Origin of the sequence: Rhizobium chutanense (assembly GCF_002531935.1) — a bacterium.
GTDB classification, from domain to species: Bacteria; Pseudomonadota; Alphaproteobacteria; order Rhizobiales; family Rhizobiaceae; genus Rhizobium; species Rhizobium chutanense.
On the sequence record NZ_NWSV01000026.1, the window covers coordinates 1 to 92,571 of the forward strand.

Consider the following 92,571-nt stretch of genomic DNA (forward strand, 5'->3'; position numbering starts at 1 on the left):
GAACCGCCCGGTGCGGACCCGCATGCCGGGTGGTGTGGCAGGGGTGCGATCGAATACGATCGCCCCCTATGCCGATTATAAGCTTTTTATTCTATACCTCCGGCCATCCCGTGCTCGCCGCCCAAAACCGTGCGGCGGGTTCTGGGCGACATAAGACGAAGAAGCGCCGACAGGGCGCATGGGAGGTAATGAATGAGTTTTAAAAAGATCGCCGTTCTCGGCCTGGGCAAGGTCGGACGGCTGGCGGCGACGCTGTTGCATGAAGGCGGCTTCGAGGTGATCGGCGTCGATGCGCAATTGCCGCTGAGCGACGTCCCGTTCAAATGCCGCACCGGCGATATCTCCGACCCGCAAGTGATCGGCGAACTGCTCGCGAGCGTCGAGGCGGTGCTCTCCTGCCTGCCTTATCATCTGAATATCGAATTGGCGCGTGCCGCCCATCTCGCCGGCATTCATTATTTCGACCTGACGGAAGACGTCCCCACAACCAATTTCATCATCGAACTGTCGAAGACCGCCCGCGGCCTGATGGCGCCGCAATGCGGCCTGGCGCCGGGTTTCGTCGGCATCGTCGGCGCAAGCCTTGCCGACGGCTTCGAGCGCTGCCGCTCGATCCGCATGCGCGTCGGCGCCCTGCCGCAGCATCCGACCGGACTGCTCGGCTATGCCTTCAACTGGTCGCCCGAGGGCGTCGTCAACGAATATCTGAACGACTGCGAGGTCATCGAGGGCGGCGTGCGCAAGCTCGTCTCGCCGATGGAATGGCACGAGACCGTCTATGTCGGCGGCGTCAAGCTCGAAGCCTTCACGACCTCGGGCGGTCTCGGCACCATGTGCGACACCATGCTCGGCAAGATCGACAATCTCGACTACAAGACCATGCGCTACCCCGGCCATATGGAGCTGATGAATTTCTTCTTCCATGAACTGCTGATGCGCGACAAGCGCAAGCTTGCCGGCGAGATCCTCACCAATGCCAAGCCGCCCGTCGAAGATGACGTCGTTTATGTCCATGTCGCCGCCGAGGGCACCGAGAACGGCAGCCTGCGCCGCAAGGAGTTCGTGCGCGCCTATTATCCGATCGAGATTGCCGGCGCCCGCCGCACGGCGATTGCCTGGACGACCTCGGCCTCGGTGGTCGCCGTCATCGAGATGGTCCGCGACGGCCTTCTGCCGGCGACCGGTTTCCTGCACCAGGAGCATATTCCGCTGGACATGTTCCTGAAGACGCCGACCGGCAGTCTGTTCAAGGCGGGCGCCACCAGCCACGGCTGAGAAATGCTTTCCGGCGCGCACAGCGATCGCTGACGCGCCGGGAGCGACCCGTTGTCCGGATGTCAGCAGGCGAGATCGGCGACGACGGAATCGAGGATCAGCATGCCCGACGGCGTGCAGCGCAGGCGCGAATTGCCGATCCGCTCGATGAATTTGTGTTCGAGCAGGAATTCCTCGCGTTTCGGGTCGAGGTCGCGGCCGGAAAGCTGCTGCCAGCGGGCAAGGTCGACACCTTCCCGCAGCCGCAGCCCCATCAGCAGCAATTCGTCGGACTGTTCCTCGTAGCCGAGCCGTTCCTCGTCGAGAATGCCGTGGCCGTCGCGCTCGACCATCTCGAGCCAGGCTTCCGGCTTGCGCTCGGTCGCCGTCGCGATCTTTTCGGGGCCGCGCGTCAGCCGTCCATGCGCGCCGGGGCCGATGCCGGCATAATCGCCGTAACGCCAATAGGTCAGGTTATGCCGGCTTTCCGCACCCGGCCGGGCATGGTTGGAGACCTCATAGGCCGGCATGCCTTCGCGCGCGGTGATCTCCTGCGTCGCCTCGTAGAGCAGCGCCGATTGTTCGCCATCCGGCACGATCAGCTTGCCTGCTTTGTGCAGCCCGTAGAAGGGCGTGCCTTCCTCTATGGTCAGCTGGTAGAGCGAAAGATGATCGACCGCATAGGAGATCGCTTCCTTCAGCTCCCTTTCCCATTCCTCGACCGTCTGGTCCGGCCGGGCATAGATCAGGTCGAAGGACATGCGCGGGAAGATCTCGCGCGCCAGCCGGATCGCCTTCAGCGCATCGGCGACATCATGCAGCCGGCCGAGGAATTTCAGGTCCCGGTCGTTCAGCGCCTGCACGCCGAGCGAGACGCGGTTGACGCCGGCCGCGCGGTAGCCGTGGAACCGCTCGGCCTCGACGCTCGACGGGTTGGCCTCCATGGTGATCTCGATGCCCGCAGGCACATGCCAGTGCCGCGCAATGCCGTCGAGAATGGCGTCGACCGTTTCCGGCTTCATCAGCGAGGGCGTGCCGCCGCCGAGGAAGATGCTCGTCACCGTCTTCGGCCCGCTCATGGCCCGGACCGTCGCCATCTCCTTCAGGAAGGCCGATGTAAAGCGCTCCTGATCCACCGGCTGATGGCGCACATGGCTATTGAAGTCGCAATAGGGACACTTGGCCGCGCAGAAGGGCCAATGGACATAGACGCCGAAACCGGGCTCGCCGGTATCGGGCAGCAGCGCCGCATCGCGCGAGGAGCCTGGCGTGTCGAAATTGTCCACGTGGTGACCTTATGCCTCCAGGCAGGTTTCGACAAAGAGTTTGAAGGCGCGGGCCCGGTGCGACAGCGCCTGCGGCTTGCCGACGTTCCAGCCGTGTTTTTCCTCGCCGCTCATCTCGCCGAAAGTGACGCCGTAACCCTCGGGCTGGAACACCGGATCGTAGCCGAAGCCCTGGGTGCCGCGCGGCGGCCAGACGACATTGCCTTCCACCTCGCCGCGGAAGAGTTCGGTATGCCCGTCCGGCCAGGCGAGGCAGAGCACGCTGACGAAACGAGCCCCGCGCTGTTCAGGCTTGGTCGCGCCCGCATCCTGCAGCGCCTTTTCGACCTTGGCCATCGCCATGTCGAAATCGCGTGTGCCGTCAGCCTTCTCCGCCCAGTTGGCGGTATAGACGCCGGGATCGCCGCCGAGCGCGTCGACCACCAGCCCGGAATCGTCGGAAAGCGCCGGCATGCCGGCGGCATTGGCGGAAGCCACCGCCTTGATCGTCGCATTCTCCTCGAAGCTCGTGCCGGTTTCGTCAGGCTCGACGAAATTCAGCTCGGCCGCCGATTTGGCAGTGAAGCCGAGCGGTCCGATCAATTCCTGGATCTCGCGGATCTTGCCGGCATTGTGGCTGGCGACGACGATGGTCTTCGTTTCAAGCTTGCGCATTCAGATATCCTGTTCGATGCCCCAGATTTTGGCCTCTGCACATTCCAGGCTGTTGCCGGCCGGATCGCGGAAATAGATCGAGCGGCCGCCGTTCGGCCAATGCACCTCGGATTCGATCGCCACACCGGCGGCTGTCAGCCGTTCGGCCATCGCATCGATATTGCCGCCGGTGACCCGGAAGCAGGCATGACCCGCCCCGGTCGTGCCGTGCGGCGGCACCTGCAGCGCCTCGCGCGCCGGCGGCTTGATCGTTTCCTCCGGATTGAAGATCAGCAGCACGCCGGGCCCGCAGCGAAAGAAGACATGCCGGTTGCCGGCGCGGGCGATCTTTTCAAGCCCGAGAACGTCTTCGTAGAAGAGCTCGGCCCGGTCGAGATCGCTGGCATAGAGCGCCGTTTCCAGCATGCCTTCCAGCATGGCGTTCATCCCGCGATCGCCTGCTTCTGCAGGGCGACGAGTTCGCCGATGCCGTTCTTGGCAAGACCCATCAGCGAACTGAATTCCTCTTCGGTAAACGGCGTGCCTTCGGCTGTGCCCTGGATTTCGACGATACCGCCGGCGCCGGTCATGACGAAGTTGGCGTCGGTCTCGGCCGAGGAATCCTCGAGGTAATCGAGGTCGATCACCGGCTGGCTGGCGAAAACGCCGCAGGAAATGGCGGCGACGTGATCCTTCAGGACCCGGTCGACCTTGATCATGTTGCGGCTTTCCATCCATTTCAGGCAGTCGTAAAGCGCGATCCAGCCGCCGGTGATCGAGGCTGTGCGCGTGCCGCCATCGGCCTGGATGACATCGCAATCAAGGGTGATCTGCCGTTCGCCGAGCGCCTGCAGATCGACGACGGCGCGCAGCGAACGGCCGATCAGCCGCTGGATTTCCTGGGTGCGGCCGCCCTGCTTGCCGGCGGCGGCCTCGCGCTTCATGCGCTCGCCGGTCGCCCGCGGCAGCATGCCGTATTCGGCCGTGACCCAGCCCTTGCCGGTATTACGCAGCCATGGCGGCGTCTTTTCTTCGAGGCTGGCGGTGCAGAGCACATGCGTATCGCCGAATTTCACCAGGCAGGAGCCTTCCGCATGCTTGGAAAAATTGCGCTCGAACGAGACCTTACGCATCTGGTCGATTTTTCTGCCTGAAGGCCGCATTCTCATCTCCTGGGGTTTGTTGACCGCTTCTACGATTGGCGGCGCCTATTTGCAAATTCCCTTTTGCCACGGGTGTCAGTTTGACTTAACTTTGGGAAGGATCATCAGCGCGAGTTCATAAGCTTCATGGGCATCAGGTCGACGTCGGTTTCGGATGCCGTTGCTGCGCTGGACGAGCGCTCCAGGGAAATTTTTCGCCGCATCGTCGAAGGATATCTGGAGAGCGGCGAGCCGCTCGGTTCACGCAATCTGTCCCGCCTGCTGCCGATGTCGCTGTCGCCGGCCTCTGTGCGCAACGTCATGAGCGACCTCGAAGATCTCGGCCTGATCTATTCGCCACATACCAGCGCCGGCCGGCTGCCGACCCAGATCGGCCTGCGCTTCTTTGTCGATGCCTTCATGCAGGTCGGCGACCTCTCCCCCGAGGACCGCGCCAATATCGATCGGCAGGTGCGAGGCGAAAGCGGTGGCAATCCGGTGGAATCGATGATGAACGAGGCAAGTCGCATGCTGTCCGGCATCTCGCGCGGCGCTGGCCTCGTCATCACCTCGAAAAGCGATCCGGTGCTGAAACATGTCGAGTTCATCCGGCTCGAACCGACCAAGGCGCTGGCTGTGCTCGTCGGCGATCACGACCAGGTGGAAAACCGCATCATCGAGCTGCCGGCGGGCGTCACCTCCTCGCAGCTGGCGGAGGCGGCGAATTTTCTCAATGCCCATATGTCCGGTCAGACCCTGCCGGAGCTGCGCAAACAATTGAGCCAGCTGAAGGACAACGTCCGTCACGAGCTCGATGCCTTGTCGCGTGATCTCGTCGAGCGCGGCATCGCCGTCTGGGCCGGCAGCCCGGACGAGGGCAAGCCCACGCAGCTCATCATTCGCGGCCGCGCCAACCTGCTCGAAGGCCTCGCCGGCGCCGAGGATCTCGACCGGCTGCGCCTGCTGTTCGACGATCTCGAAAAGAAGGACAGCTTGATCGAGATCCTCAATCTCGCCGAAACCGGTTCGGGCGTGCGCATCTTCATCGGTTCGGAAAACAAGCTCTTTTCGTTGTCCGGCTCGTCGCTGATCGTCGCGCCCTATCGTGACGAGGACGATCGCATCGTCGGCGCCGTCGGGGTCATCGGCCCGACGCGGCTCAATTATTCCCGCATCGTGCCGATGGTGGACTACACCGCCCAGCTCGTCTCCCGGCTTTCGCGCCATCCGCTTTGATGCCGCGGCCTCCCTCGCGCGTCCGAGAAGACGGCCGCCGCCGCAGAGGCGCGGAATTTTCGCTTCTTTGTCACGCAGACTTGATTTTTTTCGGTCAAACCTCGATATCGGGCGCATCTGAAGACACCAACCGGAGACCGTCATGACCGATGACACGACGAAAAACGGACCTGACGCAACTGCGGCCGATGCCGCAGCCGACGCTGCCGCCTACGTCGAGAACGATATTGCGCAGCAAGAAGCCGCCCAGCCGGACCCGCTCGAGCTCCTGAAGGCCGAAAACGGCGAGCTGCGCGACCGCTATCTGCGCCTTGCTGCCGAGATGGACAATCTGCGCCGGCGCACCGAGCGCGAGGTGAAGGATGCCAAGTCCTATTCCGTCGCGGGTTTCGCGCGCGACATGCTGGCCGTCTCCGACAATCTGCGCCGCGCGCTCGATGCCATCTCTCCGGAGACGAAGGCCGCGGCCGATGCCGGCCTGACCACGCTGATCGAAGGTGTGGAGATGACCGAACGCGCCATGCTGTCGGCGCTTGAACGCCACGGCGTCCGCAAGCTCGAGCCGGTCGGCCAGAAGTTCGACCCCAATTTCCATCAGGCGATGTTCGAGGTGCCCAATCCCGACGTGCCGAACAACACGGTCGTCCAGGTCGTGCAGGCCGGTTTCACCATCGGCGAGCGCGTGCTGCGCCCGGCCATGGTCGGTGTCGCCAAGGGTGGCCCGAAGCCGGCCGAGGCCGAAACCAATTCCGTCTTCGACGAGAAAGACGCCTGAGGTCGCTTTCCTTCTCTGTTGAAGAAGGAAAGCCTGAAAATCAGATGCGGGCGAAGCGTTCGATCAGAAGATCGAAGAAACCGTCCGCATCGACATCGCGCATCACTTTGGCGTTGCGCTTGCGTTCGGTGACATGCCACCAGTCGACGACGGTCATGCCGACGGTGAGTTCGGAGCGGACCTCGATCTCGACATTGCAGTCCCGGCCCTGAAAGAGCTCCGGCTTCAGCAGGTAGGCGATCACGGTGGGGTCGTGCAGCGGTCCGCCGTCCGAGCCGTATTTCTCGATATCGAAGCGCTCGAAAAATTCCAGCATCTCGACCATCGCCTTGGCAGGCGCCGTGCCGATTTCGGCCATGCGCTTCACCCGATCCTTGCGGGTCAGCAATTTGTGCGTCACATCGAGCGGCATCATTACGATCGGCACGCCGGAGCGAAAGACGATATCGGCTGCCTCGGGGTCGACATAGATGTTGAACTCGGCCGCCGGCGTGATGTTGCCGCCCTCGAAGAAGCCGCCCCCCATCATCACCAGTTCGCGGATGCGCGGAGCGATGTCGGGCGCTTTCTGCAAGGCCAGGCCGATATTGGTGAGCGGCCCGAGCGTGCAGAGCGTCACTGTCCCTGCCTCTTCGCGGCGCAGCGTTTCGATGATGAAGTCGACCGAATGGCCGGGCTGCAGCGCCATCGTCGGCTCGTCAAGCTCAGGGCCGTCGAGACCGGTCTTGCCGTGCACATGTTCGGCCGTCACCAGCGTGCGGGCGATCGGCGCGTCGGCGCCGGCGAAGACTTTCGTCTCCGTGCGGCCGCAGAGCTCGCAGACGATGCGCGCATTGCGGCTGGTGAACGACAGCGGCACGTTGCCGGCGACCGTGGTGATCCCCAGCACATCAAGCTCGTCGGGGCTGCCGAAGGCAAGCATTATGGCGGCCGCGTCGTCCTGGCCGGGATCCGTGTCGATGATGATCTTTCTTGCGTTTGCCATTGCGATCGTCCCATCCTCGCCAATCAGTTGCCGCGGCATGCACCATTTCTTCACGTCCCGTCACAAATCAGCACATTTTGCACGGGCACGTTTTGATGCGAGGCGGCAGACGCTTTGTCAAGCAAGGAGGCGGGCGCAGGCCATCCTAAAATTGAGGGCCGAAGAGGGGCAGGGCTTAAAATCGGGGAGGCGACGCCGACCGGTCGCCTGCGCCTTGCAGCGCCGGGCTGCTCTCCCCATATTAGCGGCATCCGGATGCTGCATTTGAGGTCCGGGACGGTCGCTTGCATCAAGGACTTGAAAGAGATGAGCCGCATTACCCCTTTCGCCAGCCCGCTGCTTCTGGGCTTCGATGCCATGGAAAAGACGCTGGAGCGTATTTCCAAGGCGAGCGACGGATATCCGCCCTATAATATCGAACGTATCGGCGCCGACAGCGGCGCGCCGGAACGTTTGCGCATCACCCTTGCGGTGGCCGGCTTCAGCGAGGAGGAACTCGATGTCTCGATCGAGGAGAACCAGCTTCTGATCCGCGGCCGCCAGGTGGAACAGGGTGAACGCGATTACCTCTATCGCGGCATCGCCGCCCGCCAGTTCCAGCGTACCTTCGTTCTTGCCGACGGCATGCAGGTGCTCGGAGCCGGTCTGAAGAACGGTCTGCTCTCCGTCGATCTAATTCGTCCGGAACCCGCGCGCATGGTCAAGAAAATTAACATTTCGGTCTCACAGTAGCACAACGGTTTGTTGAACCGTTGGTCCCTTCTTCCGGAGGAACAGGAATGTTGATGAAAGAAGCCACGTCTCACTTGACCAAATCCGAGCTTGCCCACATCGGCAGCGGCGAGGTCGCCTATATCAGAAAAATGCGGACCGAAGAGGTCGCCAAGTGTTTTCCGGAGGCGCCGGATATCGATCCGAACGTCGATCTCTGGGCACTTTTCGGCGCTGACGGCACGCCGATCCTGTTGACGGACAACCGCTCCAGCACCTTCTTCAAGGCTGCCGAGGACGAACTGAAGACGGTCAGCCTGCACTGACCGTCAAACACGGCCGTTGCGCTTCACCGCGATGGCGGTGCGCGGGCCATTTGATCCGATTTCGCCGCGGTCTGCTGATTTGTGCGTCGCCGATCGGATTTCGGCGTCGATATCGATCCGGCGCGTCGAGAGATCAAGCCGGAATATAGGTCAGTCTGATCACGTCCTCGTCCATCCGATCAGCCGTCACAAGGCGGAGCGGCGGCCGAGGTCCGGCAAAATAGGGCTTGCCGTGACCAAGCACGACGGGGTGCAGGTAGATCTGATACTCGTCGATCAGGCCAAGGTCGGTCAGGCCCCGCGCCAAATCCGGGCCGGCAACTTCGATCTCCCCGTCGCGTTCCGCCTTCAGTTTGCGGATCGCGCCCTCAAGATCTTCCCCAACAAGCGTGGCGTTCGGTCCGACCGACGTCAACGAGCGCGAGACGACCCATTTCGGCTGCTTGCGCCACGCCGCCGCGTAGGCCCGCCGCTCTGCGTCCCATTCGGGATGTTCGTCGTCCCAGTAGCGCATGACCTCATACATTCGCCGCCCGTACAGGCTGCCCGCCTGCCGCTCGGCGGATTCGATGAAGTGGCGGAAAAGCGTGGGGCTTGGCCCGAACGCCATATGATCGACGTAGCCATCCAGGGACTGGTTCATTCCGAACACGAGCTTCGCCATATCCGCGTCCTTTCCGTGGATGGAACATCCGAGGTCTGATTGTGTTGTGCAATCGACGATAGCATAGATAGACTGATCTTATATTGCAATCAGTTTCTGTCGCCCGCGTAAACGCCCCCGCGCTCAGGCTGCCGGGTTTGGCTCACTCGCGAGGCGATGGGGGCGCTGGAGACTTCGCTGCATCGGCTTGAGGCTGGGGCTCAGATTTTCCGGAATGTCAGATAGGCCGAAGAACGGCCCTCGCGCCGGGCCTTGGCCTCGTAGCGTGTGCTCGGCCAGCCCTGATAAGGGGTGAGCCAATCCGCTGCATTGTCGGCCATCCAGTCGAAGCCGCCATGGTCGCGGCATTTGAGCAGCGTCCAGTTGACATAGGTGTCGATATCGGAGGCGAAGCAGAACAGGCCGCCGGGCTTCAGCACGCGATGAAAGCGGTCGAGATTGGTCTTGGAGACAAAGCGGCGTTTCCAGTGCTTCCGCTTCGGCCAGGGATCGGGATAGAGCAGATCGATCTGGTCGAGTGAAGCGTCCGGCAGCCAGTCGAGCAGCTGCGTTGCGTCGTCATTATAGACGCGGATGTTGGCGGCACCGGTCTCGCCGATGCGCGACAGCAGCTTCTGCATGGAATTGACAAAGGGCTCGACGCCGATGAAGCCGGTCGATGGGGTTTCCAGCGCCCGGTGGATCAGGTGCTCGCCGCCGCCGAAACCGATTTCCAGCCGCAATCGCTCGACGGGAACCGGGAAGAGAGAGGTCAGCGGCGCCGGGGGCGCCGCCGAGAGATCGATCAGGAATGCCGGCAGCAGACTGTTCAGCGTCTCGGCCTGCTGCTCGCGCAGGGCCTTGCCCTTGCGGCGACCGAAAAAGGCTTCGGTCGCCCGGCCGCGGCGTTCCATATCCGTCATGCTGATCTCAGGCCTTCACGCTTTCCTTGAGCGCCTTCACGAGGTCCGTGCGCTCCCAGGAGAACGAGCCGTCGCGGCCGGCCTTGCGGCCGAAATGGCCGTAGGCCGAGGTCTTGGCGTAGATCGGCTTGTTGAGGTCGAGATGGCGGCGGATGCCGGTCGGCGAAAGATCCATGTTCTTGCGGATCGCTGCTTCGATCTGATCTTCGCTGACCTTGCCGGTGCCGTGCAGGTCGACATAGATCGACAGCGGCTGGGCAACGCCGATGGCGTAGGAGATCTGGATCGTGCAGCGGTCGGCAAGGCCGGCGGCAACGACGTTCTTGGCAAGGTAGCGGGCGGCATAGGCGGCCGAACGGTCGACCTTCGTCGTATCCTTGCCGGAGAATGCGCCGCCGCCATGCGGAGCCGCACCGCCGTAGGTGTCGACGATGATCTTGCGGCCGGTGAGGCCCGCATCGCCGTCCGGACCGCCGATGACGAACTTGCCGGTCGGGTTGATGTACCACTTGCAATCGTCGGCGATCTTCAACTCGCCCAGCGCTTCGCGGATATAGGGCTCGACGACGGCGCGAACCTTCTTCGAATCCCAGCTCTCGTCGAGATGCTGGGTCGAAAGCACGATCGAGGTGGCTTCCGACGGCTTGCCGTCGACGTAACGCACGGTCACCTGGCTCTTGGCGTCGGGGCCGAGCTTGGCGACTTCGCCGTCGCCCTTCTTGCGGGCGGCCGCGAGCAGCTGCAGGATCTTGTGGGAATAATAGATCGGCGCCGGCATCAGGTCCGGCGTTTCCTTGCAGGCGTAACCGAACATGATGCCCTGGTCGCCGGCGCCTTCGTCACCCTGCTGGTCGGCGGCGCTGTCGACGCCCTGGGCGATGTCGGCCGACTGCGAATGCAAGAGCACGTCGATCTTGGCCTTCTTCCAGTGGAAGCCGTCCTGCTCGTAGCCGATATCCTTGATGGCGCGGCGCGCTGCGGCCTTGAACTTCGACGGATTGATGACGTCCTTGCCGTCCTTGTCCTTCTTCATCAGGCTCGGCGGCAGGCGGACTTCGCCGGCGATGACGACGCGATTGGTCGTCGCCAGCGTTTCGCAGGCAATGCGCACGCCCCACGGATTGACGCCTGTCTTTGCCGCTTCGCGGTAGACCAGATCGACGATCTCGTCGGAGATGCGGTCACAGACCTTGTCCGGATGACCTTCGGCAACAGATTCGCTGGTAAAGAGATAATTCGCGCGCATTCCGGGATTCCCCTCAAAGAACAAAAGCTAGCTAGTAGGTACTCAGTTCGAGGCTCGATGACAAGCGCAGAAGGACATAAATATATCTTTATATCTGCGGCAAAGTGACAAATTTTGTCCCAAAAACGCAAAAAAGGCGGCCTTTCGACCGCCTTTCGAATTCTGCGATGGGGTAGTTCAGTCGGCGTCGGCTTCGGCTGCCAGCGCTTTCACCAGCTCCACGACCTTGCGGCGAACCTTCGGATCGGAAATCTTGACGAAGGCGCGGTTGAGCTGCAGGCCTTCCGAGGAGGAGAGGAAATCGACGACGTAATTCGAGCTCGAAGCTTCCGCCATGCCGCCGACGGCGCCGGAATGTTCGCCGGGCGCGTCCTCGAAGAAAAAGGAAACCGGAACATTGAGGATGTTCGAGATGTTCTGCAGACGGCTTGCGCCGACGCGGTTGGTGCCTTTTTCGTATTTCTGGATCTGCTGGAAGGTGATGCCGAGGCTCTCGCCGAGTTTTTCCTGGCTCATGCCAAGCATCGTGCGGCGAAGGCGAATACGGCTGCCAACGTGGATGTCGATCGGGTTAGGCTTCTTTTTGTTTTCAATCATGGTCGTGCCCTAGCTAAGAATTTCAATCTGTTTCTAACCGGCATGCCCCTGATCCATCCCAAACGCCAGTTGCAGGCGGTGACACCCACCCATCAACATACGCTCAGAACGCCGATTGTCATCACTATGCAATTTTAGGGGTTTTTGGTCAATTCAACCCGGAAATAAAACCCCTACGAGAAAATAGCGCAATCAAAATGAGCAGCACCTCGGTCAACCAGAAGTATGTTTGCCGGGGGATTGCCGGTTCGGCCTCTTCGCCGAGCCTATCGAGAGTTGCATCGATGAAGCCGGTTTGCTCGAGATCGAGACCCGCGATAATTTCCCCATGCGCGTTCACCAGCGCTGAAATGCCGCTATTGGCGTCGCGAATCAGCGGCAGCCCGGTTTCGACAGCCCGGACCCGCGCCTGCTGGAAGTGTTGATAGGGTCCGGGTGTTGCGCCGAACCAGGCATCATTGGTGATATTGAGGATCGCATTGGCGTCTTTGATGTCGCCGGTCATCTCGTCGGGGAAGATGATCTCGTAGCAGATCAGCGGGTAGAGATTGAGCCCGCCGGGCAGCGCCAGCAGGTGCCGGCTTGCCGCCGCCGAAAACCCGCCCGGCACCTCGACGACGTTCTGGATGCCGAATTCGGTGAGCACGTCCTCAAAGGGCAGGTATTCGCCGAAGGGCACCAGATGCACCTTGTCGGAGGCGGCGATGATCTGGCCGCGGCCATCGATGACGTAGATGGAATTATAGTAACGCGCCGGCGTGCCCGGCCCCATCTCCTCGGCGCGAACCGCGCCGGCGATCAGGATCTGGTTGTCGTCGAGCGTGTCGGCGATCCGCGTCAGCGCATCCTGGTTGTCGGTCAGGATGAAGGGGATCGAGGTTTCCGGCCAGACGATGATATCGGGCTTGCGTCCGCCGTTTTTTGGCGCTGCGGCCGACAGCTTCAGATGCGTCTCGAAGATCGCGCTGCGGTCGGCGTCGTTGTCCATCTTCGCCGCCTGGTCGATATCAGGCTGCACCAGCCGCACCACCGGCCGCTTGTCCTCGGGCAAGGCTTCCGGCCGCGGCGCGAGATGGAGCACATAAGCGCCATAACCGAGATGCGCGGCAAACAGCAGAGCGGCGAGCGTGATACCCAGCCGCGCGCCCTGGCGCGTGCCGATAAGGGCGGGCGCGGAAAAGATGAAGACGGCAAGCGTCGTCACTCCCATCGCCCCGATCACATGCGCCGATTGCATCATCAGCGGAACCGGCATCATGCCGTAGCCGATGGCGTTCCAGGGAAAGCCGGTCAGTATGGCGCTGCGCAGCCATTCCATCAGCCCGAAGCCGGCCGCAAGTGCGGCGATCCGTCCCATGCCGTCGGACCAGAAAATCCGGGCAAGGGCGGTCGCCAGCCCGTAGAAAACCGCAAGACAGGCCGGCAGCCCGAGAATGGCGAGCGGCAGCGCCCAGGCGAATTCCTCCTGATCGACCAGCAGCGCATGGCCGAGCCACCAGAGACCGGCGACGAAATAGCCGAAGCCGAACAGCCAGCCGGTGGCAAATGCCGGCCACAGCCTGCCGGCCAGGCCGCTTTCGGGCGAAGCCGCCGCCCCGTCGATCAGCCAGACGAGCAGTGGGAAGGAGACGAACATTGCCGCGAAAAAGCCGAAGGGCGGCAGCGCCAGCACGGCGAATGCCCCGGCGGCGATGGCCAGCAGCGACCGTTTGAAACCCCAGACCAGGATAACCCTGTCCGCAAGCCGCTCCATGCACACTCCCATCAAACCGCGAATCAACCCGTTCGCAGTCTTTCAAAAAAGCGGCTCTTTGTCCTCTTAATGCATATCGCTCGGAGCGTGTGCAGCGGCTCCTGGATAACGACATGGGCAAATAGACGACTTTAGTTGGCGGTCGATTCCGCCGGCCGGTCGTCGCCGGCGTCGGAGCCGGGAGCGATGTCGCCATCCGCCTTGGCGCGGCGACGGATCGCATGGCGCTTGCGGGTGATGCGCAGCCGCTTGATGCGGCGCGGATCGGCGTCGAGAATATGGAATTCGAAGCCCGGCAGCGCCTGGACGACCTCGCCACGCACCGGGATGCGCCCGAGCGCGGAGAAGATCAGGCCGCCCAGCGTATCGACCTCGTCGACCTGTTCGCTGATGTCGAAATCCGGCCCGATCGCTTCGGCGATTTCTTCCAGTTCGACGCGGGCGTCGGCGACGAAGACGTCTTCGGCGACGCGCTTGAACATCACCTCTTCGTCGTCATGTTCGTCGTCGATATCGCCGACCACCATTTCGACGATGTCCTCATGCGAAGCGAGCCCGTCGGTGCCGCCATACTCGTCGATAACGAGCGCCATCTGCGTGCGGTTCACCTGCATGCGGCGCAACAGGTCGGACGCCAGCATCGACGGCGGCACGAACAGGATCTTGCGGATGATGCCGGCCTCGGCCAGGGTCTTCTGCAGGTCGACGCGGGCAAGATCGAAATTCGGCTTGGCCGACCGCGTGGTCTTCTGGATGTTCTCGGGCGCAACTTCGATCGCGGGCGCCGCAACGGTCGGTTTCGTCGGGCCGCGGCGCTTGTTGCGCGCCTGCTTGGCGACATAGGAAAGCAGGTCACGGATATGCACCATGCCGCGCGGATCGTCGAGCGTATCGGCGTAGACGGGCATGCGCGAACGGCCGGATTCCTCGAACAGGATCATCAGTTCGCCGATGGTGATGTTCTGGTCGACCGCCTCGATATCGGCGCGCGGCACCATCACGTCGGCGACGCGCACCTCGCGAAAGCGCAGGATGTTGTGCAGCATGGCCCGCTCGTCGGGCGAAAAAGCATCGTCGCCGGCCGCATCGGTCATCAGCGCGTCGGCAAGATCCTCGCGCAGCCGCGAGCCCTGCTGCGGGCGAAGGATGCGCGCGGCGCGCGACCAGAAGGATTGGGATCGGCCGGATGGCCGACTACTACTGCCCGCCTCGTCCGAAGAGGAGGATGGCTCGGAGTCCTTGGCGTCTGCCGCCGGCTTCGTCGTAAAGTCGCTCATGGTTCCATTTTAAGGTCTTGACCCTCGTAGGGATCAGATAGGCCGAGCTGCGCTAAAATGCGAGTCTCCAGCCCCTCCATAATTTCGGCTTCGGCATTATTCATATGGTCGTAACCGAGAAGATGCAAGAAACCGTGCACCAGAAGATGGGTCAGGTGGTCGTCGAAACTCTTTTCGAACTCCTGGGCTTCCCGCTCCACCGTCTCCCGGGCGATGATGATGTCGCCGAGCATCGGACCGGGCATTTTGCCGGGCTGAACCGGAAAGGCCGGAAAGGAAAGCACATTGGTTGCCTTGTCCTTGCCGCGCCATTCGGCGTTGATGTCCTGGATCGAGGCATCGTCGGTGAAGACGAGCGAAACCTCGGGCGGCATCGTCGGGAAGGGTTGCTTCTCGCTGTCGTGGAGATAGACCACTGCTGCGCCGAGCACACGTTCGCAGAACGACAGCAGCGTCTCCTCGCCCGGCCAGCCGATGTCTTCGACGCTGATCTGGATGTCGAGTTCGGCCATCAGTCCTGCCGGCTGGCTTCCGCTTCGGCGGCATAGGTGGAATCATAGGCCCTGACGATACGCCCGACCAGCGGATGGCGCACGACGTCGGTATCCTTGAAGCGCACGATCGAGATGCCCTCGACGCCGTTCAGAAGCTGCAGCGCCTCGACGAGGCCCGACTTGACGCCGCGCGGCAGGTCGATCTGGCTCGGGTCGCCGGTGACGATCATCCGGGCATTTTCGCCGAGACGCGTCAGGAACATCTTCATCTGCATCGATGTCGTGTTCTGCGCTTCGTCGAGGATGATGGCGGCATTGGCAAGCGTGCGGCCGCGCATGAAGGCGAGCGGCGCGATTTCGATGACGCCGGCGGTAATCGCCCGATCGACCTTGTCGGCCGGGATCATGTCGTAGAGCGCGTCGTAAAGCGGGCGCAGATAGGGATCGACCTTTTCCTTCATGTCGCCGGGCAGGAAGCCGAGGCGCTCGCCGGCTTCGACGGCCGGGCGCGACAGGATGATCTTTTCGACGGCGCCGCGCTCCAAGAGCTGGGCGGCATGGGCAACGGCGAGATAGGTCTTGCCGGTGCCGGCCGGGCCGACGCCGAAGACCAGCTCGGCACGTTCGAGCGCCCTGATATAGGCGTCCTGGGTCGGCGTGCGGGCGATGATCGTCTTCTTGCGGGTGGAAACCTGAGCCATCGTCAGCTTGGCCTTGCGCTCCATTGTGGGAAGGCTGAGCTGATCGTCGGCGGCGACCGCCATGCGGATTGCGCCTTCGACGTCGGATCGTTCCACGCTGCCGCCTTTCTGAAGCTTTTCATAGAGATAGTCGAGCGTGCGCCGCGCCTGGTTGGTGGTGACGACATCGCCTGTAATGACGACCGAATTGCCGCGTGCCCGCGCATCGATGTTGAGCCGTTCCTCGAGCAGCTTGAGGTTCTGGTCGAACTGACCGAAGAGCTCGCTGGCGAAGCGGTTGTTCTCGAACGTCAGGACGAAGTGATTGGTGTCGCTCGGCGTGCGGGGGTGGCGCGGTGAAGAAGAAACCAATTCTTGTCCGTTCAAGCGGTCGGGCTCCTTGGGTTAAACCGCAGCCTCTGCGCGTTCGGCAAACAGGCTGTTCGTTCCGGTTCCGGTGATTCGCACTTTAATAATGTCACCGATTTGCGATGCTTTTGCATCAACATTCACTGATTGAAGCCAGGGAGAACGTCCGATCAGCTGTTCCGGCATGCGACCGGGCTTTTCGAGCAACACATCGATCTCCTTGCCGATGCAGGATTCGGCAAATTCCTGCTGCTGCTTCAGGAGAAGCGCTTGCAGGCGTTCCAGCCGTTCTGCCTTGATCTCTTCCGGCACCTGGTCCTTCAGCTCCGCGCCGGGCGTGCCCGGCCGTGTCGAATATTTGAACGAGAAGGCCTGTGCATAACGGACCTCCTCCACAAGCCGGAGTGTATCCTCAAAATCGGCGTCTGTCTCCCCCGGAAAGCCGGTGATGAAATCGCCGGACAGCGCGATATCGGACCGCACCGCGCGAATGCGCGCAATCAGGCTGAGATATTCGGCCGCCGTGTGGCGCCGGTTCATCGCTTTCAGGATGCGGTCCGAGCCCGATTGCACCGGCAGGTGCAGATAGGGCATCAGCGCCCGGAGGTCGCGATGGGCCTCGATCAGCCGGTCGTCCATGTCGCGCGGATGGCTTGTGGTATAGCGCAGCCGCGCCAGGCCGGGGATCTCGGCCAGGCGATAGAGCAGGTCGCCGAGGCTCCACGCCTCGCCGCCGGATCCGGCGCCGTGCCAGGCATTGACATTCTGCCCGAGCAGGGTGATTTCGCGCACACCTCCCTCGACCAGCTTTTCGGCTTCCTCGACGATCTGGGAAACCGGCCGCGACACTTCCGAGCCGCGTGTATAGGGCACGACGCAGAAGGTGCAGAACTTGTCGCAGCCCTCCTGCACCGTCAGGAAGGCGGTGACGCCGCGGGCACGGATCTTCCGGCTCTCGGCGATCGGCAGATGTTCGAACTTGTCCTCGATCGCATATTCCGTATCGACGACGCGCTGGCCCTCTTTGGCCCGGCGCAGCGCCTCCGGCAGCCGGTGATAGGTCTGCGGGCCGATGACGACGTCGACGGCGGGCGCGCGCCGGAGAATCTCCTCGCCTTCGGCCTGGGCGACGCAGCCGGCAACGCCGATCATCATCTCCCGGCCGTCCGCCGCCTTCTTCTTTTTCATCTCGCGCAGCCGCCCGAGCGCCGAATAGACCTTCTCGGCCGCCTTCTCTCTGATGTGGCAGGTGTTGAGCAGAACGAGGTCGGCCTCTTCCATATCTTCGGTCGGTTCGTAACCGTCGCGGGCGAGTGCATCGCTCATCCGCGTGGAATCGTAGACGTTCATCTGGCAGCCGTAGGTCTTGATGAAGACCTTGCGGCTGTTGGAGCCGTCGCGGAGCATCGGTTCCGGGGCCTGGAGAAGGGCGCTGTCCTGTGTCATGGCGCGCTATTTAGTGGTTTTTGCCGTCGGAGGAAAGGGACTCTCGGCCTAAAGCGCGTCGCGCTTTAAGACTTCATTTTACGCATGTCTTTCTCGCGAAAACCGCGGCGCACTTTTGCGCGGCATGCTCTAGACGACATTTCGACCGCGCAGGCTCGTATTGAGCAGGCTGCGGATGCGGGTGGCGATCGCAGCGCTGACCTCCTTGCGATTGGTGTCGGCGCGATATTCCACCGCCTCGCCGAAGGAGACCTCGGCATCGATCGCGCCGCAGCGCACGATGTCGAGAAGGTGCGGCAGCAGCTCGATATCCCCCGGCCAGGCGGCGAGCGGCCGGTGATAGCGCCCCATGGCGATGCCGTGCACCCGGGTATAGGCAATCGCCAGCGGCTGCACCACGACGGTTCCGGTCGGCGAATAAGGCACCGCCATCGCCGCGGCGCCGAAGAGCGACGACTTGACCTCCAGCAGCCGATTGCCGTCCGAGGTCGTGCCTTCCGGAAAGAGCACGACGATCTCGCCGTCGGCCATGCGCCCGGCGATCTCGTTTGCCTGGTGACCGGTCCTGCGCTTCTCCTCGCGCACGACGAAGACGCTCTTCTGCAGCTTGGCAAGCGTGCCGAAGATCGGCCATTCGCTGACCTCGATCTTGGCGATGAAGGCGACGTCGGCAACCGAAGACATCACCATGATGTCAAGCCAGGACGAGTGGTTGGAACAGAGCATCAGCGGCCGGCGCTCTTCCGGCCTGCCGGTCACGCGCACGCGGATGCCGAGGCAATAACAGACGATACGGTGCCAGAGGCGTGGGAGCCTGCGTCGCAGCCGCCAGTCGAAACGAAGTGCCAGCACCTGCAGCGGCATGAGCACGATGCTGACGGCAAGGATGACGACCGCAGCAAGGGTAATGCGCAGCCAGGCGATCAAAGGCTGGTCTCCCGGGCGGCCATTGCTTCAGAGATCTTCCTTCTTCAGCGGGATGCCGTAAAGCTCCAGCCGGTGGTCGACCAGCTGGAAGCCGTGCTCGCGGGCGATGCGCTCCTGCAGCGCCTCGATCTCCGGCGAGCGGAATTCGATAACGGTGCCGGTCTTCAGGTCGATCAGGTGGTCGTGATGCTCTTCCGGCACGGTTTCGTAACGCGAGCGCCCGTCGCGGAAATCGTGGCGGGCGATGATGCCGGCATCTTCGAACAGTTTCACGGTGCGGTAGACGGTGGAAATCGAGATCTTCGCATCGACCTTCACCGAGCGGCGGTAGAGTTCTTCGACGTCGGGATGGTCTTCCGAACCTTCCAGGATGCGCGCGATCACACGGCGCTGCTCGGTCATGCGCATGCCGCGTTCGGTGCAAAGCTCCTCAAGGGTCTTGGCTACATCAGTCATCGCCCGCCTTTAGAGATATTTCGTGTTTCGACAACGCCGCGCGGCGCTTGCGCCGGCCTGCAGCTTGCCTCGCTGCAAAGGCAACTACCGAAGAACGCGCTTCATGACAAGCGCTGTGGAGAGGGCGCCGTTTTCCTGCTTGTAATAGCCCTTGCGTTCACCGACTTTTTCGAAGCCGAGCTTGCGATAGAGGCCAAGGGCGGCCCTATTGCCGTCGTCGACCTCGAGAAACATGCTCTCGCCGCCGCGCGCGCGCGCTTCCCGCATTGCCGCCTGCATCAGCCGCCAGCCGAGGCCTGCGCGGGCCACCTTCGCCTGCACGGCGATCGTCAGGATCTCCGCCTCGCCGGCGACATGGCGGGCAAGGATAAACCCCGGAAGCGGCTTTTTCAGGATGGCATTGGTCTGGCGCGCGACGAAGCCGAACACGGTCTCCTGCGACAGCAGGCTGTGGAATTCCCCGTCGCCCCAGGGCCGGGCGAAGCGCTCGCCGTGCAGGGCGGCGACATCGCGGCAATCCTCGCGCTCCATGGCGATGATCTCGAATTCCGGCTTCAGCGTCAGATAGGCTTCCAGCATGGTCACACTCGTCGGGCGATCGCATACCCGGCCTGCGGCTTGGCATCGGGTCCGCGCAGATAAAGGGGCTTCGGCTTTCCGGAATCCGGGGAGGCGGCAGCACCGAGGCGCGCCACAATGTTGATCGGGAATCTGTTGGCGTGATCGCCCCCGGCGTCGGCTTTCAGGAGCGGCGTCGCCGAGCCGGTAATCTCGCCATCGAAGCCGGCAGCATATGCCTGGGCTTCCGCCACGCTGACCGCCCGCGGCTCATCGAGCGGCGAACCGTCGGCTGCAAAGGGCTGCAGGTAGATTTCGTCCCGCTTGGCGTCCATCGCCGCCAGCACCGCCCGCCCGGGCGTCTTCTCGCGCTGGGCCGATGCCATGACCTCGAGCGTGGTGACGCCGACGGCGGGCACATTGAGGGAAAGGGCAAAACCGCGGGCTGCGGCAACGCCGACGCGGATACCGGTAAAGGAGCCGGGGCCGATGGTGACGGCAAGGCGGTCGATATGAGAAAGCGCCAGTCCCGCCTGATCCAGCGCCCGGTCGACGATTCCGATCAGATGTTCAGCATGCCCCTTGCCGATCATGTCCGATGCCTCCCCCAGCACCGTATTCCTGCCGCTGTCATAAACGGCGGCAGCGCAATCCACACCTGCCGTGTCCAGCGCCAGAACGATCATGCCATCAATTTCCGAATAAACTCTTGTCGCCTCTTCATAAATCCGCTTGGCCGAACGAGAGATGAACGGCCGACGGATTCAGGAATTTTAGGCGGCAATCACTTCCTGCACTTCCGGAACGAAATGGCGCAGCAGGTTCTGGACGCCGTGCTTCAGCGTTGCCGTCGATGACGGGCAGCCGGCGCAGGAACCCTTCATGTTCAGATAGACCTTGCCGTCCTTGAAGCCGCGGAAAGTGATGTCGCCGCCATCCTGGGCAACGGCGGGGCGCACGCGGGTTTCCAGAAGCTCCTTGATGGTCAGCACGATCGATTCATCGCCTTCGTCGAAGAATTCGTCGCCGGCATCGGCGTCTTCGGAAAGGATGGAGGCATCGCCCATCACAGGCTTGCCGGACATGAAATGCTCCATGATCGAGCCAAGGATAGCCGGCTTAAGATGCTGCCATTCGGCATTGTCCTTGGAGACGGAAATGAAATCATAGCCGAAATAGACGCCGGTGACGCCGGGGATCTCGAACAGGCGGGCAGCCAGCGGCGAAGCCTCAGCCTCCTCGGCGCTGCGGAATTCGGCCGTGCCGTTTTCCATCACCACCTTGCCCGGCAGGAACTTCTGCGTGGCGGGGTTCGGCGTGGCTTCGGTCTGAATGAACATCTGCTTCTCCATGCGGCAGGCACAGGACCTCGGCCGTCTTTAGAATTCTTCAAAAGAAGATAAGCCCATTGCCGGTTCCATTCAAGAGATTTTTACTCAAGAATGATCAGCAGAGGGCGTCGATTTCCTCGTTGGTCAAAGTATCGGGCAGCACGGTGACCGGGATCGGAAATGCCGCGGCGCGGCCGGCGATCGACGAGACCAGCGGTCCCGGACCTTCCTTCGCCGAACCGGCGGCCAGAACCAGGATCGCCACATCGCGGTCGTCCTCGATCACTGCGTTGATCTGTTCGGCCGCACCACCTTCGCGGATGACGATCTCCGGCTCGATGCCGATCGTCTCGCGCACGATCTGGGCGATCTTGGCAACGACGGCCTCCGCCTCCTCACGCGCCTCGGCCCGCATGATCGCCTCGACGCCGAGCCATTGCTGAAAATCCCCGTCGGGGATGACGTAGAGCAGCACCAGCCCGCCATTGGAATTCTTCGCGCGCCGGCCGGCATAATGGACAGCGCGCTGGCATTCCGGTGTCCCGTCGATCACCGCCATGAATTTGCGGCGGTGACCTTCGAGCCGTGAGAGTCGTTTCGATACCATGGTGCGGACTCTGACACCCGAAGCGGAGAATTTGCAAGCCCAGTTTTTTTCTCTTCTCCCCCGGCGGCGGAGAAGAAGAGATCCACCTCAATAGAGGAAGCCGATGACGTCGCGCACTTGCTTCATCGTCACCTCGGCGCGTGCTCTCGCACGTTCGCCGCCCTTGCGCAGGATGGCGTCGATATGGCTGGTGTCGTCCATCAGCCGGCGCATTTCGCCGGTGATCGGCGCCAGCACGTGGATGGCGAGGTCGACCAGCGCCGGCTTGAAGACGGAGAACTGCTGGCCGCCGAATTCGGCAAGCACGTCGGCCTTCGATTTATCGGCCAGCGCCGCATAGATCGCCACCAGATTGTCGGCTTCCGGTCGGCCCTGCAGCCCGTCGATCTCGCTCGGCAAGCCGTCCGGATCGGTCTTGGCCTTGCGGATTTTCTTCGAGATGGCGTCCTCGTCGTCCATCAGATTGATGCGCGACAGGTCGGAGGGATCGGATTTCGACATTTTCTTGGTGCCGTCGCGCAGCGACATGACGCGCGGCGCCGGCCCGCCGATCAGCGGCTCGACCATCGGGAAATAGGCATGCACCGGCTCGTTGCCGACGGTGATGTCGACGCCGTAACCGGTCCTGCCGATATGCTCGGCATAATCGAGGTTGAATTTCATCGCGATGTCGCGGGCAAGCTCCAGATGCTGCTTCTGGTCTTCGCCAACCGGCACATGGGTGGCGCGATAGACGAGAATGTCGGCGGCCATCAGGCTCGGATAGGCGTAGAGGCCGAGCGAGGCCTGCTCGCGGTCCTTACCGGCCTTGTCCTTGAACTGCGTCATGCGGTTCATCCAGCCGATGCGGGCGACGCAGTTGAAGATCCAGGCGAGCTCGGCATGCTGCGGCACGGCCGACTGGTTGAAGACGATATGTTTTTCCGGATCGATGCCGGCGGCGATGAAGGCGGCGGCGATCGAGCGCGTCTGGCTCGGCATGTCCTCATGCACCAGCTGGGCGGTCAGCGCATGCATGTCGACGACGCAGTAAATGCAGTCATTGCCGTCCTGCAGCGCCACGAAGCGGCGGATCGCGCCGAGATAATTGCCGAGATGCAGGTTGCCGGTCGGCTGCACGCCGGAGAATACGAGTTTCTTGAATTCGCTCATGTCGTCCTCAATAGGCTGGTGGAGGGCCCACAGCTTCAGTTTGCTGCCTCGCAGCAGGGCTATTCGCCGATGTTGTCAACGCGGCGGCTTATGCACGGGCAATCGGTCGCAATCAAGGGGTTCAGGCCGCGGCATGCTCGATCAGATCGAAGCTGTTGCCGTAGGGATCGGCAAAGACCGCCACCGTACCGTAAACCTCGTGCCTCGGCTGCTCCAGAAAGCGCACGCCGGCGGCGAGCATGGCGGCATGGTCGCGGGCAAAATCGTCGGTCTTCAAAAAGAAGCCGACACGGCCGCCCGTCTGATTGCCGATCGCCGCCCGCTGCGCCGCATCTGCCGCCTGTGCCAGCAGGAAGGCCGCGCCATCACCACCGCGAGGCCTCACCACCACCCAGCGCTTGCCCTCCGGCTGGCGCTCGTCCTGGAGGCAATTGAAACCGAGGGCGTCGCAATAGAAGGCCTTGGCGCGGTCGTAGTCGTCGACGACGAGAGTGACGAGGAAAAGCGACTGGATCGTCATGGGCGGCTCCGGATGGGGTTTTCTTGCGGAGGCTGCAGAAAAGGCAACGGAAATCGTGGTGCGGGCAGTTGATAATATCCCTCGCTGACGTTGCTTCTCGCGGGCCTCACCCTTCCGTCTTCACCGGCTTGCGGTTGAGATTCCGCCTGATCATCCCGAGATCCGCCCCGCCGATCAGGAAGGCGGCGGCGAAATAGACCAGCATGGAAATCGCAATCAGCAGGCCGAGCGTGCCGATCTTGGTCAGAAGCGGCGCGCCGGAAGCGAGCCAGGGCGCAAAATACTGCTTGAGGAAGAGGATCGCCGCGCCCATCACCGCTGCAGCGACGATCAGCAGGGCGGCGCGTTTTGCCAGCGCCCATTCCCAGGTCAGATGGCCGCGGCGCAAAAGCGTGGTGAACAGCAGCACGGTGCTGATCCAGCCGGCGGTGGCTTCGGCAACGGCGATGCCGGGCGCGCCCATATAGGGGAAGAGGGTGAGCGCCGTGGCGCAGTTGGTCGCCACCGCGATCGCCGAAAAACGCATCGGCGTCTTGGTATCCTCGCGGGCGTAGAAGCCCGGCTGCAGCGCCTTGATCAGCACGAAGGCCGGCAGGCCGATGCCGTAGATCGCCAGGATCGCGCCGACGACGGCGGTGTTTTCCTGATGGAAGGCGCCGCGCTCGTAGAGCACGCGGATGATCTCATCCGACAGGATCCAGAGCGCGAAGGCGGCGGGGATGGTCAGGAACAGCACGAATTCGATCGAGCGGTTCTGCAGGTTTCCGGCTTCGCGCAGGTTGCCGCCCTTCAGCGCCCGGGCAAGCTCCGGCAGCAGCACCACGCCGACGGCGACACCGACGACGCCGAGCGGCAGCTGGTAGATGCGGTCGGCATATTGCAGCGCTGCGATCGCGCCGTCGCGCGACGAGGCGATCGCTTGGCCGATCAGCTGGTTGATCTGGGTGATGCCGCCGGTCACGGCGGCCGGCACCGCCAGGATCAGCAGCCGCTTGACGTTCGGGGTCATCTTCGGGAAACGGAAGCCGATGCTCATGCCGGCGGCAAGCACGCCGATATAGACGACGGCGAGCTGCAACACGCCGGCGGCAAGAACGCCCCAGGAGAGATACCAGGCCGTCGCCAGCGGATCGGCGCCGGTATAGAGCGCATAAAACAGCGCCGCGATCATCACCACGTTGAGGAACACAGGCGCGATGGCCGCGGCGAAGAAATGATGCAGCGAATTCAGCATGCCGCTCATCATCGCCGTCAGCGACATGCACATCAGATAGGGAAACATCACCGCCGCCATGCGGATGGTGATCGAGAATTTCTCCGGATCGTCGGCAAAACCCGGGGCGATGACGAAGCGAACCAGGAGCGGCATGGCAAGCTCCATCACGATGGTGATGAGCAGCAGCACCGAAAACAGGACGCCGAAGACTTCTTCCGAAAAGCGCTTGGCGCCGTCCGTGCCGTTCGCCTCGATCTCCTTGGCGAAGAGCGGCACGAAGGCGGCGTTGAAGGCGCCTTCGGCAAACAGCCGGCGGAAGAGGTTCGGAAAGCGGAAAGCGGCGTAGAAGACGTCGGCCATCGGCCCGGTGCCGAGTGCGGCCGCCATCAGCGTTTCGCGGGCGAAGCCGAAGAGACGGCTGCCGAGGGTGGCGCCGCCGACGGTGGCGAATTTCTTGACGAGACTCATGCGGATAGGCTCATGCGTGTGGGGCTCATGCGGAAGAATCGGCTTTCTTTTCGGCTGAAGGCGATGTCCGGGCTGTGGCGGCCGGCGCGATGATGCCGGAGGGCATGCGCTCGCGCAGCTCGTCCTCCTCCTCGGCCATGACGGCCTTCATCCGGGCGGTGATGTTGGCGCGCTTGCTGTCGCCTGAAATCTTTTGTCCGACAAGATCGGTGACGTAGAAAGTGTCGATCACCTTCTCGCCGAAGGTGGTGATGCGGGCCGACTGGATGTCGAGCGACAGATCGGAGAGCACGGCGGTGATCTCCGACAGGAGTCCCGGCCGGTCGAGGCATTCGACCTCGATGACGGTGAACTTGTTCGACAGGCTGTTGGTAATGTTGACCGACGGCGGAATGACGAAGGCCTTGCTTTTCTTGCGGTTGCGCGTGCGCGTGGCGATGACCTCGGGCAGGCGCTTGCGGCCGGACAGCACGTCCTCGATCATCCGGCCGATCGTGCCGGCCCGGCGCAGCTCGTCGGCGTCATCGGCAAATTCGCGGCTGACATGGATGGTGTCGAGCGCTCGCCCGTCCGATGTCGTGAAGATCTGCGCGTCGACGATATTGGCCCCGGCTGCCGCACAAGCGCCGGCGATGACGGCGAGCAGCCTGGGATGGTCGGGCGACAGCACGGTGATTTCGGTGATGGCGTGGAAACTGTCGGTCCGCACCATGGTGGCGAGCGCCTGGCCCGCCTTGTCGGCCTGGCGGATGAAATGGGCATGGCGGATCTGGTCTTCCAGCGGCACGGAGAGCAGATAGGGCTGGTAGTGCAGCTTGGTATAGGTATTGCGGTCCTTCTGGCTCCAGTCGGCAAGGGCGGCATGCAGCGCCTCGGCGGCGGCATTGGCGCGCTCCTTGCGGGAGACTTCCGAAAAGCCGCCGGCGAGCAACAGTTCGGTTTCATAGTAGAGCGTGCGCAGCAATTGGCCTTTCCAGCCGTTCCAGACGCCCGGACCGACGGCGCGGATATCGCAGATCGTCAGGATCAGCAGCATCTTCAGCCGGTCGAGCGACTGCACGCGGTCGGCGAAGTCGGTGATCGTCTTGCGGTCGGTGAGGTCGCGGGTCTGCGCCACCATCGACATGGTCAGGTGTTCCTCGATCAGCCAGACGACGATCTCCGTCTGCTTCTGCGACAGGCCGAAGCGGGCGCAGAGCTTGCGGGCGACGCGGGCGCCGGCGATCGAATGATCCTCCAGCCGGCCCTTGGCGATATCGTGCAGGAGAACGGCGACATAAAGCGCTTCGCGGTCCTCGATATTGGATATCAGCTTGTTGGCGAGCGGATGCAGATCCTCCGAGCGTGACTTATCGATCTCGGAGAGAACGTCGACGGTGCGGATCAGATGTTCGTCGACCGTATAGTGGTGATACATGTTGAACTGCATCATCGCGACGATCTTGCCGAATTCGGGAATGAAGCGGCCGAGCACGCCGGCCTCGTTCATCCGGCGCAGGATGAGCGCGGGATCCCGTTTCGAGGTCAGGATCGACATGAACAGCCGGTTCGCCTCGTCGTTTTCCCTGAGCCTGTTGTCGATCAGGGAAAGCGAACGGGTGACGCGTTTCAGCGCATCCGGATGGAATTCCAGCCCGTTGATGTCGGCGACGTGGAAGAGCCGGAGGATGCTGACGGGATCGCGTTTGAACACCTCGGGATCGGCAAGCGCGATGCGGCCGCGATCCTCGACGAATTCGACGCTGCCGGCGATCTTGCGGTTGCGATGGGTGAAGCGGCTGATGACGCCGGTCAGGCCGGGGATCGACTTGGCCTGCTGGTCTTCGAGCGCGGCGCAGAGAATGCGGGTGAGGTCGCCGACATCCTTGGCGACGAGGAAATAGTGCTTCATGAAGCGCTCGACGGCCGAAAGGCCCGGGCGGGTGTGATAGCCGAAGGCTTCGGCGATCTCGCGCTGGATGTCGAAGGACAGGCGCTCCTCGGCCTTGCCGGTCAGGAAGTGCATATGGCAGCGCACCGCCCAGAGGAAATCGTCGGCTTTCTCGAGCAGGCGGTACTCGTGTTTCGACAGCACGCCGAGCTTGACCAGCTCCGCCTGGTCGCGCACGTGATAATAATATTTCGAGATCCAGAACAGCGTGTGCAGGTCGCGAAGCCCGCCCTTGCCTTCCTTGACGTTCGGTTCGACCAGATACCGCGTATCGCCCGCCTTGCGGTGGCGCTCGTCGCGCTCGGCAAGCTTGGCGGCGATGAATTCCGGGCCGGTGCCGGTGACGATTTCCTTGTCGAAGCGGGTCTCGAGCTGGGTTTCCAGCCGCTGCAGGCCGCAAATGTAGCGCATCTCCAGGATGGCGGTGCGGATCGTCATGTCGGATTTGGAAAGCGCGATGCATTCCTCCACCGTGCGGGTGGCGTGGCCGACCTTGAAGCCCATGTCCCAGAGCACATAGAGCATGAATTCGACCGCCTTGTGCGTCTCGTCCGCCGGCTTCGGCAGGAAGAGGAAAAGCAGGTCGATATCGGAGCCCGGCGCCAGCGTGTCGCGGCCATAGCCGCCGACGGCGGTGACCGCGAATTTGTCCTTCTGCTGCGGAAAGATATGGGCGGTGGCGAAATGATAGAGGACGGTGATGATCTGATCCTGCAGCCAGGAAATCCGGTAGGCGCAGTTCAGCCCGCCGCCGTCGGCCAATAATGCGGCCCGCGCCTTCTGCCGGCCTTCCGTGCTGGCCTTCTTCAGGACGGCAAGCAGGTCGGCGCGCAGAACGTCGGGCCGGTTGCGGTTGGCCTCGGCGATGGCGTCGCACTGCTTCTGCAGCAGCTCGACGTCGAGGATATCGGAGAAATCGAGGTTGCGCATCGCTGTCGCCGGGGCGGTTTCCTGTTCATGCCGGGCGGCCTGATCCGGGCTCGCCTCACGTTTCGTCTGCATGCGCTATAACCCCTTTGCCCGACGATTGACACGGGCCCTCATACTGCAAGAACCTTTAAATTTGGCGAAATGGTGTTGGTAAGCCGCGCAACAGCTTTCCCGAAAAGCTCAGCCGGCAGCCCGCGCGTTCAGCAAGTACAGCACCTGCCGCGTCTCGCTCATGATCTCCTCGAGCGACTGCCTGTCGCATTCGCGGTAGCCCGCCTTGGCGATCGATGTTGCGAGCTCCGAAATCATCGCGCAGCAGCGGGTGATTTTCAGCATGCCGATCGGCGAGGTCCAGCCGCGCGCATTGCGGTCCTTGTCGGCGCGCCGCATCGTGTCGAGCATGGAGCAGATCAGCGACAGGCGCTCGGTTTCGCGAACCAGTTTTTCCATGAACATCGGTTGCGCCCCTATTTCAGCTTCTTCTTGAGGTCGTAAAGCGCGTCCATTGCCTCGCGCGGCGTCATGTCGTCGAGGCTCATCGCCTTCAGCGCCTCTTCGACCTTGGAGGGGCCGCGGGCGGTGTCCTCTCGGCGCACCGCCACCTGGAAGAGCGGCAGATCGTCGATCAGCTGGCTCGCCGGGTTCTTGCGATCGGCATCTTCGAGGCGGGTGAGCACGTCGCGGGCCCGTGTCACGACCGAGGCCGGAAGCCCGGCAAGCCGAGCGACCTGGATGCCGTAGGAGCGGTCCGCCGCACCCGGCCCGACCTCATGCAGGAAGATAACGTCGCCGTCCCATTCCTTGACGCGCATCGTCGCGTTCGATAGTCGGCTAAGCTTTTCCGAAAGCACGGTCAGCTCATGGAAATGCGTGGCGAACAGGCCGCGGCAACGGTTGCCCTCATGCAGATGTTCGACGGAAGCCCAGGCAATCGACAGACCGTCGAAGGTGGCGGTGCCGCGGCCGATTTCATCCAGAATGACGAGCGAGCGGTCGCTCGCCTGATTGAGGATCGCTGCGGTTTCGACCATTTCGACCATGAAGGTGGAGCGCCCGCGCGCCAGGTCGTCGGAGGCGCCGACGCGCGAGAACAGCCGGTCGACGATGCCGATATGGGCTGATGCTGCCGGCACGAAGGAGCCCATCTGCGCCAGGATCGCGATCAGCGCGTTCTGCCGCAGGAAGGTCGACTTACCGCCCATGTTGGGGCCGGTCAGCAGCCAGATCGCGCCGTCCTTGTCGCCTGCTTTCGGCGACAGGTCGCAATGATTGGCGACGAAGGGGCCGCCTGCCTGGCGCCGCAGCGCCTGTTCGACGACCGGATGGCGTCCGCCCTCGATCGCAAACATCTTCGAGCCGTCGACCTGCGGGCGGCAATAGGCCTGCTCTTCGGCGAGCAGCGCCAGGCTTGCGGCGACGTCGATGACGGCAAGCGCCCGGGCGCCTGATTTGATCGCTTCGGCTTCCGCAACCACGGCCGCCGTCATCCTGTCGAAGGCGGCAAGCTCGATCGAAAGCGCCCGGTCGGCGGCGTTGGCGATCCGGCTTTCGAGATCGGCAAGCTCGGTGGTGGTGAAGCGCATCGCGCTCGCCATCGTCTGGCGGTGGATGAAGCGCGCCTTCGCTTCCGCCGTATCGGTCATCGGCGCGGCATTGCCGGCCGTCACCTCGATGAAATAGCCGAGGATGTTGTTGTGCTTGATCTTCAGCGACCGGATGCCGGTCTCCTCGGCATATTGCAGCTGCAGCCCGGCGATCACCCGGCGCGACTGATCGCGCAGCGCCCGGACTTCGTCGAGTTCGGCGCTAGCGCCGTCGCGGAGAAAACCGCCATCGCGCTTCAGCAGCGGCAATTCGTCGGCGAGCGTCTCGGCCAGCAGCTTTTCCAGACCCGCCGGAAGGGCCTGCAGCCCGGACAGCGCCTGGCCAAGTTCTTCCGGCAGCATCGCCTTGCCGAGCAGATCGGCAAGTCCGCCGGCCGCCTGCAGGCCCTGGCGGATCGCCCAGAGATCGCGCGGGCCGCCGCGCTCTAGCGCCAGGCGCGACAGAGCCCGCGGCATGTCGGGCACATGTTTCAGCGTATCGCGCAGATTGCCGCAGAGCAGCGGTTCGTCGATCAGGAAGCCGATCGAATCGAGCCGCGCGTTGATGCGGGCGGGATCGGTCAGCGGCGACATCAGCCGCTCGGCGAGCAGCCGTGCGCCGCCGCCGGTGATGGTACGGTCGATCGCTTTCAGCAGCGAACCGTTGCGATCGCCCGACAGCGTGCGGGCCAGCTCCAGATTGGCGCGCGTGGCCGGGTCGATGAACAGCGTCGACGCCGCACTTTCCCGCTCCGGCTTGCCAAGCGGCGGCCGCTCTGCGATCTGCGTCTTTTCGACATAGGCAACGGCAGCCGCCGCAGCCGCCAGCTCGGCGCGCGAGAAGGTGCCGAAGCCGTCGAGCGTCGCGACGCCGAAATAACGCGCAATCCGGCCTTCGGCGCTGGCGCTGTCGAAGAGCACGGCCGGCTGCGGCACCGCGGTGCGTCCGAGCACGTCGAAGACCGGCTTGAGTTCCGGATCGTGGAAGATCGTGTCGGGCAGGATGAGTTCGCGCGGATCGATGCGCAGGATATCGGCAAGCAGCCGCGAAGCCTCGGTCTCGGCGAGCCGGAAGACGCCGGTGGAAATATCGATCCAGGCGAGCGCCAGCAAGGGTTCGGCCGCGCCGCGAATGCGGGTGAGCGCCATCAGGTAGTTGGATTCCGAGGGCGAAAGCAGTTTTTCCTCGGTGATCGTGCCTGGCGTGACCAGGCGGACGACGTCGCGCTTGACGACGGATTTGCCGCCGCGTTTTTTCGCTTCGGCCGGATCCTCGATCTGCTCGCAAACGGCGACGCGGAAACCGAGCGAAATCAGCTTCTGCAGATAATCGTCGGCCGCATGCACCGGAACGCCGCACATCGGGATATCCTGGCCCATGTGCTGGCCGCGCTTCGTCAGCGTGATGCCGAGCGCGCGTGAGGCTTCCAGCGCATCTTCGAAGAACAGCTCGTAAAAGTCACCCATGCGATAGAAGAGCAGCGAACCCGGATTGTTCGCCTTGATCTCGATATATTGCTCCATCATCGGCGTCGCCGAGGCACGGCTTTCCGCCGTGGCAAGCTCGGCAGCCGAAAAGGCTTCGTTGTCTGTGTCTATTCGTGCGTTCACGGAGGTGCAGTTTTTCCCAAAAAAACAGGTGCCAACCCTATCCGCGCGCCGCTATAGATGACAACAGCATTTGAGGAAGAGCAAAGCGTCGCCCACAGGACGTTGGAGGATTTATGCCCGATATCGATAAGAAGGACCGGCCGGTGACCTCTGTGACCGACCAGGAGGCGCTTGAATTTCACGCCATGGGCCGGCCCGGCAAGTTGGAAGTCGTTCCGACCAAGCCGATGGCGACGCAGCGCGACCTTTCGCTTGCCTATTCGCCGGGCGTGGCGGTTCCGGTCAAGGCGATCGCCGCCGATCCGCAGACCGCCTACGACTATACCGCCCGCGGCAACATGGTCGCCGTTATTTCCAACGGCACTGCCATTCTCGGGCTCGGCAATCTCGGCGCGTTGGCCTCCAAGCCGGTCATGGAAGGCAAGTCGGTGCTGTTCAAGCGCTTCGCAGACGTCGATTCGATCGACCTCGAAATCGATACCGAAAATGTCGACGAGTTCATCAACTGCGTGCGCTTCCTCGGTCCTTCCTTCGGCGGCATCAATCTCGAGGATATCAAGGCGCCGGATTGTTTCGTCATCGAAAGCCGGCTGCGCGAGCTGATGGACATCCCGGTCTTCCATGACGATCAGCATGGAACGGCGATCATCGCCGCCGCCGGCCTGATCAACGCGCTGGAGCTGACCGGCCGCGACCTGAAGACGACGAAGCTCGTCTGCAACGGGGCGGGTGCGGCGGCGATCGCCTGCGTCGAACTCATCAAGGCGATGGGCTTTGCGCCGGAGAATATCATCCTCTGCGACACCAAGGGGGTCATCTACCAGGGCCGTACCGAGGGCATGAACCAGTGGAAATCGGCGCATGCGGCAAAGACCGACACGCGCACGCTGGAGGAGGCGATGGTGGGCGCCGACGTCATTTTCGGCCTTTCGCAGAAGGGTGCGTTTTCGGCCGAGATGATCCGCTCGATGGCGGACCGGCCGATCATCTTCGCCATGGCCAATCCCGATCCCGAGATCACGCCGGAGGAGGTCGCCCGCATCCGCGACGACGCCATCATGGCGACCGGCCGTTCGGACTATCCGAACCAGGTCAACAATGTCCTCGGCTTTCCCTATATTTTCCGCGGCGCGCTCGATGTCCGCGCCTCCACCATCAACGACGCGATGAAGATCGCCGCCGTCAAGGCGCTGGCAAACCTCGCCCGCGAGGACGTGCCGGACGACGTGGTCGCCGCCTACCAGGGCAACCGGCCGCGGTTCGGCGCACAATACATCATTCCCGTTCCCTTCGATCCGCGGCTGATTTCGGCGATCCCGGTCGCGGTCGCCGAAGCGGCGATCGAGAGCGGTGTTGCCCGCAAGGTGATCACCGACATGGCGGGCTATGCCCGCGAGCTTTCGGCGCGTCGCGATCCGATCGCCTCGACGCTTGCCAGCCTCTACGAGCGCGTTCGCCGCCGCCCGAAGCGGATCGTCTTTGCCGAGGCCGAGGAAGAACAGGTCCTGCGAGCAGCACTCTCCTACGCCAACCAGCAGCTCGGCACCGCCATCCTGCTCGGCCGCGAGGACCTGATCCGGGCGACGGCCGAGCGCGCCGGCATCGATCTCAGCCGCCCCGGCCTTGAAATCGTCAATGCCCGTATCTCGACGCGGGTCGAGGCCTATATCGATTATCTCTATGCCAGGCTGCAGCGGCAGGGTTATCTGCATCGCGACGCCCAGCGGCTGATCCATAACGACCGTAACCATTTCGCCGCCACCATGGTGGCACTCGGCGATGCCGACGGTATGGTGACGGGCATCACCCGCAACTATTCGACGGCGCTCGAGGATGTGCGCCGCTGCATCGACGAGAAGCCCGGCCATCGCGTCATCGGCGTATCCCTGGCGCTTTGCCGCGGCCGCACCGTCTTCGTTGCCGATACGGCGGTGCACGACATGCCGACGGCCGAGCAGCTGGCCGATATTGCCGAGGAGGCCGCCGGTCTCGCACGGCGCATGGGTTATCCGCCGCGTGTCGCCATGCTCGCCTATTCCACCTTCGGCCATCCCTCGGGCGAACGCTCCGAGCGGGTGCGCGAGGCGGTGAAGATTCTCGACAAGCGCCGCGTCGATTTCGAATATGACGGCGAGATGGCCGCCGATGTCGCGCTGAACCGCAAGGTGATGGAGCAATATCCTTTCTGCCGCCTCTCCGGTCCGGCCAACGTACTGGTTATGCCGGCCTTCCACTCGGCCTCGATCTCGACGAAGATGCTGCAGGAGCTCGGCGGCTCCACGGTCATCGGCCCAATCCTCGTCGGCCTCGACAAGCCGGTGCAGATCACCTCGATGGGCGCCAAGGATTCCGACATCGTCAACATGGCGGCGATCGCTGCCTATGGCGGCTCGTAAACCTTATCCTGCCCACATAAGAGACGGCATTCAGTGCCCGGCCGACAGTGCGTCGGCCGGGCACTGGTTTTTGTGGATTATTCTACAGCTTTCAGCTTGCGCGCCTCTGGACATTCAGGCCGCCGTCCATAAGTCATACTTTTGATACGATGATCTTTTACGCGCTGCATGTGCCCGCACGGACTTTGAAAGAGTGACGGGCAATTGACGGTTTGGCTGCTCGATTGTTTAATATTTCATCAGCGGGTTGGTTTCCATGGCAGAAGACGCATCCCACAATTTCATCGCCCTATTTCAGGGGCCGACTTTCGACGATATGGTCGAGGCCCTGACCAAGGGGTTTGGTTCGCTCGACGCATGGCGCACTGGCCGCGAGAAACCGCTCGACTGGAAGGTCGGGTTTTGGGGTGACGAAGGGCTGTCGCTGGTCAGCAACCAGGATACCGGCGACTGGGGTGCAAGAACGGCGCACGGAACGCCGGAAACGCTGGCAATCGTCGTTCCGCGCACCGGTGCTCTCAATGTCGGGTTTGGTCGCACGGTGGTCGAAGCGACGCCCGGGCGGCTGCTGTTGATGAACAATCTCGAGTCGGACTGGGTTTCCATAGGTGCAGCGCCTCACCGGTCGGACACGCTCAGTCTGAACTGGACAATCTTAGCCCAGGCCGTCGCCGCCATATTCGAGAGGCCTCTGATCGGGGCAATGGAATTGGCGCCCGTCATTGATTTTTCGACGGCAGCGGGACAGTTGTTCGGCAATCTGGTGCAAACGATCATCCTCGGTATGCGCAACAACGGGCCGCTGCTTCACTCGCCGATCGCCATGTCGAACCTGACCCAGGCACTTGCCGATCTCGTGGTGCGCCTGATTCCCAACCGGCTGTCGCATCTGCTCGACAACAAAATCCATCTGATAGCGCCGCGGCATATCCGTCGCGCCATTGATTTCATGTATGCGAACATCGCCCAGCCATTGACGATGCAGAGTGTGGCGGAGGCGGCAGGCGTTTCCATTCGCTCTCTTGAAGTCGGTTTTCGTGACTTCAAGGGAACAACGCCGGCAGCCTATCTGAGATCACTCCGCCTGCATGCTGCCCGAGAGGATCTACGCGATCCTTTGAACCGACAGCCGTTGCGTGACATCTGCCTGAAGTGGGGGTTCTTTCACTTTGGCCGGTTTTCGGCACTCTATCGTGCGGCCTATGGGGAGAACCCATCGGACACGAGGAGGCGATCCGGTGGATGAGGCCACCGCGGGCGACAGGCGTCAGCTGGCGAAGCGGCCGGCGTCGGCGCCATAATAATTCAGGTAGCGGTCGGAAATGCTGGAGATCGGCAGCACGATCAGCACGTCGGTCGTGTTGAAGGCATGATCGACGACGGCGCTGGAGCCGACCATCGCGCCGAGGCGCAGATAGCCCTTGATGAGCGGCGGTAGGGCCATCAGCGCCCGCTTCGGGTTGATCGCCTCGACCGGCATCAGATCCATGTTGCGGGCGAGATCCGGCAGGGCGCCCACGGCCCATTCGTCCTTCGCCAGCACATTGTGGTAGAGGAAGGACAGCGCCAGCGCATGGCTTTCGAGATAGACGCCGGGGAACGAGGCGCAGCCGAACATGGCGCTGACGCCATGCTTCAGTGCATAGGCCCAGTTGCCCTGCCACAGAAGCTCGACGGTGCGCTTGGTGCGATATTCCGGCAGCACGCAGGAACGGCCGAGTTCCATGAAGCGCTTGTCCGGATGTTTGGCGATCAGGCTCTCGATCTCGAATTCGGAAGCCGAGTAAAAACCGCCATTGGCGATAGCGACATCCTGGCGCAACAGCCGGTAGGTGCCGACGATCTGGTCTTCCGGATCGCCCTCGATCGTGCGGTCGAGAACCAGAAGATGGTCGCAGAAAGCGTCATAGGCATCGACATCCCGCTGGCGGCGCATGGCATCCAGCGGCAGCTGCGCCTTCATTTCGTCGACGAAAACCCGGTAACGCACGGCCTGGGCGGCGTCGATCTCGCGCGTCGTTCGGGCAAGGCGGGTTTCCAGATTGCCGATGCGGCCGAGGATGTCGCCGTCCTTCTGCGCAGCCGCCGTCGACGGCCGTACAGCCTCCGCGGTGGTGTCACGATTCAGGATGTCGATGGCGGACATGACGATTCTCCCGTTGCCGGCTTATCGACGCCATAAAACACTTCTCTGCGACAGGAAAGTGACATATTGAATTTCCCGGCGCAAGAAGCGTGCCGGTCCCGCGGCACGTTATCGCGCCTCTGCCCGGCGGGCGGAAAGTGCGGCGACCGCCTGAACTTCGGTCAGCAGCCGCAATGGGTCGACCGGCTTGACCATCACGCGGTTGGCGCCGTTCAGCAGGACCTGGCGGCGTGAGTCGTCGCTCTTGTCGGCAGTCAGCACGATCACCGGCACCGAGGCAAGATCGAGCCGCCTTTCGTGGCCGCGCAGGCGCCCCAGCATGTCGATGCCGTTGCCACCGGGCATCGACAGGTCGCTGATGATGATGTCGGGCCGGGCGTTCGCCTCGCACAGGGCGCAATCGAGCAGCGCCTCGAAATCCTCGACATGGCGCACCTTATGCCCGCCCTTTTCCAGGACGACGCGCACCAGCATGGCATTGATCGGATCGTCCTCGCCAAGCAGGATATTGAGCCCGCCTGTGGTCGCCATCATCTCCGCCACCGAAAGGCCGAAGCCCGGCTGGTTGTCGTTCAGCGCGTCGCGTTTCTCCATGCCGCGCATGCGCCCACGCAGCACGTCGATCAGCGATTGTTCGCGCAGCGGCCGGATCAGCCAGGCATCGAAAAGATCGAGCGGATGCGCGCTGCGCTCTTCCGGATTGACGAGCAGGACCTTGCGCAGGCCAAGGGCTGCGATTTCGGCGCGATCGGCCAGATGAGCGGAAAACTCCGCCGACATGCGATGGTCGATGATAATATCGGTCGGCCGCTTGCCGCCGTTTGCCAAGCCGAGCAGCGTTGCCCGCGCGCTTTCTCCGTCGGCGACGAGATGGCAGAGGCCGCCGAGTGCGGTGATCGTCTCGGCGATGGCGGCGCGCGCCGCGCCTGCCGGCGCCAGAAGCACGACGCTGTTGCCGGCAAGCAGCGTATTGCGCCGGTCGGTACGCTCGCTGCCGATATCGACAGGGAAGCGGATGGTGAATTCGCTGCCTTTGCCCTTTTCGCCCGATACCGTCAGCGTGCCGTTGAATTCGCGGATGATCCGGGCGGAGATCGCAAGGCCGAGCCCGGTGCCGCTGCTCTTGTCGGCAACGCTCCCGCCCTGCTCGAACTCGCCGAAGACGCGCGCCTGCTCCTCCGCCGTCATGCCGGGACCGCTATCGGTGACGATGATCGACAGGTTGTCCGCATCGAGCGACACGCGAATGAAAACGCCGCCGACCTGGGTGAACTTCACGGCATTGCCGATGACGTTGAAGAGAACCTGGCGCAGCCGCGCCGGATCGAAGCTCATATTCTCCGGCACGTCGGATGAGACCGTGGCGCCGATCTCGATGCCTTTTTCATGTGCCCGGTGGGCGAGCATCTCGACGACGCTTTCCAAGAGCTTGCGCAGCGACTCCGAGCGTGGATGCAGCGCGAAGCGGCCGACCTCGATGGTGGAGAAATCGAGCAAATCCTCGACCAGCTGCGTCAGCGCGTGGCCGGACTGGCGGATATTCGCCAGATAGTCCTGCTGCTCCTGCGTCAGCCGCGTCTCGGCGAGCAGGTGCGTCATGCCGAGGATGCCGGAAAGCGGCGTGCGCACCTCGTGGCTGACGGTGGCAAGCAGCCTGGATTTGGCGGCGCTGTTATATTCGGCCTTCTGGCGGGCCTCCTCGCGGCCCTGGGCGATCAGCCGCTCGTCGGTCACATCTCGCGCCACGCTCTGCAGCAGCAGGCGGCCGTTTGCCGGATCGCGGGTGACGACGTCGCGCCAGAGAAAGATGCGCTGGCCGTCCGGCGTCGAGATCTCGACGTCGTAGCAGTGCGGTATCGGCCCGGGGCGGAAGGCAAGCCCGATCTCCTCACAGCTCAGTCCCTCCGGATGCAGTCGCCCGGTCAGGCGGCGAAACGTATCGTTGGCGGAGATGATGCGCCGGTCCATGCTGCGGCTGACGGTGATGTCGCCGAGCACGTCGTGCACATCGGCAAACAGCTTGGCGCCGTCGTTCCAGTCCGGCAGGGGTTTGCCGCCGCGCGGGGCTCGGCGCCGCCGAACCATCAGGACGGCATAGCTTGATATGACGGCAAGGCCGAGAACGACAAGACCGCCCGTCAGCAGCAGCGGATCGCCGGCATGGGCAAGCAGCGTCAGGATCATCGCGGCAAGCAGGCCGGCGCCGCCAAGCCAGTAGAACAGCAGACGCCGTGTCGCCGCAGGCGACCCCATCGGGCGATCGTCGGCTGCCTCGGGCGCCGATGCGCCGGGCCGCAGGGAGAGGCCCCCCATCCGCTCTTCATGCGGCTTGGCGGCGGGTCCGCCGAAGGCGGCGGACAATGTTTCCTGCAATTGCCCCAGACTTTGCATGCTATCTGGCTAACATGAGGCCTCTTCCGAATGCCTTCAGGAATTCGATAAGATTTTAGCGGCCGGCCTTTTTCGGCAGCAGCAGCTCGTCGAGAATGACGCAGCCGGCGCCGATGGTGATGAAGCTGTCGGCGAGATTGAAGACAGCGAAGGACCAGCTTTCGGTGTGGAACAGAATGTAATCGATGACGTGCCCATAGGCGAAGCGGTCGACGAGATTGCCGATCGCGCCGGCGATGATCAGCGCGTAGCCGAGATGGGCAAGCCAGCGGTCCTTTGCCGTGCGGTACCACAGCCAGACGACGAAGGCGACGATGACGAGCCGCATGCCGACGATGAACCAGCCGTCCATGCCCGACAGCATCGAAAAGGCGACGCCGAGATTGTAAGTGCGGTAGAGCGCCAGCATCGGAATAACCGGCACGGCTTCTTCCAGCGGCAGGGTGTGATCGACGGCGATCTTGGCCACCTGGTCGATCAGAACGGCGATCAGGATGAAGAGGAGGATCGGCGCCGGGCGCGAAAACAGCGCGGGGCGGGCAGGCGTCTGTTCGGTCATTTGCCCTCGGCAAGTGAGAGGAGGTGGCGGCGCGCCTCGAAAAGCATGACGGCGGTGGCGACGGCAAGGTTCAGGGAATCGGCGCGCCCCTGCTGGGGAATGCGGGCGAGCGCGTCCGCCTCCCTGGCGAGCTGATCGGGCAGGCCGGACTGCTCATTGCCCATCAGGAGCACGACGGGCTTTTTCCGGTAGTCGATCGTGCGGTAATCGACCGCGCCGGCAAGATGGGTCGCGACGATTGAAATGCCGGCCGATTTCCGCCAGGCGATGAATTCCTCCGGCGTCGCCCGCGCGACGGGAACGGCGAAGACCGAGCCCATGGTGGCCCTGACCGTTTCGAGCGAGAAGGGATCGGTCGCCTCTCCGACCAGAATGACGCCCGAGGCGCCGGCCGCATCCACTGTCCGGATGATGGTGCCGAGATTGCCGGGATCGCGCACCCGGTCGAGCGCCACCCAGGTCTCGCCGTCCCTCGGCCTGATGTCCCTCAGCGGCTTCCAGCGCTGCTCGAAGATGCCGACGACCATTTGCGGGTTGTCGCGGCGGGTGATCGAGGCGATGACCTTTTCGCTGACTTCGAGTACCAGCCCGCCCGCGGCGACGGTCCTTGCCGCCATCTGCTCGACCAGCGGCTTGCCCTTGGCGGCCTTGGCATAGACCAGCGTGCGGATCGTCCAGCCGAGCTCGATCGCATCGATGACGAGCTTCAGTCCTTCGGCCAGGAAAGTCCCGCTTTCCTCCCGCGACTTCTTGTTCGTCAGTGCCTTGATGTCCTTGATGATCGGATTGGCAAGCGAGGTCACCTCCTTCACCTGCCCGACCCTGCGCGGTCCCTGATCGTGGAAGTCCTTGCTCATTTCGGCACCCAGCGGGAAAAGAGGGAGGTGGAAAGCGCGCGGCCCTGCGTCTTGCCGTCGAGGCCCGCCTCGCGAATGACCAGCTCGCCGGATTCGACCGCGCCGCCGGCGCCGCGCATCGTCTCGCGCATCAGCTCGTGGATCGAATAGAAGCTGGCGCGGATCGAATAGGCCGTCAGCACCAGGCCCACCGCCTTCGGCGACAGGATCTCGCGGCAGACATCGAGCATCAGGGGAAGATGCTCGAAGAGATGCCAGACTTCGCCGTTCGGGCCGCGGCCGAATTTCGGCGGATCGGTGAGGATGATGTCGTACTGGCTGCCGCGGCGTTCCTCGCGCAGGATGAATTTCATCGCATCCTCGCAGATCCAGCGGATCGGCAGCTTCTCCATGCGCCCGAGCGCCTGGTTTTCCCGCGCCCAGCCGATTGCCTTCTTCGAGGCGTCGACATGGGTGACTTCGGCGCCGGCGGCTGCGGCAACCAGCGAGGCGACGCCGGTATAGCCGAAAAGATTCAGCACTTTCAGCGGCCGGCCGGCCTTTTCGGCCTGATCCTTCATCCAGCTCCAGTGCACGATCTGCTCCGGGAAAACCCCGACATGACGGAAGGAGGTGAAACGGCCGAGGAAATCGACGCCGAGCAGATTGAGCGGCCAGGTCTCGCCGAGCGCCTCTTTCGGGAAACGCCAGCGGCCGGTGCCTTCCTCGTCGGTATCGCCGGTGAAGACGGCGTCGACCTTTTCCCAGACATGGGCGGGCAGCGACGGTCGCCACAGCGCCTGGGCCTCCGGGCGGATGATGCGGTAGGGACCGTATTGCTCCAGCTTTTCGCCGTTGCCGCTGTCGATCAGGTGGAAGTCGCCGGCCCCGAGCGATTCGAGGATGACGGGCACGCGCTCGGTCGGGCGCTCGCCGCTGCGTGTCATCAGCGGGCGCTCGATGGCGGCAGGGACAGCAGCCTCGCGCGCCGTCTCGCGGGCCGCCGCAGGCCGGACGACCGGCTTCGGCGGCCGGCCGGCCCGGTCGTCCCTGCGGCTTTCACCGGACGGACCTGACGTCTTCTTCTGGCCCGGCCGGCGTTCTTTCTGTTTCAACGTGTTTTTCCGCGTGTCTGTCGGGGTGTCTTCACGAGCGGCTGCGTCTTTTGCAGCGCCCTTTGAATTATGCAGTAGCCCAGAAAACCGTACCGGATCAACTGCGCGTCGACCGGACTTGGGGCGAGAGCACAGCTTGTCCCGGCGTGGCCCCTATTTCAAGCCTTCGCTCGCCCGGCTACGAAGCCAGCTTTCGGCCGCATAAAGGGCGGCGACATGCATCGATTGCAGGATGACCGCGCCGGACTCGATGTCGCCGAGGACGGCAGCAAGATCGGCAAACAGCAGCCCGACCTTCTCGCCGGGGTCGAAACGCGGTTCGCCGGCTTTGCTGAGGCCGAGCGCCAGCCAGCTCGTCACCATGTTGCTCTGGCTGGCGGCATTCGGATAGGAGGTCAGCAGCCTGACGAAGGTCGAGGCCTCATAGCCGGTCTCTTCCCGCAATTCGCGCCGTGCTGCCGCCAACCCCGCATCGCCGGTCTCGCTATCGCCAGCTTCGATATCTCCAGGCTCGACGCCGCCGGAAACGAGGCCGAGCACGATCTCGCCGCGGCCGTGCCGGTATTCCCGCGTCAGCAGCACCCGCCCGTCGGGCATGACGGGAACGACGTTGATCCAATCGGGATAGTCGAGCACATGGAAGGGCGCGACGACGATTCCATCGGCGGTGAGGCAATCGTCGCTCCGCAGCCTGATCCAGCGGTCCTCATAGGTGATGCGGCTTGCCGTCACGCTCCAGGGCTTCACGTCGTCGTCCATCGCCGGCTCCTTGCTTCGAACGCAGATAACATTCCTTTCCGGCGTGGCAAATAGCCTCCCCGCTGGATAAGGTGAGCGAATCGGAGATGGGGCTATCGAATGGATTTTACCGGCGAAGAAAACATCGCCGCGCCGCGGGACGTCGTCTGGGCAGCACTCAACGATCCCGAGATCATGCGCGGCTGCATCCCCGGCTGCCAGAGCATCGAGCGGCTGTCGCCCGATATTTTCGAGGCGACGATCAAGGTCAGCTTCAGCCTGCTGTCGGCCACCTTCCATGGATTGCTGACGCTTTCCAATGTCGATGCGCCGAAGAGCTACACACTGTCGGCCGAAGGCAAGGGTGGTCTTGCCGGCTTCGCCAAGGGCAGCGCCGATATCGTGCTCGAGCCAAGCGGCGGCGCGACCATCCTGCATTATCGGGCAAAGGCCGAACTCGGCGGCAGGCTCGCGCAGTTCGGCGCCCGCCTGCTCGATTCGACCTCGCAGAGGCTCGCCGTAGGGTTCTTTTCCGATTTCAACGCTGCCGTCGTCGCGAAGATGGCGGCTGGCTGATCCCGCCCAGCGCATGGGTTTCGGACTTGGCGCGGGGGAGGGCTTCGGTTAAATCGACGTCATGACGTGGACAATCAGGCCGCCGCGGGCGGAAGACCAGGAAGTGCTCGCGGAGATTTATCTTTCCGTGCGCCGTCAAACATTCGTCTGGGTCGACCCCGGCAAGTTCTACCGCGAGGATTTCGCCGCCCACACCAATGGCGAGACCGTCTTCGTCTGCGAGCAGGAAAACGGCGGTGTCGCCGGCTTCCTGTCGCTCTGGCCGGCCGATGATTTCATTCACATGCTTTATATAAGGCCGGAGTTCCAGGGGCGCGGCGCCGGGACGGCGCTGCTGCAGGCGCTGCCGGAATGGCCGCAGCACCGATACCGGCTGAAATGCCTGGTGAAGAACCGGCGAGCGAAAGCCTTCTACCTCGCCCACGGCTTCCGCCTGACCGGCAACGGCGCGTCGCCGGAGGGCGACTATGAGGAACTGAGCTTTTTTCCGCTGTAATCGGTCGCGATATTTCGCGCGGTTACCGTGCCGGCAGCTGCCCGGCGATTTCCTCGGCGCGGCTCTTGTGGCGGTCGGCCTCGCCCTGCCAGCGGATGGCTTCCTTGGCTTCGGTGCGGGCGCGTTTGCGGTGTTTGCCCTGGCTGAACCAGGTGGCGGCCGAGCCGATCAGCATGCCTGCGATCAGGGCGATGAACAGGAAGACGAAGAAGGGCGCGGAAACCGCAAGCACCTGATCGTCAGGCCGGAACGGATTGAAGGCGAGCGTGACGCTTTGCCGGTTGGCGACGCAGAAGACAATGAGGATGACGCCGAGCGGCAGCAGAATCAACAGGTTGACGATCTTCTTGGCCATTGGAGGTCTCCATGCGTCGGCGTTTTATATCAACGTATCGGCCCGAAAATCGATTCCGATTTTCGGGCCGACAGGCTAGCAGAATAGGAAAACGGCGATCGAGTTCAAGTGCGGTTTCGCCGCAGGCGGCTCAATCCTCTTCGTCGGCCTGGCCGGGATTCAGCCGCTCGCGCAGCTCCTTGCCGGTCTTGAAGAAGGGAACCCACTTCTCCTCGACGAAGACGGTATCGCCGGTGCGCGGGTTGCGGCCGGAACGGGAGGGGCGGTTCTTGACCGAAAACGCGCCGAAGCCGCGCAATTCGACGCGGTTGCCCGCGGCCAGTGCATCCGTGATCTCGTCGAGAACCGCGTTGACGATATTCTCGACGTCGCGATGATAGAGATGCGGGTTGCGTGCCGCAACAATCTGCACCAATTCGGACTTGATCACCTTCGCCCCCTTAAATTATTGATTTCTTATCAATCGTGGCCAACCTGCCAAACTGAAAGCAGCCCGTCAAGAAGCAACTTTGGGGGCAGGATTCCATTGATATCCTGGCCTTTCAACAGATCATCATAACCGAAGATCGTAATCAACCGCGAAACAGCCCCAGCGAGCAGAAAGGGCGTATTGCTCTTCTTGTCCCAGTCCACCATCGGCAGGTCGGCGTCGACGCCGCGCGATTTGAGATAGGCCCGGATCTCAGGCTCGCCGCCGATCGTATCGACGAGCTTCACCTTCAGCGCCTGGCGGCCGGTATAGATCGTGCCGTCGGCGAGCTTCAGCACCTCGTCGCGCGGCAGCTTGCGCCGGTCGGCGACCAGGTCGACGAACCAGTTATAGCTGTCGACGACCATGTTGCGGATCATCGCCTTGGCCTCCTCGCTCGCCTCGTGGAAGGGCGAGGGCTCGGCCTTCAGCGGCGAGGATTTGATCTCCTGCAGCGAGACGCCGACCTTGTCGAGCAACGGCTGGATCTGCGGGTACTGGAAGATGACGCCGATCGAGCCGGTGATCGAGCTGTCGCCGGCAATGATCGTATCGCCTGCCGTGGCGATCATGTAGCCGGCGGAGGCGGCAAGGGTGCGCACGTCGGAGACGACGGGTTTCTTCGCCGATATCGCACGGATCGCCTTGAAGATTTTTTCGCCGCCATAGGTCGTGCCGCCGGGCGAGGAGATCGAAATCACCACGGCCTTCACCTGGTTGCTGGTCTCGACTTTCTTCAGCCGCTCCAGAAGCTCGTCGTCATCGACGATCAGCCCTGATATCGTCACATGGGCGATATGCGGGCGGGCGGTCTTGGCATCGCCGACGGCGAAGCTGTAGAAGGCGAAACCAAGGGCCACGACGAGGGCCACCGCGGCCAGGCGCCAGAACCAGAGTTTGCGGCGCAGCCGCCGCCGATCCGCAATCATCGAACTGTCCATTGAAACCTCCAGCGCTGGCACCGGCTTCGGCACGCCGCCGATGGATCCGATGAAATGGCAGCGGCTTGTACGAATGCCACTTTTTGATGTTTTTCCGTTTTGTTGCTTGTTGCAGAAAAAATTCCATATTGGCAAGCCAATGTAATAATGCGAAACGAACTGTGATTGGCGGCCGGCTTTGTTCTGAAGGCGCGGCGATCACCGCACATGGACGAGGCCTATGCTCGATACCCTGAAGAACAACGGACATGCCGCCTATGCCGGGTCCGGCAAGAGCGCCTATGGCGATGCGTTGTTCCATTCCGCCCGTGTGCGGCGGCTGAAGATCTTGCTGCCGCTGGCCGCCCTCGTCATTGCGGCCGCCCTCACGGCGGTTGCCTTGGTCAAGATATATCTGCCCGAGAATATCAAGATGGAAGGCGCCAAGATCGAGAACGGCAAGGTCGTGATGGAAAAGCCGGCGATCTCAGGCCGCAATTCCGACGGCATCAACTATTCGATGCTGGCCGAACGGGCGCTGCAGGATATCCGCAATCCCGATTTCATCACGCTCGAAACCATCAAGGCCGCCGTGCCGATGAATGACGGGCTGATTGCCCGTGTCGTCGCCTCGACCGCCGATTACAATCGCGCCACCGACAATCTGCATATGACGGCCCCCTTCACCCTGGTGCTGAGCAGTGGCCTCAATGCGAAATTCCAGTCCGCCCAGCTCGACATCAAGGGCGGAAACATGCGTAGCGACGACCCCGTCACCATCACCAAGGACAATGCCTCCATTCTTGCGCAGACGATGGAGATAACCGATAAGGGGCGGGTGATCACATTCGAGGGAAATGTTCGCATGAATGTCGATCCATCCGCCATCCATAAACAGGGCACTTAACCAGCCGGGTCATTCATGACAAAAGATTGTCGCATTTCCACTTGCAAGACCGGCATGGCGTTCATTGCCGGCGCATTTGCCCTTATTCTGACGGCCACTGGCGCGGGCGCGCAGCAGGCGACCACGATGTCGGGCATGAAGCTTTCCAACGACCAGCCGATCCAGATCGAAAGCGACAAGCTCGAGATCCACGACCAGGAGCACACGGCCCTCTTCACCGGCAAGGTCAAGGTCGTCCAGGGGACGACGACGATGCAGTCCGGCAAGATGACCGTCTATTACAAGGACAAGGCTGCAAAGCAGGCCGCTGACGGGGCACAACCCGCAGCCCAACCCGCGGCGAAGCCGCAGCAGTCGGGCTCGCTGGCCTCGGGAAGCGCCGATATCGACAAGATCCTGGTGACCGACAAGGTCTACCTGACCTCGGGCACGCAGACGGCGACCGCCGACGACGGCGCTTTCGACATGGCCTCGCAGACCTTCGTCCTCACCGCGGATCAGGGCAACAAGGTTATTCTGTCGGACGGTCCGAACGTCTTTACCGGCTGCAAACTGACCGTTCATATGCAGACCGGCCAGGCAGAGCTTGAAAGCTGCGGTGGGCGTGTCCAGATTCAGCTCGATCCGAAATCGCAGCCGAATGCACAGCAGAAGCAGAACTGAAAAGCCGGCCTCCCACGTGAAACTATCATCGCTATCCACCAAGTTCGGCAAGCCTGAGCCGCAAGCTGCAGGTGCCGCCGACAAGACTCGTTATCAGGGAACGCTGATCGCTCGCGGTCTGACGAAGACCTATGCGACGCGTCGCGTCGTCAACGGCGTCTCGCTGGTGGTGCGCCGGGGCGAGGCCGTCGGTCTGCTCGGTCCGAACGGCGCCGGCAAGACCACCTGTTTTTACATGATCACCGGCCTCGTGCCGGTGGATGAAGGCACGATCGAGATCGACGGTAACGAGGTCACGTCCATGCCGATGTACCGCCGCTCGCGTCTCGGCGTCGGTTACCTGCCGCAGGAAGCGTCGATCTTCCGCGGCCTGACGGTGGAGGAGAATATCCGCGCCGTTCTCGAAGTGCATGTGAAGGACAAGGCCGAGCGCGAGCAGAAGCTCAACGAGCTGCTGGAGGAATTCCATATCCAGAAGCTGCGCAAGAGTGCCGCCGTCGCCCTGTCGGGCGGTGAACGCCGCCGCCTTGAAATCGCCCGTGCGCTGGCGACCGACCCGACCTTCATGCTGCTCGACGAGCCTTTCGCCGGCGTCGATCCGATCTCGGTCGCCGACATCCAGAATCTCGTTCACCACCTGACGGCTCGCGGCATCGGCGTTCTCATCACCGACCACAATGTGCGCGAGACGCTGGGTCTGATCGACCGCGCCTATATCATCCATGCCGGTGAGGTGCTCACCCACGGCCGGGCCAACGACATCGTCAACAATCCGGAAGTGCGCCGGCTCTATCTCGGCGACAATTTCAGCCTCTGAGCGCCCGATCGCGCAGAAATTCACCTTGCGGCATAGTTCCGCTTGACCAAATGAGATAAAAAAGCAATTTTTGGGCCAGTTGGATTTCCGTGGCCTGAAGCCTTGATCGGACGCGGTTTCCCGGAGGAATCGAGGGAGTTTCGCGTCCGTCATGGCATTGTCCGCCAGTCTTTTCCTGCGCCAGAACCAATCCCTGGTGATGACACCGCAACTGATGCAATCCATCCAGTTGCTGCAGATGACGCATGTCGAGCTCACCCAGTTCATCGCCCAGGAAGTCGAGAAGAACCCGCTGCTCGAATTTCCGTCGAATGACGGCGAGGCAGGCTCCGAACGCGGCGAAGCCGAAGACGAACCCTACGCTCGTTCACCGGAGGATGCCGGCTCGGACGACGGCGACGACAACCGCACCGAGGCCCTCTCCAGCGACTGGTACGACAATGGCGGCAGCGCCAGCACCAGCCGGCTGAGCGACGAGCTCGACGCCAATTATACCAATGTCTTTCCCGACGACAGCGCGCCGCAGCGCCTCGATGCGCCGGAACTCGTCGGCCAGTGGAAATCGATGCCCGGCAGCGGCGGCGAGGGCGCCGATTACGATCTCGACGATTTCGTCGCCGGCCAGGTGTCGCTGCGCGATCACCTCGCCCAGCAGATCCCCTTCGTCCTGCCCGACATGGCCGATCGGCTGATCGCGCAGAACTTCGTCGATCAGCTCGACGATGCGGGTTATCTGCAGGCCGATATGGTCGAGACCGGCGAGCGGCTGGGCACCAGCCTCAGCGCGGCCGAGCGCGTGCTTGCCGCCCTGCAGACGCTCGATCCGCCGGGGGTTTTCGCCCGCAGCCTCGCCGAATGCCTGGCGATCCAGCTCAGGCAGAAGGACCGGTACGACCCCGCCATGCAGGCGCTCGTCGAAAACCTCGAACTGCTGGCGCGGCGCGATTTCGCCACGCTGAAGCGGCTCTGCGGTGTCGACGAGGAAGACCTTCTCGACATGCTCGGCGAAATACGCCAGCTCAATCCGAAGCCCGGCAGCGGTTTCGAAACGGGTGTGTCCGAGGCGATCATGCCCGATGTGGTCGTCAGGCCGTCCTCGGACGGTAGCTGGCTGGTCGAGCTCAATCCGGATACGCTGCCGCGTGTGCTGGTCAACCAGTCCTATTTTTCCCGCGTGACCAGGAACGGCGAGGATCACGCCTTCCTTTCCGAATGCCTGCAGAGCGCCAACTGGCTGACGCGCAGCCTGGACCAGCGGGCAAAAACCATCATGAAGGTGGCAAGCGAGATCGTCCGCCAGCAGGACGCCTTCCTGCTGAATGGCGTCGACCATCTGCGCCCGCTGAACCTGAAGACGGTCGCCGAAGCGATCAAGATGCACGAATCCACCGTCAGCCGCGTCACCTCGAACAAATACATGCTGACGCCGCGCGGCCTCTTCGAGCTCAAATATTTCTTCACCGTCTCGATCAGCGCCGTTGCCGGCGGCGACAGCCATTCGGCCGAGGCCGTGCGTCACAAGATTCGCGCCCTGATCATGCAGGAGAGCCCGGACGCAGTGCTCTCCGACGACGATATCGTCGATATGCTGAAACAGGGCGGAATCGATCTCGCCCGCCGCACTGTCGCCAAATACCGGGAGGCCATGAACATCGCCTCGTCGGTTCAGCGCCGCCGCGAAAAGCGGGCGCTCGCCAAGGTCGCCGGCTTCTGACCCGGGGGCTTCGGTCCTGATCGAAGCATGGTCGCCCGCCGATCCCGCTATTTCTCTACCGACAGGACCGATTGCAACCAAAGGGGGAAGTTGTAGGAATGTTCCGGCTGGCAGTCGATGGAGGTGCTGTCCGGCTGGGGATTTACAGCACGTTTTGCGAGCATTAGCGACGGCGATTCTTCGCCCACTTGACTTTTCGGCGGCGGCTGGCTAGAAGCCCGCCGCAATCGATGCCGCAGAGGGCGTCCGGAGTTATCCCCATCATCTCAAGGGCACCAGGGTACCGCAGGCCTACGCCGATCTTGCTTGAGATTGCGCGAAGTGCTTGGATGAACCTGAGGCTTGGCGTAAACTGATACCCGCAAACGACCAGAAGAAGGGAAACTCCATGAGTGTGCGTGTATCCGGTAAACATATGGAAATTGGTGAATCGTTCCGTCAAAAGATCGAGGACCAAATTGGTATGGCCATCACGAAATACTTCGACGGGGGGTATTCCGGCCAGGTGACCGTTGTGAAGGCAAGTTCCCGGTTCTCCGCAGACTGCAAGCTTCATCTCGACAGCGGGGTGGTGCTGCATGCTGCCGGCGAAGCGACCGATCCCCAGCTTGCTTTTGACGCCGCTTCGGAGCGCATCGAAAAGCGTCTGCGCCGCTATAAGCGCAAGCTGAAGGACCATCATGCCGGAAACCATCTGAACGGTTTTGCAGAAGTCTCCTACACGGTCATGGATTCCGTGCCTGACCACGAGGATGAAATTCCCGACGATTTCGCTCCGGCGATCGTCGCTGAAAGCACGAAGCAGCTGAAGACCATGTCGGTCGCCACCGCCGTGATGGCGCTCGACATGACCGACGAGCCGCTTCTCCTGTTCCGCAGCCCCGGCAAGGAACATTTGAACATCGTTTACCGTCGGCACGACGGAAATATTGGCTGGATCGATTCAGCCAATATCAAAGGCTGAGGTCAGGGCTCAGAGCGGCGGTATCGCCGCCGCTCCTTGCATTTGATCCCGGCGACAGAAGGAAAAAGAAATGGCATTGGCAGATTTGCTCCATCAGGATGCGATCATTCCCGCCCTCAGAGTAAATTCCAAGAAACAGCTGCTTCAGGAATTGGCCGCAAGAGCCGCCAGGATCACCGGGCTCTCCGAACGGGAGATCTTCGACGTCATCCTGCAGCGCGAACGCCTTGGCTCGACCGGCGTCGGCAACGGCATCGCCATTCCCCACGGCAAGCTGGTCAACATCCATTCGATCGTCGGCATCTTCGCCCGGCTGGAGCAGCCGGTCGATTTCGAGGCCCTGGACGACCAGCCGGTCGATCTCGTCTTCCTGCTGCTGGCGCCGGAAGGTGCCGGCGCTGATCATCTCAAGGCCCTGTCGCGCATCGCCCGCGTGCTGCGCGATCATGATCTGGTCGCCAAGCTGCGCGCCACCGATTCCGCTTCGGCGATCTATGCCTTCCTCAACGAGGAGCAGACGTCGAACGCCGCCTGAACGATATTCGTCCCTGAACGCAAAAGGCGCCCGATTTCCCGGGCGCCTTTTGCTTTCATACGGGTTGGGCCCGACCGATCAGAATTCTTCCCAACTGTCCTCGACCACGGCGGCTGAACCGCGTGACGGGGCAGCCGCGCGGCGGATCGGCGGGGCGGCAGCCCGATGCGAAGCGGCAGCGGCAGCCGGCGCCCGCATCTTTTGCGCGACCGAGGCGAGGACGGCGGCATTGCCTGAGCCTGCGACCCTGAAGCGGGTGGCGAGCGCCTTCAGCGTCTGCGCCTCGTCGTTGAGCGCGACGCTCGCCGCAGTCGCTTCCTCGACCATCGCCGCGTTCTGCTGCGTCACCTGGTCCATCTGGTTCATGGCCTGGTTGATCTCCTTCAGGCCGACGGCCTGTTCGCTCGCCGATGCCGAGATCTGCCGGATGAGGTCGTTAATGCTCATCACCTGTTCGGCGATCTTGTGCAGCGTACCGCCGGCGCGCCCGACGAGATCGACGCCTTCCTTGACCTGGACGGCCGAAGTGTTGATCAGCGTCTTGATCTCCTTGGCGGCATTGGCCGAGCGCTGCGCCAGCTCTCGTACTTCCTGGGCGACGACGGCAAAGCCCTTGCCGGCGTCGCCGGCGCGCGCTGCCTCGACGCCGGCGTTGAGCGCCAAAAGGTTCGTCTGGAAGGCGATCTCGTCGATGACGCCGATGATCCGGGAAACCTCCGTCGAAGACTGCTCGATCCCCTGCATCGAGGCGATCGCCTTCTGCACCACTTCGCCGGATTTTTCGGCATCTTGGCAGGCGAGGTTGACGTTGTCGGCGGCCGTGCGGGCATGATCGGCGCTGGAATCGACCTGTGCGGTCAGCTCGTTCAGCGCGGCCGCCGTCTCCTCCAGGCTCGCCGCCTGCTGTTCGGTGCGTTTGGCGAGGTCGGAAGCGCTGTTGCTGATTTCGCCGGTGCCCGAGCCGATATTGGCAACGCTGAGGTTCATCGTGTTGATGGTCTCTTCGAGGCTCGCAAGGGCGGCGTTGAAATCCTGCTTCAGCTTGCCGTATTCGCCGGGGAATTCGTCGGTGATGCGGTAACCGAGATTGCCCTGCGACAGCTCGGAAAGGCCGGCGCCGACGATCGAGACGATATGGCGCTGCAGCGACACCGATTGCTGGCGATCCGATTCCGAACGGCTGCGCTCGTTTTCCGCCGCCTGCCGCTCCCGGGCGGCCTCGTCTTCGAGACGACGGCTGTCGGCGAGCGTGAAGCGGAAGCCTTCCAGCGCCTTGGCGACCGAACCGATTTCGTCGGTGCGGTCCTGGGCTGCGACCGGTTCGTCATATTTGCCGTCGCCGAGCGCTTCAACGCTGGCAACGAGCCCGCCGAGCGGCCGCTGCACCAGCGAGCGGACGGCGAAATAGAGCGCGAGCATCACCGCGCCGAGCACGATCAGGCCGTTGACGATCATCAGATAGGTCTGGTCCCGTACCGGCGCGTTGATCGCAGTGTGCGGCACGTCGACGAGCACGACCCAGGTGGCGTTGACGCCGGGAACCGCGAAGGGATAGACGACGCGGTCGAAAGGATCGAGGCCGTCATAGGTGAGGTTCCTGACGAGGCCGGGCTGTTTGCTCGACAGCGCCGACTTGACGACGTCGGCGCCTTCGCCGTCATACTGTTTGCTCATCAGGTCGGGGATCGGCGCGACGATCCAGTTGCCCGCCTGCGACAAGAGCGTCACGCGGCCGGAGCCGAAAGGATGCAGCGCCTGCAGCTTGTCGGTCAGCGACTTCAGCGAGATGTCGACGCCGCCGACGCCGATCATCTTGCCGCCTGACATGACCGGATAAGCAATCGAGGTCAGGAGTGTCGGAACATCGGTTCCCTCGGCCATGTAGGGCGTGGTGATTGCGCCCTTGCCGCTGTCGGCGGCGAGCTTCCACCATTCGGCCGTATAATCCTCATCGAAGGTGGAGTACTGGATGCCGCCGTCCTTGGTCTTCGACCAGTAGGGCGTGAAGACGCCGTTCTTGTTGACGCCTTCGTCCTTGTTGTTGGCAAGCTCGGTGGTCTTGCCGTCGAGCGCGCCGGGTTTCTCGCAGAGCCAACTGCCGAAGGCGAAGGCATTCTGTTCGAGATTGGCCTTCAGCACGTTGATCATGCCCTTGCGATCGAGCGACTTGCCTTCATGGGCGCGGCCGAGGACGCCCATCATGCTGCGCGCGGCGCTGGCGAGTTCGCCGACATTGGCGGCAATTTCATTGGCGATGGATTTTGCCTCGAGATTGGCCTGATCCATCGTCAGCGTCTGGACGCGATCCCGGGTCTGGCCGATGAGGAAGAAATTCGAAACGATGAGAACAAGTGCGATGGCGACGCCGGTGATGACGATGAGTTTCGCCGCAAGCGATTTCATTCGAAAAATGAACATGGGGTCCTCGGGCAAGCATGCGCCGAACGGGCATTCTCCGGCGCAGGAGCGAAGGCATCGCTCCGTCATGGAGCAGCCGCCTACAGCGCCGCTCGTCTTTTCCGACGCGCAAAGGACGCTGTAGCACTGTGAATTGCGGTGATCGGCGAGAGCCAAAAAGGGAATGGCTATCCGTCGACCACGAGCAACATCGCCGGAGATCTGTTAAATTTGAATGAAACTTTAGTGTCTGCTCAAGGAAAAGCCGCCGGAATTCCCTAAAAATCGAGGGGGGCCGCCGGCGGCTTCGCAAAGAGACGGAAGTTATATCCTGCCTGCGACGTCTTCGCTGAGCGGGATCGAAGGCTGCGCCCCCGATTTCAGGCAGGCGAGCGAACCGGCAACCGCTGCCCGGCGCAACGCCGAGGCAAAATCGAGGCCTTCATCGAGGCTTGCAGCGAAGTAGCCGCAGAATGTGTCTCCCGCGCCGACCGTGTCGACCGGTTCGATCTTCAGTCCCTGCGCCCGCGAGATTGCCCCGTCGCGGATGGCGATAACGCCGTCGCCGCCGAGCGTCACGATCAGCGTCTGGCCGGTTTCGGCATGAAGGCGGCCAAGGGCTGCCTCGCGCGCCGGCGCATCCATGCCGTCCTGTCCGGCAAGCCGCTCGAACTCGGTCTCGTTGGCGATGACGATATCGGCAAGCCGACCGAGGCGGGCCGCATCGGGGATCAAGGGAGCAAGGTTGAGGATGCTGGTAACGCCTTTGGCGCGAGCGGCCGACAGGGCGCGTTCGACGGCAGCCACCGGCACTTCGAGCTGCAGCGTCAGGATGTCGCCTTCACTCATGCCGCCGATTGCCGCTTCGGCATCGTCAGGCCTCACATGGCCATTGGCGCCCGGGACGACGGCGATCATGTTTTCGCCGTCGCCACCGACCAGGATCAGCGCCGTGCCTGTCGGGCCGTCGACATGCCTGACGAGAGAAAGATCGGTTCCCGCCTCATCGAGCAGGGCAAGCGCATCGGCGGCGAAGGCATCCTTGCCGACGGCGCCGGCCATATGCACGGTGCGGCCGGCGCGGCGCGCGGCCAGCGCCTGGTTGGCGCCCTTACCGCCGGCGGCGGTGGCAAAACCGTTGCCGGCCACCGTTTCGCCGGGCTTCGGCAGGCGCTCGGTGGTGGCGATGAGGTCCATGTTGATGGACCCGAAAACTGTGATCATCAGGCTGTCCCGTCTTTTGGAGCATGCGGACGACATCATGCTCCTGCTATTTCATGCGGGGCCGACACTGCCCGAAGCGGTCACTCCTCGTCAACCACCCGGAGCTTGAGAAGACCGGTGCGGCTTTCCACCGATTTGGCGGCGGCTTCGCTGTCGCGGGCAGGCTTGGCTTCGCCACCCGCCTCGAATTCCAGCGCCTCGATCTTGGCGCCGCGCCTGGTCAGCTTGTCGGCCGAGGTGACCACCATGTCGATATCCTTCTGCGCCATGGCGAAATGGCCCTGCAGCTTGCGCACCCGCTCGTCGAGACGGCCGAGATCGTCCATCAGGATCGCCACCTCGCCCTGGATCAGATGCGCCTGCGCCCGCATGCGCTGGTCCTTGAGCACGGCCTGGATGACCTGGATCGACAGCATCAGCAGCGACGGCGAGACGATGACGATGCGCGCCCGGTGCGCTTTCTGCACCAGGGCTTCGAAATTTTCGTGGATCTCGGCGAAGATCGATTCCGACGGCACGAAGAGAAAGGCCGTCTCCTGGGTTTCGCCCTGGATCAGATATTTCTCGGCAATATCCCTGATATGGACCTCCAGGTCGCGGCGGAACTGCTGGCCGGCGATCTTGCCGGCCTCGGGGCTGCCGGCGTCGCGGATCGCATTCCAGGCTTCGAGCGGAAATTTCGCGTCGATCACCAGCGGCGGCGCGCCGTTCGGCATGCGGATCGTGCAGTCCGGCCGCGAGCCGTTCGACAACGTCTGCTGGAAGGCGTAGGCGCCCATCGGCAGGCCATCGGCGACGATCGTTTCCATCCGGGACTGACCGAAAGCGCCGCGTGTCTGCTTGTTGGAAAGAATGGCCTGCAGCCCGACGACATCCCTGGCGAGCGTCTGGATATTGTTCTGCGCCGCATCGATCACCGCCAGCCGCTCCTGCAGCCGCTGCAGGTTCTCATGCGTCGATTTGGTCTGCTCGGTGATCGTCGAGTTGACCCGCTGCGACATGCCGTCGAGGCGCTGGCCGATCGCCTGGTTGAGCTCGCTTTGGCGCGCACCGAAGACTTCGGTCATCGCCGCGATGCGGCCCTGCATCTCCGCCTGGATCTTCAGGAGCTCGGCCATGCGCGCCTCGTTTTCCCCAGCGCGAAAACTCGCCTCCTCCGCCTGTTCGCGGCGAAGGCTTGCGCCACGCAGCAGCAGAATGATCACCAGCAGGCCGAGGGCCAGAAGCACCCCGCCGGCAAGCGCCAGCATGGCCGGGCTGATCGAGGCAAGAGACACGGTGAGCGAATCGGAATTGACGGTCATGCCGCAACCATAACAGAAGGGATGGCAATTTATAGATCAAAACGTGAACGAGGCTGGCGGTCCTCAATCTCTTGTCGCGCCGCGCCCCTCGGGCGGCATGAGGCGAATATGGCGAAATTCCGGGCGGGGGATGGAAAAAAGCGTCTTCCCCGCCCGCCGGATAATTCCATAGTCGGAAAAGATGGGTTATGGGAACGCCATGACCATCAAGCCACTCATCATTCTTCCCGATCCACTTCTGCGCCAGCTCTCCAAGCCGATCGAGCGGGTCGACGCCGACCTGCAGCGCCTTGCCGGCGACATGCTGGAAACCATGTACGACGCGCCGGGCATCGGCCTTGCCGCGATCCAGATCGGCGTGCCGCGCCGCATGCTGGTGATCGATGTGTCGCGCGAGGGTGAAGAAAAGCAGCCGCAGGTCTTCATCAACCCGGAGATCGTCACATCGTCCGACGAGCGCTCGGTCTATGAGGAAGGCTGCCTGTCGATCCCGGATTATTACGCCGAGGTCGAGCGCCCCGCCGTCGTCTCGGTCAAATATCTCGACCGCAACGGCAAGGAACAGACGGTGGAAGCCGACGGCCTGCTCGCCACCTGCCTGCAGCACGAGATCGATCATCTGAACGGCGTGCTGTTCATCGATTATATCTCGCGGCTGAAGCGGGAGATGGTGATCAAGAAATTCACCAAGGCGGCAAAGTCCAAGGCGCTCTGAGCGGTAGATTGAAAACTTATCGGCAAAGCACTATGATATCAGTGATATCATGATGGAGGCGCCGCATGGGTGATCTGCTTATTCGCGATGTTCCGGATGCAATGAAGCGGCAGCTTCAGGAGAGTGCGCAGCGCAATGGCCGCAGTCTTTCGGAAGAAGCGATTGAAATCATCCGCCGACAGATTGCGGCGGAGCGCTCGGGAGCTCCTGCCGGGCAGCGTCTGCGCTCGCTGATGGGCGGGGAAAGACTGAGCGATGACGAAGTGGAGGCTATCGCCGTGTCTCGCCACGAACGCGACCGCGAACCGCCACGTTTCGACAGATGATCGTCCTCGATACGAACGTGATTTCCGAATTGCAGGGAAGGACCCATAGCGAGCGGATATTGAACTGGTTGGACGCTTACGACGTCGACACGCTTTTCCTGACGACGATCTCCGTCGGGGAAATGCGCTATGGGCTTGAACTCCTCGATGACGGCAGGCGAAAAGCGGCATTGATTTCCGATTTCAATCGGATCGAGTCTGAATTTGCCGGCCGTATACTCGGGTTTTCGCTCAGTGCGGCCAATCGCTACGGCCTGCTGGCTGCGGCGCGCAGAAAGGCGGGGCGGCCGGTGGAAACAAAGGATGCCATGATTGCCGCCATCTGCCTTGCCAACGGCGCGACGCTCGCCACCCGCAACACCAGAGATTTCGAAGGGCTTGATCTCAAGCTCGTAAACCCGTTTGAAGACGGTTGAACCGCAATTGGCGAGATAAAATGTCTCTTCGTATCATCTTCATGGGAACGCCTGAGTTCTCGGTCCCCACCCTGCGCCTGCTCGTCGATGCCGGCCACGACATCGTTGCGGTCTACACCCAGCCGCCGCGTCCGGGCGGCCGGCGGGGGCTCGATCTGCAGAAATCGCCGGTGCATCAGGCGGCCGAACTGCTCGGCCTTCCCGTTTTCACGCCGCTCAATTTCAAGGACCCCGAGGAGCGCGAGCGGTTTGCCGCCCTGAAGGCCGACGTCGCCGTCGTCGTTGCCTACGGCCTGCTGCTGCCGGAGGCGGTTTTGAACGGCACCCGCGACGGCTGCTATAACGGCCATGCCTCGCTGCTGCCGCGCTGGCGGGGGGCTGCCCCCATTCAGCGGGCGATCATGGCCGGCGACGACAAGACCGGCATGATGGTGATGAAGATGGACAAGGGGCTCGACACCGGCGCCGTCGCACTGACCCGCGAAGTCGAGATCGGCCCGAACATGACGGCAGGCGAGTTGCACGACCGCCTGATGCAGGTCGGCGCCAAGGCGATGGCGGAGGCCATGGTCAAGCTGGAGATGAATGATCTGCCACTGGCGGCGCAGCCGGAAGAGGGCGTGCTCTACGCCGCCAAGATCGACAAGGCCGAAACCCGCATCGATTTCGCCGGAAACGCGCGCGACGTGCACAACCATATCCTCGGCCTGGCGCCGTTTCCGGGCGCCTGGTTCGAGCTCGTCATCGGCGGCAAGCCGGAGCGGGTCAAGGTGCTGGGCTCGGAGCTGGCGGAAGGACAGGGGCCGGCCGGACAACTGCTGACCGACGATTTCGTCGTTGCCTGCGCGTCGGGCGCGGTGCGGCTGACCAGGCTGCAGAAGGCCGGCGGCAAGCCGCTGGCGGCAGCCGATTTCCTCCGGGGCACGCCGCTCGGCGCCGGCACGAGGCTTTCCTGATGCCGCGCTTCCGCATGACCGTCGAATATGACGGCGGCCCCTATGTCGGCTGGCAGCGGCAGGAGAACGGTCCTTCCGTGCAGGGCGCAATCGAGGCGGCGGTGCTGTCTCTGACCGGCGAGACGGTGTCGATCCGTGGCGCCGGGCGCACCGATTCCGGCGTCCACGCCATGGGGCAGGTGATCCATGCCGATCTTTCGAAGGACTGGTCGCCCTATCAGTTGCAGAATGCCTTGAACGCGCATCTGAGGCTCGCCGGCGCGCGTGTCGCCATTTTGGACGTCGAGGCCGTCGCCGAATTCTTCGATGCCCGTTTCTCCGCCCTGCGGCGCCATTACCTCTACCGCATCGTCAGCCGCCGGGCGCCGCTGGCGCTCGAAGCCGGCAAGGCCTGGTGGGTGCCGAAGGCGCTCGATCACGCGGTCATGCACGCCGCCGCCCAGAGGCTGGTCGGCCGGCACGATTTCTCCACGTTCCGCTCTGCCCATTGCCAGGCAAACAGCCCGGTACGCACGCTCGACCGGCTTGATGTGACGCGCCATGGCGAGTTGATCGAGATCCGCGCCACGGCGCAAAGCTTCCTGCACAATCAGATCCGTTCCTTCGCCGGCACGCTGAAGCTCGCCGGCGAAGGCAAATGGACGCCTGATGATGTCGAGGCAGCGCTTCAGGCGCGCGACCGCAAGGCCTGCGGCCCGGTGGCGCCGCCGGACGGGCTCTATTTCATGCAGGTGGATTATCCCGACGTGATCCCCGACCGGCGAAGGCCGATCGACGAACACGACGACGATCTGTCGTAAAGCCTCTGCCGCTGAGCGGATCAGGTGGGATAGATGCCGAGGAAGTGCTGCAGATATTCCGAAAGGATCATCGATGGCACCAGCAGCACCAGCGTCATCGCCCCGACCATCAACACGTGACCCTGGCAGATCATCCGGAGAATGCGCGCCAGCACGAAGACCTGCGCCAGCATGAAGGCCAGCAGCAGCAGCGAGACGAGGCCGACGGAGCCGGGAAGGAAGACCACCATCGCCAGCAGCAGCCCGTTGATATAAGAGAGCGGCACGCCGAGCCAGTTGACGCTGACGACGACCGGCGCAAAACGCTCGCCCATGCGGAAGGCAAGCAGCAGCAGCCCGGCAAAGACCAGCGGCACGAACCAGTTGGCGAGTTCAACGAAGCCGAGCCTGACATAGAAGGCAAAGCCGACATCGGCTTCCGGCGGCATCGACCGCAGAAACACCTGCCGCCACCAGAGCCAGGAAATGCCCATCGGCGGCAGGCACCAGGCGATCGCCCAGAACGAGCGGTTGACGCCACGCTCGGACATGTCGAGGTAGCGGAAGCCGCGCGGATCCAGCCGGATCAGCAGCCAGAGGCCGGCCAGATAATACTGGACTTCCCTAAGCCCCGGCATTGGCGAACCAGCGGGCGATGAAGATTTCGTAGATCGCCGTCAGCGTCTCCAGATCGGCGACGGCGACGCGCTCGTCGACCATGTGCATCGTCTGACCGACGAGGCCGAATTCGACGACCGGGCAATAATCCTTGATAAAGCGCGCATCCGATGTGCCGCCGGTGGTCGAAAGCTTCGGCGACTGGCCGGTGACACTTTCGACGGCCGATGACAGCGAGGCGATCAGCCCATTGTTGCGCGTCAGGAAGACATGGCTCGGCCGGTCGGCCCAGACGATATCGTATTTCACCGGTTCGCGGCCCGGCCGCAGCCGGCCGTTGCCGGCGGCGGCATCGAGGCGCCGGAGGATTTCGGCGCGAAGCGTCTCGACCGTCCAGCTGTCGTTGAAGCGGATGTTGAAGCTGGCCGAGGCCTTGGCCGGAATGACATTGGTCGCCGGATTGCCGACATCGACCGTGGTGACTTCGAGGTTCGACGGCTGGAAATCGTCGGTGCCGCCATCGAAGGGCGGGTCCATCAGCGCCTGCGTCAACTGCAGCATGCCGCGCACCGGATTGTCGGCAAGATGCGGATAGGCTGCATGGCCCTGGACGCCGTGCACGGTGATCTTGCCCGACAGCGAGCCGCGCCGGCCGATCTTGATCATGTCGCCGAGCCTGTCCGGATTGGTCGGCTCGCCCACCAGGCAGGCATCCCAGCGCTCGCCGCGCTCGGCCGCCCATTGCAGGAGCTTGATCGTACCGTTGATTGCCGGGCCTTCTTCGTCGCCGGTGATCAGCAACGAGATCGAGCCCTGGGGAAGCCCGTTTTTCTCGATATGACGGGCGACGGCGGCGATGAAACAGGCGATGCCGCCCTTCATGTCGACGGCGCCGCGGCCGAAAAGCTCGCCCTTGGAAATCTGGGCCTCAAAGGGCGGATGCGTCCAGGCGGCCTCGTCGCCAACCGGCACGACATCGGTATGGCCGGCAAACATCAGATGCGGGCCGTCCTTGCCGAGCCTGGCATAGAGGTTCTCGATATCGGGCGTTCCCTCTTCGCTCGCCCTCACTCTGTCGATGGTAAAGCCAAGCGGCGCCAGCATGGCGTCGAGCGCCGACAGTGCGCCGCCCTCCGCGGGCGTCACGGAGGGGCAGCGAATCAGCGTCTGGAGATTGGCGACGGGATCGGTAGGTGTCATGGCAGTGGAACTATCCGGCGGGAATGGCAAAGACATGGCAAGGCGGCGCCGCCTCGCGCAAAAGACGCCGTCTGTTTACCGGATCAATCTGCCGATGTCATCAATCTCTGAGCAGCTCGTTGATGCCGGTCTTGGAGCGGGTCTTTTCATCGACGCGCTTGACGATGACGGCGCAGTAGAGATGCGGCGCCGGCTGGCCGTTGCCCATTGTCGCATTGCCCGACGGCATCGAGCCGGCGACGACGACGGAATAGGGCGGCACTTCACCATAAGTCACTTCGCCGGTCGTGCGGTCGACGATCTTGGTCGACTTGCCGATATAGACGCCCATGCCGAGCACCGAACCTTCGCGGATGATGCAGCCTTCGACCACTTCCGAACGGGCGCCGATGAAGCAATTGTCCTCGATGATCGTCGGGCCGGCCTGCATCGGCTCCAGCACGCCGCCGATGCCGACGCCGCCGGACAGATGCACATGCTTGCCGATCTGCGCGCAGGAGCCGACCGTCGCCCAGGTATCGACCATCGTGCCCTCGCCGACATAGGCGCCGAGATTGACGAAGGACGGCATCAGGATTGCATTCGGGGCGATATAGGCCGAGCGGCGCACGACGCAGTTCGGCACGGCGCGGAAGCCGCTGGCACGGAACTGGTTCTCGCCCCAGCCCTCGAATTTCGAAGGCACCTTGTCCCACCAGGTGGAATTGCCCGAACCGCCCTTGACCACCTCCATGTCGTTCAGGCGGAAGGAGAGCAGCACGGCCTTCTTCAGCCACTGATTGACCGTCCAGGCGCCATCGGCGCCGCGCGTCGCCACACGGACCTTGCCGGCATCGAGCAGGTCGAGGGCTGCTTCGACCGCATCGCGAACCTCACCCTTGGTCGACGTGTTCACATTGTCGCGATTGTCGAAGGCGGTTTCGATGGTCTTTTCGAGGGATGCGAGGTCGGTGGCGCTCATGAGAATTCCTTAAACTTCGATCTTTATCGTGGAGACGGCAAGGTCTCCGGAATTGCGGTTGGCGGGATTGGGTCCTGCTCTACAGCATGCACCCGCAGAATGGAATGATTTTTCGGGCAAGTTCACCTGGATTCAAGGCGTTATAGCGACATATCCGGTCTCACGGCCGGCAATACTGAAAGGCATTTCGACATGGCGAAGGGACGAAACGGCGGTTCTAGGCGCAAGGATGGCGTATGGGATCCGCTGAAGAGCAGCTCGACCGACAGGCAGCGCGCCGAGGCCGTGCCGAAGACGCCGCAGACGATGTCGCCCGCCTATCGCCTTGCCTATGTCGACGAGGATTTCCTCTGCCGCGAGGAACTGCGGCCGATCCGCCTGCAGCTGGAACTGTTGAAGCCGGAAATGATGCTGACCGAACGCGGCATCAAGTCGACCGTCGTCATGTTCGGCGGCGCCCGCATTCCCGCCCCCGGCCAGAGCGCCTGGGCCGCCCGCAACGACATCCAGCGCGCCAATCTGGAAGCGGCCTCCGTCTATTATGAGGAGGCGCGCAAATTCGCCCGGCTCTGCTCGAAATATTCGGCAGGCTTGAATTTCCACGAATATGTCATCGTCACCGGCGGTGGCCCTGGCGTCATGGAGGCCGGCAATCGCGGCGCCGCCGACGAGGGCGCGCCTTCGATCGGCCTCAACATCGTGCTGCCGCACGAGCAGGCGCCGAACGCCTATGTGACGCCGGAACTCAGCTTCAACTTCCACTATTTTGCCATCCGCAAGATGCATTTCATGGTGCGCGCCAAGGCGATCGCGGTCTTTCCCGGTGGCTTTGGAACGCTCGACGAATTCTTCGAATGCCTGACGCTGATCCAGACCGGCCGCATGGAGCGCCTGCCGCTGATCCTCTTCGGCGAGGCCTTCTGGAGAAGCATCGTCAATTTCGACGCATTGGCCGAATTCGGCACGATCGCGCCCGACGACGTCAAGCTGATCAGTTTCGTCGACACGGCCGAAGCCGCATGGAAGATTATCCAGGATTTCTACGAACACCGGGAATAGAGCGTCAACGCGGTGTTTGAACAAATCTCCCGCTCTTCCCAAGCAGGAAAGAACGGGAGACAGGGTTCGTCCGGCCTTACAGGAACGGCCGGTCCGGCATGTCGTCGATCGAGATGACGCCGTCCTTGTTGCGGTCCATCCGCGTAAACAGCTTGTCGAAGGCGGCGACGGCTTCCTGTTTGGAAATCTGGCCGTTCTGGTCGGTGTCGATCCGGTGCATCATCATTGAAGCACGCATGATATTGCCGCCATGGCGCATCCAGTGATGATCGCCGCGGCCGTCATGACCGTCGCGCGGCGGCCGTTGCTGGTCGTTGGCATCAGGCGTCGCGGCTACGGTATCGGCATCCTTGTCTTCGCCGGCATCCTGCTTGCGCTGGTCCCTCATCGCCTGCATCTGCGTTTTCTGGTAGGCGCGGATCTCGCCCGGGGTCAGCGAGCCGTCATTATTGGTGTCGATCGCAGCGAAAATCTTGTCGAGGCCGGCGCTTGCCTCTTCCTTGGTGACCTTTCCGTCCTTGTTCGTGTCGAACTGCTTGAGCATGCGGACATAGGTGATTTCGAGGAAGGCATCGCGGCCCGGCCCCGGATGGTCCCTGCCGGCGTGCGGGCGCGATCCGTCACCGGGCGCGGCAAAACCTGCCCCGGCCGCAGCGCCGAAAATGAGGACGGAGGAAAGCGCTGCCAGTATCAGCTTGTTGCGGTACATCATATTCGCCTTTCGTGAGGTGTCCCCTCACGAAGAAAGCTATGGTAACGGGGCGCAAAGACCCAGTTAAACATCGGTAAGCTGAATGAAACTTTGGTAATCCGTCAGCCCCCGGGCCGGTTCAGTCCGGAGCGGTAATCCTGCCGAGAAAGGCGACGAGGTCGTCGGTGACGAAATCGATATGATCCTCTTCGCCGCTGGTCTTTTCCCACCATTCGACGAGCGTGTCTTCCAGATTGCGCGGCACCAGCAGCACGGTCTGCATGCCGAGCGCCTTCGGCACCGTCAGATTGCGCGGCAGGTCCTCGAACATGGCGGCCTTGGCGGTTTCGACCCGCTTCAGCGCCGTGAACTTGTCGTAAGTCGCCTGCGCCGGCTTCGGCACGTAGTCGGCGGCGACGATATCGAAAATGTCGTCGAAATGCTCGAGAATGCCGAGCGCTTCGGCGGTCATTTCGGCGTGCTTGACGCTGCCGTTGGTGAAGATGAACTTGCGCCCCGGCAGCGCCTTGATCGCCGCGCCGAGTTCCGGCTGCGGCGTCAGCGCCGAATAGTCGATCGCATGCGCCTTTTCGAGGAAATCGTTCGGGTCGATGCCGTGATGGATCATCAGGCCCTGCAGCGTCGTGCCGTGCTCGAGGTAATATTGCTTCTGCAGCTTGCGCGCCTCGTCCCGCTCCATCTGTAAGAGCGTGGCGACATAAGCGGTCATGTTCTTGTCGATCTGCGCGAAGAGATTGACATGATGGGGATAGAGCGTGTTGTCGAGGTCGAAGACCCAGTCTGTAACGTGCTCGAAATCGGCTTTTTCAGGCGTGCGGTCGATCTTGGTCATGGCGGTCTTATGGCATGGCTGCCCAGGGAAACCAAAGCTTTTTGCTCGGCCGGCCGGATTGCCGTCGTCACCCCAAAAAAGCCGTCAGATTTTCACAACTTTAAGAGGATTTCGGCTGAATATTGCCATTGATCGCTGGTGACTTTCTGTCTGCGTCAGACAGGGGGACCCGCAAGGGTAAAGTCGCAATGAGGATCGTTCTGATAAATCCGCCGCATACGGCGATCGGCAGTCGTATTCCCGATGATCATCTTCCACCGCTCGGCCTTCTCTCGGTCGCCGGCCCGCTGATCGACGACGGTCACAGTGTCAGTCTCATCGATGCCGAATTCGGACCGATGGCGATAACGGAAATTGTCGGCCGAGTGGTGGGCAGCCACCCGGATCTGGTGCTGATCGGCCATTCCGGCTCGACGTCGGCCCATCCCACCGCCAGAGTGATTGCAGAGGCTCTCAAGCGCAGCAATCCTGCAATCCGGATCGTCTACGGCGGCGTCTTTCCCACTTACCACTGGCGCGAGGTTCTGGCCGAGACGGCGGCATTCGATATTCTCGTGCGCGGCGAAGGCGAGGAAACGATGCGACGTCTTGCCGATTGCCTGGCGACGGGCCGCCCGCTCGCAACCATTCCCGGCATCGCCTTTCGCGATGGTGAAGGCGAAATCCTGGCGACGCAGCCCGCACAGGTGATCGCCGATCTCGATGCCTATCGCGTCGGTTGGGAACTGATCGACCATGCCGACTATAGCTATTGGGGCGGCAAGCGGGCGGTCGTCATGCAGTTCTCACGCGGCTGTCCGCATCTCTGTAACTACTGCGGCCAGCGCGGCTTTTGGACCCGCTGGCGTCACCGCTCGCCGGAGCTGTTTGCCCGTGAGATCGCCAGGCTTTATCGCCAAGAGGGTGTGGAACTGATCAACCTGGCCGACGAGAATCCAACCTCCTCGCGCAAGGCGTGGCTGGCCTTCCTCGAAGCGATGATTGCCGAGAATGTGCCGGTGCAGATCGTCGGCTCGACGCGGGCGGACGATATCGTCCGCGATGCCGATATCCTGCATCTCTACCGCAAGGCCGGCGTCGTGCGCTGGTTGATCGGCATGGAAAACACCGACGAGGCGACCTTGACGCTGATCAAGAAGGGCGGAGCCAAGACAACCGACCGGGAGGCGATCCGCCTTCTGCGCCAGCACGATATCCTCTCGATGGCGACCTGGGTCGTCGGCTTCGAAGAGGAGAGGTTAAGCGATCTCTGGCGCGGCTTCCGGCAATTGCTGTCCTATGATCCCGATCAGATCCAGGCACTTTACGTCACCCCGCATCGCTGGACGCCCTTCTTCCGCATCGCCCGCGATCGGCAGGTGATCGAGGCCGATATCCGCAAATGGGATTACAAACATCAGGTGTTGAAGATGCGGCACCTGAACCCCGTCGTGCTGGTCACCTGCGTCAAGCTCATCGAGGTTGCTGTCCAGGCGCGGCCGAAGGCGCTGACGCGCATCCTCTTCCATCGCGACCGCCAACAGCGCCACTCCATGCGCTGGTACACGCAGATGGGCCGCCGCGTCTGGTTTCATGAGATCCTCGAATTTCTTTTCCGCCGCCGCCATCTGAAGGATGGCCCGACGCTCGAGAATTTCTGGGGCGCGCCGCAGGATGCCGAGGAGGAGTCGATGCTGCGCCCGCAGCGCCATAGGAAAAGCCTCGATGCGGCGGAATAAAATAGACGCCCGATTTTCGGCGGACGCGGCAGGCGTGGGGTGTTAGAAAGCGGTCATGCTTTTCGAACGCCCCGACGATGACACGCTCTACGATGCCCTGATCGCGCGCAGCGCCGATTATGAGGGCCAGGCCTATGTCTGCGTCAAAACGACAGGCATCTTCTGCCGTTTGACCTGTCCGGCGCGCAAGCCGAAGCGGGAGAATACGCTGTTCTTCGAGACGATCGCCGCCTGCATGCATTCCGGCTTCCGCCCCTGCCGGCGCTGCAGGCCGCTGGAGCAGCCGGGCAGGGAGCCGGTCGTCGATCTGTTGCTGGCCGCGCTCGACGACGAGCCGGAGGTTCGCTGGAGCGAGGATGAGCTCGTGCGCCGCGGCCATGATCCCTCGACCGTGCGGCGCGCCTTCAAGCGGGCGCTCGGCATGACCTTTCATGATGTCGCCCGTTACCGCAGGCTCGGCGAGGCGGCCCGGCAACTCGCCGACGGGGCGCGCGTCATCGATGCGCAGCTCGACGCCGGATACGGTTCTCCGAGCGGTTTTCGGACGGCCTTCCAGCGGCTCGTCGGCAAGGCGCCGGCGCTCTCGCAAAATCGCGAATTGCTCTTTGCCGATTGGTTCGACACGCCGCTGGGACCGATGATCGCGGTTGCCGACAAGACGCATCTGCATCTTCTCGAATTTCACGATCGCAAGGCGCTGCTGAGCGAACTCGAAGCGCTGCAGAAGCGCGTCCGCTCCTCCGTCGCGATCGGCCGCACCCCTGTTATCGATCAGATCGAGACGGAGATCCGCGATTATTTCGACGGGCGGCTTACCACCTTCAGAACGCCATTGGCGCTCGGCGGCACGCCCTTCGAAAAACATGTCTGGGCACAGCTTGTCGAAATCCCCGCCGGCCAGACGCGGGCCTATGGCGATCTCGCAAGGGAAATGGATCGTCCCGAAGTCGTGCGCGCCGTCGGCCGCGCCAATGGCGCCAACCAGCTTGCCATCATCGTGCCCTGCCACCGCATCCTCGGCGCCGATGGCTCTCTGACCGGTTACGGCGGCGGGCTCTGGCGCAAGCAATGGCTGCTGCGGCATGAAGAGAAGATCACGCAAGCAAAGATGGAGGAGACAGCATGAACCAGATTGAAAAGGCCAAGGCATTCGCCGCGCTTCACCGCAAGGGCGATCCGATCGTCCTCTACAATATCTGGGATGCGGGCACCGCAAAGGCCGTTGCCGATGCCGGCGCCAGGGCGCTTGCCACGGGAAGCTGGTCGGTCGCCGCCGCCCACGGCTTTGCCGATGGCGAAAAGCTGCCGATGGCGGTGCTTGTGGAGACGGCGAAATCGATTACCGATGCTGTCGATCTGCCGCTCTCGGTCGATTTCGAAGGCGCCTATTCGGCCGAGCCTCAGGGGGCGGCCGCCAATGTCGCCAGGCTCGTGGAAATCGGCGCCATCGGCATCAATTTCGAGGATCGGGTGGTCGCCGGCGAGGGGCTCTATCCCGTCGAGAGCCAGGCGGCCCGCATCCGCGCCATTCGCGCCATGGCCGACGGCAGGGATATCCCCTTCTTCATCAACGCCCGCACCGACCTTTTTCTGGCCGAGAGCGATCTTTCCAAACATGCCGGCCTGGTGGACGAGGCGATCGAGCGGGGCAGGGCCTATGCGGCGGCCGGCGGCAACGGCTTCTTCGTGCCCGGCCTGATCGATCCCGGTCTGATCGAAAAGATCTGCGCGGCATCGTCGCTGCCGGTCAATATCATGATGCGGGCAGGCGCCCCCGACGTGAAAACCCTGGCAAAGCTCGGCGTCGGCCGCATCAGCTATGGCCCGGGGCCTTACCGGTCGATGATGGAAAAGCTGAAGCAGGAGGCGGAGGCGATTTATAGCCTGCTCTGACGCCGATCCAGCGCGGGCCGCATCCGTATGGTCGGCTGCGGCCCTTAAATGACATCCCTCTCCGCTCAGGAGCGGAAGCGCAGATTGCGCCGGCTGAGCTGGTCGACCGAGGTGCAGCCCATCAGCTTCATGTCGCGTTCGATCTCGGTGCGGATCGTCTCCAGTGCCCGTTCGACGCCGGGCTGTCCGGCGGCGGCCAGCGGGAAGAGATAGTAGCGGCCGAGCCCGACCGCCTTTGCCCCCAGCGACAGCGCTTTCAGAACATGCGTTCCCCGCTGCACGCCGCCATCCATCATCACGTCGATCCGGTCGCCGACGGCATCGACGATCTCGGCCAACTGGTCGAAAGCGCTGCGCGAACCGTCGAGCTGGCGGCCGCCATGATTGGACAGCACGATGCCGGTGCAGCCGATCTCGACCGCGCGTTTGGCGTCTTCGACCGACATGATGCCCTTCAGGCAGAATTGCCCGCCCCAGGCCTGCACCATGTCGGCCACGTCGTTCCACGACATGGAGGGATCGAGCATTTCGGTGAAGTATCGGCTGATCGACAGCGAGCCGCCGTCCATCTTCACGTGGTTTTCGAGCTGCGGCAGCCGGAAAGCCTCATGCGTCATCCAGCCGATCGCCCAGGAGGGCTTGATCGCAAACTGCATCATGCCGGCGAGGTTGAGCTTGAAGGGAATGGAAAAACCGGTGCGTTTGTCGCGCTCGCGATTGCCGCCGGTGATGCTGTCGACCGTCAGCATCATCGCCTGCACGCCGGCATTCTTCGCCCGCGCCATCATCTCGCGGTTGAGGCCGCGGTCCTTGTGGAAATAGAATTGATAGACCTGCGGCCCGGCGCTGATCTGGCGCGCTTCCTCCAGGCTGATCGTGCCGAGCGAGGAGACGCCGAACATCGTGCCGTATTTTCCCGCTGCCGCCGCGACCGCCCGCTCCCCTTGGTGATGGAACAGCCGCTGCAGCGCCGTCGGCGAACAATAGACCGGCATCGCCAGCTTCTGCCCCATGACCGTCACTGACATGTCGACCTCGGCCACCCCGCGCAAGACGTCGGGCACCAGATCGCAAGCCTCGAAGGCCGCGCTATTGCGCCGATAGGTCACCTCGTCATCCGCCGCCCCGTCGATATAATCAAAGATCGGCCCGGGAAGCCGCCGTTTGGCCATGCGCCGGAAATCGTGGAAATTATAGCAGTCTGTAAGGCGCATTTTTTTGCTCGACCCGTTTTGAATTCGGGCCGCAACCTAAAGCACGATTCCAAATCTTGCCAAGGCCAGATCGGGCGATTTCCGGCCTCGGCGAGGAGATATCGCATTCACGGTCGCGATTCCGCCTGGCCGGCCGGGTGATCTGGCGGTTGCCTGCCACCAGAAGCTTCAGAGAGTGCGACGCGCCTCAACCCTCGCCTTGGCGCGATCATGTGCGGGAGTTTGATCGCCGAAGCAAGACCAAGCCCTGCCAGCAGCCGGATGAAATGCCAACCGAGGTCCAATTGCCCCGGCTCGATGCCGAGCCGCGCCGATTCCGGAAAGGCGTGATGGTTGCCGTGGAAGCTCTCGCCGAAGGTCACCAGCCCGAAACGCGGCAGGTTATAACCCTGCACCGCGACATCATCGACACTCCAGCCCTGATGGCCGGCCCGATGCGCGAAATGACCGACCAGCCAATGCCCGGTCAGCGATACCGATATCCGTGCCGCAACACCCCAGACCACCCATGGCAGCCCACCGAGCGTGAAAAGCACGAATGCCAAGGGAATCTGCTGCCCCATCCATGTCGCCTCCAGGAAACGATAGAAGCGGTCGCGTCGCTCGCGATCATCGAGCACGAAACCTGGCGGGTGGTCCAGCACCACCATGCAATGCATCTGCCAGAAGGCATCCATAAGGAAAGATTTCCGATGGGCATAGAGGTCATGGCAGTCTCGCTGCCGTTGCGCCCAATCGCGAATGTCGTGCGCGTAGATCATGCCGAAGGGACCGGCCATGCCGACCAGCACACCGAGATAGACGAGCAAGTGCTCGATCCAGAGAGGCGTGCTGAAGGAGCGGTGAATCAGCAGCCGGTGCATGCCGACCGAATGACCGAGGCAGATCGTGATGGCGGTCAAGAGGATAAAGGCGGCAAAGGCGCTCCAACTGAAGGTCAGTGGTCCACCAATAACGGCAATGACGGTCATGGCGGTGATCCAGATCGACTTTGCCGGCATCCAGACGACTTTGCCTTTCAATGAATCGCTGCTGTTGTCGATCATCCGTCCGGTGGAAATACTGCTCACGGCAAACTCCTTCCGATCGGGCGCATTCTGTTCTTGAACATCGCCCGAGAATTCATTAATTAAGGAATTACCTAATTAATTTGCACCAGTGAAATCGATTAGGCAATACATTAATTGCTTAATTAATTAGCTCGATGCAATGATGGCGAAGGCACGGAGACCAACTTGGAAGACGAGACTTTCGACGACACTACGGAAGGCAGCTCTGTCGGCACCGCCCAGCGGGTGTTCCACGCGCTTTCCAGTGCGCCGCGCCGGAAGATCCTTGCCTATCTCTCGGCCTCGGGCCTGACAGCCGGCGAGATCGCCGACCGCTTCAGCATGTCCAAGCCCGCCGTTTCGCAGCATCTGTCCATCCTCGAAACTGCGGGATTGATCAGACGCGAGAAACACGGCCAGTTCGTCCATTATTCCCTGATCGAGAACAATCTGGTCAACACGCTGAACGGCTTCGTGCAAGAGGTCTGCCCGGTCGGCCGGCCGATCAAGAAGGAAAGCCAAGCGCGCGCCCGCGTGAAGCAGGCGCCTTGAGCGTCGGGCAGATCCATGCTGGCTTGGTCGCAGGATGATGGACGCGAGGAAGAGCGGAGTTCGGGCAGGCGCCTGCGCCCCCGACGGTAAAACCGGGACAGCGCGCGGCGACGATTGAGCCTGTGATCGGCTCCGATTTGCGTCCATACGCCGGCGTGAGGAAGGTGCCCCTCGTTCTGATGAAGGGCGCAGCCTCGCTCAGGGAACGATCAGCGTTCCGATGCCGTGCTCGGTGAAGATCTCGAGCAGCACGGAATGGGCGGTCTTGCCGTTGAGGATGACGACGCCCTGGACGCCAGCCTTGATCGCATCGATGCAGGTCTCGACCTTCGGGATCATGCCGCCGGAGATCGTGCCGTCGGCGATCAGCGCATGCGCTTCGGCGACGGAAAGCTCCTTGATCAGCTGGCCGTTCTTGTCGAGCACGCCGGGCACGTCGGTCAGGAACAGCAGCCGGGTAGCGTTCAGCGCCCCGGCAATGGCGCCGGCGAAGGTGTCGGCATTGATATTGTAGGTGGCGCCGTCGCGGCCGGGCGCGACGGGTGCGATCACCGGGATCATCTCGGAGCGGGCGAGCAGGTCGAGCAATGTGCGGTCGACCTCGACCACCTCGCCGACGAAGCCGAGATCGAGCACGCGCTCGATGTTGGAATCCGGATCCTTGACGGTCTTGCGCGCCTTTTCGGCGAAGACCATGTTGCCGTCCTTGCCGCAAAGGCCGATCGCCCATTCGCCGGTCTGGTTGATGAGCGCGACGATCTCCTTGTTGATCGAGCCGGCCAGCACCATCTCGACGATCTCGACCGTCTTCTGGTCGGTGACGCGCAGCCCGCCTTCGAATTTCGATTCGATGCCCATCTTGTTGAGCATGGCGCCGATTTGCGGGCCGCCGCCGTGAACGACGATCGGGTTGACGCCCGATTGCTTCAGAAGCGCGATATCGCTGGCAAAGGCCTTGCCGAGCTCGGGATTGCCCATGGCGTGGCCGCCATATTTCACGACAATAGTCTTGTTCTCGTAACGCTGCATGAAGGGCAGCGCCTTGGCCAGAAGCCGTGCCTGCAGTTCGCTTTCGGACTCGTTCATGGGGACCCCGCAGAATTGTTCGCGGCCTTTTATCGCAAGTTTCCGACAGAGGGAATAATCCAGAGGGCAATAGTTTTTCGTATCTGGCGCGGAGCCGGTGGACTTGACCGTCCGGCGCACCCCGAGGCGCACCCGGGCATGATATGAGGAACGGCATGCAAGGCGATGAGATTGCAGACCTGATCGGCCGCGTCGCGCTCGGCGATCGCACGGCCTTTACGGCTCTCTACAACCAGACCGGACCGAAACTTTTTGCGATCTGCCTGCGTATCTTGAAGGATCGCACGGAAGCCGAGGAAACCCTGCAGGAAGTCTATATCGGCATCTGGCAAAGGGCCCGAACTTTTCAGGCCGCCGCGGGTTCGTCCTCGGCGTGGCTTTCGGCGATTGCCCGCAACCGGTCGATCGATGCGCTGCGGGCACGAAAGCCCGTCGCCGACGAAATCGACAGCGCCTACGATCTTGCCGATGCCGCACCCGACCCGGAAATGCAGACGATGACGAAGGATGAAGGAAGGCGGATTGACACCTGCATGGAAGAGTTGGAAGCTGATCGTGCGGTCGCGGTGAAACGGGCTTATGTCGAAGGGCTGAGCTATCAGGAACTGGCCGATCAGTTTGGTGTCCCGCTGAACACGATGCGGACCTGGCTCAGGCGCAGCCTCCTGAAACTGAGAGAGTGCATGGAACGATGACATCGCCCGACAAAAGCAAGGGAGACCGCTCCCGCGACGAGGTTCTCGCCGGCGAATATGTGCTTGGTGTCCTGTCGCTGCAGGACCGGCGGGTGGTGGAAGAACGCATGCGCCACGATCGGCCCTTTGCCGCCATCGTCAGCCGCTGGGAAACCAACCTTTCCGCCTTCAATGACGAGTATGAAGCCGTCGCTCCGAGCCGGCAAACCTTCAAGCAGATCGAGGCGCGGCTTTTCGGCGATGCCGGAAAATCCGCATCCTTTTCGCAGGGGCTCTGGAATTCGGCGGGTTTCTGGCGTTCGCTGAGTTTTGCCTGCATCGTCGTTGCCGTCAGTGCCGTCATCTTCGCCTCCGGCGTGGTGCCGCAGCCGCAGGGGCCGGCCCCGCTGGTGGCCTCGCTTTCCGGCCAGAACAACGCCATCAATCTTCTCGCCTCCTACGAGCTGCAGAGCGGCCGGCTGAAGATCGTGCCGGTCGCAGCCGGCAAGCCGGAGGAGAAGTCGCTGGAACTCTGGCTGGTGCCTGGCAGCGGCGTGCCGAAATCGCTCGGCGTCTTCCAGCCGGGCGAGAGCGGTGAACTGGTCATCCCCGCCGATCTGCGCAGCCATCTTGCCGATGGCGCAACGCTCGCCGTCAGTCTCGAGCCCTTCGGCGGCTCGCCCACCGGCCAGGCAACCGGTCCGGTGATCGCCAGCGGCCCATTACGCCGGCCGTGATCGGACACGGCCATGATCGGGCGTCGGCCAAAATCATTTTCTCCTGTCTGAAACTCTTCGGCGCAAACCTCCGTAGTTCGAAATGTCCGGACGACGCTCAGGCATAAGGCCCGCGGATGCTGTCCGGTGAGGAGAAAATCATGATCAAATCAGTATTGCGCGGTTTTGCGCTCGCCACCGCCCTGTCTGCCGTCGCCTTTGCGGCCGCCAAGAACCCGATCGTCGGCGGGGCGGCGATGTTCGACAGCAAGAACATCATCGAAAACGCCGTGAATTCCAAGGATCACACGACGCTGGTCGCAGCCGTCAAGGCAGCCGGCCTCGTCGGCACGCTCGAGGGCAAGGGCCCCTTCACCGTCTTTGCGCCGACCAACGAAGCTTTCGCCGCCCTGCCGAAGGGCACCGTCGACACGCTGCTGAAGCCGGAAAACAAGGCGACGCTCACCAAGGTTCTGACCTGCCATGTCGTTGCCGCCGACGCGATGGCCAAGACCGTTGCCAAGATGATCAAGGATGACGGCGGCGAACACGACATCAAGACCGTCGGCGGCTGCGTGCTGAAAGCCAGGGAAAGCATGGGCAAGATCACTTTGACCGACGAAAATGGCGGCGTCTCCCATGTGACGATCGCCGACGTCAAACAGTCGAACGGCGTCATCCACGTTGTCGACAAGGTGCTGCTGCCGAAGATGTAACCGCCTATCGGCGAACGCATGGGGCGCTCTTCTGCGCCCCTTTTCATTTCCAGCGGGCGATGCCGACGGTTTCGCCGATCGCCTGGCGCAGGTCGTCGAGCCCGTCGCCCTTTTCCGACGAGGTGGAGAGTACACCGGGATAGGCGGCCGGCCGTTTGCGGATCTTGTCGGCGGTCTCGGCCAGCAGCTTCGGCACCCCAGCCGCCTTGATCTTGTCGGTCTTGGTCAGCACGATCTGATAGGAGACGGCCGCCTTGTCGAGCAGGTCGAGCACGGCGTCGTCATTCTTCTTGATGCCGTGGCGGCTGTCGATCAGCACATAGACGCGTTTCAGCGTCGCGCGGCCGCGCAGATAGTCGAAAACCAGCTTGGTCCACTTGTCGACCTGCTCCTTCGGCGCCTGCGCGTAGCCGTAGCCCGGCATGTCGACGATCGCCATCGGCGGCATGTCGGCGTCTTCGCCGGAATAGCCGTCCGGAACGAAATAATTGAGTTCCTGCGTACGCCCCGGCGTGTTCGACGTGCGCGCCAGACCCTTCTGGCCGACCAGCGCATTGATCAGCGACGACTTGCCGACATTCGAACGCCCGGCGAAGGCCACCTCGAGCGGCCCTTCCGGCGGCAGGAAGTTGAGCGACGGAACGCCGCGGATGAAGATCCATGGGTGGCCGAAGAGCGGCTTTTCGGTTTCGGGCATGCGGGGCTCGGCAATCTCCGGGTTCGGTATTCTGTCGGCTTCGTGGTTTTACGGGCGGATGTCAAGCTTTCAGGCGGTCTGCGCCTCGCTTCGCAGGCTGCCGGGAAATGAAAAGCCCCGCCGGAGCGGGGCTTGAGAACATCATTTCGATGGCGCCGTTTTTCGCCGGAACAGGCCCTTCAGATTGTCGAACAGCTCGATCTTGACGCCGTGGCGCCTCATGATCACCGACTGCTGCGCCACCGACAGCGTGTTGTTCCAGGCCCAGTAGATGACCAGGCCGGCCGGGAAGCTAGCCAGCATGAACATGAACACCAGCGGCATCCAGTTGAAGATCATCGCCTGGGTCGGATCGGGCGGCGTCGGGTTCATGCGCATCTGCAGGAACATGGTGATGCCCATGATCAGCGGCCAGATGCCAAGATGCAGCAGCGTGGGCGCCTGGAAGGGCAGCAGGCCGAACAGATTGACGATGGATGTCGGATCGGGTGCCGAAAGGTCCTTGATCCAGCCGAAGAACGGTGCGTGCCGCATCTCGATGGTGATGTAGATCACCTTGTAGAGCGAGAAGAAGACCGGGATCTGCAGCGCCACCGGCCAGCAGCCGGCGATCGGATTGATCTTCTCTTCCTTGTAGAGCTGCATTGTCGCCTGCTGCAGCCCCATGCGGTCGTCGGCGAATTTCGCCTTCAGCTCCTCCATCTTCGGCTGCATGCGCTTCATGTTCGCCATCGAAGCATACTGCTTGCTGGCGAGCGGGAAGAACAGCGCCTTGACGACGATGGTGGTGCACAGGATCGCCACGCCGAAATTGCCGAAGAAGCGGAAGAAGAAGTCCATCAGCGTGAACATCGGCTTGGTGATGAAATAGAAATAGCCCCAGTCGATCAGCCGGTCGAACTTCGGGATCGAGTAGGATTTCTTGTAGCCGTCGATCACAGGCACTTCCTTGGCGCCGGCGAAGACGAGGTTCTTGAGCTCGATCGACTGGCCCGGCGCGACGGTGAAGGCATCGTCCTTGTAATCGGCCTGATAGCGCGGCTGGCCATCGGTGAAGTAGGAGAATTTCGCCTCATAGGCAGCACTCTGCGGCGGAACGATCGTCGCGGCCCAGTATTTGTCGGTGATGCCGAGCCAGCCGCCGGTGGATTTCGCCGGCGATACGGCTTCCTTCTCGACGGCGGTATATTTGCTTTCGATCAGGCCGTCATCGCCGATGACGCCGATGAAGCCTTCATGCAGCACGTAGACGGAGGGCGTCGTCGGCTTGTTGTAACGCATGACGCGGCCGTAGGAGGAGAGCGCGGCGGGCGCCTGGCCGGAATTGACGATCTTGTCGGCGACGGTGAACATGTAGCGTTCGTCGACGGAGATGGTGCGGGTGAAGGTCAGGCCCTTGTCATTGGTGTAGGACAGCGTCACCGGTGTCTTCTCGGTGAGCTTGGCGCCTTCGGGCGCCGTCCAGAGCGTCGTGGGGCCGGGAACGCTGCCCGTCGCATCGCTGCCGATATAGCCGAGTTCGGTGAAATAGCCGTCCTTGGTTTCGGCCGGGCTGAACAGCGTGATGATCGGGCTCGAATCGTCGACGGTCTCGTGATAGCCCTTGAGCTTCAGATCGTCGAGACGGGCGCCGGCAAGGTTGATCGAGCCGGAAAGGGCAGCGGTATCGATGACGACACGCGGGCTTTTTGCCAGCGCCTGCTCAAGCGTCGCCGTCGCGGCCGCCTGGCCGGAAGGGGCTGCGCCGCTCGTCTGGGCCGGTGTTGCGCCGCCCGTTGCCGGCTGCTGCACCTGTTCGGTCTGCTGCTGCGCCTTCTGGGCTTCCTGCGCCTTGCGCTGGGCCTCGATGCGCGGATTCATATAGAGAAACTGCCAGCCGAGGACGATCAGCACCGAGAGAGCGATCGCAATGAAGTAATTGCGGTTGTTTTCCATCATACGTTCCTGGGGCGTCCGTCTCCGGAGCGCCGGTGTTTCGGCCTGGTTTCCACGCGAAATTTCAGTTCCGCGGCCAATTCCTGGAAGGACGCCTCAAGCACGTCCCTGCGCGCGACAACCACATAGTCGTGTCCGGGCTGCATTGCAAACCCCGCATGAAGCCGCACCGCCTCTTTCAGGCGGCGGCGCATGCGGTTCCGTTCGACCGCGTTGCCATGTTTTTTGGTGACTGTAAAACCGACGCGGGCTTGGCTGTCGGGTTCCTTCCGGTCGAGGACTTCGAGCAGGAAGAGGCCGCCGCGGCGTTTTTCGCCTTCGCGCACGGCAAGAAACTGCGGGCGGCTTTTCAGCCGCCCGACAGTGTGTTTCTGGTCTTTGGTCGTCAATTCGCCCGCCATCTCTTACCGGGCAACCCGGCCTTAAGCCGAAAGACGCTTGCGGCCCTGCGCGCGGCGGCCGGCGATGACCTTGCGGCCACCCTTGGTGGACATGCGCGCACGGAAGCCGTGGCGACGCTTGCGAACAAGCTTGGATGGTTGGTAGGTACGCTTCATTTATTTAAACACCGCGGAGTGCGGCCCTTCTTGAATTTGCATATTGCAAGGAGCGTTGTTTTTCGAACGGACGGAGCCATGAAAGGCTTGGGTGACCGGACGTGCGGCGGCTTATACGGATGAAGCCCGCCAAAGTCAATTAACCCCGACGATTTCACTTTGCGCCGCTGTTCGGAAAGTATTTTCGCACTCAGGTATTAATAAATCCGGCCTGCCCTGACTGGTTGTGGTTGGCCGCCGCTCACGATCGATGGCCCGGATTTCAGGGGCTTTCGCGTTCCGATCACCATCGACGTCGATTATTTTTCCTGGCCATAATCGTAAACATTGGAAATCTAACTTTAATGAATTTCGCCGATATCTAGCATCACGGGCTGGGAATTTGCTTTCCAGGCAGTGTGTAGCTAGGAGGCATTGCATTGAAGATCCGCGCCAAAATTAATCTGCTGGTTTCCGTGATGGGCGCGGTGGCGCTGCTGATCGGCGCAACGGCGTTGTCCGCCATGCACGAATACAGCCGTAACCTGACGGCTTACGAGGAGGCCGCCGCCCGCGCCTATGCCGGCGAGCGCCTCAACCGTTTCGTCACGGCGGTGGTGATGGAATCGCGCGGCATCTATGCGGCCAAGACGATCAAGGATACGCCGAACTTCGCCAAGGGCCTGATGGCCGACCTCGACGAGATCGACAAGGTCATCGCCGGCTGGACGCCGCTCGTTGCCGCGAGCGAAAAGGAGACCTTCGCCAAGCTGGTCGCCCGCGCCGCCGAGTTCCGCACCTTCCGCACCGAAACGGCCCGGCTCGGCACCGAGGTCGGCCCCGAGGCCGCCAGCGCCCAGGGCAACAACGACGCCAACCGCGCCAACCGCAAGGCGTTCCAGGCGGAGATCGACGCAGTCGTCGCCACCGACAAGGCCGCGCTCGAGGCCGTCAACGCCGAGATCGAGAGCTTCCGCAACTGGATCCTGATGCTCGTCCTCTCCATCACCGCCATCGGGATTTCGGTCGGCATCGGCATGGGCTTCTATATCGGCACCAGCCATCTGAGCCGGCCGATCAAGCGCGTCACCCGGGCGATCAACGAAGTCGCCAACGGCAATTTCGAAGCCGAGGTTCCCTTCGCCGGCCGCCAGGACGAAATCGGCGAGATGGCCGCTGCCGTTGCGGTCTTCAAGGAGAACGGCCTCGCCGTCAAGCGCCTGAACGCCCAGGAAACGGCGATGCGCGCCAAGAGCGACGACCTGCAGTCGAGCATGTCCGTCGTCGTGGCCGCGGCTGCGGCCGGCGATTTCGGCCACCGCATCGACAAGGATTATGAGGACGAAAACCTCAACCAGTTCGCTGGCAACATCAACACGCTGCTGTCGAGCGTCGATGCCGGCATCGGCGAGACCCGCCGCGTCATCGCCAGCCTTGCCGAGGGCGACCTCACCCAGACGATGAACGGCAGCTTCCAGGGCGCCTTCGCCGAACTGCAGCAGAACGTCAACAACACCTTCGTCACGCTGCAGGCGACGATGCGCGAAGTGCGCCAGACGACGGAAGCGATGAACGGCAACACCGCCGAACTGCGCAATGCCAGCGACGACCTGTCGAAGCGCACCGAGCAGCAGGCAGCCGCTCTCGAACAGACCTCGGCGGCCCTCGATCAAATCACCGCCGTCGTCCAGAACTCCACCGAGCGGGCGCATGAAGCCACCATCATGGTCTCCGAAGCCAAGGATAAATCCGGCGCTTCGGGTGTCGTCGTCGGCAATGCCGTCGAGGCCATGGGCCGCATCGAGCAGGCGTCGCGCGAAATCAGCCAGATCATCAACGTCATCGACGAGATCGCCTTCCAGACCAACCTGCTGGCGCTGAATGCCGGCGTCGAGGCGGCCCGTGCCGGCGAGGCCGGCAAGGGCTTTGCGGTGGTCGCCCAGGAAGTGCGCGAACTCGCCCAGCGCTCGGCAACAGCCGCCAAGGACATCAAGGCGCTGATCACCAAGTCGGGCAACGAGGTGCAGGTCGGCGTCAAGCTGGTGCAGGCGACCGGCGAGGCGCTGGCCGAAATCGGCACGCGCGTCATCGCCATCAACGACCATATCCATTCGATCGCGACAGCCGCGACCGAACAGTCGACCGGCCTCAAGGAAGTCAACACTGCCGTCAACCAGATGGACCAGGTGACCCAGCAGAATGCCGCCATGGTCGAAGAGACCTCAGCCGCCACCCACCGGCTTTCGGCCGAAGCCAACGGGCTGGTGAGTCTCATTGCCCGCTTCAAACTGTCGGATGACGCGCCGGCACCCGTGGCGCTCGTCCGCAACGAGCCGCACCGGCCGGTCGCCTCGCCGGCGCGGCGCGCCATCGCCAAGGTCACCCGCGCCTTCGGCGGCAATGCGGCAGCCGCCGAACAGAACTGGGAAGAGTTCTAAGCTTGACCGATCACGCCGTCTTCCAACGCCGCCTCCGGGCGGCGTTGGTTTTTTTCTGCCTGGTGCGCGCCGGGCAAAGACCCCGCCCCAAACCCCTCCCCACAAGGGGGAGGGGCTTAACCTGCCGCACCGGCGCTTCCCACTGCACCGTTTCATCCGCGGAAAGCCGATAGTTGCGGCGCGCCGGCGCCGCAAATTAGTCCCTCCCCCTTGTGGGCAGGGGTTGGGGAGGGGATTTCCTCCTCCAGGCCGGACGTTTCTTTGTGACCACATGACGCTGCTCGCAAAGATTTGAAAGCGGAGACTTTTGGTCTAATATAAAGCTCCAACGGTGAGGGCGGCTGAAGCGCTGCCGATCGGGCGAGACGAGAATGCCGGTTCAAGATCAGGGCGACAATCCTTCGGCGGAAATCCCCGCGGCCGGCGAGGCGGCAAAAGCGCGGTGCCCGTCTGCCGGCATGTTCGGCGGCCTGTCGGGCAAGCTGCTCTGGCTCACTGTCGTCTTCATCATGCTCGCCGAAATCCTGATTTTCTTCCCCTCGGTCGCCAGCATGCGCATACGCTGGCTGCAGGAGAGGCTGAACACGGCCGCCGCCGCCGCCATCGTCATCGACGGGCTGCAGCCGGTCGAATTGCCGCGGGCGCTGCAGAAGGAGACGCTGGAGGCGACCGGTACCAAGGCGATCGTGCTGCGCAAGGACGGCACCTCGCGGCTCCTGGCGACGACCGATATGCCGACCTCCGTCGACGAAGCCTATGATCTCACCGACGTGCCGCCGGTCACGGCGATCCGCGATGCGCTCGACACCTTGATCTTCGGCGGCGGCAGGATGATCCGCGTCTACGGCCCGGTCGGCGACACCAATACCGGCGTCGAGGTGGTGATGAGGGACCGGCAGCTGCGCACGGCGATGTTTGCCTATTCCCGCAACGTCCTGCTGTTGTCGGTGCTGATCTCGCTCTTCACCGCGACGCTGATCTTCTTTGCGATCAACCGCATCCTGATCGGCCCGATCCGCCGGCTGACCGGCAGCATGCAGCAATTCTCCTCCGATCCCGAAAACCCCGCCCATGTCTATATCGGCGATGGCGGCCGCGACGAACTGGCGGTCGCCGGCCGCAACCTCACCTCGATGCAGATGGAGCTGCAGAAGACGCTGAAGCAGCAGAAGAACCTCGCCGCTCTCGGCCTCGCCGTCTCCAAGATCAACCACGACATGCGCAATATCCTGGCTTCGGCCCAGCTGATGTCGGACCGGCTGGTCGATGTCGACGACCCGATGGTGAAAAGCTTCGCCCCGAAGCTGCTGCGCACCATCGACCGCGCCGTCGGCTATACCACCGAGGTGCTGTCCTATGGCAAGGCGAGCGAATCGGCCCCGCGCCGCCGCCATATCCTGCTTTTGGAACTCACCCAGGACGTCAAGGACATGCTGGCGATCGATCCGCAAAGCGGCATCGAATTCGCCGAGCAGATCGCCGCCGATCTCAAGGTCGATGCCGATGGCGAGCAGCTGTTCCGGGTCATCCACAATCTCTGCCGCAATGCGCTGCAGGCGCTGACCGCGCCGGGCGAGGGCGCCCCGGGCGCCGTCAGGCGCATCACCGTCGCCGCCCAGCGCGTCGGCAGCGTCGTCAGCATCACCGTGGACGATACCGGCCCCGGCATGCCTTTGAAGGCGCGCCAGAACCTCTTTGCCGCCTTCCGCGGCTCGGCCCGCTCCGGCGGCACCGGCCTCGGCCTGACGATCGCCCGCGAGCTGGTGCTCGCCCATGGCGGTACGATCGCGCTGGTGGAAAAACCGACTGTGGGAACGCAGTTTCGTATCGAGATTCCCGATCGCCCGGTTTCGCTGGAGGATTACCGCAGCCGGACGCATATCGAGAAGTGACCGAATTTCAGACGCGCGCGACCGCAAATTTTTAAACGCGCGATTTTTTCAGAATTGCTCTTGCATTGTCCCGAAGGACGCTTTAGAGGATCGCCCACGCAAGCGGCACCGCCGCAGTTGCACGCACCCGTAGCTCAGCTGGATAGAGCACCAGACTACGAATCTGGGGGTCAGGAGTTCGAATCTCTTCGGGTGCGCCATTTCCCTTTTCATCGGCTTTAGTCCCCCCTGGCTCCTGAAGGGTAACGTCATCTGACGTGTATCCTCTGATATTGTGCGCAGCGGAACAGCATTTTTTCCATCGGCTCCCAGCGGAGGAGCTGTGTCCGGTGGCAGTTGTCTGCGGATGAAAAGTTTGCCGCGGCGGCCGCTCCAGCCTGTGCTCCAAGGCAGCGAATCGAAAAACTATTGCTCGTCCGGATGGTCTTTCATATAGGCTTCCCTTTCTTCCTTGCCGAACAAGGCTGAGTAATAGCCGCTGCAAACCAGGTATGAGCACTCATCCGGGTTGCCCGTTTGCCATCCCGGCTGGCAGAGGACGACGCGCTGGAATTTGGCGTTGCAAAGCCCGTGGTTTGCCAAGAGCCGCGGATCATTTCCGAAATACGCGCTTATGGTGTCCTTGCGAGTCCATGCAGGAACGATTTTCCAATCAGCGGCGCCGCCCTCAGCGCTCACATTGCCGGTCGCGCAGAACGACCAATTCGAGATCACGACCGGCTGATCGCAGGAAAAAGCCTGAACGGCGCTTCCCAGCAGGATCGAAATCAATGCCAGCAGCCGCTGGCCACAGACCATCGCGCCCTTCTTCTTCATGCCGATATTTCGCATCTTTGCCTCCACCGCGCGCAACTACCCGTAACCGTCGGACGGGATCTGTGATCTAAGAAATCAACCAAGATTATTTTCCTAGTTCATGGAATGTTCTTACGCTGGATCGCCAATGGTTGCAACCATGGAAGGTTGAATGTCGAACAATATTATCGCGATCGGCAATGGGCGCATGGCCGCCCGGCCCCACTCCCTGATCGGGATGCCGGCTTCGATTGCCGCTTCGATGAAGGCCCGCCGTGCCTCTTCCCGGTTTCGTTTGCCCGACATGACATCCGCGCAAACCGCGCAGGCCCGATCCAAAGCCGGACCCAGGCCGATGCTGCTTGTCATCGCATCATCCTGGCCGCTGCCTCATAGCTTCATCATATTCGGATGGACAGGGGCCGGAGAGACGCTGCATGCCCACGCTGGAGTGAACGGATGAACGATATCTTGGCCTGCCCCTCGTGCGGATTGGATAAAACAGAAGCGATCGTCCACGGCGGCTCGTACATTCTGCGATGCGCCGCCTGCGGCGAAGCGATCGTCGCGACATCCTTCATGGCGATCTGCAACTTGGATCATCCGTTTTCAGCCTTTGCCGATCCGGGTCCCGGCAAACGCCCCGGGCCGGAGATGCTGATCGCGCATGGGCCACTGCGGCAGATCTCACCGACAATCAGCGATGCGGCGCGTGAGGGAACGCTGATCCTTCTGATCCCCGAAGGCGCCCCATAGCCTCGTCACTTTATGTCTGTCCCGTACTGCTGTGTATCAGCCGACCGACAGCCGCGCTGCACACCAATGCCAAACCGCATCGACCGCCTTTCGCGGCGATGACGAGCGCTTGCGGATGAGGAAATAGTCGGGTTCGATCGTCGTCGTCGCATCCGTCACCTGCACCAGCCGCCCGGCTTCGAGATCCGCCGCCACGAAAGCCCGGCATGCCAGAGCGACGCCCTGGCCGGCGAGCGCGGCATCGAGCGCCAGCGTCGTGTGGTTGAACACGGCGCCCGGCAGCTTCTCGCGCGATTGCAGGACGAGCGGCCAGGGACTGACGGTGTCGTGCAGAAGCGGCAGCGTGCGAAGCGCTGCGGCCGTCAGCGGCAGGGTGAGACCCTTGACCAGATGTGGACTGGCGACGGCGACGAGTTCCTGGCGAAACAGCAGCCTCGCCTCCAGGGAGGCCGGAAAAGGCTGGCGCGTCAGGCGCACGGCAATGTCCACCTGATCGCGATCGAAATCGGACAGCGCCTCGGTGGCGACCGTTCGCAGCTCGACGTCGGGAAGGGCCGCCTTGAACTCGGCAAGCCGCGGGATCAACAGCTTGGCGGCGACGGTCGGGGTGACGCTGATCGTCACGGCGTCCGGCCGCGCGAGCAGCCGCCCCGTCGCCTCACCGAGCGTATCGAAGGCGCGGCTCACATCGGCAAGATAGGCCGCGCCCTGCGGGGTCAGGGCCAGGCCGCGTGGGAGCCGTTGAAACAACATCAGGCCGAGTTGATCTTCCAGCGCCCGCACCTGCTGCGCCACCGCTCCCTGCGAGACCCCGAGCTCTTCGGCGGCGGCGCGGAAATTCAGCCGGCGGCCCGAGACCTCGAAGGCGCGAAGGGCGTTCAGCGACGGCAGTTTGCGGCGAGGTTGGGCCATTGGGTTTTTCGGGAACAATCCAGTAGATTTTCTACAGTCTGACATGTTTCTTTCTGACGCGAAAGTCGGCGCCGTCTCTGGCATACTGCTGCGCAATTCAACGATTGGAGGCTCCGATGCCGAACGAAAAAGTCGCTCTCATTACCGCAGGCGGTTCCGGCATGGGTGCCGCCGCGGCAAGGAAACTGGCCGCGGACGGCTATCGCATTGCGGTGCTCTCCTCCTCGGGCAAGGGCGAGGCGCTCGCCAGGGAATTGGGCGGCGTCGGCGTCACCGGCTCGAACCTGGTGAACGAGGATGTGAAGCGGCTCGTCGATCTGACGATGGAGAAATGGGGGCGGATCGACGCGCTGGTCAATTCCGCCGGCCATGGCCCGCGCGCGCCGATCCTCGAAATCTCCGACGAGGACTGGCACAAGGGTCTGGAGGTCTATTTCCTCAGCGCCGTGCGGCCGATCCGGCTGGTCGCGCCGATCATGGAGGCGCAAGGGGGCGGGGCCATCGTCAACATCTCGACGGCATGGGCCTTCGAGCCGTCTGCGATGTTCCCGACGTCGGCCTTTGCCCGGGCGGGACTGGCGAGCTTCACCAAGATCTTCGCCGATACCTATGCGGCCAAGAACATCCGCATGAACAACGTCCTGCCCGGTTGGATCGACAGCCTGCCCGCCACCGACGAACGGCGCAACAGCGTGCCGATGGGCCGCTACGGCACGGCCGAGGAAATTGCGGCGACGGTTGCCTTCCTGCTCTCCGAAGGCGCTGGCTACATCACCGGCCAGAACATCCGCGTCGATGGCGGCATTACCCGTTCCATCTGAGTGAGGTCATGGAGATCGATCATGAAGCCGGGCCGCCGAACCTCACCGAGATAGACGCGTCGGCATGGCGAGAACTGGAAGCGGCAGCGTCAAACCCGCAATCGGGTTTCCGGTTCCTGAACCTCTGCTCCGTCGATGCCGAGGCGAGGCCACAGGCGCGCATGGTGGTGCTGCGGCGCGCCGACCGGTCCTTGCGGCTTCTGGAATTTCACACCGATGTGCGCAGCCCGAAATGGCTTGAGCTTTCGGCAAATCCGCATGCGACGGTGCTCGGCTTCTGCGCGCAGACACGGCTGCAGTTTCGGCTTCAGGGGACGGTCGAACGCCATGCCCCTGGAAGTCATCAGGCCAACGCCGCCTGGGACAGGCTCTCCGCCTGGACTGGGATGACCTATGCCGGCGGTCCGCCCGGCGACGAGCTTGCCGTTGACGCCATCGATGCGGCGGCTCTGCCGAAGCCTGCAGATGCGGCCGAGGGAAAGCCGCATTTCGGCCTGTTGATCTTTCGCGCCCGGGCGCTGGACTGGTTCCAGCTGCGCAGTCAGGGCAACCGAAGGGCGCTGCTGGCCTATGACGAGACGGGCGCTCTTGCCGCCAGCCGATGGGTCAATCCATGACAGGGATCGGTGGCGCCCTCACGGGGCCAGCCGCACGACAATCGAAGCGCCGGGAACCCGCAACTGTTCGGCGAGCGCCTCCAATTCTTTCCCATCCGTCCCCCCCAGAACAAAGTGGTCACCCATGATCGGCTCCCTCGTCCAGGGTTCCATCACCACCTTGTCGTTGATCAGCACCTGCGTCTGCCGTCCCAATGCTGCCTGCGTGAAATCGTGGAAAGCGGCGGCGCTTTCCGGGGTGAGCACGATATTCAGGCCCCGGTCGGAGGACACGGGAGACCGGACAACCTCCACGCTCTTCACCTTAAGCGCGATCGGCGCGATCGCCTTGGCCTCCTCATTGCCTGCGGCAACGGTCGTATCCGGCGATGCCGTCGGCGGGGCAGGAGGTGTCGAAAGCTCATCCATGATGCCCGGCTCGGCCTTGGCCGATGGCAGTGGCTCCACGCGCAGATCGGAGGTCGGCAGATCCTTTGCCGTCAGGACCGTGGGAAGCGGCAAGCGCGCCGGCATATCCTCGCGCAGGATGTGGGTATATGCGCGGAACGTTGCGCCGCCGGTCGTGAGGCTGACGATCTCGGTTGCTTCGACCGCCGAACCATCGTCCAGCGACACCACGAATTTGCCGCTTCGGGTCTTGCTGGCGCGTTTGACGGAAGCCAGTTGATCGGCGGCAAGACTTTTTACCCGGTCGGGGGAAGCCGCCATTATCTTTGCGATCGCCATCTGCTGCGACTGGCTGAACGCCGCGGCATCGAATTCGTCCGACAGGGAAAGGGTCGCGGTGCGCGAGACCGCGTCGGTAGATTCCAGGATCCAGGTCGACACCACGGGGACATCGACGCCGCCATATTCCTCGGTTTGCGACACCGTCACGGCCTGGCCGATCTGCATGACCTCGTCCTGATAGGATTGCCCCGTTGCAAGCAGCATTGCCTCCGGCACCAAGGCGGCCGCAATTTGCAGAGGATTCTGCTCTATTTTGCTGATGATGTCATCGACACCGCTTGCCCGCGTCGCGGAGGTGCCGGCTGCGGCGACCCCACCCGGCCCATTGGCGGCCATCTCCCTGATATGTGCCAGGATCCGATCGACGCCGAACAGGGTGTTGGGCTGGCCTTTCAGGTCCGTTTCCAGCTCGAGCGTTGCGGTGCCATAGGCTGTCAGGGAATTCCGATAGAGCAGGTTCATCCGATAGCTGTCGGCAGGGCCGGCGGTGCCGGCCGGCAAGTCGGCGTTGAGAGACCAGCGGACCCGCATGCCGTTTTGATCCCGCGACAGGACGGCCATGCGCTGGCGAAACGCACCGCGTATCGTCACCGGCAAGGCGCCCGGTTTGTCGAGCCAGAACGACATATCGGTTTCGGTGGCTTTTTGAATGCTGTAGCCACGCTCGACGCCGGTCGCCGGCGCATAGGCCGGGATTGTGATGTCATCGGCGGACCATGCCGGATGGGAGAGCGTGGCGCATGCGCACAACCAGACAACTCTTCTCCAGTGCGGTGATTTCATGCCGTCAGGACCTCTAAACATTGAAGGTAGTGGCGCGCCTTTCGGCTGCCGGCCGCGAGCTTATTTGCTTGTCGTGGCGATGGGTAGTGCCGACGCCTCGATAATCGTTTTACGTGAAGCTGGGCTCAAAATCGAAATCCGGAAGATCAAGCCCCCGCCTCTCCCTTCAGCTAAAAGGTCTTCTCCCGACCCCTTTCGGATTCTCTTTCCCACGAGGCGCCGTCGCAAATGCGATAAGAGCATTCGTCCTTGTTGCCTTCGTCCCATCCCGGCAGGCAGACAACGACGCGGTGGAACTTGGCGTTGCAAAGCCCGTGGTTTGCCAAAACACGCGGCTCGTTCCAGAAATACCGGCTTATAGCCTTGTTGCGAGTCCATTCAGGCACGGCCTTCCAATCAGCCTCACCACCCTCTTCGCTCAACGCAGCGATCTGACAGGACTTCCAGTTGGACAGCACGATGGGCTGATCGCAAGGAAAGGCATGGATGGCGCTGACAAGTAGTATCGAAAGCGATGCCAGCAACCGCTTCCCGTAAATGCCGATCATTCGCGTCATCTCCTGTCGCGTGTGATTCATCCCTGTTATCATCCTAGCAGGAAGACCTCGGTGATATAAGATCAAAACTAAGAATATTTTCCTAGTTCCTGGATCGTTCTTGCGCTAGGCTGCCCGCAATTGCAACCATGGAATGCCGGATGTCGAGCAAATTTTTCCCTATCGGCGGCATGACCGCCTGGACGAGCCTTGGCCGTCGCCCGCTTTATGAGCAGAATTCCCGGCCTCGCAGGGTGGATGATTTGCTGAAGGAGCGGCGGGTGGAAAGGGCGAGGGGCTGATGGCGGAATTCAACCCTCGCGACAAGAGCCGAACCAGTGCGGGCAAGACGCGGGCGTTGGTGCGTAAGCATACCGCTCCGCCGAGCGGCACGGATGACGGCAGCCTTCGCTGGCAGTGGTTGACGATCCAACTGCTGGAATCCCCGGCTTTCACCACATTGAGCGCCAATGCCTGCCGGGCTTTCTTCCGCATCGTCATCGAGCATACCGCGCACGCAGCACTGGAGAACGGCAAGCTTGTCGTCACGCATCCGCAATTCGTCTCCTACGGCGTCACCGGCGAATATGTCGCCGATGCGCTCGATGAGCTGGAATATAAGGGGTTGATAAAAGTGCGCCGCGGCCGGGCCGGCAGCGGCGTCGCCCATCCCAACCGCTTCACGCTGACATTTGTCGGCGATCATGAAGGTGCGCCATCCACCGACGAGTGGAAGCGGTGCACGGCCGAAAACTGCCGGAAATGGTCCGAGACCGACCGCAAGCTTGCTGCCGACAAACGCGGCCGCCTCGGCAGGAAGAAAAAAACGCCGCTTCGGAATCCCGAAATACTGCCGCTTCGGGATTCCGAAATCCGCCGCGCTTCCTGAGAGGTGAGCCCGGAGGAATATGGAATGATTTCAATGCCGCAGCCAATTTCGGGATTCCGAACTGCTATATAGAGTCTGGTGGGGAGTTACTGACGAAGGCACTTTGCCACGATCAGAAACTCCGTCTCCCGCCCGCCGATCCTTCCGGCCGAAACTGTCCGAAGCAGCAGGCCGAAAGCCTCGTAAAGCCAATAAAGCGGAGGAATTCGGCTCTTGAGCGCATGCACCTGGGTCGACACATACTCGCCGACGAAGACGATATCCATGCCGAGTTCCTTCAGCGTCCCGGCGATCTCCGAATGGGATGCCTCTGCGGCGTGCTCGACGCGAAAGGGCGCATAACCCGGCTTGCCGGCGTTTTTCTGCCCGAGGACATAGCGATAGAACAAGACGTGGGTCCACCAGGGCGTGAGATCGGTGAAGATCCCCTTGGCCGAGCTGAGGATCGGCCCCTTGACGAACACCAGGCCGCCGGGGGACAGGGTGTCATGGGCTCGCAACAGGGCGGAGCGCGGGCTTTCCAGATGCTCGAGAACGTCCCAGAAGACACAGGCGTCGAAGTGACGATCGCCGTAGTCGATCGTTTGCGCGTCGCCGAGGATGCGCTCTGTGGCGTCCTTGTTCCTCTTGAGCTGCTCCTTCGAGATGTCGAGGACCGTATATCGCGCGCCTTCCAAGGGGATATGCGTGCGAGAGCCGCCCCCGACTTCAAGAATATCAGTGTTGATTTTGCTGGAAAATGCCGATCGCGCATACGACAGCGCGTCGTTTACCCACGGCGAAGCCATATCTTCCTCCCCGGAGAGATCAGCGTCTGCGATCATAAGTAAGCATTAATATAATATTTAAGCAATATTTAAACTTCTGGGCGGCGGGTGGCGGCTTGCCTCGAAGATCCCGGAACCGCGGCACGGGCCCGGGCGACGTGCATTAGTTTCGCGCAACCTTGCTGATATACCCGCAGGGCTGATGATCTCAGTGGCGGTTCGGCCGGAGGAATGCATGACGGTGGGAATTTTTCGGGCTGCGGCAGTCCTGGCGATGATGGCGGCGCTGGCCGGCTGCATCGACCACGCCAATGATCCGGTGCTGCTGGCGATCGGCGTGCCGGTCAATCCACCCGCCGTTGCGCACAGCATCTGCATGACCGACGGCAACGCCATGTATGACGAGGCAAGGAGGCAGTATCAGCTGCGCGCTCAGCTGACCTACTATGCCGACGCCGATGAGCTGGAGGCGGAAACGACGGCGCGCGCCGCCGCCCATCGGCAATATGTCGCCTGCCTCTCCGGCCAAGGCTACCGGACATTATACGCGAACTGAGAACAGAGAATTCAGCTTTTCGCCCCAGCGCCGTTCGATCTCTTCTGCCGATCGCGACTTCACGTTTTTTGGCGATTTGGTCACGCCGGATCGCTTGCAATCACAAGTTCCGGAAGTTGCATGCGGGCGCGGAACTCCCCAGCCGGGAAAGGCATTTTCGTCAGGTAAATCCACGAAGGAGGGTTTATCATGAAGATGTTCAGACTTGCCGCTTCCACCGCCGCGCTGAGCGGCCTTCTCGCCCTGGCGTCGATCGTCCCTGCGCAGGCAGCCGCCGTCCAGATGGTACGGCCGCCCGATGTCGCGGCCGAAAATATAGCGCAATTTAAACCACATGCCGGAATCTGGCATGGCTACCGCGGCTTCCGAACCGAGCGTCCCGGCACCCGCCGCCATTCCGATGGCTACTGGTATCCGCTTGCCGCCTTCGGCGTCGAAGCCGGCGCCACGGGCTCCATCGTCCGCCAACCGGTGAACAGACCTGCAGTTCCGGAAATGTGCAACCCTACGTTTTCTGGATCGATCGGTCCGGGCAGTATGCCCTGCGATAACGGCTATTGAGCCGGCAGATGAAAAGGCGGTGATGAGCCGCCTTTTTCTCGATTATGGCCCTGCTCACATGTCTGTGATCCCTGCTTTCGAGCCGTAGTTTGTGACAGATCGCCTTCCTAGTTGCGGGGTGTAAATTCCTTCAAATCCTCCCAAGGAGACGATGATGACCCCCACCTTCAAGACTGGCCTGATGGCCGCGACGCTCGGTGCAATGCTCGGCCTCCCGGCCTTTTCTGCCGCGGCAGCGCCCCTCCAGTCGAGCGCGACCGAGCAGGGTGCGACCGCGCGGCCGGTTGCCAGCCAGGAAACCAAGGTTGAACACGACCGGCGCACGACCGGTTCGATCGGCCAGGAAAACTCGGGCATGACCACACGCTATATGGCGAACCCGAAGAAGCCGCTGAACATGGATTGTAAACTCGGCTTCAACCCGACCAGCAGCTCCAGCTGCAATTACTGAGCACGTCTGCGGCAGTCCGGTTCGCGATACCCCGGGCAAAGACCCCGCCCCAAACCCCTCCCCACAAGGGGGAGGGGCTTAACCTGCCGCAGCCGTTTTCCCATATCTGCCACGTTTCGAGTGGAACGATGCGGCGCTCCGGGTTAGTCCCTCCCCCTTGTGGGGAGGGGTTGGGGAGGGGCTTTTTCTCGCGGCCAGTTACCGCCAATCGTCATGTCTTGCATCAAGTGCAAAGATGCACTAAGTACAGAATCACACAAACTGTGGATGATGCTGGTGCGAAACGCCGCAGCGAAGAGCAATTGACGTGTCTGCCTTGGAATTGCCATGCTCGCCGCGATGGTCGCTTTTTATAATCAATCGAATTTCAGACAGGTGGGATAATCATGACCGCAAAGGCTGCATGCGCCGATTTCCTGCATTTTTTCCGCTCCTGGATCAGCAACCCGCTTCGGGTCGCGGCCATTGCGCCCTCGGGTGATTCGCTGGCCAGGATCATGACCAGCGAGATTGCCGCGCTCGACGGGCCGATCATCGAGCTCGGTCCCGGCACCGGTGTCTTCACCCGGGCACTTCTGGCCCGCGGCGTCAGCGAGGCGGATCTGACTCTGATCGAATACGGTCCGGAGTTCATCACGGCGCTGCAGGCGCGTTTCCCCACCGCGCGCGTGTTGCAGATGGATGCGGCCCAGCTCGCTGAGGCCGGCATTTTCGAGGGCGAGCCGGTTGGCGCTGTCGTCAGCGGCCTGCCGCTTTTGTCGATGTCGCCGGCCAAGATCGCCGCGATCGTGGCCGGCGCCTTCGCCTATATCAGGCCGGGCGGCGCCGTCTATCAATTCACCTATGGGCCGCGCTGCCCGGTGCCGCGGCCGATTCTCGATCGCCTCGGCCTGGAGGCGGTGCGCATCGGCGGCACGGTGCGCAACCTGCCGCCGGCCTCCGTCTACCGGATTTCGCGTCGCGAGCCGTTGGAATTGTCGCGCGAGCGCTTCAACTATCGCGACAGCGAAGCCGAACTCGACGATGTCGCCGCCTTTTCCAGCGAAACCGGCGGCTGAACTGTGATGCCGGGCAGGAATGGCTGAGAGCAAGCCGGGGCAAGAGACGGAGGGCCGGCGGGAGCGCAAGCGGCGGCAGACGCGCGAGCGCATCGAGCAGGCGGCGATGACCCTGTTTCTCCAGCGCGGTTTCGAGGCCACGACCGTCGAGGACATCACCGAGGCGGCCGACGTCTCCAAGCGCAGTTTCTTCGATTATTTCCCCTCCAAGGAAGAGGTGGTTTTCGCCTGGCAGGATAGTTTCGCCGATCGGCTGATGGCGGAGATCGCCGCAAGGCCCGCGCGTGAATCCTCCGTCGCAGCGGTCGAGGCGGCGATCTCCGCCACCGTCATTGCCTCTGTCGACGAGCGTGGCCTGGCGCTCGCCGAACTCATCCATCGCACGCCGGCGCTGAAGGCCCGCGACCAGTTGAAATATGCCAGGCTCGAACAAAAGCTCGCCGAGGCGCTGCTTCTGCGCAAGGGGAGTGATCCCGAGCGTGCGCGCATGCGCGTCCTGGCAGCCGTCGTCATCGGTGCGCTGCGCGTCGGCAGCGAACTCTGGCAGCAGCGTCCGCCAGGCGCCCCGCTGCAGGATTTCGCGCATGAGATCCTCGCCGAGCTCTGGACGATCCTGGCGGAATTCGGCGACGAGGCCAAGACCAGGCTTTGACGGATGCCGCGCGGCCAGCGCTTCGATGTTTTCAGCGCCGTCACTGTCATCCAAGCGGTGCCGTCCTATATGTGCAGGCGTCGCAGCGCCCGTATTCTCATTCATCCCTTCATCATGCCGGGCATCGCTTCGATCAGGGCAGGCATTTCGCATTCGAAGGCATCTCCAAAAGCCCGGCATCCATGCCGTGGCCATCGAACCGGGCGGCTTCCGACCGTTCCGTCGACTTTGATGATTTCATCGACCAAGAGAGGAAAGACCATGTCCAGTCACAATGCAGCCAAGTCAGGCACCTTCAGGATCGGCGGCGAAATCGAGATCAACCGTCTCGGTTTCGGCGCCATGCGCGTCACCGGCAACGGCATCTGGGGCGAGCCCGCCGATCATGCCGAATCCATCCGCACGCTGAAGCGCCTGCCGGAACTCGGCGTCAATTTCATCGATACGGCCGATTCCTACGGTCCCGATGTCTCCGAATTGCTGATCAAGGAGGCGCTGCATCCCTATGCCAGCAAGTCCGTCGTCGCCACCAAGGGCGGCCTGACCCGCCATGGCCCCGATATCTGGCTGCCTCTGGGACGTCCGGAATATCTGATCCAGCAGGCGCATAAGAGCCTGCGCAATCTCGGCCTCGAGCGGATCGATCTCTGGCAGCTGCACCGCATCGATCCGAAAGTGCCGGCCAAGGAACAGTTCGATGCGATCAAATCGCTGCTCGATGCCGGTCTGATCCGCCATGCCGGCTTGAGCGAAGTGTCGGTTGCCGACATCGAGGCGGCCTCGAAGCACTTCAAGGTCGCCACCGTCCAGAACCGCTACAATCTCGTCGACCGCACCAGCGAGGACGTGCTCGATTATTGCGCCAAGCACAATATCGGCTTCATCCCCTGGTATCCGCTGGCGGCCGGCGACCTCGCCAAACCCGGCTCGCTGCTCGATACCATCGCCAGAAAGCACAACGCTGCCCCGAGCCAGATCGCGCTCGCCTGGGTGCTGAAGCGCAGCCCGGTCATGCTGCCGATCCCCGGCACCTCGAAGGTCAAGCATCTCGAGGAAAACGTTGCGGCGGTGGATATCACCCTGTCGGACGAGGAGTTTTCGGCGCTGGACGCCGAGGGGCGGAGGGTTTTCAAAGCGGCTTGACGGGCGGGGAACGGAGAGGTCGCGGCATCTCCTCTTCTCCCCAGCGGGGAGAAGGTGGCCCGAAGGGTCGGATGAGGGGGCTGCACGGCACAACCCCTCAGTCAGAACTCGCAGCGCCCTGAGCATGGCCGAGGCAAGACCGGCGCGGTGGAAGCCCGTATGGGCATTGTAGAGAAGACTGGCTTCGCGGCCCCCTTGTATCTGCACGTTAGTGATTTCGTGCGATGGAAGCGCCTTAGCCTCTGGCCGGGTGGCCACCCGGCCAGAG

At 62.7% G+C, this 92,571-nt stretch carries 95 protein-coding genes, 1 tRNA gene and 1 pseudogene; 41 read left to right on the forward strand and 56 right to left on the reverse strand.

Translation table 11 applies throughout. The features are described from left to right. Positions 1-192: 192 nt before the first annotated feature. Complete coding sequence (locus CO666_RS26695; RefSeq protein ID WP_097615049.1) at positions 193-1,275, forward strand: saccharopine dehydrogenase family protein; 1,083 nt, start codon at positions 193-195, stop codon at positions 1,273-1,275. Between the two features lie 62 nt (positions 1,276-1,337). On the opposite strand, the gene hemW is transcribed toward CO666_RS26695, so the two are convergent. From hemW to rph, 4 genes are read right to left on the reverse strand one after another with little or no spacing between them, the layout of a single operon-like run. Next, on the reverse strand, positions 1,338-2,540 hold the full coding sequence (gene hemW / locus CO666_RS26700) for a radical SAM family heme chaperone HemW (RefSeq protein WP_097615050.1): 1,203 nt from the start codon (positions 2,538-2,540) through the stop codon (positions 1,338-1,340). 9 nt (positions 2,541-2,549) lie between these two features. Then, positions 2,550-3,194 carry an RdgB/HAM1 family non-canonical purine NTP pyrophosphatase gene (gene rdgB, locus CO666_RS26705; RefSeq protein ID WP_097615051.1) on the reverse strand — a complete coding sequence of 215 codons (645 nt, stop codon included), beginning with the start codon at positions 3,192-3,194 and terminating at the stop codon, positions 2,550-2,552. Further along, positions 3,195-3,620 carry a VOC family protein gene (locus CO666_RS26710; RefSeq protein ID WP_097615052.1) on the reverse strand — a complete coding sequence of 142 codons (426 nt, stop codon included), beginning with the start codon at positions 3,618-3,620 and terminating at the stop codon, positions 3,195-3,197. Further along, the gene (gene rph / locus CO666_RS26715) at positions 3,617-4,336 is read right to left on the reverse strand and encodes a ribonuclease PH (RefSeq protein ID WP_085735827.1); all 720 of its coding nucleotides are present in this window, start codon (positions 4,334-4,336) and stop codon (positions 3,617-3,619) included. The genes CO666_RS26710 and rph overlap by 4 nt, the downstream gene beginning before the upstream one ends. A 126-nt stretch (positions 4,337-4,462) precedes the next feature. On the opposite strand from rph, the gene hrcA reads away from it, so the two are divergent. Both hrcA and grpE read left to right on the forward strand, forming a co-directional pair. Next, on the forward strand, positions 4,463-5,551 hold the full coding sequence (gene hrcA, locus CO666_RS26720; RefSeq protein WP_097615053.1) for a heat-inducible transcriptional repressor HrcA: 1,089 nt from the start codon (positions 4,463-4,465) through the stop codon (positions 5,549-5,551). Between the two features lie 142 nt (positions 5,552-5,693). Next, positions 5,694-6,326 carry a nucleotide exchange factor GrpE gene (grpE, locus tag CO666_RS26725; protein WP_097615054.1) on the forward strand — a complete coding sequence of 211 codons (633 nt, stop codon included), beginning with the start codon at positions 5,694-5,696 and terminating at the stop codon, positions 6,324-6,326. A gap of 40 nt (positions 6,327-6,366) precedes the next feature. Here the strand turns inward: grpE and CO666_RS26730 are convergent, their stop codons facing one another. After that, on the reverse strand, positions 6,367-7,311 hold the full coding sequence (locus CO666_RS26730) for a nucleoside hydrolase (RefSeq protein ID WP_097615127.1): 945 nt from the start codon (positions 7,309-7,311) through the stop codon (positions 6,367-6,369). A gap of 306 nt (positions 7,312-7,617) precedes the next feature. Between CO666_RS26730 and CO666_RS26735 the strand changes: the two genes are divergently transcribed. Next, entirely contained in the window at positions 7,618-8,043 is a 426-nt protein-coding gene (locus CO666_RS26735; protein WP_003583826.1) for an Hsp20 family protein, read from the forward strand. 47 nt (positions 8,044-8,090) lie between these two features. After that, positions 8,091-8,348 (forward strand): BQ00720 family protein, encoded by a 258-nt coding sequence (locus CO666_RS26740; RefSeq protein WP_003570822.1) that lies wholly within the window; start codon positions 8,091-8,093, stop codon positions 8,346-8,348. Between the two features lie 133 nt (positions 8,349-8,481). Here the strand turns inward: CO666_RS26740 and CO666_RS26745 are convergent, their stop codons facing one another. From CO666_RS26745 to mutS, 21 genes are all read right to left on the reverse strand, one after another. Continuing rightward, positions 8,482-9,012, reverse strand: coding sequence for a dihydrofolate reductase family protein (locus tag CO666_RS26745; RefSeq protein ID WP_097615055.1), 531 nt, complete (start codon positions 9,010-9,012; stop codon positions 8,482-8,484). 200 nt (positions 9,013-9,212) lie between these two features. After that, positions 9,213-9,914 carry a tRNA (guanine(46)-N(7))-methyltransferase TrmB gene (gene trmB, locus CO666_RS26750; RefSeq protein ID WP_097615056.1) on the reverse strand — a complete coding sequence of 234 codons (702 nt, stop codon included), beginning with the start codon at positions 9,912-9,914 and terminating at the stop codon, positions 9,213-9,215. A 7-nt stretch (positions 9,915-9,921) separates the two neighbouring features. Further along, positions 9,922-11,160, reverse strand: coding sequence for a methionine adenosyltransferase (metK, locus tag CO666_RS26755; RefSeq protein WP_097615057.1), 1,239 nt, complete (start codon positions 11,158-11,160; stop codon positions 9,922-9,924). A gap of 177 nt (positions 11,161-11,337) precedes the next feature. Beyond that, positions 11,338-11,757 (reverse strand): helix-turn-helix domain-containing protein, encoded by a 420-nt coding sequence (locus CO666_RS26760; protein ID WP_097615058.1) that lies wholly within the window; start codon positions 11,755-11,757, stop codon positions 11,338-11,340. Between the two features lie 148 nt (positions 11,758-11,905). Then, positions 11,906-13,510: an apolipoprotein N-acyltransferase gene (gene lnt, locus CO666_RS26765; protein ID WP_097615059.1), complete on the reverse strand. Its 1,605-nt coding sequence runs from the start codon at positions 13,508-13,510 to the stop codon at positions 11,906-11,908. Between the two features lie 131 nt (positions 13,511-13,641). After that, entirely contained in the window at positions 13,642-14,787 is a 1,146-nt protein-coding gene (locus CO666_RS26770; protein WP_097615060.1) for a hemolysin family protein, read from the reverse strand. After that, entirely contained in the window at positions 14,784-15,299 is a 516-nt protein-coding gene (gene ybeY, locus CO666_RS26775) for an rRNA maturation RNase YbeY (RefSeq protein ID WP_097615061.1), read from the reverse strand. Before ybeY ends, CO666_RS26770 begins: the two co-directional genes overlap by 4 nt. Further along, complete coding sequence (locus CO666_RS26780; protein ID WP_097615062.1) at positions 15,299-16,348, reverse strand: PhoH family protein; 1,050 nt, start codon at positions 16,346-16,348, stop codon at positions 15,299-15,301. Before CO666_RS26780 ends, ybeY begins: the two co-directional genes overlap by 1 nt. An 18-nt stretch (positions 16,349-16,366) precedes the next feature. Then, on the reverse strand, positions 16,367-17,776 hold the full coding sequence (gene miaB / locus CO666_RS26785; protein WP_097615063.1) for a tRNA (N6-isopentenyl adenosine(37)-C2)-methylthiotransferase MiaB: 1,410 nt from the start codon (positions 17,774-17,776) through the stop codon (positions 16,367-16,369). Positions 17,777-17,905: 129 nt separating this feature from the next. Continuing rightward, positions 17,906-18,703 (reverse strand): lyso-ornithine lipid O-acyltransferase, encoded by a 798-nt coding sequence (gene olsA / locus CO666_RS26790; RefSeq protein ID WP_097615064.1) that lies wholly within the window; start codon positions 18,701-18,703, stop codon positions 17,906-17,908. Between the two features lie 27 nt (positions 18,704-18,730). Beyond that, positions 18,731-19,159 (reverse strand): Fur family transcriptional regulator, encoded by a 429-nt coding sequence (locus CO666_RS26795; protein WP_010068897.1) that lies wholly within the window; start codon positions 19,157-19,159, stop codon positions 18,731-18,733. Positions 19,160-19,243: 84 nt separating this feature from the next. Then, on the reverse strand, positions 19,244-19,738 hold the full coding sequence (locus CO666_RS26800) for a GNAT family N-acetyltransferase (RefSeq protein WP_097615065.1): 495 nt from the start codon (positions 19,736-19,738) through the stop codon (positions 19,244-19,246). 2 nt (positions 19,739-19,740) lie between these two features. Continuing rightward, positions 19,741-20,403 carry a tRNA (adenosine(37)-N6)-threonylcarbamoyltransferase complex dimerization subunit type 1 TsaB gene (gene tsaB / locus CO666_RS26805; RefSeq protein ID WP_097615066.1) on the reverse strand — a complete coding sequence of 221 codons (663 nt, stop codon included), beginning with the start codon at positions 20,401-20,403 and terminating at the stop codon, positions 19,741-19,743. A gap of 87 nt (positions 20,404-20,490) precedes the next feature. Then, positions 20,491-21,057 carry a NifU family protein gene (locus tag CO666_RS26810; RefSeq protein WP_010065800.1) on the reverse strand — a complete coding sequence of 189 codons (567 nt, stop codon included), beginning with the start codon at positions 21,055-21,057 and terminating at the stop codon, positions 20,491-20,493. 106 nt (positions 21,058-21,163) lie between these two features. Further along, positions 21,164-21,655 (reverse strand): universal stress protein, encoded by a 492-nt coding sequence (locus CO666_RS26815; protein WP_003583845.1) that lies wholly within the window; start codon positions 21,653-21,655, stop codon positions 21,164-21,166. An 87-nt stretch (positions 21,656-21,742) separates the two neighbouring features. Next, entirely contained in the window at positions 21,743-22,807 is a 1,065-nt protein-coding gene (gene trpS / locus CO666_RS26820) for a tryptophan--tRNA ligase (protein WP_097615067.1), read from the reverse strand. A gap of 121 nt (positions 22,808-22,928) precedes the next feature. Further along, on the reverse strand, positions 22,929-23,327 hold the full coding sequence (locus CO666_RS26825; protein WP_097615068.1) for a VOC family protein: 399 nt from the start codon (positions 23,325-23,327) through the stop codon (positions 22,929-22,931). A 106-nt stretch (positions 23,328-23,433) separates the two neighbouring features. Beyond that, positions 23,434-25,011, reverse strand: a complete 1,578-nt coding sequence (gene murJ / locus CO666_RS26830) for a murein biosynthesis integral membrane protein MurJ (protein WP_097615069.1) — start codon at positions 25,009-25,011, stop codon at positions 23,434-23,436. Between the two features lie 25 nt (positions 25,012-25,036). Next, positions 25,037-27,943: a [protein-PII] uridylyltransferase gene (locus CO666_RS26835; protein ID WP_097615070.1), complete on the reverse strand. Its 2,907-nt coding sequence runs from the start codon at positions 27,941-27,943 to the stop codon at positions 25,037-25,039. A 108-nt stretch (positions 27,944-28,051) separates the two neighbouring features. Next, positions 28,052-28,327 carry a hypothetical protein gene (locus CO666_RS26840; RefSeq protein WP_097615071.1) on the reverse strand — a complete coding sequence of 92 codons (276 nt, stop codon included), beginning with the start codon at positions 28,325-28,327 and terminating at the stop codon, positions 28,052-28,054. Between the two features lie 11 nt (positions 28,328-28,338). After that, positions 28,339-31,065 carry a DNA mismatch repair protein MutS gene (gene mutS, locus CO666_RS26845; RefSeq protein ID WP_097615072.1) on the reverse strand — a complete coding sequence of 909 codons (2,727 nt, stop codon included), beginning with the start codon at positions 31,063-31,065 and terminating at the stop codon, positions 28,339-28,341. A gap of 113 nt (positions 31,066-31,178) precedes the next feature. Here mutS and CO666_RS26850 point away from each other — a divergent pair, with 113 nt between their 5' ends. Both CO666_RS26850 and CO666_RS26855 read left to right on the forward strand, forming a co-directional pair. Continuing rightward, positions 31,179-33,461: an NADP-dependent malic enzyme gene (locus CO666_RS26850; RefSeq protein WP_097615073.1), complete on the forward strand. Its 2,283-nt coding sequence runs from the start codon at positions 31,179-31,181 to the stop codon at positions 33,459-33,461. Positions 33,462-33,717: 256 nt separating this feature from the next. Then, positions 33,718-34,707: a helix-turn-helix transcriptional regulator gene (locus CO666_RS26855; protein WP_097615074.1), complete on the forward strand. Its 990-nt coding sequence runs from the start codon at positions 33,718-33,720 to the stop codon at positions 34,705-34,707. 21 nt (positions 34,708-34,728) lie between these two features. Here the strand turns inward: CO666_RS26855 and olsB are convergent, their stop codons facing one another. From olsB to CO666_RS26885, 6 genes are all read right to left on the reverse strand, one after another. Beyond that, positions 34,729-35,607, reverse strand: a complete 879-nt coding sequence (gene olsB, locus CO666_RS26860; protein WP_097615075.1) for a l-ornithine N(alpha)-acyltransferase — start codon at positions 35,605-35,607, stop codon at positions 34,729-34,731. 108 nt (positions 35,608-35,715) lie between these two features. Next, positions 35,716-37,998 (reverse strand): PAS domain-containing hybrid sensor histidine kinase/response regulator, encoded by a 2,283-nt coding sequence (locus tag CO666_RS26865; protein WP_097615076.1) that lies wholly within the window; start codon positions 37,996-37,998, stop codon positions 35,716-35,718. Positions 37,999-38,053: 55 nt separating this feature from the next. After that, positions 38,054-38,557, reverse strand: coding sequence for a signal peptidase II (gene lspA / locus CO666_RS26870; RefSeq protein ID WP_097615077.1), 504 nt, complete (start codon positions 38,555-38,557; stop codon positions 38,054-38,056). After that, positions 38,554-39,414, reverse strand: a complete 861-nt coding sequence (locus CO666_RS26875) for a TrmH family RNA methyltransferase (protein WP_097615078.1) — start codon at positions 39,412-39,414, stop codon at positions 38,554-38,556. The genes lspA and CO666_RS26875 overlap by 4 nt, the downstream gene beginning before the upstream one ends. Continuing rightward, positions 39,411-40,508: a class I SAM-dependent methyltransferase gene (locus CO666_RS26880; protein ID WP_097615079.1), complete on the reverse strand. Its 1,098-nt coding sequence runs from the start codon at positions 40,506-40,508 to the stop codon at positions 39,411-39,413. Before CO666_RS26880 ends, CO666_RS26875 begins: the two co-directional genes overlap by 4 nt. Positions 40,509-40,661: 153 nt before the next feature. Continuing rightward, entirely contained in the window at positions 40,662-41,267 is a 606-nt protein-coding gene (locus CO666_RS26885) for an NUDIX hydrolase (RefSeq protein ID WP_097615080.1), read from the reverse strand. A 99-nt stretch (positions 41,268-41,366) separates the two neighbouring features. On the opposite strand from CO666_RS26885, the gene CO666_RS26890 reads away from it, so the two are divergent. Then, complete coding sequence (locus CO666_RS26890) at positions 41,367-41,822, forward strand: SRPBCC family protein (protein WP_097615081.1); 456 nt, start codon at positions 41,367-41,369, stop codon at positions 41,820-41,822. Between the two features lie 61 nt (positions 41,823-41,883). Further along, entirely contained in the window at positions 41,884-42,318 is a 435-nt protein-coding gene (locus tag CO666_RS26895) for a GNAT family N-acetyltransferase (RefSeq protein ID WP_097615082.1), read from the forward strand. A 22-nt stretch (positions 42,319-42,340) separates the two neighbouring features. Here the strand turns inward: CO666_RS26895 and CO666_RS26900 are convergent, their stop codons facing one another. The 3 genes from CO666_RS26900 to sppA form a co-directional block, all read right to left on the reverse strand. Next, complete coding sequence (locus CO666_RS26900) at positions 42,341-42,673, reverse strand: LapA family protein (protein ID WP_085735877.1); 333 nt, start codon at positions 42,671-42,673, stop codon at positions 42,341-42,343. 130 nt (positions 42,674-42,803) lie between these two features. Continuing rightward, on the reverse strand, positions 42,804-43,103 hold the full coding sequence (locus tag CO666_RS26905) for an integration host factor subunit beta (protein WP_003544934.1): 300 nt from the start codon (positions 43,101-43,103) through the stop codon (positions 42,804-42,806). 29 nt (positions 43,104-43,132) lie between these two features. Next, complete coding sequence (gene sppA, locus CO666_RS26910) at positions 43,133-44,083, reverse strand: signal peptide peptidase SppA (protein ID WP_097615083.1); 951 nt, start codon at positions 44,081-44,083, stop codon at positions 43,133-43,135. 220 nt (positions 44,084-44,303) lie between these two features. Between sppA and lptC the strand changes: the two genes are divergently transcribed. The 6 genes from lptC to ptsN all read left to right on the forward strand — a co-directional run bounded on the left by lptC (position 44,304) and on the right by ptsN (position 49,662). Beyond that, positions 44,304-44,969: an LPS export ABC transporter periplasmic protein LptC gene (lptC, locus tag CO666_RS26915; protein WP_097615084.1), complete on the forward strand. Its 666-nt coding sequence runs from the start codon at positions 44,304-44,306 to the stop codon at positions 44,967-44,969. Positions 44,970-44,984: 15 nt separating this feature from the next. Then, a complete protein-coding gene (locus CO666_RS26920; protein ID WP_097615085.1) occupies positions 44,985-45,632 on the forward strand; it encodes an LptA/OstA family protein in 648 nt (215 codons plus the stop codon). A gap of 16 nt (positions 45,633-45,648) precedes the next feature. Then, positions 45,649-46,449, forward strand: a complete 801-nt coding sequence (lptB, locus tag CO666_RS26925) for an LPS export ABC transporter ATP-binding protein (RefSeq protein WP_097615086.1) — start codon at positions 45,649-45,651, stop codon at positions 46,447-46,449. Between the two features lie 151 nt (positions 46,450-46,600). Then, positions 46,601-48,163, forward strand: coding sequence for an RNA polymerase factor sigma-54 (gene rpoN, locus CO666_RS26930; RefSeq protein ID WP_097615087.1), 1,563 nt, complete (start codon positions 46,601-46,603; stop codon positions 48,161-48,163). 388 nt (positions 48,164-48,551) lie between these two features. After that, positions 48,552-49,127 (forward strand): ribosome hibernation-promoting factor, HPF/YfiA family, encoded by a 576-nt coding sequence (gene hpf / locus CO666_RS26935; protein WP_004674094.1) that lies wholly within the window; start codon positions 48,552-48,554, stop codon positions 49,125-49,127. 70 nt (positions 49,128-49,197) lie between these two features. Continuing rightward, on the forward strand, positions 49,198-49,662 hold the full coding sequence (ptsN, locus tag CO666_RS26940; RefSeq protein WP_003570770.1) for a PTS IIA-like nitrogen regulatory protein PtsN: 465 nt from the start codon (positions 49,198-49,200) through the stop codon (positions 49,660-49,662). A gap of 78 nt (positions 49,663-49,740) precedes the next feature. Here ptsN and CO666_RS26945 read toward each other — a convergent pair whose 3' ends face one another. The 3 genes from CO666_RS26945 to CO666_RS26955 form a co-directional block, all read right to left on the reverse strand. Then, on the reverse strand, positions 49,741-52,080 hold the full coding sequence (locus CO666_RS26945) for a methyl-accepting chemotaxis protein (protein ID WP_097615088.1): 2,340 nt from the start codon (positions 52,078-52,080) through the stop codon (positions 49,741-49,743). A 303-nt stretch (positions 52,081-52,383) separates the two neighbouring features. Next, positions 52,384-53,283, reverse strand: a complete 900-nt coding sequence (locus CO666_RS26950) for a ribokinase (RefSeq protein WP_097615128.1) — start codon at positions 53,281-53,283, stop codon at positions 52,384-52,386. 80 nt (positions 53,284-53,363) lie between these two features. After that, positions 53,364-54,587 (reverse strand): DNA recombination protein RmuC, encoded by a 1,224-nt coding sequence (locus CO666_RS26955; protein ID WP_097615089.1) that lies wholly within the window; start codon positions 54,585-54,587, stop codon positions 53,364-53,366. Positions 54,588-54,786: 199 nt separating this feature from the next. On the opposite strand from CO666_RS26955, the gene def reads away from it, so the two are divergent. From def to truA, 5 genes are all read left to right on the forward strand, one after another. Further along, on the forward strand, positions 54,787-55,302 hold the full coding sequence (gene def, locus CO666_RS26960; protein ID WP_097615129.1) for a peptide deformylase: 516 nt from the start codon (positions 54,787-54,789) through the stop codon (positions 55,300-55,302). Between the two features lie 65 nt (positions 55,303-55,367). Then, a complete protein-coding gene (locus CO666_RS26965) occupies positions 55,368-55,628 on the forward strand; it encodes a FitA-like ribbon-helix-helix domain-containing protein (protein WP_097615090.1) in 261 nt (86 codons plus the stop codon). Then, positions 55,625-56,044, forward strand: coding sequence for a type II toxin-antitoxin system VapC family toxin (locus CO666_RS26970; RefSeq protein WP_097615091.1), 420 nt, complete (start codon positions 55,625-55,627; stop codon positions 56,042-56,044). Before CO666_RS26965 ends, CO666_RS26970 begins: the two co-directional genes overlap by 4 nt. Positions 56,045-56,064: 20 nt before the next feature. Beyond that, positions 56,065-57,000 (forward strand): methionyl-tRNA formyltransferase, encoded by a 936-nt coding sequence (gene fmt, locus CO666_RS26975; protein ID WP_097615092.1) that lies wholly within the window; start codon positions 56,065-56,067, stop codon positions 56,998-57,000. After that, the gene (gene truA / locus CO666_RS26980; RefSeq protein ID WP_097615093.1) at positions 57,000-57,800 is read left to right on the forward strand and encodes a tRNA pseudouridine(38-40) synthase TruA; all 801 of its coding nucleotides are present in this window, start codon (positions 57,000-57,002) and stop codon (positions 57,798-57,800) included. Before fmt ends, truA begins: the two co-directional genes overlap by 1 nt. Before the next feature lie 20 nt (positions 57,801-57,820). Here the strand turns inward: truA and CO666_RS26985 are convergent, their stop codons facing one another. The 3 genes from CO666_RS26985 to dapD all read right to left on the reverse strand — a co-directional run bounded on the left by CO666_RS26985 (position 57,821) and on the right by dapD (position 60,558). Next, entirely contained in the window at positions 57,821-58,417 is a 597-nt protein-coding gene (locus CO666_RS26985) for a hypothetical protein (protein ID WP_097615094.1), read from the reverse strand. Continuing rightward, positions 58,404-59,597, reverse strand: coding sequence for a succinyl-diaminopimelate desuccinylase (dapE, locus tag CO666_RS26990; RefSeq protein WP_097615095.1), 1,194 nt, complete (start codon positions 59,595-59,597; stop codon positions 58,404-58,406). Before dapE ends, CO666_RS26985 begins: the two co-directional genes overlap by 14 nt. Before the next feature lie 100 nt (positions 59,598-59,697). Next, on the reverse strand, positions 59,698-60,558 hold the full coding sequence (gene dapD, locus CO666_RS26995; protein ID WP_097615096.1) for a 2,3,4,5-tetrahydropyridine-2,6-dicarboxylate N-succinyltransferase: 861 nt from the start codon (positions 60,556-60,558) through the stop codon (positions 59,698-59,700). 192 nt (positions 60,559-60,750) lie between these two features. Between dapD and CO666_RS27000 the strand changes: the two genes are divergently transcribed. Further along, the gene (locus CO666_RS27000) at positions 60,751-61,617 is read left to right on the forward strand and encodes an LOG family protein (RefSeq protein ID WP_097615097.1); all 867 of its coding nucleotides are present in this window, start codon (positions 60,751-60,753) and stop codon (positions 61,615-61,617) included. Between the two features lie 76 nt (positions 61,618-61,693). Here the strand turns inward: CO666_RS27000 and CO666_RS27005 are convergent, their stop codons facing one another. Together CO666_RS27005 and CO666_RS27010 are read right to left on the reverse strand one after the other, a co-directional pair. Further along, on the reverse strand, positions 61,694-62,326 hold the full coding sequence (locus CO666_RS27005; protein ID WP_097615098.1) for an EF-hand domain-containing protein: 633 nt from the start codon (positions 62,324-62,326) through the stop codon (positions 61,694-61,696). A 121-nt stretch (positions 62,327-62,447) separates the two neighbouring features. Next, a complete protein-coding gene (locus CO666_RS27010) occupies positions 62,448-63,161 on the reverse strand; it encodes a pyrimidine 5'-nucleotidase (RefSeq protein ID WP_097615099.1) in 714 nt (237 codons plus the stop codon). 188 nt (positions 63,162-63,349) lie between these two features. Between CO666_RS27010 and bchE the strand changes: the two genes are divergently transcribed. From bchE to CO666_RS27025, 3 genes are read left to right on the forward strand one after another with little or no spacing between them, the layout of a single operon-like run. Beyond that, positions 63,350-64,879, forward strand: coding sequence for a magnesium-protoporphyrin IX monomethyl ester anaerobic oxidative cyclase (gene bchE, locus CO666_RS27015; protein WP_097615100.1), 1,530 nt, complete (start codon positions 63,350-63,352; stop codon positions 64,877-64,879). Positions 64,880-64,934: 55 nt separating this feature from the next. Further along, a complete protein-coding gene (locus CO666_RS27020) occupies positions 64,935-66,005 on the forward strand; it encodes a bifunctional transcriptional activator/DNA repair enzyme AdaA (RefSeq protein ID WP_097615101.1) in 1,071 nt (356 codons plus the stop codon). Continuing rightward, positions 66,002-66,772: an isocitrate lyase/PEP mutase family protein gene (locus CO666_RS27025; protein WP_097615102.1), complete on the forward strand. Its 771-nt coding sequence runs from the start codon at positions 66,002-66,004 to the stop codon at positions 66,770-66,772. The genes CO666_RS27020 and CO666_RS27025 overlap by 4 nt, the downstream gene beginning before the upstream one ends. 65 nt (positions 66,773-66,837) lie before the next feature. Here CO666_RS27025 and CO666_RS27030 read toward each other — a convergent pair whose 3' ends face one another. Continuing rightward, entirely contained in the window at positions 66,838-67,986 is a 1,149-nt protein-coding gene (locus CO666_RS27030; RefSeq protein WP_097615103.1) for an alpha-hydroxy acid oxidase, read from the reverse strand. 107 nt (positions 67,987-68,093) lie between these two features. Continuing rightward, complete coding sequence (locus CO666_RS27035) at positions 68,094-69,056, reverse strand: acyl-CoA desaturase (protein ID WP_097615104.1); 963 nt, start codon at positions 69,054-69,056, stop codon at positions 68,094-68,096. A 165-nt stretch (positions 69,057-69,221) separates the two neighbouring features. On the opposite strand from CO666_RS27035, the gene CO666_RS27040 reads away from it, so the two are divergent. After that, entirely contained in the window at positions 69,222-69,587 is a 366-nt protein-coding gene (locus CO666_RS27040) for a metalloregulator ArsR/SmtB family transcription factor (RefSeq protein ID WP_097615105.1), read from the forward strand. 198 nt (positions 69,588-69,785) lie between these two features. On the opposite strand, the gene argB is transcribed toward CO666_RS27040, so the two are convergent. Then, complete coding sequence (gene argB, locus CO666_RS27045; RefSeq protein WP_010065789.1) at positions 69,786-70,673, reverse strand: acetylglutamate kinase; 888 nt, start codon at positions 70,671-70,673, stop codon at positions 69,786-69,788. Between the two features lie 155 nt (positions 70,674-70,828). On the opposite strand from argB, the gene CO666_RS27050 reads away from it, so the two are divergent. The 3 genes from CO666_RS27050 to CO666_RS27060 all read left to right on the forward strand — a co-directional run bounded on the left by CO666_RS27050 (position 70,829) and on the right by CO666_RS27060 (position 72,779). Continuing rightward, positions 70,829-71,368, forward strand: a complete 540-nt coding sequence (locus CO666_RS27050; RefSeq protein WP_097615106.1) for a sigma-70 family RNA polymerase sigma factor — start codon at positions 70,829-70,831, stop codon at positions 71,366-71,368. After that, positions 71,365-72,084 (forward strand): anti-sigma factor, encoded by a 720-nt coding sequence (locus CO666_RS27055; protein ID WP_097615107.1) that lies wholly within the window; start codon positions 71,365-71,367, stop codon positions 72,082-72,084. The genes CO666_RS27050 and CO666_RS27055 overlap by 4 nt, the downstream gene beginning before the upstream one ends. A 140-nt stretch (positions 72,085-72,224) precedes the next feature. Continuing rightward, positions 72,225-72,779 carry a fasciclin domain-containing protein gene (locus CO666_RS27060; RefSeq protein WP_097615130.1) on the forward strand — a complete coding sequence of 185 codons (555 nt, stop codon included), beginning with the start codon at positions 72,225-72,227 and terminating at the stop codon, positions 72,777-72,779. Between the two features lie 43 nt (positions 72,780-72,822). Here the strand turns inward: CO666_RS27060 and yihA are convergent, their stop codons facing one another. From yihA to rpmH, 4 genes are all read right to left on the reverse strand, one after another. Beyond that, positions 72,823-73,476: a ribosome biogenesis GTP-binding protein YihA/YsxC gene (gene yihA / locus CO666_RS27065; RefSeq protein ID WP_097615108.1), complete on the reverse strand. Its 654-nt coding sequence runs from the start codon at positions 73,474-73,476 to the stop codon at positions 72,823-72,825. Between the two features lie 141 nt (positions 73,477-73,617). Next, complete coding sequence (yidC, locus tag CO666_RS27070) at positions 73,618-75,411, reverse strand: membrane protein insertase YidC (RefSeq protein WP_097615109.1); 1,794 nt, start codon at positions 75,409-75,411, stop codon at positions 73,618-73,620. After that, positions 75,411-75,812 (reverse strand): ribonuclease P protein component, encoded by a 402-nt coding sequence (gene rnpA / locus CO666_RS27075; RefSeq protein WP_097615110.1) that lies wholly within the window; start codon positions 75,810-75,812, stop codon positions 75,411-75,413. Before rnpA ends, yidC begins: the two co-directional genes overlap by 1 nt. 21 nt (positions 75,813-75,833) lie before the next feature. Further along, positions 75,834-75,968, reverse strand: a complete 135-nt coding sequence (gene rpmH / locus CO666_RS27080; protein ID WP_003570740.1) for a 50S ribosomal protein L34 — start codon at positions 75,966-75,968, stop codon at positions 75,834-75,836. 419 nt (positions 75,969-76,387) lie between these two features. Between rpmH and CO666_RS27085 the strand changes: the two genes are divergently transcribed. From CO666_RS27085 to CO666_RS27095, 3 genes are all read left to right on the forward strand, one after another. Then, positions 76,388-78,385, forward strand: a complete 1,998-nt coding sequence (locus tag CO666_RS27085) for a methyl-accepting chemotaxis protein (protein WP_097615111.1) — start codon at positions 76,388-76,390, stop codon at positions 78,383-78,385. Positions 78,386-78,756: 371 nt separating this feature from the next. After that, complete coding sequence (locus tag CO666_RS27090) at positions 78,757-80,277, forward strand: ATP-binding protein (RefSeq protein WP_097615112.1); 1,521 nt, start codon at positions 78,757-78,759, stop codon at positions 80,275-80,277. Positions 80,278-80,400: 123 nt separating this feature from the next. Then, positions 80,401-80,477: transfer RNA gene (locus tag CO666_RS27095), tRNA-Arg, on the forward strand. A 205-nt stretch (positions 80,478-80,682) separates the two neighbouring features. On the opposite strand, the gene CO666_RS27100 is transcribed toward CO666_RS27095, so the two are convergent. Both CO666_RS27100 and CO666_RS27105 read right to left on the reverse strand, forming a co-directional pair. Then, entirely contained in the window at positions 80,683-81,108 is a 426-nt protein-coding gene (locus CO666_RS27100; RefSeq protein ID WP_097615113.1) for a hypothetical protein, read from the reverse strand. A 189-nt stretch (positions 81,109-81,297) separates the two neighbouring features. Next, a pseudogene (locus CO666_RS27105) lies at positions 81,298-81,420 on the reverse strand (DUF982 domain-containing protein); the annotation flags it as partial. 111 nt (positions 81,421-81,531) lie between these two features. Here CO666_RS27105 and CO666_RS27110 point away from each other — a divergent pair. After that, positions 81,532-81,828 carry a hypothetical protein gene (locus CO666_RS27110; RefSeq protein WP_097615114.1) on the forward strand — a complete coding sequence of 99 codons (297 nt, stop codon included), beginning with the start codon at positions 81,532-81,534 and terminating at the stop codon, positions 81,826-81,828. A gap of 36 nt (positions 81,829-81,864) precedes the next feature. Here the strand turns inward: CO666_RS27110 and CO666_RS27115 are convergent, their stop codons facing one another. After that, positions 81,865-82,740, reverse strand: a complete 876-nt coding sequence (locus CO666_RS27115; protein WP_097615115.1) for a LysR substrate-binding domain-containing protein — start codon at positions 82,738-82,740, stop codon at positions 81,865-81,867. A gap of 116 nt (positions 82,741-82,856) precedes the next feature. Here CO666_RS27115 and CO666_RS27120 point away from each other — a divergent pair, with 116 nt between their 5' ends. Then, positions 82,857-83,561, forward strand: a complete 705-nt coding sequence (locus CO666_RS27120) for an SDR family oxidoreductase (protein WP_097615116.1) — start codon at positions 82,857-82,859, stop codon at positions 83,559-83,561. Positions 83,562-83,569: 8 nt separating this feature from the next. Then, on the forward strand, positions 83,570-84,178 hold the full coding sequence (locus CO666_RS27125; protein WP_097615117.1) for a pyridoxamine 5'-phosphate oxidase family protein: 609 nt from the start codon (positions 83,570-83,572) through the stop codon (positions 84,176-84,178). 18 nt (positions 84,179-84,196) lie between these two features. Here CO666_RS27125 and CO666_RS27130 read toward each other — a convergent pair whose 3' ends face one another. Both CO666_RS27130 and CO666_RS27135 read right to left on the reverse strand, forming a co-directional pair. Beyond that, on the reverse strand, positions 84,197-85,690 hold the full coding sequence (locus CO666_RS27130; RefSeq protein ID WP_097615118.1) for a hypothetical protein: 1,494 nt from the start codon (positions 85,688-85,690) through the stop codon (positions 84,197-84,199). Between the two features lie 170 nt (positions 85,691-85,860). Next, positions 85,861-86,268 (reverse strand): hypothetical protein, encoded by a 408-nt coding sequence (locus CO666_RS27135; RefSeq protein ID WP_425352437.1) that lies wholly within the window; start codon positions 86,266-86,268, stop codon positions 85,861-85,863. A 259-nt stretch (positions 86,269-86,527) separates the two neighbouring features. Between CO666_RS27135 and CO666_RS27140 the strand changes: the two genes are divergently transcribed. After that, positions 86,528-87,115 carry a hypothetical protein gene (locus tag CO666_RS27140; RefSeq protein ID WP_097615119.1) on the forward strand — a complete coding sequence of 196 codons (588 nt, stop codon included), beginning with the start codon at positions 86,528-86,530 and terminating at the stop codon, positions 87,113-87,115. Positions 87,116-87,201: 86 nt separating this feature from the next. Here CO666_RS27140 and CO666_RS27145 read toward each other — a convergent pair whose 3' ends face one another. Beyond that, positions 87,202-87,903 carry a class I SAM-dependent methyltransferase gene (locus CO666_RS27145; RefSeq protein WP_097615120.1) on the reverse strand — a complete coding sequence of 234 codons (702 nt, stop codon included), beginning with the start codon at positions 87,901-87,903 and terminating at the stop codon, positions 87,202-87,204. Positions 87,904-88,117: 214 nt separating this feature from the next. On the opposite strand from CO666_RS27145, the gene CO666_RS27150 reads away from it, so the two are divergent. The 6 genes from CO666_RS27150 (at position 88,118) to CO666_RS27175 (ending at position 92,303) form a co-directional block, all read left to right on the forward strand. Then, on the forward strand, positions 88,118-88,438 hold the full coding sequence (locus tag CO666_RS27150; protein WP_097615121.1) for a hypothetical protein: 321 nt from the start codon (positions 88,118-88,120) through the stop codon (positions 88,436-88,438). 189 nt (positions 88,439-88,627) lie between these two features. After that, on the forward strand, positions 88,628-88,999 hold the full coding sequence (locus tag CO666_RS27155; RefSeq protein ID WP_097615122.1) for a cell surface protein: 372 nt from the start codon (positions 88,628-88,630) through the stop codon (positions 88,997-88,999). A 154-nt stretch (positions 89,000-89,153) separates the two neighbouring features. Continuing rightward, on the forward strand, positions 89,154-89,450 hold the full coding sequence (locus CO666_RS27160) for a hypothetical protein (protein ID WP_097615123.1): 297 nt from the start codon (positions 89,154-89,156) through the stop codon (positions 89,448-89,450). Between the two features lie 386 nt (positions 89,451-89,836). After that, positions 89,837-90,508 (forward strand): class I SAM-dependent methyltransferase, encoded by a 672-nt coding sequence (locus CO666_RS27165; RefSeq protein WP_097615124.1) that lies wholly within the window; start codon positions 89,837-89,839, stop codon positions 90,506-90,508. Between the two features lie 19 nt (positions 90,509-90,527). Then, positions 90,528-91,160 carry a TetR family transcriptional regulator gene (locus tag CO666_RS27170; RefSeq protein WP_097615125.1) on the forward strand — a complete coding sequence of 211 codons (633 nt, stop codon included), beginning with the start codon at positions 90,528-90,530 and terminating at the stop codon, positions 91,158-91,160. Between the two features lie 261 nt (positions 91,161-91,421). Then, positions 91,422-92,303 (forward strand): aldo/keto reductase, encoded by an 882-nt coding sequence (locus CO666_RS27175; protein WP_097615132.1) that lies wholly within the window; start codon positions 91,422-91,424, stop codon positions 92,301-92,303. Positions 92,304-92,571: the final 268 nt, after the last annotated feature.

Excerpts from the sequence above, each read along its gene's own strand:
- CO666_RS26695 (WP_097615049.1), top strand. The coding sequence starts at position 193 with ATGAGTTTTAAAAAGATCGCCGTTCTCGGCCTGGGCAAGGTCGGACGG.
- rdgB (WP_097615051.1), bottom strand. The coding sequence starts at position 3,194 with ATGCGCAAGCTTGAAACGAAGACCATCGTCGTCGCCAGCCACAATGCC.
- CO666_RS26710 (WP_097615052.1), bottom strand. The coding sequence starts at position 3,620 with ATGAACGCCATGCTGGAAGGCATGCTGGAAACGGCGCTCTATGCCAGC.
- rph (WP_085735827.1), bottom strand. The coding sequence starts at position 4,336 with ATGCGGCCTTCAGGCAGAAAAATCGACCAGATGCGTAAGGTCTCGTTC.
- hrcA (WP_097615053.1), top strand. The coding sequence starts at position 4,463 with ATGGGCATCAGGTCGACGTCGGTTTCGGATGCCGTTGCTGCGCTGGAC.
- grpE (WP_097615054.1), top strand. The coding sequence starts at position 5,694 with ATGACCGATGACACGACGAAAAACGGACCTGACGCAACTGCGGCCGAT.
- CO666_RS26730 (WP_097615127.1), bottom strand. The coding sequence starts at position 7,311 with ATGGCAAACGCAAGAAAGATCATCATCGACACGGATCCCGGCCAGGAC.
- CO666_RS26735 (WP_003583826.1), top strand. The coding sequence starts at position 7,618 with ATGAGCCGCATTACCCCTTTCGCCAGCCCGCTGCTTCTGGGCTTCGAT.
- CO666_RS26740 (WP_003570822.1), top strand. The coding sequence starts at position 8,091 with ATGTTGATGAAAGAAGCCACGTCTCACTTGACCAAATCCGAGCTTGCC.
- CO666_RS26745 (WP_097615055.1), bottom strand. The coding sequence starts at position 9,012 with ATGGCGAAGCTCGTGTTCGGAATGAACCAGTCCCTGGATGGCTACGTC.
- trmB (WP_097615056.1), bottom strand. The coding sequence starts at position 9,914 with ATGACGGATATGGAACGCCGCGGCCGGGCGACCGAAGCCTTTTTCGGT.
- metK (WP_097615057.1), bottom strand. The coding sequence starts at position 11,160 with ATGCGCGCGAATTATCTCTTTACCAGCGAATCTGTTGCCGAAGGTCAT.
- CO666_RS26760 (WP_097615058.1), bottom strand. The coding sequence starts at position 11,757 with ATGATTGAAAACAAAAAGAAGCCTAACCCGATCGACATCCACGTTGGC.
- lnt (WP_097615059.1), bottom strand. The coding sequence starts at position 13,510 with ATGGAGCGGCTTGCGGACAGGGTTATCCTGGTCTGGGGTTTCAAACGG.
- CO666_RS26770 (WP_097615060.1), bottom strand. The coding sequence starts at position 14,787 with ATGAGCGACTTTACGACGAAGCCGGCGGCAGACGCCAAGGACTCCGAG.
- ybeY (WP_097615061.1), bottom strand. The coding sequence starts at position 15,299 with ATGGCCGAACTCGACATCCAGATCAGCGTCGAAGACATCGGCTGGCCG.
- miaB (WP_097615063.1), bottom strand. The coding sequence starts at position 17,776 with ATGACACAGGACAGCGCCCTTCTCCAGGCCCCGGAACCGATGCTCCGC.
- CO666_RS26795 (WP_010068897.1), bottom strand. The coding sequence starts at position 19,159 with ATGACTGATGTAGCCAAGACCCTTGAGGAGCTTTGCACCGAACGCGGC.
- CO666_RS26800 (WP_097615065.1), bottom strand. The coding sequence starts at position 19,738 with ATGCTGGAAGCCTATCTGACGCTGAAGCCGGAATTCGAGATCATCGCC.
- tsaB (WP_097615066.1), bottom strand. The coding sequence starts at position 20,403 with ATGATCGTTCTGGCGCTGGACACGGCAGGTGTGGATTGCGCTGCCGCC.
- CO666_RS26810 (WP_010065800.1), bottom strand. The coding sequence starts at position 21,057 with ATGTTCATTCAGACCGAAGCCACGCCGAACCCCGCCACGCAGAAGTTC.
- CO666_RS26815 (WP_003583845.1), bottom strand. The coding sequence starts at position 21,655 with ATGGTATCGAAACGACTCTCACGGCTCGAAGGTCACCGCCGCAAATTC.
- trpS (WP_097615067.1), bottom strand. The coding sequence starts at position 22,807 with ATGAGCGAATTCAAGAAACTCGTATTCTCCGGCGTGCAGCCGACCGGC.
- CO666_RS26825 (WP_097615068.1), bottom strand. The coding sequence starts at position 23,327 with ATGACGATCCAGTCGCTTTTCCTCGTCACTCTCGTCGTCGACGACTAC.
- murJ (WP_097615069.1), bottom strand. The coding sequence starts at position 25,011 with ATGAGTCTCGTCAAGAAATTCGCCACCGTCGGCGGCGCCACCCTCGGC.
- CO666_RS26835 (WP_097615070.1), bottom strand. The coding sequence starts at position 27,943 with ATGCAGACGAAACGTGAGGCGAGCCCGGATCAGGCCGCCCGGCATGAA.
- CO666_RS26840 (WP_097615071.1), bottom strand. The coding sequence starts at position 28,327 with ATGTTCATGGAAAAACTGGTTCGCGAAACCGAGCGCCTGTCGCTGATC.
- CO666_RS26850 (WP_097615073.1), top strand. The coding sequence starts at position 31,179 with ATGCCCGATATCGATAAGAAGGACCGGCCGGTGACCTCTGTGACCGAC.
- CO666_RS26855 (WP_097615074.1), top strand. The coding sequence starts at position 33,718 with ATGGCAGAAGACGCATCCCACAATTTCATCGCCCTATTTCAGGGGCCG.
- olsB (WP_097615075.1), bottom strand. The coding sequence starts at position 35,607 with ATGTCCGCCATCGACATCCTGAATCGTGACACCACCGCGGAGGCTGTA.
- CO666_RS26865 (WP_097615076.1), bottom strand. The coding sequence starts at position 37,998 with ATGCAAAGTCTGGGGCAATTGCAGGAAACATTGTCCGCCGCCTTCGGC.
- lspA (WP_097615077.1), bottom strand. The coding sequence starts at position 38,557 with ATGACCGAACAGACGCCTGCCCGCCCCGCGCTGTTTTCGCGCCCGGCG.
- CO666_RS26875 (WP_097615078.1), bottom strand. The coding sequence starts at position 39,414 with ATGAGCAAGGACTTCCACGATCAGGGACCGCGCAGGGTCGGGCAGGTG.
- CO666_RS26885 (WP_097615080.1), bottom strand. The coding sequence starts at position 41,267 with ATGGACGACGACGTGAAGCCCTGGAGCGTGACGGCAAGCCGCATCACC.
- CO666_RS26890 (WP_097615081.1), top strand. The coding sequence starts at position 41,367 with ATGGATTTTACCGGCGAAGAAAACATCGCCGCGCCGCGGGACGTCGTC.
- CO666_RS26895 (WP_097615082.1), top strand. The coding sequence starts at position 41,884 with ATGACGTGGACAATCAGGCCGCCGCGGGCGGAAGACCAGGAAGTGCTC.
- CO666_RS26900 (WP_085735877.1), bottom strand. The coding sequence starts at position 42,673 with ATGGCCAAGAAGATCGTCAACCTGTTGATTCTGCTGCCGCTCGGCGTC.
- sppA (WP_097615083.1), bottom strand. The coding sequence starts at position 44,083 with ATGGACAGTTCGATGATTGCGGATCGGCGGCGGCTGCGCCGCAAACTC.
- lptC (WP_097615084.1), top strand. The coding sequence starts at position 44,304 with ATGCTCGATACCCTGAAGAACAACGGACATGCCGCCTATGCCGGGTCC.
- CO666_RS26920 (WP_097615085.1), top strand. The coding sequence starts at position 44,985 with ATGACAAAAGATTGTCGCATTTCCACTTGCAAGACCGGCATGGCGTTC.
- rpoN (WP_097615087.1), top strand. The coding sequence starts at position 46,601 with ATGGCATTGTCCGCCAGTCTTTTCCTGCGCCAGAACCAATCCCTGGTG.
- hpf (WP_004674094.1), top strand. The coding sequence starts at position 48,552 with ATGAGTGTGCGTGTATCCGGTAAACATATGGAAATTGGTGAATCGTTC.
- ptsN (WP_003570770.1), top strand. The coding sequence starts at position 49,198 with ATGGCATTGGCAGATTTGCTCCATCAGGATGCGATCATTCCCGCCCTC.
- CO666_RS26945 (WP_097615088.1), bottom strand. The coding sequence starts at position 52,080 with ATGTTCATTTTTCGAATGAAATCGCTTGCGGCGAAACTCATCGTCATC.
- CO666_RS26950 (WP_097615128.1), bottom strand. The coding sequence starts at position 53,283 with ATGATCACAGTTTTCGGGTCCATCAACATGGACCTCATCGCCACCACC.
- CO666_RS26955 (WP_097615089.1), bottom strand. The coding sequence starts at position 54,587 with ATGACCGTCAATTCCGATTCGCTCACCGTGTCTCTTGCCTCGATCAGC.
- def (WP_097615129.1), top strand. The coding sequence starts at position 54,787 with ATGACCATCAAGCCACTCATCATTCTTCCCGATCCACTTCTGCGCCAG.
- CO666_RS26965 (WP_097615090.1), top strand. The coding sequence starts at position 55,368 with ATGGGTGATCTGCTTATTCGCGATGTTCCGGATGCAATGAAGCGGCAG.
- CO666_RS26970 (WP_097615091.1), top strand. The coding sequence starts at position 55,625 with ATGATCGTCCTCGATACGAACGTGATTTCCGAATTGCAGGGAAGGACC.
- fmt (WP_097615092.1), top strand. The coding sequence starts at position 56,065 with ATGTCTCTTCGTATCATCTTCATGGGAACGCCTGAGTTCTCGGTCCCC.
- truA (WP_097615093.1), top strand. The coding sequence starts at position 57,000 with ATGCCGCGCTTCCGCATGACCGTCGAATATGACGGCGGCCCCTATGTC.
- CO666_RS26985 (WP_097615094.1), bottom strand. The coding sequence starts at position 58,417 with ATGCCGGGGCTTAGGGAAGTCCAGTATTATCTGGCCGGCCTCTGGCTG.
- dapE (WP_097615095.1), bottom strand. The coding sequence starts at position 59,597 with ATGACACCTACCGATCCCGTCGCCAATCTCCAGACGCTGATTCGCTGC.
- dapD (WP_097615096.1), bottom strand. The coding sequence starts at position 60,558 with ATGAGCGCCACCGACCTCGCATCCCTCGAAAAGACCATCGAAACCGCC.
- CO666_RS27000 (WP_097615097.1), top strand. The coding sequence starts at position 60,751 with ATGGCGAAGGGACGAAACGGCGGTTCTAGGCGCAAGGATGGCGTATGG.
- CO666_RS27005 (WP_097615098.1), bottom strand. The coding sequence starts at position 62,326 with ATGTACCGCAACAAGCTGATACTGGCAGCGCTTTCCTCCGTCCTCATT.
- CO666_RS27010 (WP_097615099.1), bottom strand. The coding sequence starts at position 63,161 with ATGACCAAGATCGACCGCACGCCTGAAAAAGCCGATTTCGAGCACGTT.
- bchE (WP_097615100.1), top strand. The coding sequence starts at position 63,350 with ATGAGGATCGTTCTGATAAATCCGCCGCATACGGCGATCGGCAGTCGT.
- CO666_RS27020 (WP_097615101.1), top strand. The coding sequence starts at position 64,935 with ATGCTTTTCGAACGCCCCGACGATGACACGCTCTACGATGCCCTGATC.
- CO666_RS27025 (WP_097615102.1), top strand. The coding sequence starts at position 66,002 with ATGAACCAGATTGAAAAGGCCAAGGCATTCGCCGCGCTTCACCGCAAG.
- CO666_RS27030 (WP_097615103.1), bottom strand. The coding sequence starts at position 67,986 with ATGCGCCTTACAGACTGCTATAATTTCCACGATTTCCGGCGCATGGCC.
- argB (WP_010065789.1), bottom strand. The coding sequence starts at position 70,673 with ATGAACGAGTCCGAAAGCGAACTGCAGGCACGGCTTCTGGCCAAGGCG.
- CO666_RS27050 (WP_097615106.1), top strand. The coding sequence starts at position 70,829 with ATGCAAGGCGATGAGATTGCAGACCTGATCGGCCGCGTCGCGCTCGGC.
- CO666_RS27055 (WP_097615107.1), top strand. The coding sequence starts at position 71,365 with ATGACATCGCCCGACAAAAGCAAGGGAGACCGCTCCCGCGACGAGGTT.
- CO666_RS27060 (WP_097615130.1), top strand. The coding sequence starts at position 72,225 with ATGATCAAATCAGTATTGCGCGGTTTTGCGCTCGCCACCGCCCTGTCT.
- yihA (WP_097615108.1), bottom strand. The coding sequence starts at position 73,476 with ATGCCCGAAACCGAAAAGCCGCTCTTCGGCCACCCATGGATCTTCATC.
- yidC (WP_097615109.1), bottom strand. The coding sequence starts at position 75,411 with ATGGAAAACAACCGCAATTACTTCATTGCGATCGCTCTCTCGGTGCTG.
- rnpA (WP_097615110.1), bottom strand. The coding sequence starts at position 75,812 with ATGGCGGGCGAATTGACGACCAAAGACCAGAAACACACTGTCGGGCGG.
- rpmH (WP_003570740.1), bottom strand. The coding sequence starts at position 75,968 with ATGAAGCGTACCTACCAACCATCCAAGCTTGTTCGCAAGCGTCGCCAC.
- CO666_RS27090 (WP_097615112.1), top strand. The coding sequence starts at position 78,757 with ATGCCGGTTCAAGATCAGGGCGACAATCCTTCGGCGGAAATCCCCGCG.
- CO666_RS27100 (WP_097615113.1), bottom strand. The coding sequence starts at position 81,108 with ATGCGAAATATCGGCATGAAGAAGAAGGGCGCGATGGTCTGTGGCCAG.
- CO666_RS27110 (WP_097615114.1), top strand. The coding sequence starts at position 81,532 with ATGAACGATATCTTGGCCTGCCCCTCGTGCGGATTGGATAAAACAGAA.
- CO666_RS27115 (WP_097615115.1), bottom strand. The coding sequence starts at position 82,740 with ATGGCCCAACCTCGCCGCAAACTGCCGTCGCTGAACGCCCTTCGCGCC.
- CO666_RS27120 (WP_097615116.1), top strand. The coding sequence starts at position 82,857 with ATGCCGAACGAAAAAGTCGCTCTCATTACCGCAGGCGGTTCCGGCATG.
- CO666_RS27125 (WP_097615117.1), top strand. The coding sequence starts at position 83,570 with ATGGAGATCGATCATGAAGCCGGGCCGCCGAACCTCACCGAGATAGAC.
- CO666_RS27130 (WP_097615118.1), bottom strand. The coding sequence starts at position 85,690 with ATGAAATCACCGCACTGGAGAAGAGTTGTCTGGTTGTGCGCATGCGCC.
- CO666_RS27135 (WP_425352437.1), bottom strand. The coding sequence starts at position 86,268 with ATGAATCACACGCGACAGGAGATGACGCGAATGATCGGCATTTACGGG.
- CO666_RS27140 (WP_097615119.1), top strand. The coding sequence starts at position 86,528 with ATGGCGGAATTCAACCCTCGCGACAAGAGCCGAACCAGTGCGGGCAAG.
- CO666_RS27145 (WP_097615120.1), bottom strand. The coding sequence starts at position 87,903 with ATGGCTTCGCCGTGGGTAAACGACGCGCTGTCGTATGCGCGATCGGCA.
- CO666_RS27150 (WP_097615121.1), top strand. The coding sequence starts at position 88,118 with ATGACGGTGGGAATTTTTCGGGCTGCGGCAGTCCTGGCGATGATGGCG.
- CO666_RS27155 (WP_097615122.1), top strand. The coding sequence starts at position 88,628 with ATGAAGATGTTCAGACTTGCCGCTTCCACCGCCGCGCTGAGCGGCCTT.
- CO666_RS27160 (WP_097615123.1), top strand. The coding sequence starts at position 89,154 with ATGACCCCCACCTTCAAGACTGGCCTGATGGCCGCGACGCTCGGTGCA.
- CO666_RS27165 (WP_097615124.1), top strand. The coding sequence starts at position 89,837 with ATGACCGCAAAGGCTGCATGCGCCGATTTCCTGCATTTTTTCCGCTCC.
- CO666_RS27170 (WP_097615125.1), top strand. The coding sequence starts at position 90,528 with ATGGCTGAGAGCAAGCCGGGGCAAGAGACGGAGGGCCGGCGGGAGCGC.
- CO666_RS27175 (WP_097615132.1), top strand. The coding sequence starts at position 91,422 with ATGTCCAGTCACAATGCAGCCAAGTCAGGCACCTTCAGGATCGGCGGC.